Origin of the sequence: Desemzia sp. FAM 23989 (assembly GCF_045528345.1) — a bacterium.
Lineage (GTDB): Bacteria > Bacillota > Bacilli > Lactobacillales > Carnobacteriaceae > Desemzia.
Window position 1 is genome coordinate 1 of record NZ_JBGQQT010000010.1, and the last position, 95936, is coordinate 95936.

The following is a 95936-nucleotide window of genomic DNA, read 5'->3' on the forward strand; positions in this document are numbered from 1 at the left end:
ATCGAAAGCTGCCAGCCAGCCAAAAATATGAAAAAAGCAGCCTGATTTCAAAAAAATGGATGAAATCAGGCTATTTGTCATGCTTTTTTTTATTTGGAGCTATCGGCGTCCATTTTAACGGGCTTACCCTTGAACTGAACATAACAGCCCCTTTGGTAAGACGCATACGTTCATAAACAGTATAACTTATTCATGACTGATAGTATAATGACACTTCTTTGAAAACAGAATCCCATAGAGACTCATCCTTAGAAATTCCTGAAGGAAGCGGGATTGCTGGTAGCCATGTCTAGGATGCAATGTGAAAGCGCTGTGGGCATACGCCCAAGTGTATCATGTCTGTAAAGCTGCTGAAGCAGCAACAGCCATGACAAAGCTTGCAAGCTTGGAGACCGCGGCTCCAAGCGCTCCCATGACTCTCACCAAGCAACCCCGATTCCGGAAGGAATTTCTCTACCAACAACGTAAAAAAAGACACTCCCCAAATGGCAAGTGTCTGTAAGTTTAATTCTTTTATTCCAAGAAATCTTTCAATTGTTTCGATCTGCTTGGGTGGCGAAGTTTGCGTAGAGCTTTCGCTTCGATTTGACGGATCCGTTCACGGGTCACACCAAATACTTTACCAACTTCTTCCAATGTTCTTGTACGTCCATCATCTAAACCAAAACGCAGACGCAAGACATTTTCTTCACGGTCCGTTAAAGTATCTAATACGTCTTCCAATTGTTCTTTCAATAACTCATAAGAAGCATTGTCTTCTGGACTTGTAGCATCGTGGTCTTCAATGAAATCGCCTAAGTGAGAATCGTCTTCTTCTCCAATTGGTGTTTCAAGCGAAACAGGCTCTTGAGAAATTTTCAAGATTTCACGTACTTTTTCAGTCGGCAAGTCCATTTCAGCACCGATCTCTTCGGGTGTAGGATCTCTTCCTAAGTCTTGCAATAATTGTCGTTGGATACGAACTAATTTGTTGATGGTTTCAACCATATGAACCGGGATACGGATCGTTCTGGCTTGGTCAGCAATCGCGCGAGTAATCGCTTGTCTGATCCACCAAGTTGCATACGTAGAGAATTTAAACCCTTTAGTATAGTCGAACTTCTCAACAGCTTTCATCAAGCCCATGTTACCTTCTTGAATCAAGTCCAAGAATTGCATTCCACGACCTACATAACGTTTTGCAATACTAACTACCAAACGCAAGTTGGCTTCAGCCAAACTTTGTTTAGCCTCTGGGTCTCCTTCTTCAATACGCTTAGCCAAGGATACTTCTTCATCAGCCGATAATAGATCCACACGTCCGATTTCTTTCAAATACATACGTACAGGATCATTGATTTTCACACCGGGAGGAGCAGTTAAATCTTCTGGTTTTTCTTCTTCTTCCTCTTTGATCAATTGACGTTCAGTAGGATTTCCGTCTTCTCCGACAACACCGATTCCTGCATCTTCAATACGTTGAATCAATTTATCCATGTCTTTTGCTTCCAACGTATAAGGTGTTGCAATTTTATCGGATAATTCGTCGTATTTGATCGTACCTTTTATCTTGTACTCTTTGATCAAGGCTTTTACAGCTTGTTCATACGTTTGTTTGCTTGTAGTTTGTTTATCTGCCATCAAAAAATGCCTCCCCTTTTCCAACTGAATGGTTTAAATCCTCTAACCTTACTCAATCAACCTACTTGCTCTTCAACAATCGAGACAAATCGACCACTTCCTTCATCAATATGCGCATTTGGTCTTGATTTCCTTGTCGGGAAGCTTCTTTTATTTGTTGCTGTTTTTCTTTCAATTGATCATGTAATTCAGATTTTCGTGTAATAACGTCTACACAATCAATGATTTCCTGATTACTCATTTCATCACTGACAGACATTAATTCCAGTTCTACTAACTGATTTTTTAATTCAGGTTCTTTGACGAAGTCCATAAAAGCTTCTACAGTTCCCTGGTTTTCTGTGTGTTCCTTAAAACTTTCATACAACACATATAACATTTGATACTCATCGTGCACGAAATGAAAGTCCTCAGCTGCGCTTTTTAATTGGACCCAGGCAGCTTCAAAATGAAGGAGCCGGTTCAACAATAATCGTTCTGCGCGCTCCACAGGCCCAATAATGCGTCTCTGCTTTTGGACTTGCGAAGGGATATTAGGCTGCCTTCTTGGCGGTGGGTCCTGTTGCTCCGATTGGGCGTGCTGCGATTTTTTGCTTTGATAAGTGTAGAAAGTTTGTTGAAACTGTTCTTTAAGTGTCTCCAGAGTGATATCGAATTCTTCAGCTAATTGTTTTAAATAGACTTCTCGCTCAATAGCTGAAGGAATCGTCAATAGTTCCTTTAACAACTTGTCTATATACCCTAAACGTTCGGTCTCATTATTCAAATTAAGAGAACGACGATAATACCGCATTTTAAAATTGAACAACGTGTCTCGCCCATGACGTATAAATTCCACAAAGGCTTCAGAACTTTTTTGCTTGATGTAATCATCCGGATCCAATCCCTCTGGAAAACTAATGATTTCCACATCAAAATGAGTTTCTTCACTCAAGAGAACTGCCGCTCGTTTAGTAGCTTCTATTCCAGCGTTATCTCCATCATAAGCGATGATGATTTTATCCGTGATCCGATCCAACATATGGATCTGTTCATTGGTTAAACTGGTCCCCATTGTAGCGATGGCATTGGTGACTCCTGCTTGATAAGCAGAAATAACATCCATAAAACCTTCAAACAAAATCGCTTCTTTTTCTTTCCGAATCGTAGAACGGGCTCGCTTGTAATTGAACAATACTCTGCGCTTGTTGAATAAAGCTGTTTCAGGACTGTTTAAATATTTAGGTTCCGTAAAATGAGGATTTTCCGTAGCTTTAAAAAGCCTTCCTGAGAAAGCCACCACTTTCCCTTGCTGGTTTTCAACGGGAAATAAAATCCGATTGGAAAAACGGTCCATTTTGTCGCCATTCTCACGGGTGATAAATAATCCGGATTCTTCCAACTGTTGATCTGTATAATTTTTCCCTTTTAAATACTGCAATAATACCGTTCGTTCCTTTGGCAAAAAACCGATCTTAAAGGTTTCTATAGTCTCAGTGGTTAGACCACGTTCGAATAAATAGTTTAACGCTTCTTCACCTGCTGTAGTATTTAATAAAATATGATGAAATAATTCTGTACTCTCTTCATGCATTTGAATGAGTTGATCATTTTTTGAATCTCCAGCCGAATGATACTGACTTTGTTGTTGAAGCAATTCATCGTCTAGAGGAATATTGCTCAACTCAGCCGTTTTGACAACTGCTTCCGGGAAAGATAAGCCATCTACTTCCATTAAGAAAGAATAGACATTTCCTCCTCGCCCACAGCTAAAACAATGGAAAATCTGCTTTTCTTCTGTCACTGAAAATGAAGGTGTTCGTTCCTCATGAAATGGACAAAAGCCAAATAAGTTTTTTCCTTGCTTTTTTAATTGGACGTATTGACTGACCACATCAGTAATATTGGTTTTTTGCCGAATCTCATTGATCGTCTCTTCAGGAATTCTTACTGCCACATCATTCACCTCGATCCATTCAAGACATCTATTTGTCAAACAAACAGTAAAAGTATCTAAGAGTCGCACCCATAATTAAGTGCGACTCAATTTTTCATAGCTATTATTATACACAACAATACATTATGTATTGTAGCATGAAACCTGATAAAACTCAAATTGAACTACCAAAGTGTCTACAGAAAAAACACTTCGGGTAGTCCTTATGAGACAACTGTTTTGATTTGTGTTTATTTAGCCTAACTGATTCTACTGAATGTGAGAGATTTTTTTAGAAACGTTGGTTCTTTTTTCCAATCCGAGCCAAATTACTTGAGCAATGGAAAAGTCGATCATACTATGCACGACAGTCCCTACCCCTACCAGCAGCAATACTGAAGTCATAAACCCTTGAGCATAGTAACCGCCTGTCATTCCCCCTGAAAAGTAAAACAAGGATACGACAGCGATTTCGCTTACGGCATGGATGATTCCAATCAAGAAAGAAAATAAGAAAGATTGCCCCTTTTCCTGAATCAATGAGAGCCTTTTTTTCAGCATTTGCGATCCAATAGCCACGAATATCACATGTGTCAGGGCTCTTAAAGTAACCACAATCGGAAACCCTCCTAAAAAGAATCCTGCTGTGGTCCCAAGCGCCACTGCAACAGCTACACTAGGTGAAATAAACATCGCAATAAAAATCGGGACGTGACTAGCTAATGTGAATGAAGCTGGTTCTAAAATCAGTTTTAAAGGACTGATCATGGGAATAAGAATCCCGATAGCAATTAAAATAGCAGATAATGTCAATTGATAAATATTTTTTCTTGTTTTCATGTGTATACTCCTCATACAACTTTTTTTACATGTGTCTTGACACCTGTAAGGTAATTATATAAGTTATGATTGAAATGTCAATACTAAATCACCCGCGGTATACAATATTCAATTCTTGTAACAAGCGCTTGATGCTCTCAAAGGTTTCTCGGTCTTCACAAGCGATGGTATGCAAATGAATGCCATTCGTTAGATCAGAAAGCAATCCTGTTTCGGTTTCCGACATGCGTCTCATAAAACGGTCTGCATCTTTCCGTGAAGCGATATTTAATCTCCCAGCCAATTCGCCATAAATCGGATGCTCAACGATCACATCCAATAATTCTCCCCCATTGTCCACTACTGTATACAATTCATCTTGTGTCTGGTCCACTGTATGTTGGCAGGCTATTTTCCCTATAAATTGTTTATGGGGATTCTGTGACCTGGCTGCCGAGTCGAGCAAATATCCTCTCGGTGTTGCAATAATGTCCACACCCGCAGCACGTAATAAAGATACATCTCCTACAACCACTTGTCTGCTGACACCAAATTGTTTAGCCAACTTGGAAGCACTAAAAGGAGTATGCTCTTTTTTTAATGTTGCAATGATTGATTCTCTTCGTTGACTAGCATCCATATTATCCGCCCTTTGTTCATTTTAAATTGATACTTCCATTATACAAAAAGAACTCCCTAAATCACAATGGGAGTTCTAATCTTTTATTTTCTAAACACCAATCTATGAAGAAAATTGAACGTCATACAATTTCTTGTAGGCGCCATTTAATTTTATCAATTCGTCATGGTCTCCTTGTTCTGCAATGCCCTCTTCATTCACTACCACAATGCGAGTAGCATTTTTAATAGTTGCCAGTCGGTGTGCAATAATCAAAGTTGTTCGTCCTTTAGCTAATGACTCCAGTGAATCTTGAATCACTTGCTCTGTTTCCGTATCTAATGCAGAAGTCGCTTCATCAAGGATCAAAATAGGCGGATTTTTTAAAAACATTCGCGCTATCGACAACCGTTGCTTTTGTCCTCCTGAAAGTTTGACTCCGCGCTCTCCCACTATACTGTCTAAGCCTTCTGGCATACTATCTACGGCTTTTTCCAAATGAGCTAATTGAACAGCCTGTTGTATTTCTTCTTCTGTCGCATCTAGTTTCCCATAACGGATATTTTCACGAATCGTTCCTGGAAATAAGAATACGTCTTGCTGAACGACACCGATTTGATCGCGTAAAGATTGGAGTGTCACTTCTTGGATATCGTAACCATCGATGGTGATTTTACCGGAATCAATTTCGTAAAAACGAGGCAGGAGATTACAGATCGTTGTCTTTCCTGCTCCACTTGGACCAACAAAAGCTACTGTCTCACCCGCTTGGATCGACAAGTCGATTGCCTCTAAAACAGGTGCATTCCCTTCATAACTAAAAGTCACATCTTTATATTCAATATTACCCGTTAAGCCAGACGTTTCAACAGCAGTAGGCTTGTCGTGGATCTCTGGTTTCAGATCCAGTTCTTCAGCAAAACGCTTGAATCCAGCGATACCTTTAGGGTAGCTTTCTATCATCGTATTGACTTTTTCAATGGGACGCACAAATACATTAGCCAATAAAATAAATCCGATAAAATCTCCGTAACTGATTTCTCCTTGGATTGTATAATAAGCTCCAAAAAACAAAGCAAACAAACTGATCAATCGAATCAATAAATAATTGTAGGAGTGGCTGATTCCCAGCATTTTAAAAAATAACAGCTTCGATTGTCGGTAAGCCTGGTTCAATCCTTCAAAGCGTTTGCTTTCATATTCTTCATTTGCAAAAGCTTGAACGACACGGATTCCTCCAACAGCTGCCTCAATACCGGCACTAAAATCTCCCATATTCTTGTAAATACGTGTATTGACTTTTGTCATTTTTTTATTGAAAAAGGCTAATGCAATAGCGATAAATGGCACTAAAATAAATGTGGCGATTGCTAGATCCGTATGTATCTGCATCATCATGTAAAAAGCACCCGATAAGGTAAAGATCGTGATAAAAATATCTTCCGGACCATGGTGAGCTACTTCAGCAATCTCAAATAGATCCGAAGTCAATCGAGTGATCAGCTGACCGGTCTCTCGGTTGTCGAAATAACGAAAAGATTGCCGTTGCAAATGAGAATACAGATCTCTGCGCATATCTGTTTCAATGTTCGTTCCTAATTTATGGCCATAATAAGTGACCACATACTGCAATAATGTTGTAATGACATATAAAAGCAGTAAACCAATGGACGAGGCAACGATCAGACGCCAATTTTCAGAAGGCAATAATGTATCGGTCACTTCACTGACTACTAATGGAAAAGCCAATTCCAATACGGCGACTACTACAGCTGAACTAAAATCCAGTGTAAACAATTTTTTGTATGGTCGATAATAATTAAAAAAGCGTTTTAGCATGTTTTCCCCCTAATGTATCCCCTATTTCTATCCCTTTTTTTCAATGAATTCTTTCAAAATCACTACATGGTTGTATGTTTCATTTTTTGCAGCATACACTAACGTTACCGGCTGGTGACGAAGTAAATCGTGAACTTTTTGAATAAATTCTGGTGCCTGAGGATTCTCCTCTAGTTCTTGAAGGTATCGCATTTTGAAAGGCTCAAATTTGTCAGGATCATGACCAAAAGCTTTTCTGGCTTCAGTCGTGGGGGTGATTTCTTTGCACCATTCATCGATATCGGCGTCTGCTTTTTTTACCCCCCTCGGCCAAATGCGATCCACTAAAATACGGTAACCGTCATCAGGAGCTGACTTTTCATAAACCCGTTTCATTTTTAATTCTTCCATCAAAAGAACCCCCCTTCTCACTATGCTGTGTAAAAGCTTGTTTCATTTAAAAAAGAACTCCACTAAGAAAGAAGATCCCTAATGGAGTAACAATGAAACATTATTTTATCACGAGTTTATCTAAGCTGGCAAAAGATAACGTGAAGTCCGCTATTCGGTGAAGAATAGACAAACGGTTGTCTCTAACCTCTGCATCTTCTGCCATGACCATGTTTTCATCAAAGAAAGCATTGATGATCGGTGCTAAGTCAGCTAACGCTGTGTATTTTTCTGCGATCGTCAACTCGGCATAACGGTCTTTAAGCAACAGAACATTGTCATACAAGTTCTTTTCAGAAGTTGTTTCAAAACGTTCCGGTTTAATGACAGCCTCTGCATTGGCTTTGCTGGCTAAATTCAATGCTCTGGAGATTGCTTCAATTGTTGGTTTGAAATCTTTTTTCGCACTTTCGCTCGCTAAAACTTGAGCTGTTTCAATAATTTGAATGATGTCATCTTGAGTAGAATCCAATGCCGCATCAATGACATCATGGCTCAATTGAAGACCGTTCAACAATTGACGCACTCTTCCTTTGATAAAAGCAAGTGCTTCTGTATCCGTTTTTTTGAATCCTTCTAACAGCAATGAAGTGCTTTCTTCTAATTGAGTTAAAATCGTGTTCCAAATCGTACGAACAGGGAACGTCCATTGTTTATCTACCACAATACGAATCATCCCGTAAGCTTGTCTTCTTAAACCAAATGGATCATTTGAACCTGTTGGAATAACTCCAGCAGCAAACAAACTCATCACACTATCTAATTTATCCGCAATAGCCAATACTGCCCCAATGTTGCTGACAGGCAATTCTCCTTCACTAGAAATCGGTTGGTAATGTTCACGGATTGCTTGGGCAACTGCTGCGTTTTCGCCAAACAACACCGCATATTTCTCACCCATAATTCCTTGCAATTCAGGGAACTCATCTACCATATTGGTCACTAAATCAAATTTATAGATAGCCGCTGCTCTATTTAAATCCGTCAATTCTTGTTCAGTTAACCCAACTTGCTTACCAATAACTTCTGCAAATAATCCTACACGCTGCATTTTGCTGAACATAGATCCTATTTTTTCATGGAACGTAACAGATTTCAATTTTTCTAAACAGCTAGCGATCGACAATTTTTTATCTTCCTCAAAGAAGAAATTAGCGTCATCCAAACGTGCGACTAATACTTTTTCATTTCCTTTAGCCACGTTCTCAATGTGATCGGCATTTCCGTTGCGAACAGAAATGAAATAAGGCATCAAGTTGTTTTCTGCATCCAACACATAAAAATAGCGTTGGTGATCTTTCATAGAAGTGATCAGCACTTCATTTGGTAAAGATAAGTAAGTTTCGTCAAATGTTCCATAAAAAGCTGTCGGGTATTCGACAATATTGGTTACTTCTTCCAAAAGGTCCTCATCCATCGGAACAGTCCAATGGTGTTCAACTGCTAATTGATTAATTTGTTCAACAATCAGCGCACTTCTTTCATCATTGTTTGCAATGACAAATTCTTTTTTAAGTGCATCTTCATAATCTAATGCATCTTTAAATTCCACATCGGTTCCTAAGAAGCGGTGACCACGGCTGGTGTTCGATGTTTCGATATCCAACACTTTAAACGGAATCACTTGATCATCTGCTAAAGCAGCGATCCAATGAATCGGGCGGATGTATTTTAATGAATAGTCTGCCCAGTGCATACTGACCGGGAATGTCATAGCTGTGATGACTTCTGATAAATGCACCAAAATGTCCATAGCTGCTTTTCCAGGAATAAATTTATCCACGTGCACGTATTCGATACCTTTGATTTCTTTTAAATAAATGTCATCTGTTGTCAGGCCTTGTCCTCGAACGAATCCTTGTGCAGCTTTGGACCAATCTCCGTTTTCATCTAAAGCGATTTTTTTTGCCGGTCCTTTAGCGGTTACTTCTTCGTCTTCTTGCTTTTCAACAACTTCATGTATCAATACAGCTAAGCGACGTGGAGTAGCATATGACTTGACTTCACCAAAAGCTAAACGATTTTCAGTCAAGAATTTTTCGATTCGTTGCATCAATTGGATGCGACTTTGAGTGATTACATTTGCGGGCATTTCTTCTAGTCCGATTTCAAGCAATACATTATGACTCATATTATTCAGCCTCCTCCAATTGAATTTCTTCATTCTTTAATAATGGGAATCCTAGTTTTTCGCGTTCATTTACAAAAGCTTTTGCGATTGCTCGTGCCATATTACGAATGCGCGCTAAGTAGCCGGCTCTTTCGGTAACCGATACTGCTCCTCTAGCATCCAGCAAATTGAAGGCGTGGCTGCATTTTAGAACGTAATCGTATGCTGGATGAACCAAACCTGCTTCAATTTGTTTTTTGGCTTCTTTTTCATACTCATCAAAGAAATTCAATAGCATTTCTTGGTTGCTATGATTGAAAGCATATTGAGAATGTTCGTATTCTGGTTGAATAAAGATCTCTCCATATTTTACACCTGTTGTCCATTCGATATCGTATACACTATCCACTTCTTGGATGTAAGAAGCAAGGCGTTCTAAACCATAAGTAATCTCACTGGTGACAGGTTTACATTCCAAACCGCCTACTTGTTGGAAATAAGTGAACTGAGTGATTTCCATTCCGTCTAACCATACTTCCCATCCTAAACCGGCACACCCCATAGAAGGATTTTCCCAGTTGTCTTCTACAAAACGGATATCGTGTTCTAACGGATTAATGCCTAATAATTTCAAACTTTCCAAATACAATTCTTGGATGTTTTCAGGTGACGGCTTCATCACAACTTGGAATTGATGGTGTTGGAATAAACGGTTAGGGTTTTCTCCGTAACGGCCATCAGCTGGTCTTCTTGAAGGTTCTACATAAGCTGCATTCCATGGTTCTGGTCCTATTGCGCGTAAAAAAGTATACGGGCTCATCGTTCCGGCACCTTTTTCTGTATCATACGCTTGCATTAACATACAGCCTTGATCAGACCAATATTTTTGCAGTGTTAAAATGATTTCTTGAAAGGTTAAACTGTCTTTTTTCATCTGTTTCCACTCCTCATTTTTGTCTTGAAATAGAAAAAAGCCCCTATGCTCAACGACTTGGTTAAGCATAGGGACGATTATATATTAACCGCGGTTCCACCCTAATTCTAGCATCGTTTAAACCGCTACTAGCATCTTTGTTGGTTTCAGCTCCAGATGCCCTTTCAAAATTCACTCTTTATTTGGCTCACACTATCCCAAATTCGCTTAGATAAGAGATTCAAATTTTTACTTTTTCCTTCATCGCTGTTTCTTCAATTCTTTATTATAATAGCCTCTTTTTAGAGAGGTTGTCAATCTTTTCTATCATTTTTTTCAGGATTGCGCGAGTCTTTGAGCACAGTGCTCCAACTCCCCATTTTTTGGATAAAGCTTTTGCTTTTCAGCTTGAGTCCTACTGAATCATCATAGATTTGATCAATTAAAAATTGAACTTCTTTTTTTGTTTCTTCTTTTACACTGATATTGCCGATTTGGTCTAATGAAATCCTTGAAAATAAACGAATAAAGTAGATGCTTCGTTGACTTGCATGGTACCGATGCTGGTCCATATGCCAATGTTGCTGACACAACAATCCCCCATAATTCAACGAATAATCAAATGGACCATCTGTATTGCCGCACACTCTGCAGCCTCTTAATTCAGGTGCTACCCCAAAATAAGGCAGCAACTGAATCTCAAAAATATTCATAATGATTTCCGGGTCTGACCCTTCATCTATTTCTCTCAAACTAGCTGATAGCTTGTGGTATAACGTACCATCCGGTTTCCTGTCTTCTAAAGCTACATCAACCAAACTCAATAAATAAGTTGCATACGCGTTCAAGAAAATATCCGTTTGCATACTTTTGTATTGTTCTTGATCTTTGGCATCATTTAGAAAGCATAAACCAGTATCTCGAACATCACCAATATAAGTGGCTTTTGTAAAAGGGAGAATGGCAGTTTTCATTTTACTATTTCGCTTGCCTGTCCCTCTGCTAAAAAACATCAATTTACCGAAACGATCGGTAAATAGTTTAACTAAGTGATCTGTTTCGCGATGTTTTTTGACAGATAGCACAATGCCTTCAAATTCTTCAATTTGAGACAACTTCTCCACTCCTTTTTAACTGAATTTTAGAATCTTTCATCTTATAACATGGGTAGAAAGTTTAGGCTCATAAATGAGAATTCTTAACCACTATTTTCTAGAAAATTTCAGAATCATTTTTTTACCAACGTTATAAAATAGACATCTATTTTTAGTAATCTTCAGAACGATACCCAAAGTCTTGCAAGTTGGTTTGACGGTCACGCCAATCTTTTTGAACTTTGACCCATAAGTCTAGATAAATTTTATCTCCCAGCAATATTTCAATATCTTTTCTAGCTCGAATCCCGATATCTTTCAGCATTTTACCGCCTTTTCCGATAATGATTCCTTTTTGAGTAGAACGTTCCACGATGATTGCTGCGTGAACTTGAACTTTATCGGTTTCGCTGCGCTCGATCTTTTCCACGACAACAGCTACTGAATGCGGTACTTCTTCACGAGTCAATTGCAAGACTTTTTCACGAATCAATTCTGAAATGATAAAGTACTCAGGGTGATCCGTCACTTGATCTTCAGGATAAAATTGAGGTCCTTCAGGCAAGTAGCTGGTCACTTCTTTCAACAAAGTCGGAACATTGTTTCCTTCTTTAGCAGAGATTGGCACGATTTCAGCGTAATCCATTGTTGTTCTGTAATCTTCAATGATCGTTAATAATTTATCTGGGTGAACTTCATCGATTTTATTGATGACTAAAAAGACAGGCGTTTTGCTCTCTTGCAATTTATCAATGATGAAGTTATCTCCTGGGCCGCGTTTTTCTGTCGCATTGACCATAAACAAAATGACCTCTACACCTTTAAAAGAACTCAAGGCTGAATCAACCATGAAGTCACCTAAGCGATGTCTTGGCTTATGAATCCCAGGGGTATCGATAAAAATAATTTGTTCTTCTTTAGTGGTATAGATCCCTTGGATTTTATTTCTTGTCGTTTGCGCTTTATCACTCATAATCGCAATTTTTTGACCTACTACTTGATTTAAAAATGTTGATTTCCCTACATTTGGGCGTCCTACAATAGATACAAACCCTGATTTATAATTTTTCTTAACCATATTAAACCATATCCTCCGATCGAAATGCTCCAGGCAGAAGCTCTTTAACTGTTGTTGCTAATTGTTTGCCTTTTTTATTGGTCAGCAATACCGGCATATCTGGTTCACAAAATTCTGCCATCACTTGACGACAGGCCCCACATGGCGAAATTGGTCCATCAGTGTCTCCAGTTACTACTAAATAATCAAACTCTTTTTTTCCTTCTGAAACAGCTTTAAAGATAGCTGTTCGTTCAGCACAATTGGCTAATCCATAAGAGGCATTCTCAATATTGCAGCCTGAAAAAAATTCTCCATCTTTTGTGACAAGTGCAGCCCCTACTGGAAAGTTTGAATAAGGTACGTAGGCACGATCTAACATGGCTGTTGCATTATCGATTAAAGTTTCTACAACTGTATCGTTTGGTTTCATTTAATTTTATCTCCTTGGGAATAAGTATTTTCAACACATCTGTTCACTCTATTAAAAGAACCAGCTCAGTATCTTGGGCAACAAAATATAGCTACCAACAACAACTGAAAATAAAGAAGTCACTAGTACTGCTGACGCCGCCATGTCTTTAGCTTTTTTTGCAATGGGATGATATTGATGATCGGTAACTAAGTCTACCACATTTTCAATCACTGTATTCCATATTTCCATGACAAAAACTAAAAAGACACATAAAAACATCCAAAGCCATTCTGCTGATGAAAGTTTACAAAACAGACTAAATAAAAGAACTAAAAAACCCAATGTTACATGCGTCCGCATGTTCCGTTCTTCTCGAAATACAGTTACGACTCCCATAAAAGCATATTTAAAAGAATCAAGGTATCTTCGGTTTTTTGTACTTTTTTTATTCTCGTCCAAGACCATACTCCTCTAAAATTTGTTTTTGCAGTCCAAACATTTCTTTTTCATCTTCTTCATTCATATGGTCATACCCATTTAAATGTAAAAAACCATGTAACGCTAGGAAGCCTAACTCTCTTTGGAATGAATGGCCATATTCAACAGCTTGTTCCTTCGTTCGATCAATGGAAATAATAATGTCTCCAATGTTTTTAGGAATCATTCCTTCAAAATCTCCTAAAAAGAATTCCGGTTCGTCATCTACTTCGTCTTCCAATGCAAAGCTGATGACATCTGTAGGTTGATCTTTATCTCGGTATTCACGATTGATCTCTTGTATCCGGGGGTTCGTGACGAACGTAACAGACACTTCTGTATTGTCCGGTAATGCAAGTTTTTTTGCAGCAAATTCTAAAATCGTACTGACCAACTCTTTATGTTCTTCTTCAACGGTATTGGTTTCATCAAATAAATCTAATTCCATAGAATAACCACCACTCCTTTAAAATGTTTATTGGACCTTATTTTGTTGGTTCTGTTTTAGGGTATTCGATCCTGCTATGGAAGGTCCCCACTAGATTGTCTACTAAAGCCGCTTCAACGATCCTTAGTTCTTTCATTGTAATGTCACATTCATCAAATTGTCCATCTTTTATTCGATCCACGATCAATTCATGAACAAATTCTTCGATTGACTGTTTAGTTGGTCTGGACATGGAACGACAGGCTGCTTCTGCACTATCTGCAATATTGATCACGGCTGCTTCTTTTGTTTGAGGTTTAGGACCTGGATACCTAAAGTCGCTTTCGTTGACCTCACTGTTTTCCTTTTTAGCCTGAGCGTAAAAATATTTCATTAAAGTCGTCCCATGATGCTGCGCACAAATATCAATAATGGACTGTGGCAGTTTGGCCTCTTTCAATATTTTGATTCCTTCAGAAACATGCCCAAAAATGATTTCCTTGCTTTCGTAAGGTGTCAACAAGTTGTGTGGATTGTCCATCCCACTTGGCAGATTCTCCACAAAAAACAACGGATGCGTCAACTTCCCTACATCATGGTAATAGGAAGCTACTCGAGCAAATAGAGAATCTCCTCCTATAGCACTGACAGCATTTGAGCTGAGATTGGCCACCATCAAACTATGGTGATAAGTTCCAGGCGTCTTCGTCAGCAACAATTTCAACAATGGTTGATTCGGATTGGATAATTCTGTCAGTGTCAAAACAGCATTATCTGTATAATAGACGTCAATGTAAGGAATCAAGATCGTTGCTAATGCATATGCCAGTACGCCGCTTAATACAGAATACGTCACCATCAGTAAGGTCTGCAGGGTAAAGATAGGCTGGTTAAGGTAAAAAATCATGGACAACATCACTATACCATTTCCAACAATCATTGACCAAAGTAAGTTCCCCTCTATTCTTTGTTCTTTTCCTTGTCTTATCAAAGCTCCAAACAATCCACTCAATACGTAGATCAGAGCGATGACCAATGCAGTAGTGGTTCCTCTGTAACCCGTGTAAATAAAAATCGAAAAGGCGGGTAAAAAGGTATTTGCTAAATAGCCGAATCTAGGGGACAAAAAGGCATTTATCAGTAGAGGTGCTAATGCTGCCGGGTATAGAAAGGCGATATTGTTGATACCGGCTAATTGCAACAGCTGCAATCCTTTCATGATCGCTACACTGGCGATAATCACCAAGCTATATAGTACTAATACCTTAGAAAAATCTTGAGAGGCAAGGGATTCTATTTTGCTGATTACATAGATTCCTAATAATTGGGCTATCAATAGCACCAGCAAGCTGTAAAGCATATGGTATGAAGGTTCATCATCCAGCATGCCTAATAGTTCCAATTGGTGCATGTCTGCACTGTCTACTACATGACCTTCTTGAACAATCACTTGTCCTTGCAAAATCATAACCGGCTGAACATTTCTGACTGCTTCTTGACGAGCTTGTTCGGTAGCTTGCTCATTATAAATATTATTTTCTATAATTGCATGTTCTAATATCAAATTAGCAATTCTTTGGTATGTATTATCTAATTCCACGTATTGAAGACTATCCTGCGCATCTTCTATCACTTGGTTCATCTCTTCCAAACGAATCGGTGCAGCCATTTTATCAGAAACGACTGTTGTCAAAGAGTCATTTAATGTCTTCAACGTACCCGCCGGAGCCTCTAACAATGAAGTAATCGCCCATTGCGGCAATGCTGAGATGAATTCTTGCGTTTCTTGTTCTAAATTGTTTGTTTTATTTTCAAACAAAGCGTATTTTTCTTCTGCAGTTAGCGGTTCTACAGTTGGAGTATTTGGTGTCTCCCCATCTGTATCTTCAGGATTAGCAGCTTGGAAGCTTTCCACTTCTTGAGTATACATTTTGTTGGCTTCTTTTTGCACTTCTTCAATCGTCACAAATAGAATCTGTACTTTTGACAATTGGACTTTTTGTATTTCTGAATTAAAACTGTAGACCGGTGCTACATTATCTTCTGCAACCTTCTGATTGGCTTCTGTTTGTGCAGTATCTTCTACTGTTGCATTTGCTCGAATGGTATTATCGGCTACTTGGTACAACTGGATATCCAATATGGCCGGTTGAATACCGCTATACATCAATAGAAATAAAATAGAGGAAAATAACAGCATGATTAAAGGCACAAAAAACTTCCCTACTTTTTTTCGCAGTGCAGTGAACGCTCTCATCATGTGTATTCTCCTCCAGTTGTGGTTATTTCTTGTTGTCTTGATTTAATAAAGATTCATTTTTCTCTTCACTGTATGCCGCTATAATGCTTGCAACCACAGGATGGCGTACGACATCTGAAGCATCAAAGTAAGAAAAATGGATGCCTTTAACGGATTTCAAAACTCTTTCAGCATGTACTAAACCGCTCATCGTTCCTCGCGGCAAATCTATTTGCGTTACATCGCCGTTGACAATCATTTTTGACCCAAAACCTAAACGGGTCAGGAACATTTTCATTTGCGGGACAGTTGTATTTTGTGCTTCATCTAAAATGACAAAAGCATCATCCAGCGTTCTCCCTCTCATATAAGCTAAAGGAGCAATTTCGATGACTCCACGTTCCATCAAACGAGCAGTATGTTCCGATCCAAAAATGCTGTACATAGCATCATAGATGGGCCTCAAATAAGGGTCAACTTTTTCTTTTAAATCTCCAGGTAAGAATCCTAGACTTTCACCGGCTTCTACAGCAGGACGACTGATAATGATGCGTTTGACTTCCCCTTTTTTCAAAGCAGACACTGCCATCACGACAGCTAGATACGTTTTACCAGTACCAGCCGGTCCGACACCGAAAACTACATCATTTTTTTGAATGGAATGAACGTATTGACGCTGACCAAATGTTTTTACACGAATCGGTTTTCCACCTTGGTCTTTTCCGATTTCTTCTTCATACATACTAATAAATTTTGATAAATTGCCTCGATTTGCCATTTTTATTGCCGTAACAATATCAGGTTGTCCAATTTGGATACCCGTTTTTAATAATTCTTGCAGCTGAATAAAGATTTCGCTGACTAAGTCGACATTTTCTTTAGATCCACTAATTTCTAATTTGTCTCCACGACTATGGATCACCACATCCATCGCATCTTCAATCAACGTTAAATGCTTATCTTGGTTGCCAAATAAATTAACGGCACTATCAGGATTTTTTAGTTCTAATACGCGGGTTTCATTTGTAAGTTCAGACAATCAGCAGACACTTCCTTTTTTTATTTATACAAATCATAGCATATTTCACGAGTAAAAAGAACCTGCACTCACATAAGTAGGGAATAAAAAAATGCTTCAAAACTTTTTTTTAGTTAAACTTGAAAACTAGAAAGGGGATTTTTTGGATTTAAAATGAGCTACGATCAAATAAAGCGTGGAAGCTACCAGACCAAAGCTCCCAGCATACAGTAAAAACCTGCCTAAAGGGTAGTTCACTGCATATTCTTTTTGTGCTCTAAGCAATTCCTCATCTCCCATAAGGTGAAAATCTTGAATAGGAATCAGAATGGCCCACAAAAAATAGCCGAAAATAATGGCTATTATGGACAGGATTAAACAAGCCAGCATCAGTTTCTTTTTATCTACTTTCATTAATGATCCTTCCTTCTTAGTTTTAAAGTTGTCACTCACATTCTATACTAAATTAGCGCTTACGCAAAGTTAAGAAAAGTTCATCATTTCGCGAGAGATTCCGCAGTCAATTACAGAATAAATAAAAAAGATGATTCGAATTTTCATTCGACATCATCTTTTTTTTTGAAATCATTCACATGAAACAGTAACCTAAGAAAGTTGTTGTTTCACAATTCGATTGATATCATTTCCATCAGCTTTGCCTTTTACTTTTGGCATGACGGCACCCATTACTTTACCAAAATCTTTTGCTGATGTTGCATTTACAGAAGCAATAACTTCTTGAACAACAGACTGAAGTTCTTCTTCAGTTAACTGTTTAGGCATATATTCTGCAACGATCGCAATTTCATTTTCCAGAGGATCCACCAAATCTTGTCGATCTGCCTTCTTGAACTCTGTTAATGAATCACGTCTTTGTTTCATTTCACGAGAAAGAACGGCTAATTCGTCTTCTTTGCTCAATTCAGTGCCTTTTTTGATTTGTTCGTTTTGTAATGAAGATTTTATCATGCGCAATACAGAAAGTTTATGTTTGTCTTTAGCTTTCATGGCTGTTTTAATATCATCATTAATAGTAGTTAATAGAGTCATGCTTCTTCAACCTCAATTCTAAAAACTTCCAAGATTAATGCTTGCGTTTTCTAGCTGCTTCGGATTTTTTCTTACGCTTCACGCTAGGTTTTTCATAAAATTCCCGTTTGCGAGCCTCTTGCATTGTACCTGTTTTAGAAACGGTACGTTTGAAGCGACGAAGAGCATCATCAAGAGATTCATTGTTCTTAACGACTGTTTTTGACATATTCAATTACCCCCCTCCGTGCTATTTAAGTAACCGTTATTTCTTATGCATAAATTGCATAATTAAAAAACTGTCCTTCTATATTATATCGAATCGTTAAAGCCACGTCAATATGACTTTGCTGTTATTCAAAAAAATATGCGTTTTTTCTTTTAGACGATAAAACCCGTTCTTTCCAAGGGCCTCTGCCTAACTTGCAGGTAATAGACACTCCTCGCATGTCCCGAAAATTTCAAAACGGTGAGAGGTTATTTGGCACCCATTTAATTGATCTTCAAAAAAGTTCATGGGACACATTTCAATTTTTTTCGTTTTTCCGCATACAGTACAGATAAAATGATGGTGATGACCAGAATGGGAGCAATTCAATCGAAATAGCTTTTCTCCGTTTAATTCAGTTTCTTCCACAATATCTAGTTCAACAAAAGTATACAAATTGCGGTAAATCGTATCGTAGCTGATATTTGGATACTTGACTTTCAAAAACTGCTGCACTTCCTTGGCAGTGATATAACGATTTTCTTGATTAAAATAACTCAAGATATTTTCTCTCTTATCGGTATATTTATATCCATGATCTTTCAATATTCCAATAGCATTTTCCACTTCGTTCACAGGAATCTAGCCTCCTTTAAAACGGACTCGTTTCGATTTATAGTATACCACGACAACGTGGTAAATCAAGTTCTTTATGATACCTCTCTCGTAAAATAAACAGAAGAAGTCTGTTCAGCCTATAATTTTACTCTTTAATCCGTTATACTAAAAGGGTATACAGAAAATGACTGGATTGCAACCACTATTTTTAAACACTCGGGAATAGTTTGACAAATGAAACAGCTATTTCACACTTTTTAACTATTCTTTCCGTTTGATCGTCCCAAATACATTGTTAAAGGAGAAAACAGTTATGGAAATTAATCACCCGGTAGACATCTACATTGTATCAGATTCAGTAGGAGGGACTGCCAACTCAATAGGCAAAGCAGCGATGGCGCAATTTCCATCCGCCGATATCAAATTACATGGCTACCCTTTTATTCGTGGGGAAGATACGTTGATTTCTATATTAGAAAAAGCTCAACGTCAAAATGCTATGGTTCTTCATACCTTAGTTTCCGATAACTTGAGCCAAATCGCTCAAGAATATTGTTCAAAAAATGCGATTTTTTGTGTAGATCTGTTAAGTCCAGTTATTCGAGAAATCCAAAATCGTTCTGGCATCCAGCCTTTGCATAAGCCAGGTGCGTTGCATGAAATGGACCAAACTTATTTCGATCGTATCAAAGCGATTGAATTTGCAGTAACGTATGATGATGGAAGAGATCCTAAAGGTTTCTTAGAAGCTGATATTGTTTTACTAGGTATCTCAAGAACTTCGAAAACACCTTTGAGCATGTTTTTAGCTAACTTAAACTACAAAGTCGCTAATTTGCCATTGGTACCAGAATCTCATATACCTGAACAACTGTGGCAAGTAGATCCTAAGAAAATTGTCGGTTTGACCAATAATTTGGACATGATCAATTCTATCCGTAAAGAGCGTATGATCGCTTATGGATTAAATCCAGATACTCCTTACTCCAATAAAGAACGAATCGAAAAAGAGTTGGCATTTTCCAATAATTTATATGAAAAATTAGGTTGCTTAGTGATCAATGTTGAAAAAAGATCCATCGAAGAAACAGCAGCTATCATTGTCAGTACCTTGCAATTAGACAAGAAGAAACAGAGTCACATTCAAGAATACGATTAAACAAAACAACTCGAGAAAAACTCACAGCACGAAGCTGAAGATCGTTTCTCGAGTTGTTTTTTATGGTTTAAAAAGCTGCACCATTCAAAATATCTTCTAATAGATCAGGATTAAATGTTTGTTCATTAAACATTTTTATTTCATGACCGTAAGGAGCTTTTTTATTTTTCTTGTCTTCTCCTACAAATGGAGTTTCCAATATTTTAGGCAGATCTGTTAATTGAGGGTGATGAACGATTTTGTTCAAAGCTTCGAAACCAATCGTTCCAAAACCAATATTGGCATGACGGTCTTTATGACTGCCCATTGGATTTTTCGAATCATTGACATGCACCACTTTTAAGCGATCTAGTCCAATGATTTTGTCAAATTCATTCAGCACCCCGTCAAAATCTTCTTTTACATTATACCCTGCATCATTGGTATGACACGTATCAAAAGTAACCGATAATTTGTCATTCAAGGTTACACCATCAATGATTTGAGCTATCTCATCAAATGAACGACCGATTTCGGTCCCCTTTCCAGCCATCGTTTCTAACGCTATTTGAGCTTTTTGATCCGCATGCAGAACTTCATTTAATCCTTTAATGATTTGTTGGATAGCTGCATCTGCACCAGCCCCAACATGTGCACCCGGGTGCATCGTAATTTGTCTAGCTCCTAGGGCTTCTGCTCGCTCAATCTCTGCTCTTAAAAATTCCACGCCAAAACTGAAATTTTCTGGTTTAATCGTGTTTCCTAAATTAATGATATAAGGTGCATGAACCACAATATCAGATAGTCCATTTTCCGCGATGAATGCTTCGCCTGCTGGGATATTCATTTCTTCTAAAGCTTTACGACGCGTATTTTGAGGAGCTCCTGTATAAATCATAAACGTAGAAGCTTTATAACTTGCAGCTTCTTGAGCTGCTCCTAATAACATTTCTTTGCCTTTCATTGAAACGTGTGAGCCGATCAAAACCATTTTTTTATTCTCCTGACTTTCTAATCTCTTATTTTCTTTATAGAGGACAGTGGAGAGAAGAATAGTGCTCGCTGCTTATTCTTCTGCTGCTGCTTCCTCATCTGATTCGATTTTTGTCGTTTGAATCGATAATTCTTCCAATTGCTTACCGCTCACTAAACTTGGAGCTTGAGCCATTGGATCAACTGCACTTCCGTTTTTAGGGAAAGCAATAACTTCGCGAATATTGTCTTCGCCCGCCAACAACATTGCAAAACGGTCTAATCCTAATGCAATACCACCATGTGGTGGGAAACCATATTCAAGAGCGTTCAACAAGAAACCAAATTGTTCTTCTGCTTCTTCTTGTGTAAAACCAAGCGTTTTGAACATTTTTTCTTGAATGTCACGTTTATGGATACGTATTGAACCGCCTCCTAATTCATAACCATTCAATACAATATCGTACGCTCGAGCTTTTACTTTAGCAGGTTCGTTTTCTAAGAATTCTAATGTACTTTCTTCAGGCATCGTAAATGGATGGTGCACTGCAGTATAACGGCTTCCTTCTTCATCAAATTCTACTAATGGCCAGTCAACAACCCATAAGAATGCAAATTCATCTTGTGGAATCAAGTCTAATTCTTTTCCTAATTTCACACGCAACGCACCTAAAGCATCATAAACTACAGCAGCTTTGTCCGCTACAAACAACAGTAAGTCTCCAGGTTCTGCTTGAGTGCGTTCAATCAAAGCATCAGCATCGTCTGTAAAGAATTTTGCAATCGGTCCTTTAAGTCCATCTTCGTCAACTTTCAGCCAAGCCAATCCTTTAGCACCATAAATGCCTACAAATTCGCCTAAAGCATCAATGTCTTTACGTGAATAATTGGCTGCAGCACCTTTTACATTCAAGGCTTTTACCATTCCGCCATTGCTTACAGCTCCACTGAATACTTTGAAGCTGGAGTCTTTTACAATATCATTCAATTCAATCAATTCCATCGCAAAACGAATATCAGGTTTGTCGCTACCATAACGGTTCATGGCGTCATCATAAGACATTCGTGGGAATGGTAAAGTAACTTCAATTCCTTTAGTTTCTTTCAACACTTTTGCCAGCATATTTTCTGTAAACTCTTGAATTTCTTCAGGTTCTAAGAAGCTGGTTTCAATATCGATTTGAGAGAATTCAGGTTGACGGTCTCCGCGCAAATCTTCATCTCTAAAACAACGAACGATTTGGTAATAACGGTCAAATCCAGCACCCATCAACAATTGTTTAAACAATTGCGGGGATTGCGGAAGAGCATAAAAATGTCCCGCATGTACACGTGAAGGGACTAAATAGTCTCTGGCACCTTCTGGAGTAGACTTAGTCAAGTATGGTGTCTCAATATCAATAAACTCTTGATTGTCTAAAAAGTTCCGTACCGATCTCGTGATATTGTGGCGTAAAAGCAGGTTCTTCGTCATTTCTGGACGACGTAAGTCTAAATAACGATATTCCATACGCTTTTCATCCGAAACAGAAACGCCATCTTCAATATAAAAAGGAGTCGTTTTTGCTTCATTCAATACATTCACTTGGCGTGCTTCGATTTCAACATCACCAGTTGCGATTTTGTTGTTTTGCATGCCTTCTGCACGTTTTACAACTGTACCGGTTATTTCAAGAACGTATTCATTTCTAACAGACTCCGCTATTTCTAAAGCTTCTTTAGAGAATTTAGGGTTAAATACTATTTGAACAATTCCTTCACGGTCACGTAAGTCAATAAAAATCAAGTCACCTAAATCTCTACGTTTTTGTACCCATCCTTTTAACACAATCTCTTGTCCAACTAAGTCTTTCGTGACTTGGCCACAATATACTGTTCGTTTAGCCATTTTAAATCAACCCTTCTCTTTATCTTCTTTTTTCGTTCCGTTTAATCTTCTTTTTTGAAAAACTCATTGAAAGCTGTCATATCGGAAACTTTTAAATTAAACAATTTTTCAAAATCACCATCATAAATGTCTTCTAATTCCACGACGGATTCTTTTCCGCTCTTCATGACTTTAAAGTTGATCGTACCATTTTCCAATTCATTTTCCCCAAGTGTCAAGACCACTTTCGCATTTTTCTTGTTGGCAGTTTTAAATTGATTTTTGATTTTGCGATTCAAAAAGTCGCGATCAGCAGACAAACCGGCTGAACGAACCGCTTGAACAACTTTTAAGGATTCTAAGTTAGTGGATTCGCCAATACCGATGACGTACACGTCTAACGCTTCTTCTTCCGCCAACTCTATATCTTCAGCATTTAAAATGAGCAACAAACGTTCCATACCGATAGCGAAGCCAAAGCCTGGAGTAGCTGGTCCACCTACTTCTTCGACTAATCCATCATACCGTCCACCTGCACAAATGGTTGTCAATGAACCAAATGTTTCTGCTTCCGTCATCACTTCAAAAATTGTGTGGTTGTAATAATCCAACCCGCGAACCATATTGCTGTCGATTTCATAAGGAATATCTAAAGCTTCCAGCATTTCTTTTACTGCTTCAAAATGCTCTTTAGAAGTATCGTTCAAATAATCTAAAATAGAAGGCGCATTTGCTACGATAGCTTGATCTTTTTTGTCTTTGCTGTCCAATACGCGCAAAGGATTTTTGTGCAGTCTGGTTTTTGAGTCTTCACTCAATTCTTCAACATGTGGTTTCAAATAAGCAATCAACGCTTCACGGTAAGCCAAACGACTTTCCAGATCTCCCAATGAATTGATCACAAGTTTTAAACTTTCCAATCCTAATTCTTGAAACAGATCCATTGCTAAAGCAATTGTTTCAACATCTGTTGCCGGATTGTCGCTTCCAAATGCTTCAACCCCAAATTGATGAAATTGACGCATACGACCGCTTTGAGGGCGCTCATAACGAAACATCGGTCCTTGATAGTAGACTTTATACGGTTTAGCATGCTCTGGCCCAAACAATTTATTTTCGACAAATGCTCTGGCAATGGGAGCAGTCCCTTCAGGACGTAAAGCTAATTCCCTACCGCCCTTATCTTGAAAATTATACATTTCTTTGGAAACGATGTCGCTGGTTTCACCAACACCTCTTGAAAACAGGTCATAACTTTCAAAAATCGGTGTTCGAATTTCTTCAAATTGATAGTCTGCTAAAACAGCTCTAAAAATATCTTCTACGTATTGCCATTGTTTTGTATTCTCCGGCAACAAATCAGCTGTGCCTTTTGGTTTTTGAAATGCCATTATATGTGTCTCTCCTTCTTATCTACCCTTTTATCAAAAAAAAAATCGTCCTTATTCTGCTTGTGCAGAATAAGGACGATTGAACATGTCAACGTGGTACCACCTTGTTTTGAAAGCCATCAGCTTTCCTCAACGATTAACGCTCGTAACGCAGCAGCTTTTCACTACTGTCCCTCCAGAGTGTCTTTCGTTTTATCTCGCGTAGAATTTTTTTCAGCTCATGAAAATTCTCTCTTGATACGCTAATAAAGTTACTTCCTCTATCATTGGGGTCAGATATTTTGTATTAGTTAAAGATTACTAGAAAGACAACAGATTGTCAAGACACATTCTTGTTTCGTCACGTCATACGCATGAAAAGTACTTTCTCTCAAAAATTAAGGTCTTCTTTTTAAACTCTCTCTTAATAAGTAAGGGCGGCTCTATGGGGTGAAATTTTCTCGGAATGGACGGGTTTGCTTGTGGAAAGCCATGGGGACCGTCTGGAGCCTGTAGTCTCCTGACTTTCAAGCTTCAAACGGAATCGTAAGCGCTGAAGTGCCAACGCTCCCTAATTCACATTTCATCCTTTACATGGCTACAATCACCCCCTATTCCTACAGAAATATCACTGGTCTCAAACGAGTCACAGCTTAAAAAGCGTGTCTAAGTATTTCAGGAAGTTCAAAGAAAGCAGGTCTTTCTCATAATGAAGACCGAAGTCTTCCACTTCACTCAACAGATGGAAAATCTCGTTCATGTCGCCCGCCTCCGCATTTTTCTTTTAGCAGACCAGAGACGAGAGGATTCGTAATCTTATTTTTTATTTAAATTTTTTCATGCGTATGACGTGTTATTTCGTGATTCTCTAAAGATAATTTCTAAATTTTTCCAGTTCACCGTTAACCAGACCATTTCTTCAATGATTCTTTAATGGCAGACCACTTTATCTTTGGTATACAATAGCTTTACACAGCCCTTACCTTAATTGATTCTTCGCTCTTGAACAAACGTCTAACTCAATAAAGAAGAATAAATTAATCCCCTTTATATTTTAATTGCTTAATCAAGTAAACAATTGTTATAATTAAATACAACAGATTGTTCTTTTCTACATAAGTATGTAAAGAAAGTAGTGATACCTTTTATGCAAGACTCACCTATAGTACATAGACCTAAAAAAACAACTTTACTCATTATGATTGGTCTGTTCTTACTGTTGACAACCTATGCAACAGTTGCGATGGCTCAAACCAGTACAGTAGTCATCAACGCTAGTGTAGTCAATGTGAGAACGGGACCTGGTTTATCTTATGATGTCATGTCTCAAGTTGTGGAAGATGAAAAAGTTCAAGTTATTACTGAACAAAATGAATGGTACAAAGTGCGCATCAGCAACGATCAAGTAGGATGGATCGCAAGTTGGTTAGTAGACAATATTGAAATCAGTGCTGCTACAAACTTGGTAGGGACCATCACCCATCCTGAAGTAAATGTCCGAGCAGAGAGCAATACTGACAGTGACATTTTGGGCACTGTTACAGAAGGCACACAACTGACAGTCTTATTCCAACAAGAAGGCTGGACTCAAGTACAGTACTACAATCGAGTAGCTTGGATCAGTTCATCTTTAATTGATGTGAAAGTGACTCCTAAACAAGAGGCTACTTCTACTGTAGCTACAGAAAACAATGCGGCCGCTCCTATCCAACAAGTAACTGTTCGAACAGACGGCACGAATATTCGCAGCGGTCCTTCAATTGAAGACTCCGTTGTGGAAACAGCTTTTAAAGGCGATTCATTTGCTTTTGTCGAAGCAGTGGATGATTGGTACTTGATTAAATTGGCAGATGGAACACAGGGATATGTAGCCAACTGGGTAGTAGATTTGTCGGCGAACAATGAAGCAGCCCCTACTGCTAACATCACTAATATATCGGAAGCGACTATCGTGATTGACGCCGGACATGGCGGACACGACTCAGGTGCCTTGGCACAGAATTTCTATGAGAAAGAGGTCACGTTGAAAACAGCTAAACTGCTGGCAGCCCGCTTAAGAAGCGCTGGAGCGAATGTGATCATGACTCGTGACAGTGACGAGTTTATCGAATTACAGGATCGAGCTTATATCAGCAACAATAATCATGCAGATGCCTTTATCAGTTTACATTATGATTCTACTGAAACCAGAAATGAAATCAGTGGAACTACGACATATTATTATCATGAAGAAGAAAAAGCTTTGGCTGATTTGATCAACCTAAACTTAAGTCAATATGGTCCGTTGCCAAACAATGGCGTTCGCTACGGAAACTACTTCGTGTTAAGAGAAAATTATCAACCTGCAGTTTTGTTGGAATTGGGGTATTTAAATAATGATACCGACCAGCAAGTCGTAAATACAGACAATTACCGTTCTCAAATCGTTGAAGGCATCTATCAAGCCTTGAATCAATACTTTACACCTTAAAAAACAAAAACGGACATCCACTTCTTGAATCAGTGGATGTCCGTTTTTTATCACAGAAGTAATCATTACAAGAAACCATAAGACGTATTTTTTGTTATCTTAACTGCGAAACCTTTTGTTTGATCAATCCGCAAAACGATCACAAGGTTTTATTGGTTTCTTCTTCTGTGGTGTTCGTTATTTCTGTTTGCTGTCAATCAAGATTGTTACCGGACCATCATTGACTAGTGCAACTTGCATATCAGCCCCAAATTGGCCTGTTGCCACAGTAAACCCCGCATTTTTCAATTCCTGATTGAACGTTTCGTACATTGGTATGGCTTTATCAGGTCTGGCAGCATCAATAAAGCTAGGACGATTTCCTTTTTTAGTATTGGCATGTAAGGTAAATTGAGAAATGGATAAGATCTCCCCTTGAACATCCGCTAACGACAAGTTCATCTTTCCTTCTTCATCTTCAAAGATTCTCAATTTACTGATTTTACGTACTAAATAGTCTACATCTTCTTTGGTATCTGCCTCTTCGATACCGATTAAAAGTACAAAACCTTTATTGATTTCCCCTACTATTTTATCATCTATAGAAACTGAGGCTTTTTTTGATCGTTGAATAACTACTCTCACTGTTCAATCTCCTTTTCTCATCTTATCATACAAAAAGCGCATTCTAAGTCCGCAAATTAAGGACACTTTAATATCCTCCTTTGCTGGTCTTAAAATGCGCTTCGGTATCCTGTTGCTTGAATTTACGAAGTAATTCTTCGAACTGTGTAAACATCAGGGATATTTTTAATTTTATCGACGATTTTTTCTAATTGATTTAAGTTGACGATACCGATCGTCATCGTAACAGTAGCCATCTTGTTGTTGTCTATGCGGCCATTTACATTGCTGAGATTTTTTGTCTGTGTATTGACGACTTGTAAAATCTCATTCAATAAACCAGAACGATTGTATCCTTCAACTTGTAATTCAGCATTGTATTCTTTTCCAGCATTTGAAGTATCTTCCCACTCTACTTCGATCAGACGGTCTTCGACTTCTGGTGAAGCATGTACGTTCGGACAGTCTTTACGGTGGATTGAAATACCGCGGCCTTTGGTAATGTAACCAACGATTTCATCCCCTGGGACAGGACTGCAGCAGCGGCTCAAACGAGTTAAGAGGTTGTCTACTCCTTGAATGACCACCCCGCCATCATGTCGGATCTTCATTTTTTCTGGTTCAGCTTTTTTGGGTTTTAATTCGATCGTTTCAAGTTCCATGAATTTTTCATCATTTTTTCGATCGCGTCTTTCTTTTTCCGTCAAACGGTTGGCTACTACCAAAGCAGTCAGTTCGCCGTAACCAATAGCCGCAAGCAAATCATCTTCGGTCGTGAAATTAAATCTTTCCAAAAGTTTTTTCATATTACTTTTATTCATGAATTCTTTTGGTTGGAAACCCATTTCTAACAACTGCTTCTCCACTAAATCGCGACCTTTTGTGATATTTTGTTCACGGTCTTGTAATTTGAAAAAGCGTTTGATTTTATTTCTTGCTTTAGAAGTAGAAACAAAGTTGAGCCAGTCACGACTTGGTCCATAAGAATTGGTAGACGTTAAAATTTCTACAATATCCCCGGTCTTCAGCTTGTAGTTCAATGGAACGATTTTCCCATTGATTTTTGCTCCTACTGCTTTATTTCCGATTTCAGTATGCACACTGTAAGCAAAGTCTAACGGTCCTGAACCAGATGGCAGTTCCGTAACATCCCCTTTTGGTGTAAAAACATAGACTTTATCTTTAAAAATGTCCTCTTTGACACTTTGCATAAATTCATTGGCATCAATTGATTCGTCTTGCAACTCAATGATATCACTAAACCAAGACAGTTTATTACTGACTTGTTCGCCATCTATTTTCTTCGTGATACCTTCTTTATAAGCCCAATGCGCCGCAACCCCGTACTCAGCAATGTGGTGCATCTCTGCAGTACGAATCTGTACTTCTACTGGATTGCCGCCAGGACCAATGACAGTGGTATGCAAAGACTGATACATATTAGCTTTAGGCATCGCGATATAATCTTTGAATCTGCCAGGCATTGGTTTCCAACGCGTATGAATCGCTCCTAAAACCGCATAACAGTCTTTGATCGAACCCACGATTGCACGTATCGCCAGCAAGTCGTAAATTTCATTAAATTGTTTCTTCTGATCTCTCATCTTACGGTAAATAGAATAAATGTGTTTTGGCCGTCCGGTGATTTCCGCTTCCACATTTAAATCATCCACAGATTCTTGTATTTCAGCAATAGCATTCGCAATGTAGCGTTCCCGTTCTTCCCGTTTTGAGCTCATTAAATGCACGATACGGTAATATTGTTGTGGATTCAAGTAACGCAGCGAAGTATCCTCTAATTCCCACTTGATACGGTTGATCCCTAATCGATCTGCTAAGGGTGCATAAACTTCCAGTGTTTCGTTAGCAATGCGGCGCTGTTTTTCTGGACGGTGGTATTTCAAGGTCCTCAAGTTGTGCAAACGGTCTGCCAACTTGACCATGATCACTCTCATGTCATTTGCCATAGCTAACAACATTTTACGATGATTAGCCGCTTGTTGCTGCTCATGAGATTGAAATTGGATTTTTCCTAGTTTGGTTACACCATCGACCAATTCAGCAACTTCTTGTGAAAATTCATTGGCAATATCTTCAAAAGTATAATCGGTGTCTTCTACTACATCATGCAAAAATCCAGTAGCTACTGTGACGGGGTCCATCTTTAATTCAGCTAATATTCCTGCTACCTGGATCGGGTGAGTAATATAAGGTTCGCCCGATTTACGAAACTGCCCTTCATGAGCCTTTCCAGCAAAATCGCTTGCCTTTTTGACAAAAGCCACGTGGTTACTATTCATATAAGTTAAGGTTAGAGCAATAACCTCTTTGGCTGTATATTCTTTATTTTTAGGCATTTTGTCACCTTCTCTTTAATTTACTAAATCAGTATATAAAAATAGCACTCGAATCGAGTGCTATCCAACTGTTTAATCTCACATGTATTATACGCTGAATGGTTGTTTATTTCAATAGCTGCTTGAAGCATCTGATCCGGAAGCTTCGTTGTTCAGCAAAGCGATTCCGTTTGATGAACCTAAACGAGTAGCACCAGCTTCAATAAAGTCTGCAGCATCTTGAGCAGTACGAACTCCGCCGCTGGCTTTAACGCCTAAATCTGGTCCAACAGCACTACGCATCAATTTGATGTCTGTTACTGTAGCTCCGCCGGTTGAAAAACCAGTAGAGGTTTTAACAAAGTCTGCTCCAGCTTTTTTCGCGATTTCGCAAGCTCGAACTTTTTCTTCATCTGACAATAAGCTTGTTTCAATGATTACTTTTGTTAAAGCTTTTCCTTCAGCAGCTTTTACTACGCCTTCAATATCTCGTTCTACAGCAGCATCGTCTTTATCTTTCAACGCTCCGATATTGATGACCATGTCTACTTCAGTGGCGCCGTTTTGGATCGCATTTTTTGCTTCGAAAGCTTTCACTTCAGAAGTAGTTGCTCCTAAAGGAAAACCAATCACTGTACAAATTTCAACGTCTGAATCGTTTAAGTATGCTGCAGCTTTTTTGACCCAAGTAGGATTGACACAAACTGACATAAAATGATGTGCAGCAGCTTCTTCACACAACACTTTGATTTGTTCTTCCGTTGCGTCAGCTTTTAACAATGTATGATCGATATATTTGTTTAACTCTTTTACCACGATACATCCCTCTTTTCTGAATTCTCATTCTTAGTATACCTTACTTTTGTTTTACTGAACAAGACTTTTACAGCCCTTTTAACTCCATTGCAAAAGAAATAGCCGCTAAAGCATACAAAGGAGCTGTCTCTGTTCGTAAAATACGAGGTCCCAGTGAACAAACTGTAAAATTCCGTTCTTCCAATTGACTGATCTCGTTTGGAGACAACCCGCCTTCTGGACCAAACACGATCAAGACCGTATCATCGGGATTCAATTGGCTCAAAGTAGAACGAAAATTTTGCATCTCTCCATTTTTAGCATTTTCTTCGTAAGCTACTAAGCAAAAATCATATTCAGCGCTTTGCTGCAACAGCTCCGTAAACGTAGCTACCGCTTTTATTTCTGGTACCTTCGTCCGGTGAGCTTGTTCAGCAGCTTCTTGAGCGATTTTGCTCAATCGTTCTTGTTTTTTAGCCGCTTTTTTCTGATCCCATTTGACAATAGCGTACTCTGATTTGAACGGCAGAAAAGCATTTGCCCCAAGTTCCGTCCCTTTTTGAACGATCCATTCCAACTTATCGCCTTTAGGCAATCCGCTGGCGATGGTGATTCGTGCAGGCAACTCTTTGGATTGCGTTTCATCCGCTACCCATTTCAAATGAACTTCATCTTCCAGTACTTGAGCGATCACAGCTTTAAAGGCATTGTGATCTGGCAGTACTAGAATAACTTGATCCTTTTCTTTCATCCGCATGACACGAATCATGTGGTGGTACTGTTCACCTTGTACAATGATTTCAGCCGTTTGATAGTCAGACGGCTGTTCTGTTAAGAAATAACGCTGCACCGCTTAATCCTCCTCCACTTTTTGAGCAACAATCGCAAACCAGTCTTTCATTTGCAAAACTTGCAAAATAGTGAAGCCTTGTTTTGCCAATTCTTTTAAAATCAACTCTTTTTTTGATTCTATGATGCCTGAAGTGATAAAGAAGCCGTTTGGTTTCAATACACGCCAAGCATCTGGAATCAACGGCACGATGATTTCAGCTAAAATATTGGCTACAACAATCTCCGCTTCCCTGTCGATACCCTTCAATAAATCATTCGCTGACACATGAATGTTTGTTGCAAAGGTATTTAAGGCTACATTATCCTTAGCCGATCGCACAGCCACTTCGTCCAAATCAAACGCATGCACTTCAGCAGCTCCCATAGCCACGCTGGCGATACTTAAAACTCCAGAACCTGTCCCAACATCTAAAATCGTTTCTCCGCCTCTAATATACGTTTCCAACGCTTGTAGAGATAAGCGTGTCGTTGCATGAGTTCCCGTTCCAAATGCCAGACCTGGGTCTAATTTGATCACGATTTCTCCATCCATTGCAGGCTGATAATCTTCCCATTGAGGAGCAACCGTTAAATAACGTGTAATTTGTTGCGGATGATAATGTTTCTTCCATGCTGACGCCCAATTTTCTTCCTTAACATCGTTTACTTCTATCACATTCGGTTCGATAGACAAGCCAAATGATTTCAATAGTTCTATGCGTTGCTTGATTTCAGGCAATAACTCCAACAAGTTTGTGGTTTCAGGAAAATAAGCTTTCACTAAGGAACCTTCTGCTACATATTGTTGATTTTCTAAAATCCGTATTTCACCAAATCCATCATCTGGAGTGGATAAAAAATCTTGTACATTCTCAATAGCTACTCCGCCCGAACCTGCTTCAATAAAAATATTGGATACAGCTTCGATGGCCTCATTTGAGGTATGTACACTTACTTCATTCCATTTCATACTACTGTTAACTCCTCTCGTTTTAGGCCGTTAAAATTTTGGATAAGGGACTAATTTAGTTTCGTAACGATCGGTAGCTTTTAATGTCTCAATCGTTTGGTGGAAATTCTCTTCTTGCCAGTTCATCTCAAATGTTTCAATATCGGGATTTTGCGCAAATTCCATTAATTTGGTTTGTCCCTCACTCACCACTAAGCGCAATACCTTGATGACAGCATCCAAAAATCCTTGTTCGATACCCTTTTTAATGGAAAACGGGAAAGCTTGTAAGTAGTCATCCAACAAAATTTTCGATTTTTCTGGATCGTAAAAACAGATCACGTCTTCAAATTGAATGCCTTCTTCTTCATTTACGGTTCCTTCTACATCTTGGATTACCATATCCGGATTAGTTTCAGCGTAAATAGTCACAAACAACTCGATCACATGTTGTCTTTTATTCCAATTTACTTCCCAGTCAAATGACGCTTCATTTTCTTCCAAGATTGCTACTAAATAATCGATCATGTCTTTGTTCATCTGAGTACCTTCTCTCTTATATTTTTTACTGCCATCCAAAATCCAAGTCAACAGGTCCCTTTTTTCTCGATACATACGGGTTACCAGCCACTATAAAACGAAGCGGTGCGTCTGTCCATTTCCCTTTATTGGGAATACCGATTCTTGGTGTAGCAATGATTTCTTTAGGTATACGTCTTTCCTGTGTTGAAAGATACAATGGTGTCTCCCCAATTGATGTTCCGTAATCCTCTTTTGTAATTCCCATGGCTTTCGTTAATTTACCTGGTCCATTAGTCACATTAATCCCGGACATTTTTCTTCTTTCTTCCATCAACTCCACACCGCTGAACGGCTCAATGGCTCGAATCAATATTCCTTGGGGATTTCCAGCTTCTTTGGCAATAATGTTCAACATCGTATGGGTGTGCATGTGATAAATATAGATCGTTCCTGCAGGTTGGTACATAGCTTTCAGGCGAGGCGTTTTCCTCAATCCAAAACTATGCGCAGCTTCATCAAATTCTCCAACGTAAGCCTCAGTTTCTACGATCCAACCTGATGTTATTCCTTCGTCTGTTTCTTTGATCAGCAGGCATCCTAATAACTCTTGAGCAATCTCTTCTGTTGCTTTTGTCTGATCTGTCCAAAAATTCATTTAAATCCTCTTTCTATGCTTAACCATTCTATATTATTACGTTCCTTATATAGTATACAATAAATTGCCACACAGGTGAAAAGAAACTCATCTTTGTTTGTCGATAGATACCCGTTATCTTCAACTAAAAAAAGAACTCTCCATGATAGTGGAAAGCTCTTTTCAAACTTATTCATCAGTTCATTTCAAACGCACCTGTATAAAGTTGGTAATATTCTCCTTCTTGAGAAATCAACTCATCATGATTTCCGCGTTCAATAATTCTGCCTTGCTCCATAACCATGATTGCATCCGAATTTCGAACGGTTGAAAGTCGATGAGCAATAACAAAAACAGTCCGGCCCTTCATCAAAGCATCCATTCCACTTTGCACAACGGATTCTGTACGTGTATCAATACTTGAAGTTGCTTCATCCAAAATCAATACCGGTGGATTCGCTACGGCTGCTCTGACAATTGCAAGCAACTGTCTTTGTCCTTGAGAAAGTGAACCGCCATCACCCGTTAATTCTGTATCATACCCATTCGGCAATTGTCGGATAAAGAAATCCGCATTTACTAATCGAGCAGCAGCTTCAATCTCTTCATCTGTCGCATCTAATCGCCCGTAACGGATATTGTCTTTGATCGTTCCTGAGAACAAATGCGTATCTTGCAGTACGATCCCTAAAGATCTTCTAAGATCATCTTTTTTGATTTTTTTGACATCGATACCATCATAAGTGATTGTCCCTTCTTGAATATCGTAGAAGCGATTGATCAAGTTGGTAATCGTTGTCTTTCCTGCTCCAGTTGCACCTACAAAAGCTATTTTTTGCCCTGGTTTAGCAAATAAATTAATTTTGTGAAGAATCGTTTTGTTGGAATTGTATCCAAAAGTCACATCTTTAAAACGGACATCACCTGTTAATTCTTTATAAACCGGTTCATTAGCAATAGTGCTTTGTTTCCAAGCCCAATTGCCTGTACGGTGATCTGCTTCTTCGATGGCCCCGTCAGCTTGTTTAACGATATTGACTAACTCGATTGTTCCAGTATCCTCTTCTGGTTTTTCATCTAACAAATTAAAAATACGCTCCGCACCTGCTAAAGACAAAATAATCGCATTAAATTGTTGTGAAATCTGTGCTACAGGCATAGTGATACTTTTTGTGAATTGAACAAAAGAAGCAATACTCCCTACAGTTAAAGCAGTCAAACCTGTAATCGAAAGAACCGCACCCATAACTGCTGTCAACAAATACATAAAGTTTCCGATGTTTCCCATAATCGGCATTAAAATATTGGCGTAAGTGTTGGCTTTTGTGGCATTTTCTCTGAGGTCTTCATTCAATTTGCTAAAATCAGCAATAGCTTCGTCTTCATGGTTAAAGACTTTAACGACTTTTTGTCCTTCGATCATCTCTTCTACATAACCATTTAACGTACCTAATGCGGCTTGTTGGATAGAGAAGAATCGACCGCTTTTGCTGCCTATCGTTCGGATAACAGCTACCATGATTCCAACCATACATAAAACAAATAGTGTCATTGGAACATTAATAATGAACATCGCAATAATGATCGATAAAATCATGATCAGCGAAGAAAAAATCTGTGGAATCGATTGACTGATCATTTGTCTCAGAGTATCTGTATCGTTGGTGTAATGACTCATGATATCTCCGGTAGCAGTGCTGTCAAAATAACGAATGGGCAGAGATTCCATATGTGTAAACATTTCATCTCGAATATCTTTCAAGATTCCTTGGGATACCGTAACCATCGTTCGGTTAAAGACATAGGTAAATACTGCACCGGTCAGATACAGCATAGCCATTAAACCAATGATACGCGCTAAATTAGAGTAATCGGGAGTTTCCTGAGACAGAAGCGGCGCGATGTAGTCATCGATCAATGTCTTTGTAAAACTGATCCCGATCGCATTGGTTGCTGCACTGATAATAATACTGACGATAACAATGATGATCCGCAGTTTGTATTGTTTAGTGGCATACGAAAGGATTCGTTTAAATATTTTTAATGGGCTAACAGTTGGTTTAGACATCGGTTTATTCTTCAACTATCGTCCCTCCTTTTACTTGAGAATCATGAACTTCTTTATAGATTTTATTCGTTTGCAAGAGTTCTTCGTGGGGCCCGATTCCGTTGATTTTGCCTTCATCTAATACGATGATGCGATCAGAATCTTGAATGGAAGAAATACGTTGTGCCACAATAATTTTAGTGGTATTTGGGATCTCTTCTATAAAGGCTCTTCGGATATACGCATCTGTTTTGGTATCCACCGCACTGGTTGAATCATCTAAAATCAAGATTTTAGGTTGTTTCAACAATGCTCGTGCAATCGTCAATCGTTGTTTTTGACCACCAGATACATTGGATCCGCCTTGATCTAAGACTGTTTCATAAGTATCCGGAAAACCTTGAACAAAATCATCTGCTTGAGCTAATTTGGCCACACGTTGAACTTCTTCTTTGGAAGCTTGTTTATCTCCCCATTTTAAATTGTCCATGATCGTTCCTGAAAATAAGGTGTTTTTTTGCAGCACCATGGCAATCTGATCACGCAAGGTCACTAGATCATATTCTTTTACGTTGTGTCCAGAAACATAGACTTCCCCTTTAGACACATCATACAATCGAGGAATCAACTGAATGAGAGAACTTTTTCCGCTACCAGTTCCACCAATGATACCAATCGTTTCACCAGACTTGATCGTAAAATTGATCTGACTTAAATCAGCTTCTTCAGATTCTTCGTTGTATTTGAATTGAACATTTCTAAATTCAATCTCCCCATTTTCAATCGTCTTACGAGGATTTTCGGGATTTGTCAATGTAGCTTTTTCTTTTAACACTTCAGCAACCCGTTCTACCGAAGCTTCAGAAATAACGATCATGACAAAAATCATTGAAATCATCATGATACTGCTTAGAATTTGCATCATGTAAGTAATAAAACTGGTCAGCTCTCCTGTACTCATAGTTCCGCCAACCACATATTTTGCTCCAAACCAATAAACAAGAAGCAAACAAGAATAAATAGCGATTTGCATCACTGGAGCATTAAGAGCAGTGATTTTTTCAGCTTTGGTAAATAAATCTTTGATATCTGTTGAAGCAATCTTAAACTTTTCAATTTCTTTTTCTTCTCGTACAAAGGATTTTACAACACGTACTCCATTGATATCCTCTTGCACCGTTTGATTTAAACGATCGTATTTTTTGAACACTTCAATAAAATAAGGATGCACACGATAAATTAGTCCGATTAAAATAAATGCTACAATAGGAACAATAATTAAAATCGTTAATGATAATCTCAAATTCGTATACGCAGCCATTGCAAAAGCAAAGGCAATCATAAAAGGAGCTCGAATAATAGTCTTTAGTACCATTTGAAAAGCCATTTGAATATTTGTGATATCGGTCGTCAGTCTGGTAATCAGACTAGAAGAAGAATATTTGTCAATATTATCAAATGCAAAGGTTTGGATATTCTCGTAGATGTCTTGACGGAGATTGGCAGAAAAACCTACCGCGGCATCAGAAGAAAATTTTCCGCCTAATACTCCAAACAACATAGATAAGCAGGCCATTAAAAACATCACCAAACCTATCTTTAAAACATACCCCAAGTCGCCTTCAATCAATCCTTGGTCAATGATTTTTGCCATCAAAAAAGGAATAAAAATTTCTACTGCAACTTCTAATGCCATAAATAACATGGTCAAATAAGAGGGTTTCTTATATTGGCGTAATGATTTTACTAACGTTTTATACATTTCTTTCCTTCTTTCCCTTTAACTAACTGAGCAAATTCGATTGCTCCATTAAATTGTATATTCGGTAAATCGTTTTTATCGTTAGACGAATGTCCTCTTCAGGGATATCTTTTAAAATCTCACTATTTTTTTCGTGAAAATCACTAACGACTTTTTGATGTAAAGCTAACCCTTTCTCGGTTAAATAAATATTTACGACTCGTTTATCTTCTTGATTGGTTTCTTTTTTGATATAGCCCAGATCCTCTAGTGTCGCGATATTTTTAGTAATACTTGGTAAAGTTACACCGATCGTTTCAGCAATGTCGCTGATTCGGACCTCCCTCAACTCTTTTGATAAGTTGTATAAGGTTTTAATAATATAAACGTGTCTTTTCTGCACTTCAGGAGGAGGTTCAGGCAAAAAACGCATCGTGTGTTTTGCACTAAAACAAGCGTCAATGTATTCTTCCGATAGTTGTCTATCCATTTCTTTTTTGCTCCTTTCTCTTTAAGTTACCTAATATAATTACTACAAGTAACTATATTACCAAAAAAATGGACAAATAGGTAGAAAAACTGAATAAAAATCTTCTGTCAACAAACCTTATATTTCCATATAGCATTCTTCTTCCCCTATTTTATGTACAGCTTAAATCTTGGACACATACTGCTTTTATGCAAAACCTTTCTTACTTAATTTGTTCTATTTCTGTATAAATAATATCTTGTAGGCGGCTTATATGATAATATAAGTTTCATGGAACCGATAAACTGGCAGTTTTTTTGCTTTTTAATTTCCATCCAATACATGCATCATTACAGGAGCTATTTGGAAATCCTTTAATATAGCAAGGTGGTTCATTTATAAGAAAAAGAGTTTTTAGAAGGAGTTACGCATGAATAAACTGAAATTAGTCTCATTATTAGGGCTTTGTGGTTTGGTGCTTGCAGCTTGTGGAGAGAAACAAACTGCTGAAAAATTTGCTGCTGATACTGAAAATACAGCTGAAGCAGAATCAAACGAAAAAAGTTCTGAACAAGTATTAGAAGTTAACACAACTCTTTATGAAGGCATGAATGGAACTTATGAAATTCTTGAAATTGAGCAATTACAAAGTGCTCTGTTCCCTGACAAACAAATCATGGCACTTACCATTAATTACACTAATACGACTGAAGATACACAAAGTCCGTGGTTGGCTTGGGCTTTCGATATAGCCGCTAGTCAAGAAACTGAAGTGACAGTCGAAACTTTGGATGGAGCGAATGGACAATTTCCTGAGGGTTATAAAACAGAAGCGGTCAAATTGGGAGAAGCTGAAATTAAACCAGGAGCTACAGTAGAAGTTGTCATCGGTCACGAAATTCTCTACCCTGGCCAACCTGTGTTCTTGAAAGATTTGAGTTTATTGGAAGACAACGGAGAAAAATTTTCCAGAGAAATTACCACTGAATAAAAAAGAGGCTTCGGCCTTTTTTTTTCGTTAAAAAATGCTCCCTTTCAAAATCTATCCAATAGATTTTGAAAGAGAGCATGACAGAAAGATTCATTTTTCGAGCTGTTATTTAGTGAGTTAACTCTTGCTAAATAGATAGAGATGAAGCAATCTATTATTCTTCGTCGATATTCAATACAGACATGAACGCTTCTTGAGGAATCTCCACAGAACCGACTTGTTTCATCCGTTTTTTTCCTTTTTTCTGTTTGTTCAATAATTTTTGGCGTCTCGTTGGATCCCCACCATATAGTTTAGCAGTAACGTCTTTACGGAACGCTTTGATTGTTGAACGAGCTACGATTTTTTGTCCAATAGCTGCTTGAACAGGGATTTCAAACATTTGACGAGGAATGGTTTTCTTCAATTGCTCTACAATGGCTTTCCCGCGATCATAAGCAAAATCTTTGTGGACAATAAAACTTAACGCATCCACTTGTTCACTATTTAATAAAATATCCATTTTCGATAAATTGCTTTGTTTGTAACCGATAATTTCATAGTCCAAAGAAGCATAGCCTTTAGTACTTGATTTTAGACGGTCAAAGAAGTCATAAACGATTTCAGACAATGGCAATTCATAAACGACATTTACTCGAATATCATCCAAGTAATCCATCGTCATAAAATTCCCCCGTTTGCGTTGGCAAATTTCCATTACCGCACCTACGTACTCATTCGGTACCATGATGTTGGCTTTAACGTAAGGTTCTTCTACAGATGCGATTTTAACCGGTTCTGGCATTTCTGAAGGATTCGATACGACCAGTTCTTCTCCGTTCGTCAAATTCACATGATAGATTACAGATGGTGCTGTAGTAATCAAGTCTAAGTTGAATTCGCGTTCCAAACGTTCTTGAACGACATCCATATGCAACATTCCTAAGAACCCGCAACGGAACCCAAATCCAAGAGCTTGAGAAGTTTCAGTTTCAAATTGCAAAGCAGCATCATTCAATTCCAATCTTTCTAATGCTTCACGCAAATCTCCAAATCGAGATGAATCAGTTGGATACATTCCACAAAATACCATCGGTGTTAATCTGCGGTAACCTTCTAAGGGTTCTTCTGCTGGATTATCCGCTAATGTAATCGTATCTCCAACTCGTGTGTCTTGAACTGTTTTGATATTGGCGGTAACATATCCTACATCTCCAACCATCAAGTAATCACGTTTGATCGGTTTAGGAGAAAAGACACCCACTTCTGAAACTTCGAACGTTTTTCCATTACTCATCAGTTTCATAGTATCTCCAGGCTTGATCATACCTTCCGTCACACGGATATTCAACACCACTCCACGATAAGCATCGTAAGCAGAGTCAAAAATCAAGGCTTTCAACGGATTGTCCACGTCTCCTGAAGGAGCTGGCACTTTTTTTACGATTTCTTCTAGTATCTCTTCAATTCCGATGCCAGATTTGGCACTAGCCAATACAGCTTCACTCGCATCAATTCCGATCACATCTTCGATTTCTATTCTGACTTTTTCCGGATCCGCTGCCGGCAAATCGATTTTATTGATAACGGGCAAAACTTCCAAATCATTGTCCAATGCTAAATATACGTTGGCCATTGTTTGAGCTTCGATACCTTGAGCCGCATCTACGACTAAAATAGCCCCTTCACAGGCCGCTAAACTACGAGATACTTCGTACGTAAAGTCGACGTGTCCTGGAGTGTCGATTAAATGAAATGTATACGTTTCTCCATCTTTAGCTGTATAGTTCAGTTCAACAGCATTCAGCTTGATAGTGATACCACGTTCTCTTTCTAAATCCATCGAGTCCAGCAATTGTTCATGCATTTCTCTGTCTGCAACAGTATGCGTCATTTGTAAAATACGATCCGCTAACGTCGATTTCCCGTGATCAATATGAGCAATGATCGAGAAATTCCGGATGCGTTTCTGACGTTCCAAATAATCATTTTTATTCATTGGTTATTTCCTGCTTTCATTCAATTATTCCTAAAGTATTCTAGTGAATTATAACAGTCTAAAGGCTAAAATACAATGTTTCGCCTATTCCCCCATTACAAACCCTTCTTAAATGACACTTTAGTTTGACTATTTTCCGCATTATGCAAAAAGGAACCTGATTGAGAACAGGTTCCTTTTATTGGTTAGTCTTTTTTGAAGACGTCTTTCATTTTGTTGAAGAAAGAGCCATCTGCTTGTTCATTGATTGAAACATCGCTCACTTTAGCGAATTCTCTCAATAAATCGGCTTGTTTGTCATTTAAACTCTTCGGTGTGACTACATTGACTTTCACGTGTTGATCACCTTGTCCGGTACCTCTTAATCTAGAGGCCCCTTTGCCTTTGATTCGGAAAGTTGTTCCCGTTTGAGTTCCAGCCGGAATTTTCAGTTTCACTTTGCCATGAACAGTAGGAACTTCTATCTCATCCCCTAAAGCTGCTTGGACGAAGTGAATCGGTGTTTCAAAGTAAATTTCAGATCCTCGACGTTGAAATTGTTTGCTTGGTTTCACACGGAAAATCACATACAGATCTCCGTAAGGTCCACCGTTTTTACCAGCTTCACCTTGACCATTTAAGCGCATTTGATCGCCATCTTCTACACCAGCAGGTACTGTTACTTTCACTTTATGAACATCTTTTACATGTCCTGCTCCGCCACAGGTAGGACATTTTTCTTTGATTTCTTGTCCGGTTCCCCCACAAACGTCACAGACTGTACGAGTTTGCATTCTGCCAAGTGGCGTATTTCGTTCCACATTGATCGAACCTGTTCCCGAACATTTTGAACAAGTAACAGGAGAGGTTCCCGGTTTAGCGCCATCCCCATGACAAGTATGACATTCTTGGCTGCGATTGTATTTAATGGTAGTTTGCTTACCAAATACAGCTTCTTCAAACTCTAAGTTAAGAGAGTATTGTAAGTCCTCTCCTTGACGAGGAGCATTTGGGTTGTATCTGCTGCGCCCACCGCCGCCACCGAAGAAAGAATCAAAGATATCTTCAAAACCACCGAATCCAGCACCGCCGCCGAATCCGCCATATCCACCACCAGCTCCAAAGTTCGGGTCTGTACTAGCGTGTCCGTACTGGTCGTAAGCAGCCCGTTTATTGGCATCACTTAATACCTCATAAGCTTCTGCTATCTCTTTAAACTTTTCATCTGCATCCGCTTCTTTATTGATATCTGGATGGTATTTTTTTGATAGTTTTCGATAAGCCTTTTTTATTTCATCATCAGATGCACTTTTAGAAACACCTAAAACTTCATAATAATCTCTTTTTGCCATATTTTCCCTCCGTTAGTACATACAATAACCAACCGTGCTGCTCTATTTGTTACGCATCACAGGTCGTTATTGTTGGGGTTAGTGATAAACCTGCTTTAAGAGCATATCATGATTGAAGAGAAAAAGCCAAAAGCAGTTTGCCCTGGCTTCTTCTCCATTTCAATCAAGGTGCTTATTTGTCGTCATCTACTTCTTCAAAATCTGCATCTACAACATTGTCATCATTTGCTGCTTCAGTTGCTTCGCCTTCTGGGTTGGCAGCTTGTTGAGCAGCAGCAGCTTGTTCGTATAATTTAACGGTTAAAGCCTGAACGATTTCATTCAAAGCATCACGTTTCGTTTTCATCTCTTCAAGATTGTCAGCTTCAACAGCAGCTTTCAACTCGTCACGAGCATCTTCAGCTTTTTTCACTTCATCTGCATCAACTTTTCCTTCAAGATCACCTAATGTTTTGTCCACTTGGAACAATAATTGGTCGATTTCGTTGCGCAATTCAACTTCTTCTTTACGTGTTTTATCTGCTTCAGCATTTGCTTCAGCGTCTTTCACCATACGATCGATTTCATCGTCTGTTAAACCTGAAGAAGATTTGATTGTAATGGTTTGTTCTTTGTTTGTACCTAAGTCTTTAGCACTTACGTTAACAATACCGTTTTTGTCGATATCAAATTTAACTTCGATTTGAGGTACACCACGTGGTGCAGCTGGAATATCTGTCAATTGGAAACGACCTAATGTTTTATTGTCTGCAGCCATTGGACGTTCGCCTTGCAATACATGTACATCAACAGCAGGTTGGTTATCAGCAGCTGTTGAGAATACTTGCGCTTTGCTTGTTGGGATCGTTGTATTGCGATCGATCAATTTAGTGAACACGCCGCCCATTGTTTCGATACCTAATGATAATGGCGTAACATCTAATAATACGATGTCTTTAACATCACCAGAGATAACTCCACCTTGGATAGCAGCACCCATTGCTACTACTTCATCCGGGTTAACAGACTTGTTTGGTTCTTTACCAGATTCAGCACGTACAGCTTCGACAACAGCTGGGATACGAGTAGATCCACCAACTAAGATGACTTCATCGATATCTGATTTGCTTAATCCAGCATCTTTAAGAGCTTGTTGTACAGGTTTTTTAGTACGTTCTACAAGGTCATAAGTCAATTCGTCGAATTTAGCACGAGTCAAGTTCATTTCTAAGTGCAATGGACCAGCTTCTCCAGCAGTGATAAATGGCAAGCTGATTTGAGTTGAAGTAACACCTGATAAATCTTTTTTAGCTTTTTCAGCAGCATCTTTCAAACGTTGTACAGCCATTTTGTCTTTTGATAAGTCAATGCCGTTTTCTTTTTTAAATTCAGCTACTAAGTGAGCAATGATTTTATCATCAAAATCATCTCCACCTAATTCATTATCTCCAGAAGTAGACAATACATCGAAGACACCGTCACCTAATTCAAGGATAGATACGTCAAATGTACCACCACCAAGGTCAAATACTAATACTTTTTCTTCTTTGTCTGTTTTATCCAAACCGTAAGCTAATGCAGCTGCAGTTGGTTCGTTAACGATACGTTCTACTTCTAAACCAGCGATTTTACCAGCATCTTTAGTAGCTTGACGTTGTGCATCGTTAAAGTAAGCTGGTACAGTAACAACAGCTTTAGTAACTGCTTCGCCTAAATAAGATTCAGCGTATCCTTTGATGTATTGTAGAATATTTGCTGAGATTTCTTGAGGAGTGAATTTTTTACCATCTACTTCTACAGAGTAATCTTCACCCATGTGACGTTTGATAGATGCGATCGTATTTGGGTTGGTAATTGCTTGACGTTTAGCAACTTCCCCTACTTGGATTTCTCCATTTTTAAAGGCTACAACTGAAGGAGTTGTACGATTTCCTTCTGGGTTAGGAATGATTTTTGCTTCTCCACCTTCTAATACTGCTACAGCAGAGTTTGTTGTACCTAAATCAATACCGATAATTTTTGCCATCTGTAATCCCTCATTCTTTAATTTTTTTAGTTTTTTAATCTATCTTCAAAAGCTTCCATTAATTTTGCGGCTTTTATTGAGCCACTACAACCATTGCTGGACGTAAAACACGTTCGTGTAAAGTATACCCTTTTTGATGAACAGTCACAACAGTACCAGCTTCTTGCCCTTCTTCAACGGCAACTGTTTGAACAGCTTGGTGATAATTCGGATCAAAGGCTTCATTCAATGGATCAACTACTTGAACGCCTTCACTTTCGAGAGCCGTTTTGAAACTAGCGTAAACCATTTCGATCCCTTTTTTAAAAGTTTCGTTTTCTTCAGAAGTTTCAATCGACAATGCACGTTCAAGGTTGTCCAATACATTGATCAATTCTTTCGCTAAAGATTGAGAACGGTATTTAGCATCCGTTTCTTTTTCTTTGCGATTTCTCTTTTGGATATTAGCCAATTCAGCTTGTAAACGAAGATAAGCATCTTCTTTTTCTTGCAAGGCTGTTTTTAATTCCGCTAATTCGTCTGTTGTATCCTCTGTATTGACTTCTTCCATAGATTCCTCTGATGTTGTTTCAGCATCTAACTCTTCATTCATTGAAGGGTCTACTGATTCATTTTCTTCTAAATGCGAATCTTTATCTTCCACAATACATAACTCCTTTTTTAGTAGTCATCCATAGAATGGTAATGATCCACTATTTTTTTTGATAATTCATTTCTAAAAACATCCATGAGCCCAATCATTTTGGAATAGGGCATGTTAGTCGGGCCTAATATAGCAATTGTCCCGGTACCTAATTCTTCTACATCATACGTTGCAGAAATCAAACTGAAGTTTTCTAGGATATCAATATTCAACTCATTGCCTATGCGAACTTGAATCTCGTCATTTTGATGACCAAGCAATGATGTCAGGTCATGATTTCCATCCATAAACGAATAAAGAGATTTGAATTGATTGACATTCAGGTTTTCCGAATAATCGAGTATATTCATCCTTCCGCCAATGTGGATGCGTTCTCTTGCGGTTTTTATGAACAGTTCATTGATCAATTCCATCATACCTTCAGCAGTATGCATATATTTATGGATCAATAGCGGCACATCATCTTGCAGTTTTTTAAATACTTCTACTAGAGAACGGCCGACTAATTGGTCATTAAATAAAGAAACGATTTTTTCTAAATTTTTCAAATCAAACCCTTTTGGCACTGTGAAAATTTGGTCTTCCACATGACCCTTGTCGGTGACCAGTATGGCCATCACTTTTCGTTCATTCAATGGAACTAAACGGAACCCTGTCAACTTGCTTTCTTTGATTTCAGGTCCTAAGGAGATAGCTGTGTAACTAGTCAAATTAGATAATACTTCAGCTGATTTAACCACAATCTCGTCTAACTGAAAGAATGGATTATCGAAAGCTCTCTGTATTGTTTCCACTTCATCATGATTTACTTTTGCTGGTCTCAATAAATAATCGACGTAAAAACGATACCCTTTTTTAGAAGGAACTCTTCCCGATGAAGAATGCGTTTTTTGAAGAAAACCCATTTCTTCTAAACGAACCATTTCATTACGGATCGTTGCGGAACTCGCTACGATGTCAGTTTCTTCAAGCAGCGTTTTAGACCCTATCGGATGACCGTACTGCGTAAATAAAATCACGATAGCTCTGAGGATTGAAATTTGTCTTTCCGTTAACATATGCCTCACCTCTTTTTTTAGCACTTCAATTAAATGAGTGCTAACACAATTAATAATTTATCAAATAATAGCACTCTTGTCAATGGTTGCACCTAAAATTTCTGACTATTTTTGACTTTCTTATTGGTAAATCACCGAAAAAGAACCAGCCCTATGGGAATATTTTTTCAACTCTCAGTAAAACAAACTCAACTCCCAATATCCAGAACATGCGCTGCTGGTCATCGAGAGTTGATCTTAGTGACTTTTTTAATTTTTCGTTGTGTCCAACTGTTTAAAATAGTTTCGTACATCTATTTCATCTTGTGCTAACTGAGCGATTAAGGCTTCAACAGATGGGAATTTTTTTTCTTCCCGAATGTATTCATGCCATTCAACAGAAACTTTTTCCCCGTAGATGGCACTATTGAAATCAAATATATTGACTTCTACAGACAATTGGCGATTGTCTTCAAAGGTAATGTTGTATCCAATAGAAGCCATCCCTTCATGCCACGTCTTGCCGATTTTGATTCGAACAGCATATACACCTACTTTAGGCAGCCCTATACCAGAATCAGTATCAATATTAGCTGTAGGATAACCTAGTAATCTGCCCCGAGCATCTCCATGGATAACGATACCAGGTGTTTGGTAAATATAGCCAAGCATGTCATTCGCTTCTGCTATATCTCCGTCTACCAACGCTTTCCGGATTCGGGTAGAACTGATTTTTTCTCCATCTCCTGTTACCTTGCCTACCTCAACGACATCGAATTTTCCCTTAGCGTATCCAGGCAAGTGCTCCATAGAAGCGATCTCCTTTTTCCCGTAAGTGTAATCAAATCCAGCCACTACAGTGACTGCATGTAAGCCGATAATGTATTGGTCTACAAAATCTTGAGGCGTTAGAGCAGCGAAAGAGGAGGTGAAATCGACTTCATATAAATAATCCACGCCCAGTTCAGCCATAAATTCTTCTTTTCTTTCTGTAGTAGATAAATACGTGATCGCTTCTGGATTTATTTTTTTAAATACAATAGAAGGGTGTTGATTAAACGTCATCAATGCTAATTCAACATTTTTTTCTTCGGCCATTTTCTTAGCTCTTGAAATAACGGTTCGATGTCCTTTATGGACACCATCAAAAAAACCAAGTGCGAGGACTACTGGTTTAGTTGGAATTGTTTCTTTTTGATAAGGATGGTGAATTTTAATAATCTCCATTTTTAGGACTCCTTCATTTAAGCTGATGTTCGCAATACTTTGATGGGTTTCAATAAATCCGGTTTCGTAGGGTGTTCACCGTAAATACTGCGGGCTCTTCCTTGATACATCAATACGACTGGAAAAGAAACTTCTTTTGAAAAAGTTTCAATAGGCAGTACAGCACCATTTTTTACTTTTTCCCACAATTCTTCTGTCATTTCTTTTGTATCCATATCGCCAAGGGCATACTCTAATGGATACAAACGATCTTCTATCATTTCTTCTTGCATCAATTCAGCCACTTGATCTAACGTTAAGCAGTCTTTGACTGAAAACGTACCACTTTTCACACGTGTCAAATCAGACATATGCGCCGGGTAGCCTAACTTTTCTCCAAAGTCTACCGCTAACGTACGCACATAAGTCCCTTTTCCGCAGTCCACTTCAAATGTCCAAGAAACGGTTTGTTGCTCATTGTTCATTACAGGTTCAGAAGTTCGAACAAATCGATGAACAGCGACTTCTCTTTTTGGGCGTTCTACTTCTTCACCAGCTCTAGCGTATTCATATAATTTACGCCCATTGACTTTAATCGCAGAATACATTGGAGGGATTTGAATAATATTCCCCGTCATGTCTTGCATCATTTGATCAATAGCGTCATTTGACGGCACTTCTGTTACCGGAAGCGAGTCGACTACCTCACCACTCTTATCTTCTGTCGTCGTGCTAAATCCAATGGTGATTTCTCCCACATAAGCTTTTCCGGTTTCCATCATATATTCTACTACTTTAGTTGCTCTGCCGATACAAATCGGCAAGACTCCATCAACATCTGGATCTAATGTGCCCGTATGTCCTATTTTTTTTGTTTTAAGTATTTTTCTTAATTTAAAAACGCAATCATGACTTGTCATGCCACGCTCTTTCCATAATGGCAAAATGCCTTCCATTATCAATCCCTACTTTCTCTATTAGCCTTTACTAGTATAACATAATTCTTTCCATGACTTAACTATTCCTAACAGCATTTTGATGGATTACATATGCTGATATTCGGTCTTTGCTCCTCTTTTGAGAAATCTTTTGATATAATCAATATAGTACTTGATAGTACTTGGATTAACGTTTTTACAGGAGGAGTTAGATATGACACAGATTAAAATCATGACGGATTCAACAGTCCAATTGTCTCAAGAAGAACAAGAAAAGTATGGGATCACGGTTATCCCCTTATCAGCGATGATTCAAAATACTCAGTATTATGACAACCAAACAATCAGTAAAGCTGAATTTTTACAAAAAATGACTGATAGTCCAACTTTGCCTAAGACTTCTCAACCAGCTGTCGGCCAATTCCTCGAGTTGTACAATCAGCTCGGTGCTGATGGAAGTGAAATACTATCGATCCATGTAGCGGATTATTTAAGTGGAACCTACTCAGCAGCAGTTCAAGCAAGCAGTATGACCAGATCAACTGTAACGGTAAGAAACAGCGGTTCTGTCGATCGAGCAATGGCTTATCAAGTATTGACAGCTGCAGAAATGGCGCAAAACAACGCCAGTATGGAAGAGATTTTGACAGCGTTAGATAAATTAAAAGAAACTATTGCTTTCTATGTAGGAATTGTAGATTTGGAAAACTTGATCAAAGGTGGACGTATAGGAAAAGTACTGGGTCATTTTTCAACTCTGCTGAATGTGAAATTGATGTTGGAAGTAACTGATGAAAGTTTAGTTCCTGTAACCAAAGGGCGAGGGTTAAAAGCTTTGAAGAAAAAATTCAACGAAATTGTCCAAACGATGAAAGACCGCGGCGATATACAACACATCGGAATCACGCACGTTGGACTAACTGACTTTACAGAAGAATTGATCTCGGAACTAAAAGCAGCATTTCCCAAGGCTGCCTATCATATCGCTTACGCCAGTCCTATTCTGATGACTCATGCCGGCAAAGACGCTTTTGCTATTTCCTATATGTAATGGGCTTAACCCCTAAAGCAGTGTGTACCATAACAAATAAAAAGCTTTTTTTGAAAGCTGGAATATACTCAAAAGACAAAAATAAAAGCTGAGAAAGAGAGTTCTTTCTCAGCTTTTTTGTACAGTCTATAAATACTTCGTGATCTCATCTTCAAATCCAGAAGTCACATTTTGAATAACGGATAGATTTCCATTTGCCTCTAATAAAACGGCATAGATTTGATCAGAAGTAGTTCCTGCTTCTCTTCGGATAGCAGATAAGATTTCTTCTTTATTAACACGCCCTTTTTGCATATTCTCTGTTACATATTCCCCTTTGAGAAAGACGATTTTCGGAACAGGATTGGTTTTTGGGTACAGTTTTTTCCATTTAACCAAGATTTTCGATAACCCATATTGCATAAAAAGCAAGACGATAATAGCCGAAACTCCGTTGATCAAATTGATTTCCTCTAAAAGCACTGTAGAAGAAATAATAGAACCAATCGTAAATGTGGCGATCATATCATATACACTAAAGCTGGATACACTTCTGCTGCCGAATAACTTTAACGAAATAACCAAAACAAAATAAATCATAACCGTCGTCAATATTATTCTGCCTGTTGCTCCCCATCCATTGAACAATAATTTCGGGAGATTTAAAAATTCCTCAATCTTTGTAAAAATATTCGATAACCATGTTAACATGCTTATCACTTCTCCTTTCTATTAACCCTTTTTAGTGTAACAAAAAAAGTTGAGCGACTGAAATGAGAATGGTTGGTTCTACAACATTTGACGTTACGAGGAAATTTCTTTACCAACATTAAAAGGTTCTACAATATTTAACGTTGGTAAGTAGAAAATACATTTCTTTTTAATGCTAAACCTTTTAGAAACGCATTTCTAGAAATTTCAGGAGGAGTATGGGGCTGCTTATAGCCATGAAAAAGGATGCAATGGGAATTACTAAGCGTTAGGCTTTAGCCGTTACGCTTAGTTTGACGCTTGTAAGCCTTGAGACATGGTTTTTGGCTCAAGGCGGTCCCATGGCTTTCCATAAGCAAACCCATAGGCCGGAGGAAATTTCTTTGCCAACGTTAGAAGTTGAAGAGCCAATTAAAAGATGAAGAAGAACTAAAAAAGCAGGAAAAGAGAACTTAGATTCTCTTTTCCTGCTTTTCAACTAGTCTTTATTCAAATCTCTCAATAATTCATCGATGCGGTTTCCATAAGCCACTGACTCATCTCTTTCAAACATCAATTCTGGTGTTTTGTAGATAGATAAGCGTTGGCCCAATTCTTTACGAATCAAACCAGTGGCTTTATCTAAACCAGCTTGAGCGTCTTGAACGTCTTTTTCTTTGTCAGATAAAGTACTGTAAAAAACAGTTGCTTGTTGTAAATCACCTGTTACGCGTACATCCGTAATGTTGATTCCTTGAACTCTGGGATCACGTATTCGTTTACGTATAATGTCGTTGACTTCTCTTTGAATTTCTTGAGCAACTCTTCCTACTCTATAGTTCGCCATTGTATCTCCCTACTTTCTACTTAAAAAGGTGGAGCAGACTAGACTCTTTGTAATGTCATTGAATCTTTTTGTTGGGAAAACCCTCCAGTGAAAGGAAACAAGTGAACTCTACGGAAGTCTAAGCAGTCTGCATTACTCTCTTATTTAGGTTGAATTTGGACCATTTCATATGCTTCAACAATATCGTCAACTTTGATATCATTGTAGTCTTTAATCATTAAACCACATTCGAAACCTTTTTTCACTTCTTTTGCATCATCCTTGAAGCGTTTCAAACTGGCCAACTCGCCTTCGTAAATAACAATATTGTCACGAATCAAACGAACACCACTGTTGCGTGAAATGTGTCCATCAGTGACAAATGCCCCAGCAATTGTTCCAACTTTAGAAACAACAAACGTTTCTCGAATGACTGCTTGTCCAGTTACTTTTTCTTCGTATTCTGGGTCTAGCAAACCTTTCATTGCAGTTTCAATTTCATCAATTGCGTTGTATATAATACGGTGAAGACGAATATCCACTTTTTCTTGATCTGCTTGAACTTTTGCTTGCGGAGTAGGACGAACGTTAAATCCAATGATGATGGCATTACTTGCAGCAGCTAATGTAATGTCGCTTTCATTAATTGCCCCAACGCCAGTGTGGATGATCTTAACGCGTACGCCTTCTACTTCGATTTTTTGTAAACTTGCTGCTAATGCTTCCGTTGAACCTTGTACATCCGCCTTTATAATAACGTTAACTTCTTTTAATTCGCCCTCTTGCAAACTAGAGAACAAGTTATCAATTGTAACACGGTTGGTTACTGCACGTTGTTCTACTTGAAGTTGTTTCTCACGAGTTTCTCCAACAGAACGAGCTGTTTTTTCATCTTCGAACACTACAAATTGATCTCCAGCTAAAGGTGCATTGTTTAAACCAGTGATTTCGACTGGAGCTGACGGACCTGCAGTTTTCAAACGACGACCTAATTCGTTGACCATTACGCGGACACGACCATAAGTTGAACCTACTACAATAGGATCCCCTACTTTTAACGTCCCTTCTTTGATCAATAGTGTAGCAATAGGACCTTTGGCTTTATCTAAACGAGCTTCAATAACAGAGCCAATAGCTAAACGTTTAGGGTCAGCTTTTAATTCTTGAACTTCAGAAACCAATAAAATCATTTCCAATAATTCTTCGATATTTTGACCAAACTTAGCAGAGATGCTGACAAATATTGTGTCTCCACCCCAAGCTTCAGGAATCAAACCATATTCAGTTAATTCTTGCATTACGCGATCTGGGTTGGCTGTCGGTTTATCAACTTTGTTCACGGCAACAATAATGGGAACATCAGCTGCTTTAGCATGATTGATCGCTTCTACTGTTTGTGGCATAACTCCATCATCAGCTGCTACAACGATGATAACGATATCGGTAACATCTGCACCACGTGCACGCATAGTTGTAAACGCCGCATGTCCTGGTGTATCTAAGAAAGTGATTTTTTTACCATTCTTAGTGATTTGATAAGCTCCGATGTGCTGAGTGATTCCGCCGGCTTCGCCTTCACTTACGCTGGTATTTCTCAGAGTATCCAATAAAGTTGTTTTACCGTGGTCTACGTGACCCATGATCGTTACAACTGGTGGGCGCTCTTGTAGATGTTCTTCATTGACTTCTTGATCAAAGTAAACATCTAAATCAGAAATATCCACTTCCACTTTTTCTTCTGCTTCAATACCGTACTCTGCTGCTAACAACTCAATTGCTTCTTTGCTTAAGCTTTGGTTTTGAGTAGCTACGACACCTAGCAAGAAAAGTTTTTTGATAATTTCAGCTGGTTCGCGGTAAATTTTCTTAGAAATTTCAGCCACATTCATCCCATCTGTATACACCAATACTTCTGGTAACTCTCTTTCTTTTCTTGGTACTGGTGGTGCTACTGGATGGCTTTCGCCTTTTCTGCCTTTTTTCTTCCGTTTGTTGTAACCACCGTGTGTTCCCATGCTTCCGCGGTTACGGTATGGTTTGTTCGTGCTCTTTTTCTTATCCGTAGAAGGACTTGCGCTTTGAGTTCCTGCACTTGCAGTAGTTCTTGGTTTAGAAGCAGCTGCTTTCTTTGGAGTAGAGCTTTTTTTTGCGACTGTATCTTTCTTAGGTCCGCGGTTATCGTTTTTAGGCTTTTCAGCAGCTGTACGTGGAACTACTTTCTTAGTAGAAGTAGTTTTGCTGGTTGATGCCTTATTTCCGTTAGTTTGTTGCTTTTGGTTCTTATTTGGTTTATTTTGTTGATTATCTATAGTATGATCTCCCTTATTTTGCTGCTGCTTCGTATGTGAACCAGCATTATTCTCTTTTATTTGGGTTGCTTGTTCGTTTTTCTTATTTGAAGCAAAAGCATTATTCAGCTTTGTAACTTGCGCATCATCCATTGATGACATATGCGTATGATACTCAATACCTAGTTTTCCAGCTGCATCAATAACATCTTTGCTTGAAATATTTTTTTCTTTTGCGTACTCATAGACACGTTTCTTAGCCATGCAATCACCCTCCATTAAATTGATAATAATTCTCGGATTTTTTTCGCAAAGCCAGCATCTGTCAAACAGACTATTGTTCGTTCCTTTCCTATAGCTTGACTTAATTCAGCTTTAGAATACTGAATAGTGTAAGGAATTTCATAGTATTGGCATTTATCCGAAATTTTCTTGCGTGTGTTCTCACTTGCATCGTTTGCAATGATCACCACTTTGGCTTTTTCTGAACGAACATGTTTGATCGTCAGATCTTCTCCAGAAACTAATTTACCAGCTCGAGTGGCTAAGCCCAGCAAATTCAATGCTTTTTGTTCATTGGTCATAAACTCATCCGTGCTTTCTGATGCGTCACATAATCCAGCAATGACTGGTAAAAGTCATCTTCTATTTTAGCTCCAAAAACACGCTCTAAAACATGCTTGTCCCAAGCAGATTGGACAATTTCAGGTTCAATAGAGACATATGCTCCACGACCTGGTAATTTACCGCTTGGATCGATTGCGATTTCGCCTTCTTTATTTCTAACAATTCGAATCATTTCTTTTTTAGGCTTCATTTCATTTGAAACGACGCATTTTCGCAGGGGGACTTTTCTTTTTGTCATGGAAATCACCTCACTAATCTTCAGTAACGTCTTGCTCTTGATTATCTTGGTCTTCCAATAAGTCGTTATCGATCATTTCTTCAGCAACATCATCGCTTTCCAAACTTTCAATAACTTCTGGATCTTCAGTTAAAGGTGCTACGATTTCTTCTGCCTCTACAACAGCTTCTACCGGCATATCTTCAGCAGCATCAATCAAGTCTTCCGTTGTCACTAAACCAACTTCTTCTTCTGCCTCTTGCATAGCTTCCATATCAGATTCTGACTTGATATCGATTTTAAATCCTGTCAATTTAGCAGCTAAACGAGCATTTTGTCCACGTTTACCAATTGCCAATGACAATTGATAGTCGGGCACAACTACTAAACAGCTGTTTGTTGCTTCATCAAAGACCACATCGATAACTTTTGCTGGATTTAACGCATTTGCAATATAAGTTGCTGGATTTTCGCTCCATTCAACAATATCCATGTTTTCGCCTTTTAGTTCATTTACAATCGCTTGAACACGTTGTCCTTTAGGACCCACACACGTTCCCACTGGATCAATTTGTTCGTCTCTTGAGACAACAGCTACTTTCGCACGATCTCCGGCTTCACGAGCAATAGATACGATCTCTACAACACCATCATAGATTTCAGGAACTTCTTGTTCAAATAAACGTTTTAATAAATCTGGGTGGCTGCGGCTAACAAAAATTTGAGGTCCTTTTGAAGTGTTTTCAACCTTTGTTACATATACTTTAATGCGGTCATGAGGTTTGTAGACTTCATTTGGTATTTGCTCTTGTTTTGATAACACCGCTTCGATTTTACCAAGATTTACATAAATGTAACGATTGTCTTGGCGTTCAACGATTCCTTGCATAATATCATTTTCATAAGCAATAAATTCATTGTAGATAATACTTCTTTCTGCTTCACGGATACGTTGCATGATGACTTGTTTCGCAGTTTGTGCAGCGATACGTCCAAAATTTTTAGGGGTTACTTCAAAACGAATTTTGTCGCCGATCTCATAAGCAGGATTGATCTTGATTGATTCTTCAAGACTCACTTCTAAACGAGAATCGTACACTGTATCCACTACATCTTTTACAGAATAAACACTAATGTTTCCCTTTTTTTGATTAAATTCAACTTCAACATTTTGTGCTTGTCCATAATTTCTTTTGTACGCAGAAACTAATGCAGCTTCCAAAGCATCAATCACTAATTCTTTGGAAATCCCTTTTTCAGTTTCTAAGTCATCAAGAGCATTTAGTAATTCTTTGCTCATCTTTTTCTCTCCTATTCAATTGTAGTCTATTTAGAACTGTATTGCCAATCTAGCTTTTGCTATTTTTGAACGATTCAATTCTATCTCTTTTGTGCGTGTTTTAATCCGAACAGTCAACGTTAGGCTGTCTTCTGTCAACTCTTTCAAAGTTCCTTCATACACTTTTTCACCGTCGATCGGTTCATACAGTGAAACATGGATAAATTTTCCTACTGCATTTTGAAAATCTTTTTCCGTTTTGATTGGTCTTTCTGCTCCTGGAGAAGAAACCTCTAGGAAATATGCATGTGGAAAAGGATCCGGCGTGATTTGGTCTAAACGTTCGCTGACTTTTTCACTTACTAATGCGCAATCTTCTAAACTAACCCCTTGCGGCTGGTCAATATATACACGCAAAAACCAATTCTTACCTTCTTTTATATATTCAATATCTACCAATTCGTACTCTAAGTCTTGTATCATGGGTTGTACAAGCTCCGTAACAGTCGTTACAATATTACTCAATACTTTTCGCCTCCTATCATTAGACGTATATAATCGCTTAAAAAGAGTGAGCGTCGCCGCTCACTCTAACAGAATATCTAAACACACTTGAAATAGTACCACAAAATCAAGCAAGACGCAAACAAACAGCACCTTTCATGCTCCAAGGAGTTTAAATAATTGACTGATTACATCATATCAAATAAAGACAATTGATTTTCGTCAGGCAATCCTTTTAAAACACCATTTTCATTCATGTATTCAATGACCGTTTTTGAAACTTTCCCTCTTCTTGATAAATCTTCCTTAGATAAAAAGGGTTTTTCCTCTCGTGCCACAACGATTTGTTGCGCTACGTTCGCACCTAAACTGGGTACAGCTCTGAAGGGAGCAATCAGTGTATTTCCATTGATCACAAAATCTTTGGCATCTGATTTGTCTAAATCAACCATTTTGAAATCAAAACCACGTTCGACCATTTCATTTGCCAACTCTAAAACAGTGAGCAAACTCTTATCTTTAGCGGAAGCATCTAAACCTTTATCGGTGATTTCCTTAATTTTTACTTTGATGGCTTCTTTCCCCTGTGACATGGCGACTAAATCAAAGTCGTTTGCTCTCACAGAGAAATAAGCTGCATAATACAAGATCGGAAAATGAACTTTGTAATATGCTACCCGTAAAGCCATCAGTACATAAGCTGCAGCATGGGCTTTAGGAAACATATACTTGATCTTCAAACAAGACTCAATGTACCATTCCGCAATCCCTTCATCACGCATCGTTTGTTGCCAATCATCTGGGATTCCTTTTCCTTTACGCACGTGCTCCATAATTTGGAACGATAAACCTGCTTCCAATCCATTATGAATAAGGTAAACCATAATATCATCACGACATCCAATAACTTCAGATAAGGGAATATTGTGGTTTCGAATCAATTCTTCCGCATTTCCCAACCAAACGTCTGTCCCATGAGAAAGACCAGAGATCTGCAACAATTCAGCGAATGTATTAGGTCTTGTCTCTTCCAACATCCCCCGAACAAATCGAGTTCCAAATTCAGGTATGCCAAGCGTTCCGGTCTTAGAAAGAATTTGATCTGGTAAAACCCCTAAAACATCTGTTCCTTGGAATATTTTCATCACTTCTGGATCATCAGTTGGAATGGTTTTTGGATCTATTCCAGACAGATCTTGCAGCATTCGAATCACTGTCGGATCATCATGTCCCAGAATATCAAGTTTCAAGACATTATCATGAATCGAGTGGAAATCAAAATGCGTCGTACGCCATTCTGAATCTTGATCATCTGCTGGGAACTGCACTGGAGTAAAATCATACACATCCATATAATCCGGAATAACGATTATCCCCCCTGGGTGCTGACCAGTTGTTTTCTTGACCCCGGAAGAGCCTTTTGCTAAACGATCGATCTCAGCCGCACGAAGGTTCTGGTTGGTGTCTCTTTCATACCCTTTTACATAACCATAAGCGGTACGATCGGCCACCGTACTGATTGTTCCAGCACGGAAAACATACTCTTCCCCAAACAATACTTTGGTGTAATCATGAGCTTTTGCTTGATAATCACCTGAAAAGTTCAAATCGATATCGGGAACTTTGTCTCCGTTAAACCCTAAAAAAGTTTCAAAGGGAATGTCATGTCCGTCTTTATGCAATCGAACTCCGCAATTTGGGCACATTTTTTCAGGTAAATCAAACCCGGATCCTACTGAACCATCTTCGAAGAACTCAGAATACTTGCAATCTGGACAACGGTAATGTGGAGGCATCGGATTTACTTCTGTGATTCCCGTCATCGTAGCTACAAAGCTGGATCCTACTGAACCCCGAGATCCCACTAGATAACCTTCAGAGACACTTTTGTGGACTAATTTTTGGGAGATCAAGTAGATCACTGAGAAACCATTTCCAATAATACTTGTCAATTCTTTTTCTAATCGTTTCTCGATTATTTCAGGCAGCGGATCACCATATAAACGGTGAGCTTCATCATAACTCAGTTTTCGAATCTCTTCTTCTGAACCTGGTATTTTTGGTGTGTATAAGTCCGTTTTTACAGGAGTGATATCACCGTCCACTAGATCAGCAATTTTATTAGTATTGGTCACGACTATTTCATGTGCTTTCTCTTTACCGATAAACGCAAAAGCATCCAACATTTCTGTCGTCGTTCTAAAGTGAACTTGCGGCAATTCAGCTCTATTTAATTCCGATGCTCCTCCTAAAGAATGGACCAATATTTTACGGTATACAGCATCTTCGGGATTTAAATAGTGAGCATTTCCTGTAGCAGTGACCGGCTTGTTCAGCTCTTCTCCTATTTGGAGTAAATTGCGGATAATTTCTTCTAAATCTTTTTCATTGCGCACTAATTCTCGTTCAATCAATGGAGCATAGACTTCTTTAGGCATAATTTCGATGTAATCATAAAAACGGGCTTTCTTTTTAGCTTCATCGTATCCTTTTTGCATCATTGCTTCAAAAACTTCTCCATTGCTGCAAGCAGAACCGATAATCAATCCTTCTCGATATTTTGTCAATTCTGAACGCGGAATTCTTGGCGTACGGAAAAAGTATTGTACGTTAGATAAGGTAACCAGTTTAAACAGATTCTTAAGACCTTCTTGGGTCGTCGCTAGTATCGTAGCGTGGAATGGACGTGCTCTTTTATAAGCATCTCCTTCACCAATTTTACTATTCAATTGATTATGATTGACGATCTGATGTTCTTCTTCGGCTTCTTTTAAGAACATCCAGCATAAATGAGCGGTTGTTTCAGAATCATAAATAGCTCGGTGATGCTGTTCTAAAGCTACACCATACTTTTTAGCCAAAGTGTTCAATCGATGGCTTTTAAATTGCGGGTGTAAAAAGCGCGACAATTCCAAGGTATCAATAACCGGATTTGCAGCCTCAGGGAGGTGATGACGAGTGTATCCCGTATTCAAGAAACCCATATCAAAACTAGCATTGTGTGCTACCAGAATGGACCCTTCCGCAAAATCACTGAATAATTTCAACACTTCTTCTTCCGTTTTTGATCCTCGAACCATATCATCCGTGATTCCAGTTAAATTGATTGTTGTTTGAGATAACCGATGACCAGGATCAATGAATTGTTCAAAAGTCTCCGTAATGTTTCCTTTGTACATTTTAACGGCAGATAATTCAATAATTTTATCGTACACAGCAGATAGTCCAGTGGTCTCTACGTCAAATACCACGTAAGTCGCTTCAGCTAAGTTTGCATCAGCAGGATTATAGGCAATATCCACGCCATCATCTACCACATTGGCTTCAATCCCATATAAGATCTTCACACCATGTTTCTGACCAGCACTATATGCATCCGGGAAACCTTGTGCTCCTGAATGGTCTGTCAGCGCAATCGCCTTATGTCCCCATTTTGCAGCTTGTTCTACATAATCCGCTATATTATTCGTAGCGTCCATCGTACTCATATTGCTGTGCACATGCAATTCTACCCGCTTATCGCCTTCAGGAGCCTTGTCTTTACGACTTTCATGACTAACTTGGGCTAAATCTTGGGCATTCATGACCAAATCTCTCATGTACGTATCTTCTTGAATACCACCGCGAGCTTTGAACCACATTCCTTTTTTGATGGCTGCAAAAGCCGCTTCATCTTCAGGTGTATTTGAAAATTTCTTGATGGAAAATGATGAAGTATAGTCTGTCATTTTAATGGTCAATAATTGTCTGCCGGAACGCAATTCACGAATCTCTGTATCAAATACATACCCTTCGATAGTCACGCGTCTTTCTTCTTCAAGAATCTCACTCATTTGCTTCACTTCTTCAGAGTCAGCAATTTTTCTTCCTAATAAGATGGGCCCTGTTATAGGCTGCAGCTCTTTGTTCGCTTGTCTTTCTTTCTCAGCTTTTTGAATGTTTTCAGCAGCTCGTTGAGCTAATAAATCATCAGCTTCTTCTTTTTTAGCTTTAAATTCATGTATTTTTTGTTCATAAGCTTCTTGGTCAACCATAGGTTCAATTTTAAAATTCGGAAAACCCATTTGTTGATAAGCTTCTTCTACTGGAGGTAAGTACATATTTTTCAAATGCCCTTTGACGATGTCGTTTTCAACTAAAAAGTGCACTTTACGTTCTTGAATAATTGGAAACTGATCTCTAAAGGGCTGATCACAAATGGGCGAAGAAACTTTACTTTTCTTCACAGCAGTAGACCAGTAGTTTTCCAATTTTTCTATGGTCAACTTAGGTTTTGTTGTTTGAATCGTTACCTCAATTGCTGCAATGGAAGTAAACGCCAGTTGCATTGACTCTAGTAAATTTTGATAAACCTCAAACGGCAAAATATCTTCGAATTGAAAATCAAATTGCCATATTTTTGATGCTTTATGAACCGTAACTTTTTGAATTCTGCCATTTGCAAAATATGGACGGTACTCGACTTTGTGGTGCAACCCAATTTGTTCTAACAATTGGTGAAACAAATTTTCTTGATCTAAACTCATTAGTCCATCCCTTCCTCTATATCATGCCTGCAAGGTAGTTGACAATAGAAAAATGATAGAATGCAAGCAACATCAATAAATGATGTAATCTGTTTTCTATCATTTTTCATCTGATTTTTACCCTCTAAACGCTCAACCGTTGAAGAGCTCTCTGTTTAGTTTACAGGAAATACCGTTGGATGTCATTCCACGTTACAGCTAACATCAGCAGCAATAACAATCCAACACCAATTAATGTGATTATACTTTCTTTTTCTTCGCTTAATGGTTTCCCGCGAACACCTTCCACAATGTTCAATAGTAGTTTACCGCCATCTAAAGCTGGGATAGGCATCAAGTTAATGATCCCTAAATTGACACTCAAAAAGGCCAACCAATTTAAAATACCTATAAACCCAGTTGAAACTACAGCTTCAGTCGTTGCATAAATCGCTACAGGCCCTCCAAACATATCTACTGAAAATCCAGAAGTAAACATGGAGCCAAATACTGCAAAGATTTGACTGGCTACTGACCAAGTTTGGGTAAATCCTGAACTGATTTTCCCTAAAACAGAAGTATCCTGGTATGGTTCCACACCGATCAATCCGATTGCAGTTCCATCTGCTGATTCACTAGCTTCCGGAACAATAGACAATTCTTCACTAGAACCATCTTCATGTTGAACTGTAACGACCAATTCTTCTTCTGGACTTTGTTGAATCACTTGTTGCATATTTACCCAAGAATCAATGGATTCGCCATTAATTTCTTGAATCAAATCTCCAGAAGCTAGACCAGATTCTTCTGCAACACTATCCGGTAAGACATTTCCAATTTGGCTTTCGGTAGTGTAAACTCCGCCTTGTATAAAGGCTAACAGAATAAATGCCACAATGGCTAATATAATATTGTTCATCGGTCCTGCAAAATTTGTCATCATTCGTTGCGGTAAACTTGCAGACTGGAATTGAACATCCAGCGGAGCTATTTGAACTTCCGTCCCATCTTCCTCAATCATTAAAGCGTCTCTTTTGACCGAGTAGCGTACGGTCTCATCTGATTCACCATTCACATAACCTTCTACAAACAACTCTTTTTCTAAATCAATGCTGACAACTTCAATCGGAGTAGCATTGACCAACTGTTTCTTTTTAGACGTATTGATCGTAGTAACTTCGCCGTTTTCGTCTAATACCAAACCAACTGGCGTCCCAGGTTTGATTTCGACATCTTCTTCATAACCAGCCATTCGAACGTATCCGCCGACTGGTAATATCCGTACAGTATAAGTGGTTTCATTTTTACGGTAAGAAAAAATTTTCGGACCAAACCCAATGGCAAATTCTCTTACAAGAATACCTGACTTTTTAGCAAAATAATAATGGCCGTACTCGTGAAAAACAACTAATATACTGAATACAATGATAAATGTAATAATTGTCGTTACCATTCGTTCGCTCCTCTACTATACGTCTTCATATCTTTCTAAAGTAGTGCTTAAATCAAACCGACTATGCTTAAGATAGGAAATACAAACAACATACTGTCAAAACGGTCCAATACACCACCATGTCCTGGGAAGATATTGCCAGAATCCTTGATACCGTAATACCGTTTAAAGGCTGATTCTACTAAATCTCCTAATTGGCCTGCCATAGACAACAACAGCATCAAAATCAGAGACCAAAAAAACGGCATGCTTAAAGGTACAAAATAAAGATAAACAGCTGCTACTAAAACAGCTGTTACTGTTCCGCCTACAGACCCTTCGATCGTTTTGTTGGGACTGATATTTGGAGCCAGTTTATTTTTGCCGATTTTCCGACCAATCAAATAAGCAAAAATATCGGTTGCCCAAATGGTCACCAACACTAAAATCAGTAACCCTAGTCCGCTATCCCGCGTTTCCAGTAAAGATCTAAAACCAATTCCGATATAAAGTATCCCTAAAATAGACACTGCCGCATCGTCAAAAGAAAAATCATTTTTTGAGAAAACAGTACAAACCAATAAGATCACAGTGGCTAGATGGATAAACGTTTCTGAACTAAATCCTTGTGGCAGTATCCCTACTAACTCTTGTGCAAAAATAAACCCCATTAAGGCAATTGTAGAAATCAATCCTTCTACAGAAAAAATAGAGTTGCCCTTCATTCTAAATAACTCAAATAATCCAATAATCGCTAAAAGTGCAATTGTAATTCCTAACAACCATCCACCGACATACACTACGGGTATAAAAATGGCCGCCATCACTAAAGCAGTGATAATTCTTTGTTTCACAATATTTCCTCCTAAACTTCACTAAGAGTTTCTTAAACTCCACCAAATCGACGTTGTCTTTTTTGGTATACGGCCAAAGCTTCATCAAAAGCTTTTTCATTAAAATCTGGCCAAGCAAGCGATGAAAAATAAAATTCGCTGTATGCATTTTGCCAGAGCATAAAATTACTGATTCTTTCTTCTCCGCTGGTGCGTATCATATAATCTACTTCTTGATATTCCCCCAGTACAGAACTCATTAAATACTGTTCGAAATCTTCTTCAGTTACTTTATGAAGGTTTTTCTTTCCTGCTGCAATATCTTTGGCTAACTCTTTTGAAGCAGCTAAAATTTCACTTCTGCCACCATAATTTACAGCAAAATTTAATATCATCCCAGTATTTCCTGCTGTTTCTTGTATAGCATTTTCCATTACTTTTTTCGTTTTTCGAGGCAACTTATCCGGGATACCGATCATAGTCACTTTAATATTCGCTTCCATGATTTCTGGCATAAAAGTATCAAAAAATTCAACCGGCAGCTGCATTAAATAATTCACTTCATCCAACGGCCGCTTCCAATTTTCAGTAGAAAACGCGTAAACCGTTAATGCTTTGACACCTCGTTTATTGGCATGCTTTGCGATTGTCTTCACTTGATCCATACCTGCTTTGTGTCCTAAAGAACGTTTTAACCCTCTACTTTTAGCCCAACGTCCATTTCCATCCATAATAACAGCAACATGGTTAGGTATGCTGCCTTCTTGTGAGAAGATTCCCTCTTCTGTATAACTTTCTTTTTCTTGATTACTCATTGCGATTTGACCGCCCTTCACTAACAAACTTTCCTCTTCCTATTGTAGCAAATCATTGTTTAAAATCCTATGAGTTTAAAGAAAAAATAACATTTTGCCAAAAGAAAGAAGGTGTATTTTGGCTATTTTGAACGTTTTTTCTAAAAAAAGAGTCGTAGCCTGTACACGCGTTATATAAGGCAGCTACCATGTCTATAGTCTAAACGTCTGGCCGCCTTATCTTCTGTTGTAAATGATTTACTTCATGCTCTTTCGTAGCCGCGTGAGCTAAACGCCTCACTTCAGGCTCTGAGTATATGTTTCGATTCTATTTTGTTCGAGTGTTATACTATATGTAGCAATAAATAGTTTTAAAAACTAAGGGGGCTATTTTATGAAGAGAAAAATTGTGCAATTTATTGTAGGATTGATCCTTTCAGCCGTTGCAGCAAAAGTAACTTCATTGATTTTAGGCGATGACACTAAGAAAGAACCTAAAAAAGCAAGCTTTTTAGATTTTAACTAAACAAAAGCAGCATTTCTCTATACCGGTTTGGTGAAAGAGGCATGCTGCTTTTTGCATTGGTTTTAAAAGAAGAATTACCCTTCGATGAGTTCTTTTTCTTTTTCAGCTGCTATTTTATCTAACTCGATTACACTGTTGTCTGTTATCTTTTGAACTTCGCCTTCAAAATAGTGTTGATCATCAAGAGTGATGTCACCATTTTTTTCAGCTTTTTTCAAATCGTCCATAGCATCACGGCGGATGTTGCGTACAGAAATTTTAGCATTTTCAGCTTCTTTACCTACTTGTTTAGCTAATTCCTTACGACGTTCAGTAGTTAATTGAGGCACTACCAGACGAATCACGTTTCCATCGGTTGATGGGCTGATGCCGATATCGCTCTGCATGATGGCACGTTCAACATCTTTGATAGAAGACTTGTCAAACGGTGTAATCATTAAAACGCGAGGCTCTGGAACATTGATTTGAGCTAATTGGTTCAACGGTGTTGGTATGCCGTAGTATTCAACTTGAATACGGTCCAATAAACTTGGATTAGCGCGTCCAGCACGGATCGCACCCAATTCACGTTGCAACGATTGCTCAGTTTTCGTCATTCTTTCTCTTGTCTCTTTCAATAATTGTTCACTCATTGTACTTTCCCCCTAACAGTAGTTCCAATCACTTCTCCTAGAACTACTCGTTTAATATTTCCTGTTTCGTTCAAATTAAACACCACTAAAGGAATATCGTTATCCATACTTAGTGAGCTGGCTGTTGTATCCATAACTTGTAATCCTTTATTGATAATATCTAAGTGAGTCAACTCATCAAATTTAACGGCTTCTTTATCCAATTTTGGATCAGCTGAATACACACCATCAACATTATTTTTAGCCATCAAAATAACATCTGCTTCAATTTCCGCAGCACGTAATGCTGAAGTAGTATCCGTTGAAAAATATGGATTTCCTGTACCACCAGCGAAAATGACCACTCGGCCTTTTTCTAGATGACGCATGGCTTTTCTGCGGATATAAGGTTCCGCGATTTGACGCATTTCAATTGAAGTTTGAACTCTGGTTGGGACTCCTTCATTTTCCAAGCAATCTTGTAAAGCTAAAGCATTCATCACCGTTGCAAGCATACCCATATAGTCTGCTTGTGCACGTTCCATGCCCATTTCTTCCCCGATTTTTCCACGCCAGATATTTCCGCCACCGACCACGATAGCAATTTCAATGCCTAAATCGTGAACTTCTTGGATTTCTTTACAAATTTCTTGGATAGTTGGCGGTTTTATTCCAAACCCAGAATCTCCAGCCAATGCTTCACCGCTCAGTTTAAGTACAATTCTCTTATACTTTGGTTCCTTCTTCACATTCATTACCTCCATTGGCTATTTACTCTCATATTTTAGCATACTCTATGAAAAACTTCATCCTGATTATACCACATACCGTATACAGTTCTCACTTTTAAGCAGCTTTTTTTAATTCTTGGCTATTGTACAGACAAAACCATACAAAAATAGAGAGGATAATAGTACTCCTCTCTATAAAAATGTTTTATTTTTTAACTTGACTCATTACTTCGTCTGCAAAATTTTCTTGACGTTTTTCGATTCCTTCTCCAACTTCAAAGCGAGCAAATCCTTTTACAGAAGCGCCATTAGCTTTCAAGTAGTCCCCAACAGTTTGATCTGGGTCTTTAACGAATGGTTGGTCTACTAAACTGATTTCTGACAACCATTTGCTTAAACGGCCTTTGATCATTTTTTCAACGATGTTAGCTGGTTTGCCTTCATTTAAAGCTTGTTCAGTCAACACTTTTGTTTCATGATCGATTTTTTCAGCTGGTACTTCTTCACGAGTCGTGTATAGTGGGTTGATAGCTGCGATGTGCATAGCAATGTCACGCGCTACTTCTTCTTTATCAGTACCTTCTAATTGTACTAATACACCGATACGTCCGCCCATGTGCAAGTATGAACCGAATACTTCGTTGTCCGCTTTTTCAAAGCGTACAAAACGACGCAAGCTGATTTTTTCACCGATAGTCGTTGTAGCAGAAATAATTTCTGATTCAATTGTACCTTCACCGGCAGTTAATTTGTTTGCATCTTCTAATGATACTGGATTTCCGTTAGCGATGACTTCTGTAATATCACGTACTAAGTTTTGGAATTTTTCGTTTTTAGAAACAAAGTCAGTTTCTGAATTGATTTCTGTTAAGGCAGCAATATTGCCATCAGTGTAAACACCAGTTAACCCTTCAGCAGCAACACGGTCTGCTTTTTTAGCAGCTTTTGCCATACCGTTTTCTCTTAGGTGATCTACTGCAGCGTCCATATCTCCATCAACGGCTACCAATGCTTTTTTAGCATCCATCATTCCAACACCCGTCATATCACGTAATTCTTTAACTAAAGCAGCTGTTACTTTTGCCATTTTATTCGTCCTCCTAAATGCTGTTTGTCTCTATTTTAATTTTTTTGAGGTTTATTGTAAAAAAAACTGTCTCAAAAAAAGGAAATGACGCCGCTTTGTAAAAAGTCGCTATTCACTTCTCACTTTTATCGAGACAGCTTTTATAAGGTTTATTGATTATTCAGCGTTGTCGCCTTCAACAACTTCTACGATTTCTTCGATAGAAGCAGTTTCAGTTGATTCTGGAGCTTCAGCTGTGAAAGTTTCTTCAACAACTTCGTCTTCGCCTTGGTTTCCTTCGATCATAGCGTCAGCCATTTTTGAAGTGATTAATTTAACTGCACGAATAGCATCATCGTTAGATGGAATGATTACATCGATTTCATCTGGATCACAGTTAGTATCAACCATAGCTACGATAGGAATGTTCAATTTGTGAGCTTCTTGAATTGCGATACGTTCTTTACGAGGGTCAACTACGAACATAACGTCTGGAATTCTAGGCATATCTTTGATTCCGCCTAAGAATTTTTCTAAACGGTCACGTTCTTTGATTAAGATACCCACTTCTTTTTTAGGAAGTAATTCAAAAGTTCCGTCTGCTTCCATTTTATCAATATCTTTCAAACGTTTGATACGTTTTTGGATAGTATCCCAGTTAGTTAAAGTTCCGCCTAACCAACGGTGGTTAACGAAAAATTGACCAGAACGTTGAGCTTCTTCTTTAATAGATTCTTGTGCTTGTTTTTTAGTTCCAACGAAAAGAGCGATCCCGCCATTTTCTGCTACATCTCTTACATATTTGTAAGCTGTATCTGCTAATTTAACTGTTTTTTGCAAGTCAATGATGTAGATACCGTTTCTTTCTGTAAAGATGTATTTCTTCATTTTTGGGTTCCAACGACGTGTTTGGTGTCCAAAATGAACTCCTGCTTCTAGCAATTGTTTCATAGAAATTACTGCCATGATTGTGTTCCTCCATTTGGTTTTTGTATTTATCCCTCCCTCAAAATCAACTGCAGGGAAACTTAAGTAAACTTAAGCACCTTCCGATGCATCCTTTGAGGTGTGATATAGTTGATGCTTTTAGCACCGTCTTATATTATACGATCAATTTCTGTATAATGCAAGAAAAAATTCAACAACACATCGAATGTAATGTGTTGTTGAATTTTATGTTTACAGAGACTCCATTCCAACGCTGAGGATTTCTCGTATATCTTGTTCAGTCAATTGATTTGCTGAACGTTTGTCCCCGTGATCTTCTGTAATGACTTGATCAAACAAGGATTTCTTTTCTTGTTGCAAAGCATTGATCTTTTCTTCGATCGTTCCTTCCGCAATCAAGCGCCATACTTCTACGACGTTCTTTTGGCCAATCCGATGAGCTCTGCCGGCAGCTTGTTCTTCTACAGCTGGGTTCCACCAGAGATCATATAAGATGACTGTGTCGGCGCCAGTTAAATTCAAACCGGTTCCTCCAGCTTTCAACGAAATCAAAAAGATCGATTTTTCACCGTCGTTGAACTGATTGACCATATTGATCCGTTCAACAGGTTTTGTTTTTCCGCTCAAATAGAAGCTGGAAATGTTTTCTTTAGCCAATTCAGCTTCAATGATATCCAACATCGAAGTAAATTGAGAGAAAATCAGAATACGTTTATTATTCTCCAACGCATTTGAAACAATCTCTTTTAATTGCAGCAGTTTACCAGATTCCCCTTCATAATCATCTATGAATAATCGTGGATCACAGCAAATTTGGCGCAAGCGAGTGAGTGAAGCCAAAATAGCGATACGATTCTTTTTGAAATCATCTCCGCTCATTCCCTGCACCGTTTGTTGAATTTGTTGCAAGTACGCTAAGTAAACTGTTTTCTGCTCTTTAGTCAGCGTACTGAACATGTTGGTCTCGATTTTTTCCGGCAATTCTTTCAATACATCTTTTTTGACCCTTCTTAGTACAAAAGGCTGGATCATTTTAGCGATTTTTTCATTGGACATTCCCTTGAATTTTTTAATAGACGGGAAAAATCCTGGCATAATCAATTGAAAGATCGCCCATAATTCTTCGATCTTGTTCTCAATCGGCGTCCCGCTTAAGGCGAATTTTCTAGGTACCGAAAGACTTCTTAAGGCTTGAGAAGTCTTGGTATGGTAGTTTTTCACCATTTGAGATTCATCCATCACTAATGTACTAAAGGATTGTTTTTTGTACAGCTCAACATCCTGACGGAAACTTTGGTAAGAAGTAATGAGGACATCATTGTTTTCAACGTCTTGGATTTGATGTTCTCGTTCTTCGATGCTTCCTGTGACAACAGCCGCTCTAATACTTGGAGCAAATTTTTTCAATTCATGGAACCAGTTGTACGTTAAAGATGCAGGAGCAATAATCAGAAACGGATTCTTTTCGCCCTGCTCAATTTCAGACTGGATATAGGTAATGACTTGGAGCGTTTTCCCCAGCCCCATGTCATCTGCTAAAATCCCGCCAAAACCATATTTCGACAACATCTTGAGCCATTTAAACCCAGTTGTTTGGTATGATCTTAATTCTCCATTTAACTGTTCTGGGAGTTCGGCCTCAATAGACTGAGGCTGATTTAGATCTTGGACCATTTGCTGGAATTTTTTTGACAAGACGGGTTGAACATCGCCTTCTTTTTCTAGAAGATGAGATAGTTCCAATCCGCGGTAACTTGGGATAGTCACCCCTCCGTTCTGGAAATCTTTAGAACTCCGCAGTTCATTTAGAACCCGGCTGATTTGTTGAAGTTCGTCTGATTCCAATGACAGTAATTTTCCATTTTCTAATTTATGGAAACTTTTTCTGTCCATTAAACTTTGCAATACTTGATTGACTTCATCTTTACTGATGCCTTTAATGTCAAATCGGATATCTAATAAACCGCCCTCTTGTTGGATGTCTACGTTTGTATCCGAATCTATTTGATCCAAGAAGATGCTGTCTAAACTATCGTTGATGTAAACTTCTGCTGATTCTTCCAGCAAGGGAATCTCCTTAGTAAAGAATTCATAGAATTTTTCATCTTGTACTAAGCGTTTAGTGTAGTCTTTTTCTTGACGTTTGTAGCCTAATTCGTTCAATAAATTTAAGGTTTGAATTTCTTTTTTACTGTCTCGAATGACTTGAACTTTTTCTTCAGGCAATTGATTTTCGTTCGGATCAGTAGACAGCACCATATGGCGGTAGTTAAATTCTACTACTGCATGCAGTTCCTCGTTTTCATAGGTGAAGTAAATACACGTCTTCAAAGGTTCATGAATAAAGGTGTTTTCCACTTCTTCAGACATGTGCACCGGTGCTAACTTAGAAAGCATTGGCAAAACATAAGCTGTAAAGTCCGGCATGTCTTCTTGCTGGATCTCAATACCGTCTCCTTCATGCCTTTGTAAGAAAGATTGCAAAGGTTGGATGGCTTTTACTTGTTCACGAGTCGGATCGTAAATCGTATCTTGAACAATGTACCAATGGTAATCTTTCAAGTAAACATCTGTATTGTCATCAATACTTAAAGAGATATTGCCTTCATGATCATTCAATTCAAATTGATAGGGAATCTGTCCTTCGACAAAAGTGATCCGAGAGTAATGTGCTCCCTTGATATCAAATTGCATATTAGTCGTTTCTTGGTATTGTTCTATAAATCTTTTTGTAAAAGAAGGTGTTAATACAAAATAACGTTTATTATTAAAAATTGATTTAGCCTCTGTATAATTTCCTCGAACAAAAAATTGAGACTCCATTTCTGCATACAATTCATTCATTACTTTTTCATCAGCAGCTTCCAATTCAACCGTTTTGAAATTTACCCATTGATTAGCTTTATATTCAAATTTGTCTTTGTTCATAAAAGCTGTTAAAAAAGCTTGTGTATCTTTAATGACATATAATTTATCTGTGCCAGCTCGCAAACTGACCACTAATACTTCTCCAGAATGGCGCACTAATGCCGTGCTTTCTGGTTTATGCTCTATTCTAAATTCCAGCTTAAAAGGTTGACTTTCTTTTTTCTCCGCAGCATACAAACTGGTTGTATCGTCTAAAAATTGTCTTGAAAATAATACTGTCAGCTCTTTTCCAGGGTTGAGAGAATTTTTCGCAACCTTTTCAGCATTTTCAGGTGTCATAATTCTGCTGATTTGACGATCTTTCAATTCTAACTCAACTGCAACCGTGTGTTTACAGTATCCATGATTTTTCCAATAATCGCATTCGCAAAAATCTTGTTCTCGCGTTGTTCCGTCTAATTCCACATGGTAACGATCATCGTCCAACACATCAGCTGTCCACATTTTTTCTTCGATTGAAGCATTTACAGAAAGAACTCGTTTTTCATCCACCAAATTTCTTCCTACTTCAATCAATCGTTCAGGTATACTCCACTTCACGAAACCAACCTACTTTCTAGCCGTTTTTCCAAAAAAATTGTTCTTCCAATAATTATCGAACAAAATTCTCCATCTATCTATTTTACGTTATCTTTTCAAAAAAAGAAACAGTAATGTATTTGATTTGTTGTTTAACTGGTTCAGTTAAGCATGTACTGCAGACAATTGACTTTTTCCGGTACCTAATGCATGAACCAGAATTTTATCCGGTATTCGGTCTTTTAATTCTTTGACATGACTGATGATTCCTACCAATTTCCCATCGCCATCAATTTGCATCAACGCTTCAATCGCTTGATCTAATGCATCTTCATCTAACGAACCAAAACCTTCATCAATAAAAATCGCTTCAATTTGTACTCCACCGGATTGACGCTGTACAACATCTGACAGAGATAAAGCCAATGAAAGCGCTGCAGTAAAACTTTCCCCACCAGAAAGCGTTCCTACATTTCGAATCCCTCCAGCATGATCATCATAAATATTGATCTCTAGACCTGTTCGGTTTTTATATGAACCATCTTCTCGATTCAGATCAAATAAGTAGCGATTGTTCGAAAGCTTTTGTAAGCGTTGGTTGGCCAGCATCAAGACTTCTTCTAAGAAGTAAGACAACACATAGCGTTCAAAACCTAGTTTACTATTTCCTGAATCACCGTTAGCCACATCAGATAGGGTTGCGATCTCCAGATAAAGATCCATATTTTTCTGATGTGCATCCAAAATAGACTGACTCGTTTTCAGTACACTCTTATTTTGAGCGAAATGGTCTAACAGAACTGCTTTTTCTTCCGCTTTTTGCGTCTTTCTTTCACTTAACAGATCGTACTGTTCTTTTGCTTCTTTTAATTTTGGAAGAGGTTTGCCCTCTAACTTCTGTGTATTAAGTTCCAAGTTGTGTTGAACATTATAGTAAGTCTTTTCAAAATGATTGATCTCATTCCGCCAATCACTGATATAGGAACTATTCGCCAACTGCTTTTCTACTTCTTCCATGGCAGTAAAAGAACTTTCTTCTAGTATCTGTGTTAATTGCTTCGTTAGTACTTGTTGTTTCTCTTGTTCCAAAGAGATTGTTTCGGAGATGGAACGCAATGTATAGCGCACCTGTTCTTGTATTTTTTCAGCCGTTGTATGGTTTTTTCCAGCTTCTTCATACCGCTTATCCCAATTGTTTATAGCCTTAGTTCCAGCTTCTACTTCTGCGGCATAGCGTTCAGTATCCAAATATTCTTCAGGGATTTCTTGACTCAGTTGTTTCAACTGTCCTTTTAGTTCACTCCATCGATTCCATTCTAGTTGAAGATTTGTTTCAACGAGTGTAAGTTTTTCTTGGATCTCAGCTATTTCATGCTCAAAGTGCATTTTCTTTTCTTCATGACTGGCTTGAGAAGCTAACTGAATGTCAATAGCTCCTATTTGCTCATTTAGACCGCGTATCAGTTCCATCAGTTCTGTCTTCTGCTCATGGAGCTCTTTTTGTTTTAACGGTAAATGAGAGGATTGTTCTTGCCAATAATCAAGCTTTTGATCTAATGATTGCGTCAACTCTTTCTCAGATGCTTCTAACTGGTCGATTTGCTGAGAGAGCACTTCAATTTCAGCTTGATGCGTAGTAACATGCTTCTCTTTTTCTTCTAAGCTCATCTCCAATTCAACAGCTGACTGGGTAGGATTTTCACTATTCATGCTGTGCAGAGGATGTTCCGTTGAACCACACACAGGACAGGGTTCTCCTTCAATCAGTTCTTCCGCTAATTTTTGGATCTGCACTTTAGCCCAATCACTTTTTACTGCTTTGTATTGTTTGACAGCTGCTTCCAACATTACAGCAACTTCGTTTTTACGAACGGTTTTCTCGCCTAATTCGGTTCTAAGGTGATTCTTTTGGGTATCGAGTTGAAGGACTTCTTGCAGCATACTTTGAGCCTTTTCAACTCTTTGAAGCTCGTCTTTCAACACATACAACTGGCTTTTTTGTTCTTTTAATGCCTCTAATACCTGATTTAATTTATCTTTTTCATAGATCAGCTCTTCTTGATCTGAAGTCAGTTTTTTGAGTTTGGCTTGAAGCTGTTGAACCACTATTTCTTGTTCTTTGTTTTGCTGCTCACTGGTTGTATAGGTTTCAATCGATTGTTTTAAGTGTGTCAATCTGATCAATTGTTCTTTACGCTGCTCTTGCTGTGCTTTTTCTTCTTCCAAATGTTCCTTTTGTTGAGTTGCTTTTTCTACATTTTCTTGAGCCGTTCGAAGCTCATCCAAAGCAGCAGTATGTTTTTGCTCAGCAACAGCAAGGGTTTGTCTGTTTTCCTTTAATTGAAACAGTAAGGGTTCAAAGGTTTTAGCTTCTTCAAATGATTTTATCGTGTGGTGAAGTTCAGTGATACGAAGTTGTTCTTTATTCAAGTCTGCTAAAGCAGCAGTCAAGTCTGCTTTTTCGGTCAATAACTGTTGGATCGTTTGTTGTTCTATTAAAAAGTTGTTGGCTTGTGTAGTCTTTTTCATCAAATCAGCTATAGCACTGTCTAAGGCTGCTAAAATAGTGGTCCTATTTTGTTGGTCTTCTTTTAATTGTTCGATTTCTACTTTCATGCCTTCAAAGCCGGTCAAGTCAGAAACTGGTTTCTCATCAAGCCAATGCGCTCTGCTTAAAGCAGATTCCAATTCTTTCTCCTTTTCCAACAGCTTAACGTGCATCCCTTTTTTCTTCTCTTTTAATTTTTCGCTAAATTGCCGGTAGATTCCAGTTCCAAAAAGTTTTCTTAAAATGTTTTCTTTATCTCCGCTGTCTGCATTCAAAAAACGTCGGAATTCACCTTGAGGGATCATCACGATTTGGCGAAATTGATCACAAGTCAATTGCACCACTTCTTCGATCAAAGCATCTACTTCACTGATTTTGCTGACTTGCTGAAGTTCAGTTCCGTCTTCACTAAAAACTCGAATCGATGCTTTTGCCGGCACATCACGAGTCCCATCGCCCTTTAACTTTAGAAGAGTTTGAGCAGGACTGCGAACGATCTCATACAATTTGTTTTGTGCATGAAAGGTAAACGACACACTGGTTATTTCTTTAGCATTGGCAAATGTCGAGCGCATTTCTTTCGGCTCACGATTTGATCCATTCGTTTTTCCAAACAGCGCAAAACAGATCCCGTCAAATAAAGTTGTTTTCCCAGAACCGGTTTTTCCTGCAATCAAAAAGATATTGTTTCCATAAAAGTTGGAAAAATCGATTGTTTCATCCATATAAGGACCAAAAGCTTTGAGTGTCAATGATTGTGGGCGCATTTAATCCTCCTCCTTTTGAAATTCTTCAAATAATGATTCAACTAGTTTCACTTGTTTAGGCGTTAACGGTTCCTGCATGATCTCTTCAAAATATTGTCCAAACAATACATTCGGAGCTGAGGCAGTGGGCAGTTCTTTTTTAGCTTGTTTCATCCCAGAAAGCAAACCTTTCTGATTGACTCTTTCCATCCCAATAACATTAGGATACACTTCTCTCAAACGATTCATTGCATTGGGCAGCATGACGGTGTCTTTTAATTTAATATAAATAAATTGGTCTCGTTTCACATTTTGATAGTAGGATTCATCCATTAACGTCGCAAAAGCCTCTTCCAATACGAGAATGTCACGCGTTGGCTGAACGGTATGGAAGCTTTGCTCGTTGATTCCTTCGTCGTCTAGTTCTATGATGCGAAAACCTTTTTGTTGATCGGCTTCTGAAACCGAGTATTTTAATAAACTGCCAGAATACCGCACTGATTCATGACTCAGCGCATTGGGGAGGTGCAAATGTCCTAAGGCGACATAGGTAAAGTCTTTAAACACACCTGCAGACACATTATCTAGACCACCGACTGTTGATTCTGTTTCAGAATCAGTTCTTAAACTGCCTGTCACAAAAAAATGTGAGATCAATACTTGATTTTTTGCAGAATCAAATTGCTCAATCATTTTATTTACTATCTTTTGAACCGCTCGTTCAGGGGTGTCCAGTGTTTCATCTTCAAAATACAACCGTGCATCAATCGGATCAAAATAAGGCAGCAAAAAAAATTGCGTATTGCCTAATGTAACTGGATTGAATACAGCATCATTGATTTTAGTCTGTACATGTAAGTTAGCTTGTTTAAACCATTGACTTCCGGATTCTAAACGAGTAGCGGAATCATGATTTCCAGAAATGGCTAAAACAGGAATCTGTTCTGTCAAATTCATATCAATCAACATTTGATTCAATACACTCACTGCCTCAGCAGGTGGTACAGCGCGGTCAAACAAATCTCCTGCGATTACAATAGCATCTACTTTTTCACTTTTAGCAGTTTCCAATAATTGCTCAAACACTTCACGTTGTTCCGCCAGCAATTGAAATCCATGAAGCTTTTTCCCAATGTGCCAATCTCCTGTATGTATGAACTTCATTTTCAGTCCTCCTATTTGTGTTTTTATCTTATCTAGTATACCAAAATAATCGCTGTCTCTCGAACAGCTTTTTGATATAAATGAGTCTTTTCTATTTTTTACTAAAATAAAATTAGTCCAACAATAAAAGTTGTTGCGAAATTTATCGTTTTCAATCATACTAATAAAGAAGTGTCAGAGAAGTTATTTATGAAAGGATTGAACAAACGTGTTTTTTAGAATATTACGAGCTGTTGTCCGTGTGTTAGTCTTTATACTGAACGGGAATGCTCATTACCAACAAAGAGACAAATTACCTCAAAATGAATCGTATATTTTAATCGCTCCGCATCGTACTTGGATCGACCCGGTTTACTTAGCCTTAGGAGCGAATAAAACGGAATTTGCTTTCATGGCTAAAAAAGAACTCTTTAAAAACCCCGTACTAGGATGGATTATTCGTAATGCGAATGCTTTTCCTGTTGATAGACAAAATCCTGGCCCTAGTGCTATTAAAAAGCCGGTCAAAATACTGAAAGAAGGAAAACTCAGTTTGGCTATGTTTCCAACGGGGACTAGACACTCCGCTGAACTAAAAGGTGGAGCTCCTACAATTGCAAAATTAAGCGGCGTCCCAATGGTCCCAGCAGTGTATCAAGGACCATTAACCTTAACTGACTTGATCAAACGAAAAAAAGTTATTGTTCGCTTTGGAGATCCTATTTATGTGGACCGTAAAACAAAATTAAACAAAGAAAACTTGTCTTTGATCGAGACTCAGATCCAAAGTGCATTTGATCAATTAGACAAAGAAATTGATCCTACTTATCGTTACGAATACAAATAATGAACTAAAGAAAAGAGATGTGCCGTTTTATACCGGCGCATCTCTTTTTGTATACAATTCATTTTAAAAAAGTTCTTTCTCTTCTAATGTTGGCAGAGAAATGTATTTTTAAAAGGTTTAGCATTAAAAAGAACGGTATTTTCTACTTACCAATGTCAAATACTGTAGAACCAAAAAAACGAACAGAATGTTCTTCTGTCCGCTTCGTTTATTAAGTAAAAAAATGTTTATTTTTTCTTGTTTTGTTTCTCAGATTGTACTTTCATAGATGCCATCATTTGTTTGATTTTCTTTTCAGATGGTTTTTGTCCCATTTGCATCATCATCATGCGTAACATGTCTTCATTGACTGGCGGATTTTTTTGGAAATAATCCATCATGTATTTTCTAGATATAAAGAATCCTCCAACTAAACCAGCAAGTAAAGCAATTATAATTAAAACGATTGCTAACATTACGTTCATTGTACCTTTCACTCCTTTCAATACCTCTCAGTTGTTAATTGTACTAAAAAAAATGAAAAAAATAAATAGCAATCATTTCTTTTACGTATTCGCACTCTTCTTTTAACAGCTCTTAAAAAGGCGGAAGCTGTACAAAACGAATCATTTTGTACAGCTTCCGCCTCAAAAAATTATTCATTTTTAAAGAGTATTAAATACCTCTACAATATTTTCTGTGGTAAAACCGTAATTTTTAATGACCGTTTCGCCAGGAGCACTTGCACCGTATTTGTCGATTCCAACAGTCGCTCCATCTAGGCCAACATAACGTTCCCAACCAAAAGTAGCTCCCATTTCAATCGAAACGCGTTTGCGTACTTCTTTCGGCAAGACACTTTCTTTATAAGCCGCATCTTGTTTTTCAAATAAATCAAAGCTTGGCATAGAAACGACTGATACGTCTTTTCCTTGAGCTTTCAATTCTTTTTGAGCTTCCAATGCTAATGCCACTTCAGAACCTGTAGCCATTAGGATACCTTCAGGTTGTTCTCCCTCTTGTGGTGAAAGAACATAAGCACCCTTTTGAACATTTTCGCGTGCCATTTCTTTGGTTTTTGGTAAAACCGGCAAGTTTTGACGACTCAACACCAACATTGTTGGGTGATCAGTTGATTTCAGTGCAATCTCCCAAGCAGCTGTGACTTCATTTCCATCAGCCGGACGAAGAACAGTCAAGTTTGGCATACTGCGTAAGCTTGAAAGGTGCTCTACTGGTTCATGAGTAGGACCATCTTCACCAACTGCTACTGAATCATGTGTAAACACATACGTTACAGGCAACTTAGAAATAGCCGCCAAACGAACTGCAGCTCTTAAATAATCTGTAAAGACAAAGAATGTTCCTACATAAGTTTTTGTACCACCGTGCAGCATAATTCCGTTAGCAGCAGCCGTCATGGCGAATTCACGAACACCATACCAAATGTTGCGTCCTTCGTATTGACCAGCTTGAAAATCAGTGACATTATCAATCATCGTGTTGTTCGATGAAGACAAGTCAGCTGAACCGCCCCAGAAATTCGGAACATTTTTAGCAATAGCATTCAAAGTATCGCTACCTGATTTACGAGAAGCTACAGCCGCATCGCCTTCTTCGTATACAGGCAAATCTTTGTCCCACCCTTCAGGTAAATCGCCGTTAAATCCTGCCTCAAATTGTTGAGCTAATTCAGGGAATTCTTGACGGTAAGCTTCAAAAGCTTTTTCCCATTCTGTTTCAGCTTCTTCGCCTGGTGTAACCATTGTTTCTTCAAAACGAGCTTGAGCTTCAACCGGCACGTAGAAGTCTTCCCCTTCCCAACCGTAAGCTTTTTTAGTCGCTTCTACTCCTTCGATACCTAATGGGGCACCATGAACTTTGTGTGATCCTGCGTTAGGAGCACCAAATCCGATAACGGTCTTCACTTCGATCAATGTAGGTTGATCTGAATTAGCTTTTGCTTTTTCAATCGCTGCATTGATTTCTTCTAAATCATTTCCATCTTTTACTAAAATGTGTTCCCAACCATAAGCTTCGAAACGTTGACCAACGTTTTCTGTAAAGGCTTTTGATGTAGGCCCATCTAAAGAAATGTCATTTGAATCGTATAGAACGACCAATTTGCCTAATTTCAAGTGTCCAGCTAAACTCGCTGCTTCTGCTGATATACCTTCCATTAAATCTCCATCACCACATAAAGCATAAGTATAGTGATCCACAATGCTGTGACCTTCTTTATTGTAAGTAGCTGCTAAGTGAGCTTCAGCCATGGCCATACCTACACTATTGGCAATTCCTTGTCCAAGAGGACCGGTTGTTGCTTCTACACCATCTGTATAGTGTACTTCTGGATGTCCTGGAGTTTTACTTTCCCATTGACGGAAACTCTTTAAATCACCAATTGAAACTTTGTATCCTGCCAAATGCAGCATGCTGTACAACATCATGGATCCATGACCTGCAGAAAGTACAAAGCGGTCGCGGTCGACCCAGTGGGAATTTTTTGGATTGGCTTTTAAGTGCTTTGTCCATAACACATATGCCATTGGTGCAGCACCCATAGGTAATCCAGGGTGACCGGAGTTGGCTTTTTGAACTCCGTCAATGCTTAACGTACGAATGGTATCTACAGCTAATTGATCTACTTTATCGAACAAAAAATATCATTCCTTTCAAATTTCAAGCTTATTAAACTGCTTACATTGCTTCTATATCATACCATTTTTTTGTAAACAAATGGGAACTATTTCGAATTTTTTTTATCTGCCATGCAGACCTTTATCTTTTTGAATTTTCTTGACTTTATCAGGCGTTACATCGTTTCCTTCTTCGTCAACCACTTTCATGCCTTCAATATGGTTTCTCATTCCACCTCTGAAAGCTGTTAGATAATCTTCACGCAATTTTTTTTGTTCTACTTGTTCCGAAAGAGTTAGACCTTCTTCTGTTTTTGATTTTTTAGCTAACTCATTGATCCGGTTTATTTCTTCTTTTGATAACATTATCTTCATCCTTTCTACTTCCTTAACCAATATACCAAAAATGACTAAAAAATACAGCTGGATTGTCTGTTGATTCGATCTTCTATATGTTATACCGACGATAAAATGACATTATAACTCAACAACTGGTCATTATCTTCAAAAAAGGCGAACGTTTGTTTGAAAAAAGGATTCGTTTATGCTATTCTAACAGTAAGAGTAAATAAGAATTGAGGTGTTTATAAAATGATGAAAAAATCACCAGCGTCTAGACAAATTGAAGTTTTACAATACATTTATGAACAAGTAAAAGAGAAAGGTTTCCCGCCGACTGTTAGAGAGATTGGTCAAGCAGTATCGTTGTCCTCTACATCAACTGTTCATGGACATTTATCTCGTTTGGAAAAAAACGGCTTTATTCATCGCGATCCGAGTAAACCTAGAACTATTGAATTGACAACTGCCGGTTTATCTCAATTAGGAGTTGGTTTAAATAAAATTCCTTTATTGGGTACCGTTACAGCTGGAGAGCCGATATTAGCTGTAGAAGAAGCGACAGATTTTTTCCCTATCCCACCCAGTTTAGAGTATGAAAATGGTTCATTGTTTATGTTGACCATTCGAGGAGAAAGTATGATCAACGCTGGGATTCTTGATGGAGACGAAGTTATCGTCCGTAAACAATCCAGTGCGGATAACGGCGACATTGTCATTGCAATGACAACTGAAGATGAAGCTACATGCAAACGATTCTTTATCGAACAAGATCATTACAGACTACAACCAGAAAACGATACTATGAGCCCGATCATCTTACAAGAAGTATCTATTTTAGGAAAAGTTGTCGGTCTTTATCGAAGCCATGTTTTATAAACAAAAAAGAGATTGTTTCAAAAATCGAGTGGGACTCGCTTTTTGGACAATCTCTTTTTATTCGAATAGTTTATCTATTTCAACTCTGTCATAATCTAAAATCCAGTCACTATATTTTGTATAGATCTCTTTTATTGCTGCAGGCGAAGTTGCCAATACATCACAACCTCTATCATCATAAGTATGGAAAATCGTTTTTTTCTGGATATTTATCACGTAAACATTATGAGAAATACTCGGATTAAAGCCTAAATCTTGGTTGCAAACAGCTTTCAGCAAGGCAACATGGTTTAAATCCATTGTTTTGCATGTTAAAGTAAATCTGTTGGTTTTACGTGTGCCATCCTCATCGTCTTCTGGAAAAATAAAAGGCAATTCTTGATGTTTTAAGCTGTAGAACAATGATTTTTTTATGTACGGAGAAAAATTCTGTAACTGACGTTTCAGTTTTTTTCTTACGTCAAAGTTGTTCATATCCATCACAACAAAAATATCATCTGTTGGTGAATGCAACGATTCAAATAAAGTAATTGCTCTATTATAACATCCTAATACATACAAGTTGTTTGAAGAATCAAAGAACCATTCCTTTTCTAGGCCAAGTTCAAAACGAATCCCAATACCCCAATTATAAAACAAAGGTGGTCTCAGCTGAAGATTGGGGTAATTTTCGTGCATAAAATTATTCAAGTTCATCTAATCACCTCATATGCACTAGTTATACAGTACTTTTTTTCTTCCGTCCGCTTTCAACAAATTCTTTCCATATTCCTTAAACAACACATAAAGAACTATCTCAACAGGAGATAGTTCTTTATGTGTTGATCAATATTCTGCTAAAGCAAGGATATCATAGCCTTTGATTTTTTCGCGGCCTTTTAGATCTTTTAACTCTACAATAAAAGCTGTTCCCACAACTACTCCACCTAAAGATTCAATCAATTCGATGGTTGCAGCAATCGTTCCGCCAGTAGCTAATAAATCATCACACACCAATACTTTTTGCCCTGGTTTGATGCTGTCTTTATGCAATTGCAGCGTATCTTTCCCGTATTCCAAACCATAAGTAACCTCTACGGTTTCACGAGGCAATTTGCCTTTTTTACGAGCTGGAGCAAAGCCGATTCCCATTTGATAGGCAACTGGACATCCGACAATAAATCCGCGAGCTTCAGGACCTACGATCATTTCTACACCTTTATCTTTAGCATATGCTACGATTTCATTTGTTGCAAAACGGTATGCCTCTCCATCTGCCATTAATGGTGAAATATCTCTAAAAATAATCCCTTCTTCAGGAAAATTTTCTACATCAGAAATATATTTTTTTAAATCCATTCTTTTTGTCCTCCGTTCACCAGTCAAATTCTTCTTTATTCGCTGATGGTTATTTGATTCATTAGCCATTGCTCAACTTCCCAAGCATGACTATAGACTAATCTTTCTTCCGCCTCGATACGTTGTACTTTTTTCTGGTACGTAATAGATTGTGTTAAATCTTTTTTCTCATTTGTTTCCACTCGATTAAGAAGTCCGGATTCTATTTTAACAAATCCAACCTCAAAAAACACCTGCAGAATGAATATTACTCGATTTTCTTTCATATTCAGTGTTTTTGCTAAAATACCCAGCTGATTTTTCACATCAATATTCTGATGAGACAAAATGAACTTGTATGCATTCGCAAAATGTTGCCGATTTGGCATACCTTCTAAATAATCATTCGTTGTACTGTGAAAAGAATACAAAACATTTTCCGGTTTATTGTGTTCAATCAATAAAGAAAGAATGGTCAATGAAGGTGGACAATCCACCAATACCAATAATGAATGCTGCATCAAAAATTGCTTAGCATCTTTTCGTGTCTGGATCAAGTAAGCTTTGCTTGAAGCGGGCATCTTTTCTTGGTACTGTTCATAGTTCGCAGAATCAAAGAATACGAAATCAGCGTTTTGCTTATTCCATAATGATTCTGGAATTTGTGTGCTTCGATAATCAAAGCATTGGATACCTTTAACAGCTATATCTTCAATCCGCAACTGTAATTTTCTAGAACCATTCCACTCATTGATTTCCAATTTGCCGACTGTTGACAGACGAGTGTTTCCTGATATTCGATCTGCCACTTCTCCAAAATCAAAACCAATAGTGTCAAGACTCGTTTGATCAAGCTGAACAGACATTTTCAAGTGTGTTCCGTCCGCCCCTATTTTACGGACCGTTTGCACGAGCACATTATCCAATTGAAAGGTCGGTTTAGGATTATCTGTACCAAAAGGAGCTAATTTTTTCAGCTCTTCAACCGTTTCGAGCGTTAAGTCTTCTTGGGTTACTACTTTGTCGATATGGATTTCTTCTCCCATTTGACCTGACAGTTGTTGTACAGCAGCATAGTCATTTAATTTGGAACGAATCTGTTCAATATTTTCACTTGGCACCGTTAATCCGGCTGCCATATGGTGTCCCCCAAAAGCTACTGTTAAAGGGCGTATCGTATCCAAAGCTTCATACAAATGAAATGCTTGAACACTTCTGCCTGATCCCTTTGCCGTTCCGTTTTCACGGTCAATGTTCAGGATGATCGCTGGTTTGCCTGTTTTTCCAACTATTTTACTGGCAACGATCCCAAGGACTCCTTCATGCCAGCCTTCTTTAGCTAACACATAAACATCTGGTGAAGTATCTGTTTGTTCAAGCATATCGAACGCTTCATCGGTTATTTTTTTTACGTACTGTTGTCTTTCTTCGTTCTTCCCTTGGATAAACTGCGCAATAGATTGTGCTTCATTTTCATCAAATGTAGTTAACAAACGTACTGCAGGCGAAGCGTCTCCTAGTCTGCCTGGAGCATTCAATCTCGGCCCAATAATAAAACCGACTGATTCCTCATCCATTTCGTTTTTCTTAACACCGGCTACTTCATATAAGGCTGCTAACCCTAACCGTTGCGTTTGCTTCAATAATGCTATTCCTTGAGTCACCAAAACCCGATTTTCATCTCTCAATGAGACTAAATCGGCAATCGTCCCCAAAGCTACTAAATCCAGCAGTTCAACGGGCATTTCCCCAAGCAGAGCAGTAGCAACTTTAAAAGCCACCCCTACACCTGCTAAGTCTCCAAAAGGATACTGTCCAGCTGGATGACGTGGGTGTACAATTGCATAAGCATCCGGCAGTTCCTCAGGAAGCTCATGATGATCGGTTACGACTACATCAACACCTAATTCCTTAGCTCGTTTAATCGCCTCATGCCCAGACACCCCGTTATCGCAAGTAACGATCAACTGGCACCCTTCATTGATCAATTTTTCAAAAGCCTTACTGTTAGGTCCATATCCGTCTGTAAAACGATTGGGGATATAAAAATCTACATTGGCGCCAATCATTTCCAGTGTTTCAAGCAACACCGACGTACTAGTCACTCCATCCGCATCATAGTCCCCGTAAATGATAATTTTATCGCCATTTTCTACCGCTGCCATGATTCTTTCTGTGGCACGTTCCATATCATGCATCAAAAAAGGGTCGTAAATCCGCTCTTCACTTGGATGAAGAAAAGAGTCGATCTTTTCTTTTGTATTTAACCCCCTTTGTAGACACAAAGAAATAAATAACGGTGAGTAAGAAAGTTCCTTGGATAATTCTTGGATCAATTGATGATTTTCAGTTTTTCCTGCTTGTTTCCATTTCATACGAGCATTAATCACAGTCTTCACTCCCAACCTAACTAGTATATCAAATAAGCCGTATGAATGGTAGATAATGAACAGCAAAACCACGTCATACGCATGAAAAGTACTTTCTCCCAAAAATAAAAGTCCTCTTTTTAAAACGCTCTCTTAATAAGTTGGTGCGGCTCTATGGGGTGAAATTTCCTCCAGAATGGACGGGTTTGCTTGTGGAAAGCCATGGGACCGTCTGGAGCCTGTAGTCTCCATACTTTCAAGCTTCAAACGGAATCGTAAGCGCTGAAGAGCCAACGCTCCGTAATTCACATTTCATCCTTTACATGGCTACAAGCAACCCCTATTCCTCCAGAAATATCACGGGTCTCAAACGAGTCACAGCTTAAAAAGCGTGTCTAAATATTTCGGGAAGTTCAAAGAAAGCAGGTCTTTCTCATAATGAAGATCGAAATCTTCCATTTCTTCTCACGTTTCAATATTGGCGATTTTGGCAAACAAAACCAATAATAGAATATCCGCGATGGAATGCTTCACTTTATGAGCTTGTTTGGGGTCTTCCACTTCACTCAACAGATGGAAAATCTCATTCATGTCGCCCGCCTCCGCATTTTTCTTTTAACATACCAGAGTCGAGAGGATTCGTAATCTTATTTTTTATTTAAATTTTTTCATGCGTATGACGTGCAGCAAAACAGCCTCTCTAAAAGCAAAAACTTCAAAAGCAAGAGAGGAACTCTTGCTTTTGAAGTGCAGCTTTTTTTATTTTTCCAATCGGCTGACAGCGATCCCGATCAAACCAGGCCCTGTGTGTACTCCTAAGGCTGGGCTGAGCGAATCAAAATAACTTGTACGGATATTCGGTAAAGCATTTTTCAATTTTCCTGCAATCGTGTCCGCCAATTCTTTAGTTTCTCTACCTGCGTAACATACTGCCACATCGTACTTAGTCGCTTGCTGCGCAAATTCAATCGTAGTATCGATCAGTTTTTGGATTCCTTTTTTACTTCCGCGAGCTTTAGCAACGGTGTAATAAATCCCATCCTCATTACATGAAATAACCGGCTTCAAGTTTAACAAGTTTCCGACAAGTGATGAAACAAGCCCAATTCTGCCGCCTTTTTGAAGATATTCTAAAGTGTCCACATAGAAATGTACTTTAATATCTTCTATTCCATTTTGAAGTTTTTGTTTAATGGTTTCCCATTCGAGACCAGCTTCTACATACGATAACGCTCGCTCTGCATGTAACCCGCTGCCGATTCCAATATTCTTGGTATCCAACACAAAAACGTCTAAGCCTTCTATTTCTTCTGCCATTAAACGCACCATATTATTGGTACCGCTCAAGCCGCTTGAAATGGTGATGGCAATAACTTTAGTGTAGCCTTCTGCTTTGATTTCCATCATCATTTTTTTGATAGCTTCTCCGTCAGGCAAAGAGGTTTTAGGAACTTCTTCTTTCAAACGGTCATAGATTTCTTCTGCTTGAATGTCTACTTTATCAGTGTATTCCCCATCTTTGTAAATGATTTTCAAAGGAATCACTTTCATATTGCCCTTTTCTAAAATGTCCTGTGGAACATCTGATCCTGAATCAACTAGAAAAGCAATCTTTTCTTTATTCATTTTCTAATCGTCCTCCATTTAATTAATTACTTTTAGTTTCCTGATTTTCTGTCACTATAAGCGAAGCCACTAATTTTTCAGTCGCTATTTTAGTCGCTACTGCTAATGTAGCATTTCGAACTAAAATATTTTCTTCTGTACAATCCTCTTTCATTAAAGGAACGTTACTGGTATTTCCGATTCTCGAAGCAACTGCCTTCAATGCATATTCTTGTTCAGAACAAAATAAATTATAAGCCTCTCTTATACCGCTTACTGAAGCTTGGTAGACGATACCGTCTCTGACTTCTGGAATCGTAATCACTTGCTTAAGGATAGAGATAGCAATTAAATAGGCCAAGTGTTTCTTAGTGTACCTTTTTTTGACAGGTTTTGGAATAAGTTTCAATTTCACATAATTATTTACCATAGAGGAAGTAATGATTTTTTTATCATGGGTCGGATTGAAAATAACTAAATAATTTTCAATCAATGTAATGACTTGATCCATATATAAGTCGATATCTGGCAAATCATCCCATCTTGGCAAATGGTACTCTTCAACATCCACTTTCCATTTCAATAACTCTTCATTATACGTCATGTTTTCATATCCTTTTTAAAAGATAATTTATTTTAACACACACAAAGCTACTAGACAACATAGTTACAAGAACTAGATGAAAATGGTATAAAAAACTACCTCAATGTCTTTTCAGTTGTGGAAGAGATATTAAGGCAGTTTAAATTAGACCGTTATTTGGTTTCTGATTGATTCAATTGAGCTTGGAGTTGTTGAATTAAGCTGTTTTTGTCGCTTAATTCAGTCTCATGAGCTTTTTGAATATGTGCAATTTCTTGTTCTTGCTGTACTTTGGAATTTTCTATTTCTTTTTTCAGTTGTTTGACTTCTTTCCGCTCTTTCAGTAAAGGCCCGGTCGAAATCAATACGGCTACTAAAGCTCCTATAAGCAAGGAGACTAAGATAACCATGATTAAAGGCCATGAAGCAACTGTAAAAGCAAAATTCACAGGGACTGCCTCAGTATTCATAACCGCAAACGCTGCAATCAATATCACTAATACCAATGCAATAATAGTCGTCCATTGTCTTCTCATTTTTTCAACCTCGCTTTGTTTAGTCGTTTCAGCTTTTTATATGAAATTTATTTTTGATTGAATAGAGTACTTGCTAAGTAATCCCCCATTTTAGGGAATAACGTATAGAATCTGCTGGCAACTTCCATCGATTTCGGCAAATTCAATTCTCGTTTGTTCGTACCGATCAAACGGACGATTTTGTGAGCCACTTCCTTAGGATCCAGTACATATTTGTCAACCTTAGCTAAATAGTCTCCATTTTTATCTGCTTTATCAAAGAAGGTTGTATTCACAGGACCTAAATTAACCGTTGAAACTTGAATAGATAATGGTTTCAGTTCTAGACGCAAAGCGTTTGTGTACCCAATAACCGCAAATTTAGTTGCAGAATAAATGGTCGATTTAGGAGTTGCCATTTTCCCTGCCATAGAGGCTATAGTGATGATATGACCACTTTCTCGTTCAGCCATATGAATCGCAGCCATTTGAGAGGTGTACATCAATCCCAGCACGTTCACTCGGAACATATCCTCTGCAATTGCCATATCTGCCGTCAATACACTTTCAAAGTGTCCAAAACCTGCATTGTTGATTAATACATCAATAGGACCTATTGTTGCAGTGATCTCCTGAAAGACAGCTTCAATTTCCTCAGGTTTTGAAATGTCCATCGAAAACAAGTAGGCTTTTTTACCTGAGATTTTTTCACAGGTATCTCTTACAGTCTGCAATTTATCTAAACTCCTAGCTGCAACTACAACGATGGCTCCTTCTAGAGCGGCTTCGTAAGCTATTTGTTCTCCGAGACCAGAAGATGCCCCGGTAATAAAAACGACTTTATCTTGCAAATGGTTATCAGATTTCACAAAGCTACCTCCTCTATAAATATTCTCCATCTTTTTGAAGCGGAATATCTACTTCACTAAAGTCTTTTACTACTGTGGTTTCTTTGAAAATTTTCTGTGCTTCTTTTTCAAGTGCATGAACATCTTTGGATAAAAATCGAGCACTGATATGTGTGAGTATCAGTTGTTTCACGTTAGCAGCTTTAGCTGTTTCAGCTGCTTCTACATTTGTAGAATGATTGTACTCTTTAGCAAGCTTGCGATTCGCATGATCAAATGTACTCTCATGCACTAATACATCCGCGTTTTCTGCCAACAATCTGCTGTTATCTGTTTTTTTAGTATCCCCTAAAATAGTCACCACTCGACCTTGATGCGGCGCTCCAATAAAATCTTTTCCATTGAATACCCGGCCATCTTCCAATGTGATCGTTTCGCCGTTTTTCAACTTGCCAAATAATGGCCCAAACGGAATACCTGCTTCTTTCACTTTATCTGCCTGAAGCGTTCCTTGATGACTGGCTTCTTCTATTCGATATCCAAACGATTGAATCCCATGCTTCAATTCCAGACAACTGACGGTAAAGTATTTATCTTGAAAAACAATGCCTTCTTTTTTGATTTCTTGAAATTTCAATGGATATTTTAAATACGTTCCACTGATTTTCAACGACGTCCTAACAAACTGCTCGATCCCTACAGGTCCGTAAATAGTAATTAGACCATCTCCACCCTGAAAAGCACGACTAGCTAGAAAACCTGGCAGTCCATAGATATGATCGCCATGCAGATGCGTAATAAAAATTTTATCCACTTTTCTCGGCTTTAAGGTGGTATGCAATATTTGTTGCTGCGTTCCCTCTCCACAATCAAACAACCAGACAGAGTTTATTTCATCCAACAGCTTCAAAGCAATACTGGATACGTTTCTTTGTTTTGAAGGTACGCCAGAACCTGTTCCCAAAAATAATAATTCCATTTCCTTCATCCTAATCTTCTTAAACTGTATATCTCTACTTTATTCTAACAGGGCTGTTTAATCCATGTATTCAAATTCAAATTCTTGATCTTTCATACGAACAATATCCCCATTTTTAGCACCACGTTGTCTCAATTCTGCGTCTACTCCCATAGATCTTAATTGACGAGCGAAACGCAAGGATGATTCATCATGATCAAAGTTGGTCATTTGGAAGAGTTTGATCAATTTATCTCCGCCAAGTGTCCATGTTGCATCCGGTTCTCTTTCAAGCGTATATGGTTTTTCCTCTGGTGTGTATTTGTATAGAATTGTTTCTTCATCATCCGCATCAACTTCATCATACACAGGGAACGGTTGCGTATTTTCCAATAAATCAGCTGTTTTACTCAGCAAGGCACTGATCCCTTTATGAGTCACAGAAGAAATTGGGAAAATAGCGATATCGTCATCAAATTCATTTTCTTTCAGTTCTTGAATTTTTTTCTTAAATACTTTTAAATTCTCTTCAGCATCAGGCATATCCATTTTATTCGCAACAATGATTTGCGGACGTTCTAATAAACGTAAGTTATACGACTCCAGTTCATTATTGATAACTTGGAAATCGTCAAATGGATCGCGCCCTTCGCTGCCGCTCATGTCAATGATATGCAGCAATACACGCGTACGTTCGATATGACGCAAGAATTGGATTCCCAGACCTACACCTTGTGAAGCTCCTTCAATCAATCCCGGCATATCAGCCATTACAAAGCTGCGGCCATCGTCAATACGGACCATTCCTAAATTAGGTACCAAAGTTGTAAAGTGGTACGCTCCGATTTTAGGTCTTGCAGAAGAAACCACTGACAGCAAGGTTGATTTTCCTACAGAAGGAAATCCAACTAGCCCAACGTCAGCCAATACCTTTAATTCCATTTCGATTTCAAATTCTTGACCAGGTTCTCCATTTTCAGCAATTTCGGGAGCTGGATTTCTCGGTGTTGCAAAACGGATATTTCCTCGTCCACCACGACCACCTTTTGCGACTATTAATGTTTGGCCATCTTCAATCAAATCACCTAAAACTACTCCAGTTCCAGCGTTTTTCACTACTGTACCTGGTGGAACTTTAACGATTAAATCTTTTGCTCCTCTACCATGCATTCCTTTAGTCATCCCATTTTCTCCATGTGAAGCTTTGAAATGACGGTTAAAACGGAAATCCAATAACGTTCTTAAGCCTTCATCAACTACAAAAACGATGTTTCCTCCTTGACCACCGTCACCTCCAGATGGACCGCCATCAGGAACATACTTTTCACGACGAAAAGAGACCATTCCATTACCGCCGTTACCGGCCTTAACATTAATTTTTACTTGATCTAAAAACATTGACATACTTATTTCCTCCTCAATTGATTGAGACTAGAATAATTCTATTTATTGATGATTTCTTGAACGGATAACTTATTTACTTTTTTTCTCAAAAAATCAGGATCCTATTGTGGAATCTTCATCAACTTTGAAAGATTCTACTACATTCACGCTTAATTGTACTTTTATTTTTGACATTTGTCCATTTAAACAAGAGAGAATCCCTGGATAATGACGAGTTCTGTTGCGATTTTAAGTCATCTAATGGATAAAAATGCATTTGCCTTAAAAAGGTCTAGGATCCTCTTCTCCCTTTCACAGCGAACTCTCACATTGAACACATAAAAACAGTACCAATGAATCACTCCACTGATACTGTTTTTAAACTTTTTTCATCTACCTGTACTACAACACTTTAGCTAAAAAATCTTGTGTCCGTTCATGTTGTGGAGAATTGAACATTTCTTCTGGTGTTCCTTGCTCCACAATGTATCCCCCATCCATAAACAATACGCGATCGGCTACTTTTTTTGCAAAGCCCATTTCGTGGGTTACAACGACCATTGTCATCCCTGATTCTGCCAAATCTTGGATAACGCTCAATACTTCCCCAACCATTTCAGGGTCCAATGCACTTGTCGGTTCATCAAATAGCATGACTTCAGGATTCATTGCCAATGCGCGTGCAATGGCAACCCGTTGTTGTTGACCTCCAGACAAATTAGATGGAAAAGCCTGTGCTTTTTCTTCCAGTCCAACTTTTCTCAACAATTCAATCGCTGTTTTTTCAGCAGCTTGTTCGTCCATCCCTTTTACTTTTATAGGAGCGATTTTCATATTCTCTAATACGTTTTTGTGAGGAAACAAGTTGAAATTTTGAAACACCATTCCCATTTTTTCTCTCAAATGGTTTAATTTAGCTTCTTTTACGTTGGTCAAAGAAGTCCCGTCAAAAATAACTTCCCCTTCAGTAGGCTTTTCCAATAAGTTCAAACAACGCAGCAAAGTACTTTTCCCTGAACCAGAAGGGCCGATGATCACAACTACTTCACCTTTTTTTATTTCCTCGTTAATATCTTTTAAAACGACATTTTCTCCAAATGATTTTGCTAAATGTTCTATTTTAATCATGTGACATCTTCCCTTCGTAGTAGTTCAGTAATTTAGTTAAACTGAACGTTAAGATAAAGTAAATGACCATACTAACTGCTAGGGGAGCAATACCCCGGTAAGAAACAGATGTGACCACTCTTGTTTGGAAAATCAATTCGCTGACCCCAATAACAGAAACGATCGAACTTTCTTTGATGATCGTTACAAATTCATTTCCTAAAGCTGGCCAGATATTTTTCAATGCTTGAGGGAAAATGATGTGTCTCATAGCCGTATTTTTACTCATTCCTAAACTGCGAGCTGCTTCGACTTGGCCAGTTGGAACAGAGGATAGACCAGAACGTATGATTTCGCAGACATAAGCACCGCTATTCAATGAAACGGCAATAATTCCGGCTAACATAGCTGGGATATTAATGATATATCCTACAGCAAAATAGATAAACATGACTTGGATCATCATTGGTGTGCCACGTACAAACTCCACATAAGCAGTCGCTAAAAAACTAAATAATTTATTGTGGGACAACCTTACTAAAGCCAACAGTACACCAATAATAGAACCGATAATCACGCTGACTACTGAAATAAAAATCGTATTCAGTGTTCCTTCTAAGAAATAAGACCAATAATTGGTCATAGAATTTGTGCCTGACTCAGACGATTCTGAATCTTGAGCTGTTTCCAAATAATTTCCAGCTTGAGCTAGGTACTCAGGAATCAGGTCTTCCGCTTGAATCTCAGCTAACGAAACATTGACTACATCCATTAGAGCGTCAGATCCCTTAGACATCGCAATAGCAGATCCTTCAGTCTCTCCTCCTTCAAAACCACCTTCAAAAGTCAGAAGCGCGTCATCAACGCCTGCAAAAGACAACGCGTTCGGGCCTTCCATAACGATAGCATCTACTTTTTTGGTTTTTAAAGCCAGCAATAAATCTGATGTTTTTCCTAAAGAAATCAATTCTGAGTCCGTCATTTCTGTTTTAGTTAATCCTTCTTGGATCGAACCCATTTGAGCCCCGACGATTTTCCCTGCAAAATCATCTTTTGAAGCATATAGGTCTTTGTCTTCAGAACGAATGACAATGTTTTGAGTAGCTTGGTAATACGTATCGCTAAAATCAACACTTAATTTACGTTCCTCTGTTGCAGACATACCTGCTAGAATCATATCTATATTGCCTGTTTCAAGAGCCGGTATCAAGCTGTCAAATTGCATATCTTCTACTTGCAATTCTACATCTAAATCATCCGCAATCTTCTGAGCAATCGAAATATCCATCCCGACGATTGTATCTTTTCCGTCAACAGTCGCGTGAAACTCATATGGCGGGAAATCAGCACTTGTTCCCATAATGAGAACGCCACGTTCCTTGATATCTTCCAAAGATGTGTCTTGTGAGGTTTCTTCTGCGGAAACGAATTGTGGGAATGAGAATAGTGGCAACATAAATCCAGCTAACAACATTAAGGTTATCAAACCTTTTTTCTTCATATTTTTTCCTCCTGAATAGGGTACTCATAATCAATAGAGATAGTTTAACAAACCAAGAATATTTATGCAATATATTTTTGATAAATTCCTTTTTTATACATTGTTAAACGTTTTTATACATGTTTTAAGCCTCGTTTATGTATATTTCCTATGCAAAAAAGAGATTCTACAACATTTGACGTTGGTAAGTAAAAAAAAATAAATCCTAAACCTTTAAAAAACTCATTTCTAGAAATCTTTGGTGGAATATGAGATTGCTTATAGCCATGCAAAGGATGCAAAACAAAGGAAACTCTGTGGGCTTACGCTCAAGCGTATTGCTGCAATTGTCCCCTTTTATTGAGAGGCGATACTATATCGTTGAGTTTTTTTTATTATATGGTAGTTAAAGGGTTGGTTTGAACCATATGTGGTTAAAGAGTTTGAGGATATAGTCGTTGAGAAGCTAGTTTAGACCATATCCAGTTAACTACTTTAAAGATATGGTAGTTAAGACCTTATTAACTACTATATTGACTGATTTCGACTTAAGATATGGTAGTTGAGACTTTTTTTTTCGGCTCAAGGCGGTCCAATAGATTTCTGTAAGCAACACCATAGTCCGGAGAAAATTTCTTTACCCACGCTAGAAGATGAAGAGCAAAAAAGACTGAAAAGAGAATTTTTCTCTTTTCAGTCTTTTGGATCACATTATTCAACTCTATCTCATCAATGCTGCAAAGCTTTGATCCATAGCAGTCAATGTATCTTCAATATCTTTTTCCGTGTGTTCTGTACACAAGAAAATCCCTTCAAATTGTGAAGGAGGCAGAAAAATGCCTCGATCTGCCATCTCTTTATAGTATTTGGCGAAAAATGCTGTATCGCTCGCCTTACTTTGCTGATAGTTAGAAACAGGTGCCTCAGTAAAGAACATTCCTATCATACTGCCTGCTTGATTGACGGTTATGTCAATACTGTATTCTTGACTTAAGGAATGGATCCCTTCTTTTAGGAGATTGCCTAAATGTTCAAAATAACGGTAATCTTCTGGTGTCAATTGAGATAGTGTCGCTATACCAGCAGCCATAGCAATAGGATTACCTGACAATGTTCCAGCTTGGTAAATTTGACCAGCTGGAGCAATGTGTTCCATGATCTCTTTGCGTCCACCGTAAGCTCCTACAGGTACCCCTCCGCCAATTACTTTTCCTAAACAAGTAATATCGGGAGTCACACCAAAGTAGCCTTGTGCACTATGGTAACCGACTCTAAATCCAGACATCACTTCATCAAAAATCAATAACGCTCCATCTTGTTGAGTTAGTTCACGCAGTCCCTGAAGAAAACCATCTACAGGAGGAATAACTCCCATGTTCCCCGCAACTGGTTCAACAATGACCGCAGCGATTTCGCCTGCATAAGCAGCAAACAATTCTTTTACAGCTGCCAAATCATTGTAAGGAGCTACATACGTATTGGAAGTCGTGCTTTTTGGAACTCCTGGAGAATCAGGTAAACCTAGAGTAGCTACACCAGACCCTACTTTGACTAATAAAGCGTCATCGTGTCCATGGTAACTGCCCTCTAATTTAATGATCTTATCTCTTCCGGTATAACCGCGCGCTAAGCGCAACGCGCTCATAGTGGCTTCCGTTCCCGAATTTACGAATCGCACCATGTCGATTGAAGGTACTCGATCGATCACAATTTCAGCTAGTGCAGTTTCCATCTCGGTCAACGTACCAAAACTAGTTCCTAATGCGGCAGCTTCCTGGATTTTTTTAACTACAACAGGATTTGCATGGCCTAGGATCAACGGACCCCATGATAAAACATAATCAATGTATTCATTACCATCTTCATCAATAATATGGCTTCCTTTACCTTGCTTCATTACAATAGGAGGAACATCCACTGATTTAAATGCCCGCACAGGACTGCTCACCCCGCCTGGCATAAGCTGAACAGATTTTTTGAAGATTTCTTCTGATCTAGTAGTATTTCTCAAACTGAACGACCTCTTTTCTTTCGAAATTAAAGACCGCTTTGTTTTCTTCTAGTGCTTTAGTGTCTTCTTTTTCTGATTTTGCTTCTTCTTTAGGTTTTTCTTCTCTCAAACCAATATTTACTGCAAATCGATTCATCTCTTTTTCAGCTTTTTCTGATGAGTCTGTTTTTGCCATATCTTTCAGTGATTGAATCGGTTGTTTAGACAATTGGTTGATGACGCTTTGCATGTGTTTCTGAATCACTTCTGTCTCATGTTCCGTTAACTCAGGCAATTTATTTTGTAAACTGGTCATCACGGTGTCTTTGAGTTGATTATTTTTTTGACTGAATTCTTCCAAATAAGGAACTGATTTTCTTTCCTGGAACCAAAAATTGAATTGATAAACAGCTTCTTCCATTTCTGATTTGATAAAACTCAGTTCTTTTTCTTGTAATTGATTGGTCGATTTTAATTCACTGCTGATTCTGTCCATATCAAATAGGAAAATTTGTTTGTCCATTCCCAATTCTGTTTCTATGTTCCGGGGAACAGAAAGATCCATCATCATTTGATTTTTCTTAGAGAACCGTATATCATTCATTTTCTTGACTACATCCGTCGTTATAATCAAATCTTTAGACTTGGTAGCAGTAATTACACCATCGACTTTGGCTAATGACATAGGCAAATGGTTGTAATCGCCTGTATGAAAAGTCCGCATACTGATTTCACGTTTCTTCAGAAGATTCGACCATTCGTTTAATTTAGCTACTACTTTTTTTGTCTTTTCATAGTCACGGCTGACGATCGTGACAGAATCAGCCCCTTGGTAAACTAAGGCTTTTGCTGCAGATTGAGCCATTTTCCCTGCCCCGATGATCAAAAATCGTTTATCGGAGAATTCCGACCATTCTTGCTTGAACAACTGTACTGCTGCTGAAGCAGCATCTCGTGATACTTGATCTATTTTAGTTACGGTATGCATTTTTTTAGAAAATGCTACTGCTTTGTTAAATAAAGAACTCAAGATAGGGCCTACTGTCTTTGCCATTTGAGCAACTCGATAAGCATTTTTTACTTGTCCCAATATTTGGCTTTCTCCCACAATAGCGGAATCCAAACCTGTGGTGACATTAAATAAATGTGAAGCAGCACTCAAATTCGATTTTCCATAAGTAGTAGAAATCACTTGAGAGACATCGTACCCTGAATAATCAGCAATGTAATGCAATATATCGCCGTGTTTAAAAGAATCAGGATCAACATACAAATAGTATTCTGTCCGATTGCAAGTTGTCAAAATAGCCACTTCTTTTATTCCAGAAAACGAGTGTATATCAGAAAGTTGTTGATTTATATCGCTCTCTTCTATAGCATAATTTTCTCTAATTTCTATTGGTGCACATTGATGATTCACACCATAAAGTAAGATTTTCAATGTTTATCATCCTTTTAATTCTTCATTCCAACGTTGTGAGTGAATAGATTCGTTTCTAGGTCTTAACACCTAATATAAGTCCATTATTTTTAATCTACTTGATTTTTTCTTCAATGTACTTCCAAACTTCATCCATACCTAATCCTGTTTCTGAAGAAAATGTAAGAAGTTTATCCTCTGCATCCATCTCAAAGCCGTCTTTAATGATTTTTTCATGTTTATTCCATTTACTGCGTGGAATCTTGTCTACTTTTGTTGCCAAAATTAAAACAGGAATATCATAGTATTTTAAGAAATCATACATTTGAACATCATCGTTAGTAGGTGGATGTCTAAAATCAACCACGCAAATGGCTAGTTTTAATGTTTCTCTCTGTGTAAAGTATGTCTCCAGCATCTCTCCCCACTTAGCTCGTTCTGTTTTAGAAACTTTTGCATACCCATAACCAGGTACATCGACAAAATAGAATTTTTCTTCAATTTTGTAGTAATTCAATGTTTGCGTTTTTCCAGGTTTACTGGAAGTTCTAGCTAATTTTTTACGATTCGTCATCTTATTGATAAAAGAAGACTTCCCTACATTTGATCTTCCTGCCAACGCAATTTCCGGAAGGTTTGTCGTAGGATACTGTTTTGGTGAAACAGCACTAATGATAAATTCTGCATTATTTACTTTCATAATGTTTTGCACGCCCTTTATATATCTTACTGTATTTTATGATTTTCCAGTTTAATTAGATCGATCTATACTATTTCACTAAACTAGCGCACAGCAATTTTTCCCTAGTTTACGATTCTACGAAACTAGGGGCATTTCTGATGGTAAAAACTCATTCGCCCGATAAATCCATTTCCTATTCTAACATACCTGATACTAAAATATAATATTTAAATCTTCTTTTCGCATTTTCCCAACATAAAAAAGAGATATTTGTAACACAATTGTAAAATTACGACTATACCCTTTCAAAGAAGGACTTACGATAATTGACGTTAGTAAGTAAAAAATGCACTTCTTCTGTAAGCCCGTTAAAATTAACCGCATAGAATTGTTGTCTCCCCTCTTGTAAGATTGACTTATCTCAATCAGACAGGAGGGATTTTTACTATGCGAGATCAAAAAAATAATCAACCCATCGTCCCCGTC

82 protein-coding genes and 1 other annotated feature are annotated in these 95936 nt (G+C 38.2%); of the genes, 7 read left to right on the forward strand and 75 right to left on the reverse strand.

Going from position 1 to position 95936, the window contains the following annotated elements:
• Positions 1-513: 513 nt before the first annotated feature.
• The 19 genes from rpoD to ACEN36_RS07280 form a co-directional block, all read right to left on the reverse strand.
• Positions 514-1620 carry an RNA polymerase sigma factor RpoD gene (gene rpoD / locus ACEN36_RS07190; RefSeq protein WP_407096786.1) on the reverse strand — a complete coding sequence of 369 codons (1107 nt, stop codon included), beginning with the start codon at positions 1618-1620 and terminating at the stop codon, positions 514-516.
• A 61-nt stretch (positions 1621-1681) separates the two neighbouring features.
• Complete coding sequence (dnaG, locus tag ACEN36_RS07195) at positions 1682-3556, reverse strand: DNA primase (RefSeq protein WP_407126258.1); 1875 nt, start codon at positions 3554-3556, stop codon at positions 1682-1684.
• Positions 3557-3805: 249 nt separating this feature from the next.
• A complete protein-coding gene (locus ACEN36_RS07200) occupies positions 3806-4375 on the reverse strand; it encodes a hypothetical protein (RefSeq protein WP_407096784.1) in 570 nt (189 codons plus the stop codon).
• 88 nt (positions 4376-4463) lie between these two features.
• Positions 4464-4994, reverse strand: coding sequence for a transcription repressor NadR (locus ACEN36_RS07205; protein ID WP_407096783.1), 531 nt, complete (start codon positions 4992-4994; stop codon positions 4464-4466).
• 102 nt (positions 4995-5096) lie between these two features.
• The gene (locus ACEN36_RS07210) at positions 5097-6812 is read right to left on the reverse strand and encodes an ABC transporter ATP-binding protein (protein WP_407126259.1); all 1716 of its coding nucleotides are present in this window, start codon (positions 6810-6812) and stop codon (positions 5097-5099) included.
• Positions 6813-6839: 27 nt separating this feature from the next.
• Positions 6840-7202 (reverse strand): DUF488 domain-containing protein, encoded by a 363-nt coding sequence (locus tag ACEN36_RS07215; RefSeq protein ID WP_407103126.1) that lies wholly within the window; start codon positions 7200-7202, stop codon positions 6840-6842.
• A 100-nt stretch (positions 7203-7302) separates the two neighbouring features.
• Positions 7303-9372 carry a glycine--tRNA ligase subunit beta gene (glyS, locus tag ACEN36_RS07220; RefSeq protein ID WP_407103125.1) on the reverse strand — a complete coding sequence of 690 codons (2070 nt, stop codon included), beginning with the start codon at positions 9370-9372 and terminating at the stop codon, positions 7303-7305.
• A gap of 1 nt (position 9373) precedes the next feature.
• Positions 9374-10285, reverse strand: coding sequence for a glycine--tRNA ligase subunit alpha (gene glyQ / locus ACEN36_RS07225; protein WP_407103124.1), 912 nt, complete (start codon positions 10283-10285; stop codon positions 9374-9376).
• Positions 10286-10578: 293 nt separating this feature from the next.
• Positions 10579-11379, reverse strand: coding sequence for a DNA repair protein RecO (gene recO / locus ACEN36_RS07230; protein ID WP_407096778.1), 801 nt, complete (start codon positions 11377-11379; stop codon positions 10579-10581).
• Between the two features lie 151 nt (positions 11380-11530).
• Positions 11531-12436 (reverse strand): GTPase Era, encoded by a 906-nt coding sequence (gene era, locus ACEN36_RS07235; protein ID WP_407096777.1) that lies wholly within the window; start codon positions 12434-12436, stop codon positions 11531-11533.
• A gap of 1 nt (position 12437) precedes the next feature.
• A complete protein-coding gene (locus ACEN36_RS07240) occupies positions 12438-12848 on the reverse strand; it encodes a cytidine deaminase (protein ID WP_407096776.1) in 411 nt (136 codons plus the stop codon).
• Positions 12849-12899: 51 nt separating this feature from the next.
• On the reverse strand, positions 12900-13295 hold the full coding sequence (locus ACEN36_RS07245) for a diacylglycerol kinase family protein (RefSeq protein ID WP_407103123.1): 396 nt from the start codon (positions 13293-13295) through the stop codon (positions 12900-12902).
• Positions 13276-13755, reverse strand: a complete 480-nt coding sequence (ybeY, locus tag ACEN36_RS07250) for an rRNA maturation RNase YbeY (protein ID WP_407096774.1) — start codon at positions 13753-13755, stop codon at positions 13276-13278. The genes ACEN36_RS07245 and ybeY overlap by 20 nt, the downstream gene beginning before the upstream one ends.
• A gap of 37 nt (positions 13756-13792) precedes the next feature.
• Entirely contained in the window at positions 13793-15994 is a 2202-nt protein-coding gene (locus ACEN36_RS07255) for an HD family phosphohydrolase (RefSeq protein ID WP_407103122.1), read from the reverse strand.
• A gap of 22 nt (positions 15995-16016) precedes the next feature.
• On the reverse strand, positions 16017-17012 hold the full coding sequence (locus ACEN36_RS07260; protein ID WP_407096772.1) for a PhoH family protein: 996 nt from the start codon (positions 17010-17012) through the stop codon (positions 16017-16019).
• Positions 17013-17138: 126 nt separating this feature from the next.
• Positions 17139-17405, reverse strand: a complete 267-nt coding sequence (locus ACEN36_RS07265; protein ID WP_407103121.1) for a hypothetical protein — start codon at positions 17403-17405, stop codon at positions 17139-17141.
• A 192-nt stretch (positions 17406-17597) separates the two neighbouring features.
• Entirely contained in the window at positions 17598-18041 is a 444-nt protein-coding gene (locus ACEN36_RS07270) for a GatB/YqeY domain-containing protein (protein ID WP_407103120.1), read from the reverse strand.
• Between the two features lie 34 nt (positions 18042-18075).
• Positions 18076-18249 carry a 30S ribosomal protein S21 gene (gene rpsU / locus ACEN36_RS07275; protein ID WP_204210937.1) on the reverse strand — a complete coding sequence of 58 codons (174 nt, stop codon included), beginning with the start codon at positions 18247-18249 and terminating at the stop codon, positions 18076-18078.
• A gap of 189 nt (positions 18250-18438) precedes the next feature.
• On the reverse strand, positions 18439-18864 hold the full coding sequence (locus ACEN36_RS07280) for a Fur family transcriptional regulator (RefSeq protein WP_407103119.1): 426 nt from the start codon (positions 18862-18864) through the stop codon (positions 18439-18441).
• Between the two features lie 295 nt (positions 18865-19159).
• Between ACEN36_RS07280 and ACEN36_RS07285 the strand changes: the two genes are divergently transcribed.
• Positions 19160-20005, forward strand: a complete 846-nt coding sequence (locus ACEN36_RS07285; protein ID WP_407103118.1) for a pyruvate, water dikinase regulatory protein — start codon at positions 19160-19162, stop codon at positions 20003-20005.
• A 67-nt stretch (positions 20006-20072) separates the two neighbouring features.
• On the opposite strand, the gene ACEN36_RS07290 is transcribed toward ACEN36_RS07285, so the two are convergent.
• The 3 genes from ACEN36_RS07290 to hisS form a co-directional block, all read right to left on the reverse strand.
• Entirely contained in the window at positions 20073-20975 is a 903-nt protein-coding gene (locus ACEN36_RS07290; protein ID WP_407096767.1) for a deoxyribonuclease IV, read from the reverse strand.
• Positions 20976-21050: 75 nt separating this feature from the next.
• The gene (gene aspS / locus ACEN36_RS07295; RefSeq protein ID WP_407126260.1) at positions 21051-22844 is read right to left on the reverse strand and encodes an aspartate--tRNA ligase; all 1794 of its coding nucleotides are present in this window, start codon (positions 22842-22844) and stop codon (positions 21051-21053) included.
• Between the two features lie 41 nt (positions 22845-22885).
• Positions 22886-24214 (reverse strand): histidine--tRNA ligase, encoded by a 1329-nt coding sequence (gene hisS / locus ACEN36_RS07300; RefSeq protein WP_407126261.1) that lies wholly within the window; start codon positions 24212-24214, stop codon positions 22886-22888.
• A 68-nt stretch (positions 24215-24282) separates the two neighbouring features.
• Positions 24283-24490: a binding site (T-box leader), on the reverse strand.
• Positions 24491-25340: 850 nt separating this feature from the next.
• On the opposite strand from hisS, the gene ACEN36_RS07305 reads away from it, so the two are divergent.
• Entirely contained in the window at positions 25341-26663 is a 1323-nt protein-coding gene (locus tag ACEN36_RS07305) for an N-acetylmuramoyl-L-alanine amidase (RefSeq protein ID WP_407096764.1), read from the forward strand.
• Between the two features lie 177 nt (positions 26664-26840).
• On the opposite strand, the gene dtd is transcribed toward ACEN36_RS07305, so the two are convergent.
• The 10 genes from dtd to ACEN36_RS07355 form a co-directional block, all read right to left on the reverse strand.
• Positions 26841-27287, reverse strand: a complete 447-nt coding sequence (dtd, locus tag ACEN36_RS07310) for a D-aminoacyl-tRNA deacylase (RefSeq protein ID WP_407126262.1) — start codon at positions 27285-27287, stop codon at positions 26841-26843.
• 122 nt (positions 27288-27409) lie between these two features.
• Positions 27410-29623 carry a RelA/SpoT family protein gene (locus tag ACEN36_RS07315; RefSeq protein WP_407126263.1) on the reverse strand — a complete coding sequence of 738 codons (2214 nt, stop codon included), beginning with the start codon at positions 29621-29623 and terminating at the stop codon, positions 27410-27412.
• Positions 29624-29734: 111 nt separating this feature from the next.
• Entirely contained in the window at positions 29735-30418 is a 684-nt protein-coding gene (gene deoC, locus ACEN36_RS07320) for a deoxyribose-phosphate aldolase (RefSeq protein ID WP_407126264.1), read from the reverse strand.
• A gap of 67 nt (positions 30419-30485) precedes the next feature.
• Positions 30486-31247, reverse strand: a complete 762-nt coding sequence (locus ACEN36_RS07325) for a 16S rRNA (uracil(1498)-N(3))-methyltransferase (RefSeq protein ID WP_407126265.1) — start codon at positions 31245-31247, stop codon at positions 30486-30488.
• A 3-nt stretch (positions 31248-31250) separates the two neighbouring features.
• Complete coding sequence (prmA, locus tag ACEN36_RS07330; RefSeq protein WP_407096759.1) at positions 31251-32198, reverse strand: 50S ribosomal protein L11 methyltransferase; 948 nt, start codon at positions 32196-32198, stop codon at positions 31251-31253.
• A gap of 30 nt (positions 32199-32228) precedes the next feature.
• On the reverse strand, positions 32229-32717 hold the full coding sequence (locus ACEN36_RS07335) for a DUF3013 family protein (RefSeq protein WP_407126266.1): 489 nt from the start codon (positions 32715-32717) through the stop codon (positions 32229-32231).
• 25 nt (positions 32718-32742) lie between these two features.
• Positions 32743-33354 (reverse strand): DNA-3-methyladenine glycosylase, encoded by a 612-nt coding sequence (locus ACEN36_RS07340; RefSeq protein WP_407126267.1) that lies wholly within the window; start codon positions 33352-33354, stop codon positions 32743-32745.
• 175 nt (positions 33355-33529) lie between these two features.
• The gene (locus ACEN36_RS07345) at positions 33530-35401 is read right to left on the reverse strand and encodes an ABC transporter ATP-binding protein (RefSeq protein WP_407126293.1); all 1872 of its coding nucleotides are present in this window, start codon (positions 35399-35401) and stop codon (positions 33530-33532) included.
• Positions 35402-35405: 4 nt separating this feature from the next.
• Complete coding sequence (locus ACEN36_RS07350) at positions 35406-37142, reverse strand: ABC transporter ATP-binding protein (protein ID WP_407126268.1); 1737 nt, start codon at positions 37140-37142, stop codon at positions 35406-35408.
• A gap of 22 nt (positions 37143-37164) precedes the next feature.
• Positions 37165-37611 (reverse strand): MarR family winged helix-turn-helix transcriptional regulator, encoded by a 447-nt coding sequence (locus ACEN36_RS07355; protein ID WP_407096756.1) that lies wholly within the window; start codon positions 37609-37611, stop codon positions 37165-37167.
• A 409-nt stretch (positions 37612-38020) separates the two neighbouring features.
• Here ACEN36_RS07355 and ACEN36_RS07360 point away from each other — a divergent pair, with 409 nt between their 5' ends.
• Positions 38021-38581, forward strand: coding sequence for a DUF5067 domain-containing protein (locus ACEN36_RS07360; protein WP_407101910.1), 561 nt, complete (start codon positions 38021-38023; stop codon positions 38579-38581).
• 154 nt (positions 38582-38735) lie between these two features.
• Here the strand turns inward: ACEN36_RS07360 and lepA are convergent, their stop codons facing one another.
• The 7 genes from lepA to truB form a co-directional block, all read right to left on the reverse strand.
• Positions 38736-40559: a translation elongation factor 4 gene (gene lepA, locus ACEN36_RS07365; protein ID WP_407101908.1), complete on the reverse strand. Its 1824-nt coding sequence runs from the start codon at positions 40557-40559 to the stop codon at positions 38736-38738.
• Between the two features lie 185 nt (positions 40560-40744).
• Positions 40745-41890 carry a molecular chaperone DnaJ gene (gene dnaJ, locus ACEN36_RS07370; protein ID WP_407126269.1) on the reverse strand — a complete coding sequence of 382 codons (1146 nt, stop codon included), beginning with the start codon at positions 41888-41890 and terminating at the stop codon, positions 40745-40747.
• 172 nt (positions 41891-42062) lie between these two features.
• Positions 42063-43895 (reverse strand): molecular chaperone DnaK, encoded by a 1833-nt coding sequence (gene dnaK, locus ACEN36_RS07375; protein WP_407126270.1) that lies wholly within the window; start codon positions 43893-43895, stop codon positions 42063-42065.
• Between the two features lie 73 nt (positions 43896-43968).
• Positions 43969-44538: a nucleotide exchange factor GrpE gene (grpE, locus tag ACEN36_RS07380; RefSeq protein ID WP_407096751.1), complete on the reverse strand. Its 570-nt coding sequence runs from the start codon at positions 44536-44538 to the stop codon at positions 43969-43971.
• 17 nt (positions 44539-44555) lie between these two features.
• Positions 44556-45596 (reverse strand): heat-inducible transcriptional repressor HrcA, encoded by a 1041-nt coding sequence (hrcA, locus tag ACEN36_RS07385; RefSeq protein ID WP_407126271.1) that lies wholly within the window; start codon positions 45594-45596, stop codon positions 44556-44558.
• A gap of 249 nt (positions 45597-45845) precedes the next feature.
• The gene (gene ribF / locus ACEN36_RS07390) at positions 45846-46802 is read right to left on the reverse strand and encodes a riboflavin biosynthesis protein RibF (protein WP_407126272.1); all 957 of its coding nucleotides are present in this window, start codon (positions 46800-46802) and stop codon (positions 45846-45848) included.
• Between the two features lie 17 nt (positions 46803-46819).
• The gene (truB, locus tag ACEN36_RS07395) at positions 46820-47737 is read right to left on the reverse strand and encodes a tRNA pseudouridine(55) synthase TruB (protein WP_407126273.1); all 918 of its coding nucleotides are present in this window, start codon (positions 47735-47737) and stop codon (positions 46820-46822) included.
• A gap of 196 nt (positions 47738-47933) precedes the next feature.
• Between truB and ACEN36_RS07400 the strand changes: the two genes are divergently transcribed.
• Positions 47934-48770, forward strand: a complete 837-nt coding sequence (locus tag ACEN36_RS07400) for a DegV family protein (protein WP_407101899.1) — start codon at positions 47934-47936, stop codon at positions 48768-48770.
• A 126-nt stretch (positions 48771-48896) separates the two neighbouring features.
• Here ACEN36_RS07400 and ACEN36_RS07405 read toward each other — a convergent pair whose 3' ends face one another.
• The 11 genes from ACEN36_RS07405 to ACEN36_RS07455 form a co-directional block, all read right to left on the reverse strand.
• On the reverse strand, positions 48897-49460 hold the full coding sequence (locus tag ACEN36_RS07405) for a DUF421 domain-containing protein (RefSeq protein ID WP_407126274.1): 564 nt from the start codon (positions 49458-49460) through the stop codon (positions 48897-48899).
• Positions 49461-49938: 478 nt separating this feature from the next.
• On the reverse strand, positions 49939-50286 hold the full coding sequence (gene rbfA, locus ACEN36_RS07410) for a 30S ribosome-binding factor RbfA (RefSeq protein ID WP_407097587.1): 348 nt from the start codon (positions 50284-50286) through the stop codon (positions 49939-49941).
• Between the two features lie 140 nt (positions 50287-50426).
• Positions 50427-52817, reverse strand: a complete 2391-nt coding sequence (gene infB, locus ACEN36_RS07415; protein ID WP_407126275.1) for a translation initiation factor IF-2 — start codon at positions 52815-52817, stop codon at positions 50427-50429.
• 14 nt (positions 52818-52831) lie between these two features.
• Positions 52832-53137, reverse strand: a complete 306-nt coding sequence (locus tag ACEN36_RS07420; RefSeq protein ID WP_407126276.1) for a YlxQ-related RNA-binding protein — start codon at positions 53135-53137, stop codon at positions 52832-52834.
• Positions 53134-53418 (reverse strand): RNase P modulator RnpM, encoded by a 285-nt coding sequence (rnpM, locus tag ACEN36_RS07425; protein ID WP_204210962.1) that lies wholly within the window; start codon positions 53416-53418, stop codon positions 53134-53136. Before rnpM ends, ACEN36_RS07420 begins: the two co-directional genes overlap by 4 nt.
• A gap of 13 nt (positions 53419-53431) precedes the next feature.
• Positions 53432-54697, reverse strand: coding sequence for a transcription termination factor NusA (gene nusA, locus ACEN36_RS07430; RefSeq protein ID WP_407097584.1), 1266 nt, complete (start codon positions 54695-54697; stop codon positions 53432-53434).
• 30 nt (positions 54698-54727) lie between these two features.
• A complete protein-coding gene (rimP, locus tag ACEN36_RS07435; RefSeq protein WP_407097583.1) occupies positions 54728-55201 on the reverse strand; it encodes a ribosome maturation factor RimP in 474 nt (157 codons plus the stop codon).
• Positions 55202-55368: 167 nt separating this feature from the next.
• A complete protein-coding gene (locus ACEN36_RS07440) occupies positions 55369-59706 on the reverse strand; it encodes a PolC-type DNA polymerase III (RefSeq protein WP_407126277.1) in 4338 nt (1445 codons plus the stop codon).
• Between the two features lie 160 nt (positions 59707-59866).
• Positions 59867-61138: an RIP metalloprotease RseP gene (rseP, locus tag ACEN36_RS07445; protein WP_407126278.1), complete on the reverse strand. Its 1272-nt coding sequence runs from the start codon at positions 61136-61138 to the stop codon at positions 59867-59869.
• A 47-nt stretch (positions 61139-61185) separates the two neighbouring features.
• The gene (locus tag ACEN36_RS07450) at positions 61186-61971 is read right to left on the reverse strand and encodes a phosphatidate cytidylyltransferase (protein ID WP_407097580.1); all 786 of its coding nucleotides are present in this window, start codon (positions 61969-61971) and stop codon (positions 61186-61188) included.
• 32 nt (positions 61972-62003) lie between these two features.
• Positions 62004-62765 (reverse strand): isoprenyl transferase, encoded by a 762-nt coding sequence (locus ACEN36_RS07455; RefSeq protein WP_407097588.1) that lies wholly within the window; start codon positions 62763-62765, stop codon positions 62004-62006.
• 373 nt (positions 62766-63138) lie between these two features.
• Here ACEN36_RS07455 and ACEN36_RS07460 point away from each other — a divergent pair, with 373 nt between their 5' ends.
• On the forward strand, positions 63139-63270 hold the full coding sequence (locus ACEN36_RS07460; RefSeq protein WP_407097579.1) for a hypothetical protein: 132 nt from the start codon (positions 63139-63141) through the stop codon (positions 63268-63270).
• A 74-nt stretch (positions 63271-63344) separates the two neighbouring features.
• On the opposite strand, the gene frr is transcribed toward ACEN36_RS07460, so the two are convergent.
• The 7 genes from frr to ACEN36_RS07495 form a co-directional block, all read right to left on the reverse strand.
• Positions 63345-63902 carry a ribosome recycling factor gene (gene frr, locus ACEN36_RS07465; protein ID WP_407097578.1) on the reverse strand — a complete coding sequence of 186 codons (558 nt, stop codon included), beginning with the start codon at positions 63900-63902 and terminating at the stop codon, positions 63345-63347.
• Complete coding sequence (pyrH, locus tag ACEN36_RS07470) at positions 63899-64630, reverse strand: UMP kinase (RefSeq protein WP_407097577.1); 732 nt, start codon at positions 64628-64630, stop codon at positions 63899-63901. Before pyrH ends, frr begins: the two co-directional genes overlap by 4 nt.
• Before the next feature lie 187 nt (positions 64631-64817).
• Positions 64818-65699, reverse strand: coding sequence for a translation elongation factor Ts (gene tsf / locus ACEN36_RS07475; protein WP_407097576.1), 882 nt, complete (start codon positions 65697-65699; stop codon positions 64818-64820).
• A 156-nt stretch (positions 65700-65855) separates the two neighbouring features.
• Positions 65856-66644, reverse strand: a complete 789-nt coding sequence (gene rpsB / locus ACEN36_RS07480) for a 30S ribosomal protein S2 (protein ID WP_407097575.1) — start codon at positions 66642-66644, stop codon at positions 65856-65858.
• A 213-nt stretch (positions 66645-66857) separates the two neighbouring features.
• Positions 66858-70094 (reverse strand): SNF2 helicase associated domain-containing protein, encoded by a 3237-nt coding sequence (locus tag ACEN36_RS07485; RefSeq protein ID WP_407126280.1) that lies wholly within the window; start codon positions 70092-70094, stop codon positions 66858-66860.
• Between the two features lie 144 nt (positions 70095-70238).
• A complete protein-coding gene (locus ACEN36_RS07490; protein WP_407126282.1) occupies positions 70239-73388 on the reverse strand; it encodes an AAA family ATPase in 3150 nt (1049 codons plus the stop codon).
• A complete protein-coding gene (locus ACEN36_RS07495) occupies positions 73389-74531 on the reverse strand; it encodes an exonuclease SbcCD subunit D (RefSeq protein WP_407126283.1) in 1143 nt (380 codons plus the stop codon).
• Positions 74532-74739: 208 nt separating this feature from the next.
• Between ACEN36_RS07495 and ACEN36_RS07500 the strand changes: the two genes are divergently transcribed.
• The gene (locus tag ACEN36_RS07500) at positions 74740-75357 is read left to right on the forward strand and encodes a lysophospholipid acyltransferase family protein (protein WP_407097226.1); all 618 of its coding nucleotides are present in this window, start codon (positions 74740-74742) and stop codon (positions 75355-75357) included.
• 227 nt (positions 75358-75584) lie between these two features.
• On the opposite strand, the gene ACEN36_RS07505 is transcribed toward ACEN36_RS07500, so the two are convergent.
• The 3 genes from ACEN36_RS07505 to ACEN36_RS07515 form a co-directional block, all read right to left on the reverse strand.
• Positions 75585-75821 (reverse strand): YneF family protein, encoded by a 237-nt coding sequence (locus tag ACEN36_RS07505; protein WP_407097225.1) that lies wholly within the window; start codon positions 75819-75821, stop codon positions 75585-75587.
• Between the two features lie 180 nt (positions 75822-76001).
• Entirely contained in the window at positions 76002-77996 is a 1995-nt protein-coding gene (gene tkt, locus ACEN36_RS07510; protein ID WP_407097224.1) for a transketolase, read from the reverse strand.
• A gap of 102 nt (positions 77997-78098) precedes the next feature.
• The gene (locus ACEN36_RS07515) at positions 78099-78341 is read right to left on the reverse strand and encodes a DUF896 family protein (protein WP_407097228.1); all 243 of its coding nucleotides are present in this window, start codon (positions 78339-78341) and stop codon (positions 78099-78101) included.
• Positions 78342-78569: 228 nt separating this feature from the next.
• Between ACEN36_RS07515 and lexA the strand changes: the two genes are divergently transcribed.
• Positions 78570-79193 (forward strand): transcriptional repressor LexA, encoded by a 624-nt coding sequence (gene lexA, locus ACEN36_RS07520; RefSeq protein WP_407097223.1) that lies wholly within the window; start codon positions 78570-78572, stop codon positions 79191-79193.
• A gap of 57 nt (positions 79194-79250) precedes the next feature.
• Here lexA and ACEN36_RS07525 read toward each other — a convergent pair whose 3' ends face one another.
• The 15 genes from ACEN36_RS07525 to yihA form a co-directional block, all read right to left on the reverse strand.
• A complete protein-coding gene (locus ACEN36_RS07525) occupies positions 79251-79889 on the reverse strand; it encodes a DUF3885 domain-containing protein (RefSeq protein ID WP_407126284.1) in 639 nt (212 codons plus the stop codon).
• 129 nt (positions 79890-80018) lie between these two features.
• A complete protein-coding gene (locus ACEN36_RS07530; protein WP_407097221.1) occupies positions 80019-80531 on the reverse strand; it encodes an adenine phosphoribosyltransferase in 513 nt (170 codons plus the stop codon).
• 35 nt (positions 80532-80566) lie between these two features.
• Positions 80567-83002: a single-stranded-DNA-specific exonuclease RecJ gene (recJ, locus tag ACEN36_RS07535; RefSeq protein ID WP_407126285.1), complete on the reverse strand. Its 2436-nt coding sequence runs from the start codon at positions 83000-83002 to the stop codon at positions 80567-80569.
• A gap of 342 nt (positions 83003-83344) precedes the next feature.
• Positions 83345-83470 carry a hypothetical protein gene (locus tag ACEN36_RS07540; protein WP_407126286.1) on the reverse strand — a complete coding sequence of 42 codons (126 nt, stop codon included), beginning with the start codon at positions 83468-83470 and terminating at the stop codon, positions 83345-83347.
• A 168-nt stretch (positions 83471-83638) separates the two neighbouring features.
• Positions 83639-84505, reverse strand: a complete 867-nt coding sequence (locus ACEN36_RS07545) for a DegV family protein (RefSeq protein WP_407126287.1) — start codon at positions 84503-84505, stop codon at positions 83639-83641.
• Between the two features lie 22 nt (positions 84506-84527).
• Positions 84528-85088, reverse strand: coding sequence for a DUF1836 domain-containing protein (locus ACEN36_RS07550; protein WP_407126288.1), 561 nt, complete (start codon positions 85086-85088; stop codon positions 84528-84530).
• A gap of 152 nt (positions 85089-85240) precedes the next feature.
• The gene (locus ACEN36_RS07555; protein WP_407126289.1) at positions 85241-85603 is read right to left on the reverse strand and encodes a lipopolysaccharide assembly LapA domain-containing protein; all 363 of its coding nucleotides are present in this window, start codon (positions 85601-85603) and stop codon (positions 85241-85243) included.
• Between the two features lie 47 nt (positions 85604-85650).
• Positions 85651-86451 carry an SDR family NAD(P)-dependent oxidoreductase gene (locus ACEN36_RS07560; protein ID WP_407126290.1) on the reverse strand — a complete coding sequence of 267 codons (801 nt, stop codon included), beginning with the start codon at positions 86449-86451 and terminating at the stop codon, positions 85651-85653.
• 13 nt (positions 86452-86464) lie between these two features.
• On the reverse strand, positions 86465-87409 hold the full coding sequence (rnz, locus tag ACEN36_RS07565) for a ribonuclease Z (protein WP_407097215.1): 945 nt from the start codon (positions 87407-87409) through the stop codon (positions 86465-86467).
• 57 nt (positions 87410-87466) lie between these two features.
• Positions 87467-88792, reverse strand: coding sequence for a GTPase ObgE (obgE, locus tag ACEN36_RS07570; RefSeq protein ID WP_407126291.1), 1326 nt, complete (start codon positions 88790-88792; stop codon positions 87467-87469).
• Between the two features lie 381 nt (positions 88793-89173).
• A complete protein-coding gene (locus ACEN36_RS07575; RefSeq protein ID WP_407101871.1) occupies positions 89174-89899 on the reverse strand; it encodes an amino acid ABC transporter ATP-binding protein in 726 nt (241 codons plus the stop codon).
• A complete protein-coding gene (locus tag ACEN36_RS07580; RefSeq protein ID WP_407126292.1) occupies positions 89892-91379 on the reverse strand; it encodes an ABC transporter substrate-binding protein/permease in 1488 nt (495 codons plus the stop codon). The genes ACEN36_RS07575 and ACEN36_RS07580 overlap by 8 nt, the downstream gene beginning before the upstream one ends.
• A gap of 700 nt (positions 91380-92079) precedes the next feature.
• Positions 92080-93369, reverse strand: a complete 1290-nt coding sequence (gene hemL, locus ACEN36_RS07585) for a glutamate-1-semialdehyde 2,1-aminomutase (RefSeq protein ID WP_407101867.1) — start codon at positions 93367-93369, stop codon at positions 92080-92082.
• Positions 93353-94789, reverse strand: a complete 1437-nt coding sequence (gene hemA / locus ACEN36_RS07590) for a glutamyl-tRNA reductase (RefSeq protein WP_407101865.1) — start codon at positions 94787-94789, stop codon at positions 93353-93355. Before hemA ends, hemL begins: the two co-directional genes overlap by 17 nt.
• 94 nt (positions 94790-94883) lie before the next feature.
• Positions 94884-95468, reverse strand: a complete 585-nt coding sequence (gene yihA / locus ACEN36_RS07595) for a ribosome biogenesis GTP-binding protein YihA/YsxC (protein WP_407097209.1) — start codon at positions 95466-95468, stop codon at positions 94884-94886.
• Positions 95469-95936: the final 468 nt, after the last annotated feature.

Excerpts from the sequence above, each read along its gene's own strand:
- ACEN36_RS07340 (WP_407126267.1), bottom strand. The coding sequence starts at position 33,354 with ATGAATTTTTGGACAGATCAGACAAAAGCAACAGAAGAGATTGCTCAA.
- lepA (WP_407101908.1), bottom strand. The coding sequence starts at position 40,559 with ATGAATAAAAATGATTATTTGGAACGTCAGAAACGCATCCGGAATTTC.
- ACEN36_RS07360 (WP_407101910.1), top strand. The coding sequence starts at position 38,021 with ATGAATAAACTGAAATTAGTCTCATTATTAGGGCTTTGTGGTTTGGTG.
- ACEN36_RS07440 (WP_407126277.1), bottom strand. The coding sequence starts at position 59,706 with ATGAGTTTAGATCAAGAAAATTTGTTTCACCAATTGTTAGAACAAATT.
- ribF (WP_407126272.1), bottom strand. The coding sequence starts at position 46,802 with ATGGAGATTATTAAAATTCACCATCCTTATCAAAAAGAAACAATTCCA.
- ACEN36_RS07355 (WP_407096756.1), bottom strand. The coding sequence starts at position 37,611 with ATGGATAGACAACTATCGGAAGAATACATTGACGCTTGTTTTAGTGCA.
- infB (WP_407126275.1), bottom strand. The coding sequence starts at position 52,817 with ATGGCTAAGAAACGTGTCTATGAGTACGCAAAAGAAAAAAATATTTCA.
- era (WP_407096777.1), bottom strand. The coding sequence starts at position 12,436 with ATGGTTAAGAAAAATTATAAATCAGGGTTTGTATCTATTGTAGGACGC.
- yihA (WP_407097209.1), bottom strand. The coding sequence starts at position 95,468 with ATGAAAGTAAATAATGCAGAATTTATCATTAGTGCTGTTTCACCAAAA.
- ACEN36_RS07550 (WP_407126288.1), bottom strand. The coding sequence starts at position 85,088 with ATGACGTATAATGAAGAGTTATTGAAATGGAAAGTGGATGTTGAAGAG.
- ACEN36_RS07215 (WP_407103126.1), bottom strand. The coding sequence starts at position 7,202 with ATGGAAGAATTAAAAATGAAACGGGTTTATGAAAAGTCAGCTCCTGAT.
- glyS (WP_407103125.1), bottom strand. The coding sequence starts at position 9,372 with ATGAGTCATAATGTATTGCTTGAAATCGGACTAGAAGAAATGCCCGCA.
- ACEN36_RS07270 (WP_407103120.1), bottom strand. The coding sequence starts at position 18,041 with ATGACTCTATTAACTACTATTAATGATGATATTAAAACAGCCATGAAA.
- ACEN36_RS07240 (WP_407096776.1), bottom strand. The coding sequence starts at position 12,848 with ATGAAACCAAACGATACAGTTGTAGAAACTTTAATCGATAATGCAACA.
- ACEN36_RS07245 (WP_407103123.1), bottom strand. The coding sequence starts at position 13,295 with ATGGTCTTGGACGAGAATAAAAAAAGTACAAAAAACCGAAGATACCTT.
- lexA (WP_407097223.1), top strand. The coding sequence starts at position 78,570 with ATGAAAAAATCACCAGCGTCTAGACAAATTGAAGTTTTACAATACATT.
- ACEN36_RS07580 (WP_407126292.1), bottom strand. The coding sequence starts at position 91,379 with ATGAAGAAAAAAGGTTTGATAACCTTAATGTTGTTAGCTGGATTTATG.
- ACEN36_RS07525 (WP_407126284.1), bottom strand. The coding sequence starts at position 79,889 with ATGAACTTGAATAATTTTATGCACGAAAATTACCCCAATCTTCAGCTG.
- ybeY (WP_407096774.1), bottom strand. The coding sequence starts at position 13,755 with ATGGAATTAGATTTATTTGATGAAACCAATACCGTTGAAGAAGAACAT.
- rpoD (WP_407096786.1), bottom strand. The coding sequence starts at position 1,620 with ATGGCAGATAAACAAACTACAAGCAAACAAACGTATGAACAAGCTGTA.
- rnpM (WP_204210962.1), bottom strand. The coding sequence starts at position 53,418 with ATGACAAAAAGAAAAGTCCCCCTGCGAAAATGCGTCGTTTCAAATGAA.
- rpsU (WP_204210937.1), bottom strand. The coding sequence starts at position 18,249 with ATGTCAAAAACAGTCGTTAAGAACAATGAATCTCTTGATGATGCTCTT.
- ACEN36_RS07540 (WP_407126286.1), bottom strand. The coding sequence starts at position 83,470 with ATGAATGAGATTTTCCATCTGTTGAGTGAAGTGGAAGACCCCAAACAA.
- ACEN36_RS07345 (WP_407126293.1), bottom strand. The coding sequence starts at position 35,401 with ATGTCTAAACCAACTGTTAGCCCATTAAAAATATTTAAACGAATCCTT.
- ACEN36_RS07205 (WP_407096783.1), bottom strand. The coding sequence starts at position 4,994 with ATGGATGCTAGTCAACGAAGAGAATCAATCATTGCAACATTAAAAAAA.
- ACEN36_RS07400 (WP_407101899.1), top strand. The coding sequence starts at position 47,934 with ATGACACAGATTAAAATCATGACGGATTCAACAGTCCAATTGTCTCAA.
- obgE (WP_407126291.1), bottom strand. The coding sequence starts at position 88,792 with ATGTCAATGTTTTTAGATCAAGTAAAAATTAATGTTAAGGCCGGTAAC.
- ACEN36_RS07285 (WP_407103118.1), top strand. The coding sequence starts at position 19,160 with ATGGAAATTAATCACCCGGTAGACATCTACATTGTATCAGATTCAGTA.
- ACEN36_RS07210 (WP_407126259.1), bottom strand. The coding sequence starts at position 6,812 with ATGCTAAAACGCTTTTTTAATTATTATCGACCATACAAAAAATTGTTT.
- ACEN36_RS07490 (WP_407126282.1), bottom strand. The coding sequence starts at position 73,388 with ATGCGCCCACAATCATTGACACTCAAAGCTTTTGGTCCTTATATGGAT.
- prmA (WP_407096759.1), bottom strand. The coding sequence starts at position 32,198 with ATGAAATGGAATGAAGTAAGTGTACATACCTCAAATGAGGCCATCGAA.
- ACEN36_RS07530 (WP_407097221.1), bottom strand. The coding sequence starts at position 80,531 with ATGGATTTAAAAAAATATATTTCTGATGTAGAAAATTTTCCTGAAGAA.
- ACEN36_RS07255 (WP_407103122.1), bottom strand. The coding sequence starts at position 15,994 with ATGATGAGAGCGTTCACTGCACTGCGAAAAAAAGTAGGGAAGTTTTTT.
- ACEN36_RS07420 (WP_407126276.1), bottom strand. The coding sequence starts at position 53,137 with ATGACCAATGAACAAAAAGCATTGAATTTGCTGGGCTTAGCCACTCGA.
- ACEN36_RS07505 (WP_407097225.1), bottom strand. The coding sequence starts at position 75,821 with ATGAACGTAATGTTAGCAATCGTTTTAATTATAATTGCTTTACTTGCT.
- ACEN36_RS07265 (WP_407103121.1), bottom strand. The coding sequence starts at position 17,405 with ATGAAAGTAGATAAAAAGAAACTGATGCTGGCTTGTTTAATCCTGTCC.
- ACEN36_RS07575 (WP_407101871.1), bottom strand. The coding sequence starts at position 89,899 with ATGATTAAAATAGAACATTTAGCAAAATCATTTGGAGAAAATGTCGTT.
- ACEN36_RS07305 (WP_407096764.1), top strand. The coding sequence starts at position 25,341 with ATGCAAGACTCACCTATAGTACATAGACCTAAAAAAACAACTTTACTC.
- tsf (WP_407097576.1), bottom strand. The coding sequence starts at position 65,699 with ATGGCAAAAGTAACAGCTGCTTTAGTTAAAGAATTACGTGATATGACG.
- ACEN36_RS07290 (WP_407096767.1), bottom strand. The coding sequence starts at position 20,975 with ATGGTTTTGATCGGCTCACACGTTTCAATGAAAGGCAAAGAAATGTTA.
- ACEN36_RS07545 (WP_407126287.1), bottom strand. The coding sequence starts at position 84,505 with ATGAATAAAGAAAAGATTGCTTTTCTAGTTGATTCAGGATCAGATGTT.
- ACEN36_RS07315 (WP_407126263.1), bottom strand. The coding sequence starts at position 29,623 with ATGCCTAAAAATAAAGAATATACAGCCAAAGAGGTTATTGCTCTAACC.
- nusA (WP_407097584.1), bottom strand. The coding sequence starts at position 54,697 with ATGAGCAAAGAATTACTAAATGCTCTTGATGACTTAGAAACTGAAAAA.
- ACEN36_RS07350 (WP_407126268.1), bottom strand. The coding sequence starts at position 37,142 with ATGTATAAAACGTTAGTAAAATCATTACGCCAATATAAGAAACCCTCT.
- rseP (WP_407126278.1), bottom strand. The coding sequence starts at position 61,138 with ATGGTAACGACAATTATTACATTTATCATTGTATTCAGTATATTAGTT.
- ACEN36_RS07555 (WP_407126289.1), bottom strand. The coding sequence starts at position 85,603 with ATGAGAAGACAATGGACGACTATTATTGCATTGGTATTAGTGATATTG.
- rbfA (WP_407097587.1), bottom strand. The coding sequence starts at position 50,286 with ATGGCGAACTATAGAGTAGGAAGAGTTGCTCAAGAAATTCAAAGAGAA.
- ACEN36_RS07455 (WP_407097588.1), bottom strand. The coding sequence starts at position 62,765 with ATGAGTAATCAAGAAAAAGAAAGTTATACAGAAGAGGGAATCTTCTCA.
- ACEN36_RS07405 (WP_407126274.1), bottom strand. The coding sequence starts at position 49,460 with ATGTTAACATGGTTATCGAATATTTTTACAAAGATTGAGGAATTTTTA.
- dnaJ (WP_407126269.1), bottom strand. The coding sequence starts at position 41,890 with ATGGCAAAAAGAGATTATTATGAAGTTTTAGGTGTTTCTAAAAGTGCA.
- dnaK (WP_407126270.1), bottom strand. The coding sequence starts at position 43,895 with ATGGCAAAAATTATCGGTATTGATTTAGGTACAACAAACTCTGCTGTA.
- glyQ (WP_407103124.1), bottom strand. The coding sequence starts at position 10,285 with ATGAAAAAAGACAGTTTAACCTTTCAAGAAATCATTTTAACACTGCAA.
- ACEN36_RS07460 (WP_407097579.1), top strand. The coding sequence starts at position 63,139 with ATGAAGAGAAAAATTGTGCAATTTATTGTAGGATTGATCCTTTCAGCC.
- frr (WP_407097578.1), bottom strand. The coding sequence starts at position 63,902 with ATGAGTGAACAATTATTGAAAGAGACAAGAGAAAGAATGACGAAAACT.
- ACEN36_RS07515 (WP_407097228.1), bottom strand. The coding sequence starts at position 78,341 with ATGTTATCAAAAGAAGAAATAAACCGGATCAATGAGTTAGCTAAAAAA.
- rpsB (WP_407097575.1), bottom strand. The coding sequence starts at position 66,644 with ATGGCAGTAATTTCTATGAAACAATTGCTAGAAGCAGGAGTTCATTTT.
- hrcA (WP_407126271.1), bottom strand. The coding sequence starts at position 45,596 with ATGTTAACGGAAAGACAAATTTCAATCCTCAGAGCTATCGTGATTTTA.
- aspS (WP_407126260.1), bottom strand. The coding sequence starts at position 22,844 with ATGGCTAAACGAACAGTATATTGTGGCCAAGTCACGAAAGACTTAGTT.
- ACEN36_RS07495 (WP_407126283.1), bottom strand. The coding sequence starts at position 74,531 with ATGAAGTTCATACATACAGGAGATTGGCACATTGGGAAAAAGCTTCAT.
- truB (WP_407126273.1), bottom strand. The coding sequence starts at position 47,737 with ATGGAAGGCATTTTGCCATTATGGAAAGAGCGTGGCATGACAAGTCAT.
- ACEN36_RS07335 (WP_407126266.1), bottom strand. The coding sequence starts at position 32,717 with ATGAACAAAGACATGATCGATTATTTAGTAGCAATCTTGGAAGAAAAT.
- hisS (WP_407126261.1), bottom strand. The coding sequence starts at position 24,214 with ATGGCATTTCAAAAACCAAAAGGCACAGCTGATTTGTTGCCGGAGAAT.
- ACEN36_RS07200 (WP_407096784.1), bottom strand. The coding sequence starts at position 4,375 with ATGAAAACAAGAAAAAATATTTATCAATTGACATTATCTGCTATTTTA.
- rnz (WP_407097215.1), bottom strand. The coding sequence starts at position 87,409 with ATGGAATTATTATTTTTGGGAACAGGTTCTGGCGTACCTTCAAAACAA.